Raw genomic sequence first — 112675 nt, 5'->3', positions numbered from 1 at the left:
TCGCCCGGGCGCTGCTGTCGTACACGGCGCACGGCGTGGTCGAGCTGCGCATCGACGACGACGTGGTCTCCGACGATCTCCTCGCGCCGGGGTGGACGGCGTACCGCGATCGCCTCCTCTTCTCCACCGCCGACGTCACGGACCGGCTCGGCGAGGGGACCCACGCCATCGGCGCGTGGGTCGCGCCGGGGTGGTACGGGGAGTACTTCGGGTTCGACGGCGACTTCCTCCGGACCTGGCACGGACCGCGCGCGCTCTCCGTGCAGCTCCGCATCGAGTACGCGGACGGGTCCGTGGAGACCCTCGTCACCGACGGGTCCTGGCAGGCGACCACGGCCGGCCCCGTCCGCTTCGCGAGCATCTACCAGGGGGAGCGGTACGACGCCCGCCTCGCCGACACGGGCCTCGCACCGGCCGCCGCGCTGCCGCATGCGGCCCCCGCGGTCGTCGTCGAGGCCGACCCCGCGCGGCTCCGGCCGGCGGCGCTCCCTCCCGTGCGCGTGACGGGGACCATCCCCGTCGCACAGGTCGTGCGCAGCGCCTCCGGGGAGGCCATCCTCGACTTCGGCCAGAACCTCGTCGGCCGTCTCCGCATCCGGATCAGGGGAGAGGAGGGCGCGGTGGTCGCGCTCCGTCACGCCGAGGTGCTCGAGCAGGACGAGCTCGGGGTCCGTCCGCTGCGGTTCGCGGACGCGGCGGACGAGTACGTCGTCGCGGGCGTCGGCGAGGAGGAGTGGGCGCCCCGCTTCACGTTCCACGGATTCCGGTACGCGCAGATCACGGGTGTCGCCGAGGGCGACGTCGAGGTCGTCGCCGAGGTCCTGCACACCGACCTCGTCCGGACCGGCTGGCTGTCGACCGACGTGCCCGACATCGACCGGCTGCACGAGAACGTCGTCTGGGGCACGCGCGGCAACGTCGTGTCGCTGCCCACCGACTGCCCGCAGCGCGACGAGCGGCTCGGCTGGACGGGCGACATCCAGGTGTTCGCTCCGACCGCCGGCTACCTCTTCGACACGCAGGCGTTCCTGTCGTCGTGGATGGAGGACGTCGCCGCCGACCAGGCGCGCATCGGCGGGATCGGCCCGCTGTACTCGCCGCTCATCGACCAGAACCTCTTCCCGCCGTCGCCCATGGCCGCGTGGAGCGATGTCACGACGGTGGTGCCGAGCGTGCTGCACCGGCAGTTCGCCGACCTCGCCGTGCTCGAGCGCCAGTACCCGAGCATGCGCGCGTGGGTCGACGTCGTGCGCGGCGAGTGCGTGGACGGGCTGTGGGAGAAGGGCATGCAGCTCGCCGACTGGCTCGACCCGACGGCTCCGCCGGACCGCCCCTTCGAGGCGAAGACCGACCCGTACCTCGTCGCGACCGCCTACGCCCACCTGTCGGCGCGCCTCGTCTCCGAGGCGGCCGCCCTCCTCGGCCGCGACGACGACGCCGCCGTGTACGGCGACTTCGCCGACGAGGTGCGCGCCGCCTTCCAGCGCGCGTACGTGACGCCCGCGGGCCGGATGATGTCGGACGCGCAGACGGCGTACGCCGTGGCGATCGTGTTCGGCCTCCTGCCCGAGGAGCTCGTTCCCGCGGCAGGCGACCGGCTGGCCTCGATCGTGGAGCGAGGCGGGCATCGCATCGGCACCGGCTTCGTCGGCACGCCGATCGTGAGCGACGCGCTCACGATCTCGGGTCACCGCGCCACGGCACAGCGCATGCTGCAGACGCGGGAGCTGCCGAGCTGGCTTTACCCCGTGTCGATGGGCGCCACGACCATCTGGGAGCGCTGGGACTCGATGCTTCCGGACGGCTCCATCAACCCCGGCGAGATGACGTCCTTCAACCACTACGCGCTCGGCGCCGTCGCCGACTGGCTGCACCGCGACGTCGGCGGCATCGCGCCGCTCGCGCCCGGATACCGCCGCGTGCTGGTCCGTCCGCGCGCGGGGCTCGTGTCGCGTGCGGACGCGCGCTTCGACTCGGTCTACGGCGAGATCCGCGTGTCCTGGCACGCCGCCGAGTCCGACCCGACGGAGGCCAGCCCGCTGGAGGCCGTCGTCGTCGTCCCGCCCAACGTCGTCGCCGTCGTCGACCTGCCGGGACGCGACCCGGTCGAGGTCGGCTCCGGCACCCACCGCTTCACCCGATAACCCGTTCGAAGGAGAACTCCCCGTGAGCTCACCCCGCTCCACCACCCGCCACGCCTGGTGGGTCGCCTTCCTCGCCGGCATGGTCTCGTACCTCGACGCCGGTGCCATCGTCTCGACCGGCACGGCCCTCGTGCTCTACGGCCAGGCGTTCGGCTTCGGCATCGAGACGATCGCCCCGCTCTCCTCGCTGCTGACCTTCTCGATCGCCGCGGGAGCCGTCGTCGGAGGTGTCGTCGGCGACCGCATCGGCCGCAAGCGCACCTTCCTCGCGACGCTGTCGCTGTTCGTCGTCGGCGCCGCGATCCTCGCCTTCTCGCCCGGCATCGCGTGGCTCTACCTGGGCATCGTGCTCCTCGGATTCGCCGCGGGCGCCGACCTCCCCGTCTCGCTCGCGATGGTCGCCGAGGCGGCGACGGACGATAACCGCGGCAAGCTGATCTCGTTTTCGCACTTCCTGTGGATGGCCGGCGTCATCGCCGTCTTCCTGCTCGGCACCGTCATCGGGGGACTCGGCGAGCTCGGCGCGCGCATCCTGTACGGGCACCTCGTCGTCGTCGGCCTCGTCGTCCTGGTGCTGCGCATGCGCCTGCCGGAGTCGCAGGCGTGGAAGACGACCACGACGCTCGTCGCCGTCGAGGGCGCTCCGCGCGCGCGGGAGCTCCTGAAGCCGCGCTACCTCGCGGCGCTCGTGGCGACGGCGCTGTTCTACTCGCTCGTCAACATCGCCGCGAACATCAACGGCCAGTTCGGCAGCTACCTCTACGTCGAGGTCGCGGGGGTCTCCGTCTCGACGTCGTCGGCCATCAGCCTCGGGATCGTGCTCGTGAGCATGGCGGCGGTGTTCTTCATGATGCGCGTCGTCGACGGCCCTCGGCGCATGGTCTGGTTCGCCGTCATGGCGGCCGTGAGCCTCGTGGCGTTCCTCCTCCCGGCCACCCTGGGCGTGACGGTCGTCACGCTCATGGTGTTCGGGGTGCTGTACTCGATCGCGGGCGCCGTCGCCGGCGAGCCCATGTACAAGGTGTGGTCGCAGGAGCTCTTCCCGACGTCGCACCGTGCGACCGCGCAGGGCATCACGATCGCGTTCACGCGGGTCGTGGCGGGCGTCGTGGGACTGTGGATCCCGTCGCTCATCGCCTTCGGCGCCTCGGCGATCTTCTTCCTCATGGCCGCGACGAGCCTCGTCGCCTTCCTCATCGGCATCCTCTGGATCGCCCGCATGCCGAAGGCGACGGACGACGACCCAGCGCTCCGGCCCGCCTACGACGGCTTCGATCCGTTCGTCGACACCGACACCGACGCCGCAGCCACGCAGCGCTGAGCGCCTGACACGGGACCCCCGGAGCGGATGCTCCGGGGGTCCCGTGCATGCGGCTCAGACCCAGCTCGCCATCCAGTTGTGGAGCTGCCACAGCGGATACGGCTCCATGATCCCGACCGCGAGCGGGAGGTAGAACGCCGCGCTCGCGAGCGCGACGGCGAGGAACACGGCGATCGCGATGCGCCAGGCGCGCTGCGCGCGGGCGGCGTGCCGCTCGGCGAAGGCGACCTCGACGGGGGTGGGATCGGCGAGGAGCTGCGGGTCGCGGGCACGGGCGAGATGCTGCAGGGCCATCGCGAGCGCGAGCACGACGAACGGCAGCATGACGACCGTGTAGAACTGGAACACCGTGCGCTCGGGGTACAGCAGCCAGGGCACGTACGTCACGGCGAGGCCGGCCAGCGGCAGGGCGTAGCGTGCGCGCCGCGTGCGGATGAGCAGCCAGACGAGGTACAGCGCTGCCGCGCAGCCCGCGTACCACACGACGGGGTTCGGGATGCTCGAGATGACGCCGATGCAGTCGTCGGACCATCCGCAGGTCGTCGTCCCGGCCTCGGGCCGCGAGAGCCACATGGCCGTCGGGCGCAGGAGGAGCGGCCACTGCCACGCGGGGCTGGCGTACGGATGGCCCGAGCTCAGGCCCACGTGGAAGCCGTAGACGGCCTGGTGGTACGTCCACAGCGCGACGAGCGGGCTCGGGTCGCTGGATCGGTCGTACCCGCCGGTCGTGAGGAGCCAGCCCGACCACGACAGCAGGTACACCACGAGCGCCACGGGCACGAGCAGGAGGAAGGTGGCGGGGCCCTGCCGTAGGATGGCCGAGAAGTACCACTCCCGCACTCCCGCCCGCCTCCGCCAGAGCGCGTCGACGACGACGAGCCCGACGCCCACTCCCGCGAGCACGTACAGTCCCGACCACTTCACCGCGCTCGCCGCGCCGAACGCGGCGCCCGCGGCGAGCAGCCACGGCCGCGTCCACACGACGGGCCCCCACACCGACGTCTGATCGCCCAGCACGCGGTCGCGCGTGTCGTGCCAGTCGAGGATGACGAACCAGAACCCCAGCAGCACGAAGAGCGCGAGGATCCCGTCCAGCAGCGCGACGCGCGACATCGAGATCGCGAGGGAGTCGACGGCGAGCAGCAGCCCGGCGATGCCGGCCGTCGCGATCGAGCCCGTGAGACGCCGCGCGACGGCGTACAGCAGCGGCACGAGCAGCGTTCCGACGACCGCCGTCCCGATCCGCCAGCCCCACCCGGAGTCGGCGCCGAAGAGCACCATCCCCAGCGCGATGATCCACTTGCCGAGCGGGGGGTGCACGACGAACGACGCCTCGGTCGTGTAGACGTCGGCGTCTCCCGCGACGAAGCTCGCGTTGGCGTCGTCCGGCCACTGCGACTCGTACCCCAGGTTCAGGAGCGTCCACGCGTCCTTGACGTAGTACGTCTCGTCGAAGACGAGCTCGTGCGGATGGCCCAGCCCGATGATGCGCAGGAGACCGGCGAGCACCGTGAGCGCGACGGGCACGAGCCAGGGGGACCGGCGCCGGATCGCCATGAGGAGCCTGTCTCGGGCCGGGAGCTCGGGCAGCGCGTGCGTCACATGCCCAGCGTAGTGCGCGCCGTGGCGCGCTCCCCGTGGCGCCTCGCGGCCGACTCCTCGCCCGCTGACACGCCTCGTCCAGCCCGATCTCCTACCGTGAGGGGATGGCCTATTCCGCGCATCGCCCTGGGCGCTTCGACTCGCAGGGGCGGATCATCCTCCGCGACGACGACCCCGAGGCGTCGGACGTCGGCGGAGACGAGCCCCGGTACCACGAGCGGCGCTACACGCCGGCGGGTGCGGAGGACGACACGGAGACCGCGCCGATCGAGGCGGAGCCCCTCGCGACCGAGCCGCTCGCGACGGAGCCCCTCGCGACCGAGCCCCTCGCGACGGAGCCGTTCGCGACGGAGCCGTTCGCGACGGAGCAGCCCCTCGCGACCGGGCGTCGCGCAAGCGAGCCGGACGACGCCGCATCGATCGCGCCGGAGGCGATCGGAGCCGGGACGTCCGTCGCGGAGCAGCCCGAGGCCGGACATGCTCGACCGGGGAGGGGGCGGCGCACGCGGCGCCAGGCCGGTGCGCAAGGTTCGCGCCTGCGGCGGCTCGCGATCCTCGGAGGGGCCGACGGGCACGTGCTCGACATCGTGCCGACCGAGACGCCGCGGTTCGTGCAGATGTTCTTCGTCCTGCTCGGCACGGCCCTCGTCTCGGCGCTCTCGATGCTCTTCGCCCTCACGACGGGCGTGCAGGTCGCCGTGTGGCTCGCCATCCCGCTCGCGATCGTGTGGGCCGGCATCATCTTCAACCTCGACCGGTTCCTCACCTCGACGATGTCGTCCACGCGCAGCGTCATCAAGCTCATCGGGCTGGCTGCGCCCCGCGTCGTGATGGCGCTCATCATCGGCGTCATCGTCGCGGAGCCGATCGTGCTCCAGGCCTTCCACAACGACATCGCGCAGGAGGTGGCCGCCACCAACATCGCCTCCGCGCAGGAGGACCAGGCGGCCCTCGACTCCGGCCCCGAGAAGCAGGCGCTCGACGAGGCCACCGCGAACCTCGCCGCATTGCAGAACCAGGCGGCCACCGGCATCGTCACGGGCACCGACTCGACGTCGGCCTCGGTCTCGGCCGCCCAGAGCACGGTCGACGCCCTCACCGAGAAGCTCGCCGCGCAGCAGACCGTGATCGACGAGGCGCGCGCCCTGTACCAGTGCGAGCTCGACGGCACGGGATCGGGCGAGGTCGCCGGCTGCACGGGCGTCACGGGTGAGGGCGCGAGCTCCGACGCCGCACAGGCGCAGCTCGCGGCCGCGCAGGCGACGTACGACGACCTCGCCGCGCAGCTGCGCGAGGCCAACGAGGCGCTCGCCGAGACAGAGTCAGCCGCCGCGACCCAGACCGCCACCTCCGAGTCGGCGAACCGCCAGTCCGCCGAGGACCAGCTCCCCGCCGCACAGGCCGCGTACGACACCGCGCTCGCGGCGTACAACGCCCGCGCCGCCTCGGTCGCCGAGACGAACGCGGGCGCCATCGGACTGCTGAGCCAGATCACGGGCCTGCAGGCGCTCGGCGAGCGCGAGCCGGCCATCCGCATCGCGCACCTGCTCATCGCGGCGCTCTTCCTCATGGTCGAGTTGCTCCCCGTCATCGTGAAGGTGCTCACGAGCTTCGGCGACCCCAGCCTCTACGAGAAGGCCGCGGCCATCCGGAAGCAGGTCGCCCTCGACCGCGTCAACTCCGACGGCTTCCGCGACCGCGCCGACATCCTCGCGGGCTCGCGCACCTAGGCTGTCGGGGTGATCATCCTCGCGGCGACCCCCATCGGCAACCTCGGCGACGCTTCCCGCCGGCTCGTCGAGCTGCTCGAGGGCGCGACGGTCGTCGCCGCGGAGGACACCCGCACGACCCAGCGCCTGCTGGCGGCGCTCGGCATCGCCAACCGGCCGCGGCTCATCGCACTGCACGACCACAACGAGCGGCAGAAGGCCGCCGAGCTCGTGGACCTCGCCAGGGACGCCGACCTCGTCGTCCTCACGGACGCCGGCATGCCGACCGTGAGCGACCCCGGCTACGGGCTCGTGCAGACGGCGGCGGCCGCGGGCGTCGACGTGACGGTCGTGCCAGGGCCGTCCGCAGTGCTCACGGCGCTCGCCGTCTCCGGTCTGCCGACCGACCGCTTCACCTTCGAGGGCTTCGTCGCGCGCAAGCCGGGGGAGCGTCGCCGCGCGCTCACAGCGCTCGCGGCCGAGCCGCGCACCATGGTGTTCTTCGAGGCGCCGACGCGCGTCGCGCAGACGCTCGCCGACATGGCGGACGCGTTCGGCGCCGACCGGCGAGCCGTCGTCGCCCGCGAGCTCACGAAGCTGCACGAGGAGGTCGCGCGCGGCACGCTCGCCGAGCTCGTCGGATGGGCCGACGCTGGCGTGCGCGGTGAGCTCGTCGTCGTCGTGGCGGGAGCCGATCGCCGCGAGGTGCCGCTGGAGGACGCCGTCCGGCAGGTGCTGTCGCTCGTCGCATCCGGCGGCCGCCTCAAGGAGGCGGCCGCCGAGGTGGCGACGGCGACCGGGCGCTCGTCGCGCGAGCTCTACCAGGCCGCGCTCGCCGCCCGCTGACCCGGGTCAGCCGACCTTCACGAGGCGCACCTCGTCGACCGTCCCCCAGGCTCCGGACGACAGGTCCCATTCGACCGACACCGTGACGGCCTGACCGCGCTTCACGCGCACGGCGTCGGTCGTCCGCGTCGCATAGGCGCGCCATCCGTCGAACGGGAGGGCCGTGGCCGCCGTGCGGGTCTGCGCCGCGACGGCGTTCGCCGACGCCTGCGGCGGAAGGTGCGCGGGCGATGCGGTCACCCGCAGCGTCGCGGAATCGCCCGCCTGCACGGCTCCGCCCTGCGAGGTCGCGACGGCGACGTACGAGCCGGGTGCGAGGCCCGTGACCGTCTGCGTCGCCGACCCCGCGAAGTCGCGGTCGAGCCAGACGTGCAGCGCGTCCGTCCCCGCGGAGGCGTCCGCCTGCCAGCCGATCGACCCGCCGTCGCCGACGAGCGTCCACAGAGCGGCGTCCGCGCCCTCGAACCCGCCTCCGGGCAGGTGCGAGCGGGGCCTCACCTCCACGGTCGCCGTCGTCGCGAGCCCCGCCGTCGTGGTGCCGGCCACGGTGTGCACGCCGACCGCCGTCAGGTCGGCGTCCTCCCACGCCACAGCCTGCCGCTCGACGGAGCCGTCGCTGTACCCGACCGCCACCGTCGCGGGGAGCGCGACGGCGTCGCCCTCGTCGGCGACGAGCGAGACCTGCTCCACCGTCGTGACGGTGCGCGGACCCTCTGCGCCCGTGCGCACGTACTCGAACACGCGCAGCGACGGCAACGGCGTGCCGTCGAACGCGAACAGCGCCTGATTGTCGACGGCCGATCCGCCGAACCACGCTCCCGCGTCGTGCGGGTCGTACTCCGCGGCGTAGCTCGACGCCCAGCCCGACCCGAACTCCTCCCACAGCAGCCGGTTGGCCGCGACCGCCTCAGCGGGACCCACGGGCAGCCACGCCGGCTCCCACGAGAAGACCCCGATGCCGGCGGCGCCGACGTCGCGGACGGCCTGCACCACATCGCGGAAGGCATCGGCCTGGCCCTGCGGGCTGACCGCGTACGCCGTCGCCTCCGAGGCGAGGTCGATCGTGTTGCCGTGGCCGTCGCCGTCCTCGAGCGTGCGGGCCCAGCTCGTCTCGGCGACGACGACCTGCTTGTCGTACGTCTGCGCCACCTGCGTCAGCGCCGCCGTGAGGTTCCCGATCGTGCCGTGCCAGTAGGGGTAGTACGACGACGCGAACACGTCGTAGTCCACTCCGCGAGCGTCGAGCGCCGCAGCGTACGAGGCGTACCTGCCCGCCGTCTCGGGGTTCGTGAAGTGCAGCGCGACGAGCGCATCCGGCAGCGTCTCGCGCACGGCGGCGGAACCTGCCCGGAACACCGCGGCCATCCCGTCCCAGCCCGAGACGCCTGCGACGCCGTTGTTCGTCTCGTTGCCCACCTGCACCATCCGCACGTCGACGCCCGCCGCCGCGAAGCGGGAGAGGGCGTCGGCCGTGAAGTCGTGCACGGCCTCGGCCGTCTCGGCGACCGTGAACCCCTCCCACGCCTTGGGCGCCTGCTGCTTGCCCGGGTCGGCCCAGAAGTCGGAGTAGTGGAAGTCGACGACGACGCCCATGCCGGCGGCGTCGGCGCGCTCGCCGATCTCGAGCGCCCGGTCCACGTCGACGTCGCCGCCGCCGTAGCCGTTCCCGGCCGCGTCGAAGGGATCGTTCCAGACGCGCACCCGCACATCGGTGACGCCGTGGTCGGCGAGCACCGCGAAGAGATCGGCCGGCTGCCCGGCGTCGTCGCGGAAGACGACGCCCGACTCCTCGAGCGACAGCACGGACGACACGTCGACGCCGAGCATGAAGTCGTCGCCGAGGCCCGCCACGGGGGCGACGGTGATGCCGGGCGTCTCGGCGGCGTGCGCCGGGGGTGCGACCGCGACGACGGCGGCGACGGCGGCGGCCGCGGCGATCAGTGGGCGGATGGACATGGGCACTCCTTCGTGCGGGGGGTCAGCCCTTCACCGAGCCGGCCGTGAGGCCGCCGACGATGTAGCGCTGCAGCGAGAGGAAGAGGACGAGCACGGGGATCGACGCGACGACGGAGCCGGCGGCGAAGATGCCCCAGCGCGAGGTCAGCTGGTTCGACACCCACTGGTACATGCCCACGGCGAGAGTCCAGTTCTCCTCGCTCGTCAGCACGATCTTCGCGAGGATGAAGTCGCCGAACGCCGAGATGAACGCGAGCAGCGCCACGACGGCGAGCACGGGCGTCACGAGCGGCATGATGATCCGCCAGAAGATCTGCGCGTGCGTCGCGCCGTCGATCTTCGCCGACTCGTCGAGCTCGGCGGGGATCGAGTTGAAGAAGCCGTACATGAGGAACGTGTTCGCGCCCAGCGCGCCGCCGAGGTACACGCAGATGAGGGCGAGGCGCGAGTTGATGCCGAGGGCGGGCACGACCTCGCCGAGAGCGAGCAGGAGGAGGAACACCGCGACGAACGCGACGGTCTGCGGGAACATCTGGATGATGAGCAGGCCCGTCAGGCTCGCGCGGCGCCCGGCGAACCGGAAGCGCGAGAACGCGTAGGCGGCCGCCGCGCCCATGAGCACGGCGCCGACGGCCGCGGCCCCGCCCACGTAGAGCGTGTTGAGCATCCACGACCAGAACCGCGTCTCGCCGAGGGCGGCGAAGTTGTCGACGCTCAGCGCGGAGAACAGGGCGCTCGACCCCGCGAGGCTGCCGCGCGGGTTGAGCGACGCCGACACGATGTAGAGCAGCGGGAACATCGCGTAGACGAGCACCACGACCGCGACGGGGTACTTCCATCCCACCTCGGCCCACCAGCGCGCGCGGCGTGCGGGGCGGCGTCCGGGGGAGGGCGACGTGATGCGTTCGGTGACGGTGCTCACTGGAACTCCTCGAGCTTGCGGGTCTGGCGGAAGGCCAGGGCCGAGATGACGCCGATGACGATGAAGACGACGATGGAGAGCGCGCTCGCGAGGCCGTAGTCTGCGCTGCCGCCCGAGACGCCCGAGATGCGGTAGATGGCGGAGATGAGGATGTCGGTCGCGCCGAGGCCGGAGTTGCCGAGGAACGCCGGACCGCCCTCCGTGAGCATGTAGATGATCGTGAAGTTGTTGAAGTTGAAGGCGAACGACGAGATGGCCAGGGGTGCCGTCGACACGAGGAGCTGCGGCAGGATGATCGAGCGGAACCGGCGCCAGCGCCCCGCCCCGTCGATCGTCGCCGCCTCGAGCGTGTCGGACGGCAGCGCCTGCAGCGCGCCCGTGCACACGAGGAACCAGTACGGGTAGCTGAGCCACAGATTCACCCAGAGCACGGCGGCCTTGGCGAGGACCGGGTCGCCGAGCCACGTGATGTCGGCTCCGAAGAAGAAGAGGTCGTTGACGACGCCGAACTCGGAGTTCAGCATGCCGCGCCACAGCAGCGCCGACATGAACGCCGGGAAGGCGTAGGGGAGGATCATGAGCGTGCGCAGCACCTTGCGCCCTCGCACCCGCTCGTCGTTGTAGATGATCGCGAACAGCAGGCCGAGGCCGAAGCTCGTGAGCACCGTGAGCACGGCGAACGCGAACGTCCACGCCGTCACCTGCAGGAGCGGTCCCGCGAGGTCGGCGTCGGTGACCGCGCGCACGAAGTTGTCGAAGCCCACGCCCACGTACCAGCCGGTCGCGAGGGCGGTGCCGTCCGCGGCCACGAAGCGGCCGTCCTCCGACGGCGCGTACACGACGCCCGTCTCGGAATCGGTGAAGGTCTCCTCCTCGGCATCCCATTCCAGCGTCGACGTGTAGACGGCGCCCGTCGCGCCCTCCCGCGTGCGGATCGATCCGTCCTCCGCGTCCTCCGACACGGGCACCCGGAGCGCGGACACGCGCTCCTGCAGGTCGGTGTCGGTGAGCACCTCGGCGCGCGGCACGACCTCCCACCCGGGGACGGACTCCGGTGCGCCCGACGATCCGAGCACGGCGCCTGGCGCGGTCTCGAGCGGCTGGTCGGCCGTCCCGACGCGGACGGCGCCGTCGTCGGCGATGGCGAAGCCGAGCGCGCCGTCCGACTCGACGATCGCGAGGGGGTACTCGGGAGACGCGGGGTCGCGCCGCTCGTCCTGGATGAGGGCGGCGTCGACCGCCTGCTGCATCGAGCCCGCGTGGCCCGTGCCGTAGTTCGTGAAGGCGACGTACGCCGTGTAGCCGAGGACGAAGATCTGGAAGACGGCGAGGAAGGCGAGGCCGGGGAACAGGTACTTGAGAGGCAGCGCGCGCCGCGTGAAGTAGATCCAGTCGGCCAGGACGAGGAGCACGACGGACGCGCCGAGCACGACCCACGACTCCGCCTGCCACGCGGCGAGGACGACGGCGACGCCGAGCGCGTTGACGACCGCCATGAGGAGCAGCTTCACGACGAAGCCCGCCCCGATCCCGCGCCATCCCCTGGCATGCGATTCGCCGCGTACGGCGATGTCCTGCTGTGTCATTCCTCTTCCTCCCGCCGTCGGAGTCCGGGGCGGGCGCCGCCCGCCCCGGACCGCCGGGTCAGCCCAGCTCGGCCTCGAGATCGGCGACCATCTGGTTCCACGTCCCCGCGGGGTCGGCGCCGCCCAGGATCTGCACCTCGGCCGCGTTCCACAGGTCCCACACCGACCCCATCTCGGGGATCGACGGCATCGGCACGCCGTTCTGCGACGAGGCGAGGAAGCCCGCGATGATCGGGTCGGACGCGACCTCCTCGGCGAGCTCCGTGAACGCGGGGATGCGCGGGTCGGCCTCGTAGAGGGCGCGCTGCGCGTCCTCCTGGGCGAGGTAGTTCACGAGGAACTCCTGCGCCAGGAGGGCGTTCTCGCTCTGCGCGCTGAGGTAGAAGCCCTGCACGCCGACGAACGGCGCGGCCGTCTCGCCTCCTGCCGAGGGGATGGGGTTCACGGCGATGTTCGGCACATCGGCGTACGAGCTGATCGCCCACGGTCCCTGGATCGTGAAGGGCGTCTGGCCGCTGTTGAACAGCTCGTTGTTGATGTCGTAGTCGACGGTCGTCGAGATGTAGCCCGTGCCGGCCGACCCGTTGTCGTGGAGCCACTGCGCGAACGCCGTCCCGGCGTCCCCGCCCATGCCGACCTCGCTCGTGTACGACCCCGTCTCGTCCTGCACGAAGACGGGGGCGCCGAACGATGTCTGTAGGCCGTACATCGTGTAGCCGTCGCCTGTCTCGCCGGCCGTGTTGATCGCGACGGGGCGCTCGGCGCCCGCAGCCTCGGCCATCGCGACGAGATCGTCCCATGTCGCGGGGGCGTCGGAGCCGACCATGTCGACGTTCTGCACGAGCGCGACCGTCTCGAGCGAGTACGGCAGCGCGTAGAGCTGCCCGTCGTAGGTCATGGCGTCGAGGGCGACCTGCTCGAAGGCGGACGCGGTCTCGCCGAGGTCGATCGTGTCGACGACGCCGGCCGTCACGAGCGCGCCCAGCCAGTCGTGCGCCCCGACCGTGATGTCGGGGCCCTCGCCCGTGGGCACCTGCGCGATGAAGTCGTTGCGCAGGTCCTCGAAGTTCTTCTGCACGAGCGTCACGGTCGCGCCGGTGTCGGCCTCGAACTGCTCGGCGGCGGCCGCGATCGCCCCCTCGCGCTCCTCGTCGGTCCACACGACGAGCTCGGCGCCCGAGCCCCCGTCGGCCGGCTGCTCGCTCGGCGCCGGGGCGTCGCCGCCCGAGCAGCCCGCGAGCAGCAGGACGGACGCGGCCGCGATGCCGGCGAATGCCATCTGCGTGCGCATGATGTCTCCTTCAGGATGGCCGTGCGCCGCGTCCGCCGAGGCGGCCGCTCCGTCACGACCTGGTGTGCTGTCAACCGGGCCGGTCGGCCCGGAGGGGTGCCCCGCAGGGCGGGTCAGTGCGCGCCCTCCCGGGCGAGCTCGATGACGGCGACGCCCCCGGCGGGGACGACGTGGGAGGCGGACGTCGCGGCGCCCGCGAGGAGCTCGCGCCCGACGACGTCGATCTCGACGTCGTCGTCGCGGTGGTTGACGGCGAACGCGAACACGCGGCCGTCGTCCGCCCGCCGGCGCACGACCTCGACGCCCTCGGGGATCCCCGCGGGGGCGATGCCGGCGTCCGCGTAGACGTCGGCCATGATGCGCCGGAGCCCCTCGGCGTCGGGCCGCGTCGAGACGTACCAGCCCGTGCCCGCGCCGTGACGGTGGCGCGTCACGGCCGGGCCGCCGGCCCCGGGCCCCTCGGCGTAGGCGCCGACGACCTCCGCGCCGTGCAGACGGATCGCCTCCTGCCAGTGGTCGACCGTGATCGTCTCCCCACCGGTCCACTCGACGAGCGCGGTCCGTCCGGCGCGCAACGGCAGGTGCTCCTCGACGTCGACGCCGAGCGCGTCGCGCAGCGGCGAGAGGAAGCCGCCGGCGTGGACGGCGTCGTTCTCGTCGACGACCGCCGAGAAGTACGACACGACGAGCGTGCCGCCGCTCTCGACGTAGCGGGCGAGGTTCGCCGCGTCGGCGGCGGTGAGGAGGTACTGCGCGGGGGCGACGACGAGCTTGTAGCGCGACAGGTCGTGGCCGGGGAGGGCGAAGTCGACCGTGATGCCGTCGCGCCACAGCGTCTCGTAGTAGGCGCGGACGCGCTCCTGGTGGGAGAGGTCGTCGGTGGGGCGCCACTCGAGGTCCTGCGCCCAGAACGACTCGAAGTCCCACAGCACGGCGACCTCGGCCTCCACGCGCGAGCCGGTCACGCCGTCGAGCCGGTCGAGGTCGGCGCCCAGGGCGACGACCTCGCGCCACACGCGCGAGTCGGTGCCGGCGTGGGGGAGCATCGCGGAGTGGAACTTCTCGGCGCCGGCGCGGCCGGCGCGCCACTGGAAGAAGAGCACGGCATCGGCGCCGCGGGCGACGTGCGCGAGCGAGTTGCGCGCCATCTCACCCGGCCGCTTGGCGATGTTCCGCGGCTGCCAGTTGACGGCCGACGTGGAGTGCTCCATGAGGATCCACGGCGCACCGCCGCCCACGGAGCGCGACAGGTCGGCGGCGATCGAGAGGCCGATGTGCGCCTCCTCGTCTGGGGCCCAGAGGTAGTGGTCGTCGGCCACGACGTCGACCTCGCGACCCCATGCCCACAGGTCGGTCGTCCAACTCTGGTTCGCCATGAAGTTCGTCGTGATGGGCTGCGCGGCGTGCGCGCGGATGGCGTCGCGCTCGGCGATGTAGCACTGCCGCAGCTGGTGGTCGGTGAACCGCAGGAAGTCGAGCCGCTGGGCGGGGTTCACGACCGACGGCGCGGCGGCCGGCGCGCCGATGTGCTCCCACTCCTCGTAGTGCTGGCCCCAGAACGCCGTGCCCCATGCCGCGTTGAGGGCGTCGAGCGAGCCGTAGCGCTCGGCGAGCCAGGCGCGGAACGCCGCGACCGACGCCGGCGAGTAGTCCTCCCCGACGGGGACGCCGTACTCGTTGTGCACGTGCCACAGCACGACGGCCGGATGGTCGCCGTAGCGCTCGGCGAGGGCGGTCGCGATGCGGACGATCGCGGCGCGGTACGCGGGGGAGGAGTGCGAGGCCATCCCGCGCGATCCGAATCCCATGACCGTGCCGTCCCTCGTGATCACGCGCGCCTCGGGGTGCGCCGCGAAGAACCACGCGGGCGGGGAGGCCGTCGGCGTGCCGAGGTCGACGCGGATGCCGTTCTCGTGCAGCAGGCCGATGACCTCGTCGAGCCACGAGAAGTCGAACTCGCCCTCGCGCCGCTCGATGAGCGCCCACGAGAAGATGCCCACGCTCACGAGGTCGACGCCCGCCTCGCGCATGAGGCGCACGTCCTCGCGCCACGTCTCGCGAGGCCACTGCTCGGGGTTGTAGTCGCCGCCGTAGGCGATCCCGGGGAGGGCGGACCAGATGGGCAGGTCGGGCATGACGCTCCATTGTGTCGAGGACGTGTGTGGGGGGACTGTGACCGGTCCCAGTCTGTGAGCGCGGCGTCCGCGGAGCAAGCTCGTGACCGTTCCGTTATCGAACTGTGACCGGTCCCAGCTCGGACGGCCTGACGCTAGAGTGTGTCCACATGGAGCAGTCCGGCGCGGCGCGCAAGCCCACCATCCGCGATGTCGCGGCGGCGGCGGGCGTCTCCCGCGGAACGGTGTCGCGCGTCATCAACGGGGGGCACTGGGTGTCGCCCGATGCGCGCGCCGCGGTCGAGGACGCCATCCGGCGCACGGGGTACACCGCCAACCACCATGCGCGCAGCCTCGCCACTGGCCGCTCGGGATCGCTCGCGTTCCTGCTCACGGAGGAGCACCATCTCCTCTTCGAGGACCCGACGTTCGGCCTCCTCCTGCGCGGAGCGGCCGAGGCGCTGTCGCAGCGCTCGATGACGCTCGTCCTGCTCGTCGCCGGCACGGAGGCCGAGAAGGAGAACGTGCTGGCTTACGTCCGCGCAGGGCATGTGGACGGCGTGCTGCTCATCTCGAGCCACGCCTCCGACCCGTTCCTCGGCCGCATGCACGAGGCGGGCATCCCGATCGTCGCGTCCGGGCTGCCCCTCGCCCTCGAAGGGCTTGTCCCCTCCGTCGCGATCGACGAGGCGGGCGCGGCGCGGACGATGACGCGGCACCTCCTGGACCGAGGTCATCGCCGCATCGCGCACATCGCGGGACCGGACGACACGCCGGGCGGCCGCTTCCGGCGCGAGGGCTTCCGCGCCGAGATGGGCGGACTCCTCGACGAGGCTCTCGTGGAGTCCGGCGACTACTCGCGCGAGTCGGGTGCCGCGGCGATGTCGCGGCTGCTGTCGCGCTCGCGCGACATCGACGCCGTGTTCGCCGCCTCCGACAGCATGGCGGCCGGAGCCGTCTCCGTCCTCCGCCGCGAGGGACTGCGCGTGCCGGACGACGTCGCGGTGGCGGGATTCGACGACTCCGGTCTCGCCGAGACGCACGACCCGCCGCTCACGACCATGCGCCAGCCGTGGGGGCGCATCAGCGAGGCCATGGTGGCGATGCTGCTCGACGTGGTGGGCGGCGGCAGCGGCCGCGAGCTCACGCTCGACGCCGAGCTGGTCGTCCGCGCGAGCGCGTAACGCGGGGGCGGCGCTCCCGCCATAGACTCTCCTGGTGACTTCCGGCCGCTCCTTCTACATCACCACGCCGATCTACTACCCGAGCGACGTCCCCCACATCGGGCACGGGTACACGACGGTGGCGGTCGACACGCTCGCGCGCTGGCACCGGCAGGCGGGCGACGACACCTGGATGCTGACGGGCACCGACGAGCACGGCCAGAAGATGATCCGCGCCGCGGCCGCCAACGGCGCGACGCCGCAGGAGTGGGTCGACAAGCTCGTCGCGGAGTCGTGGCAGCCGCTCCTGGAGACCCTCGACGTCGCGAACGACGACTTCATCCGTACGACGCAGGAGCGCCACGAGACGAGCGTGCAGCGCTTCCTCCAGGCGATCTACGACCGCGGGTACATCTACGCGGGGGAGTACGAGGCGCTCTACTGCGTCGGCTGCGAGGAGTTCAAGCCGGAGAGCGAGATCGTCGACGGCACGGGGCCGTTCGAGGGGCTCAAGGTGTGCGCCATCCACTCGAAGCCGCTCGAGCTGCTGCAGGAGAAGAACTACTTCTTCAAGCTCAGCGAGTTCCAGGACCGCCTTCTCGCGCTCTACCGCGACCGGCCCGACTTCGTGCAGCCCGAGTCCGCGCGCAACGAGGTCGTCGCGTTCGTGCAGCAGGGGCTCAAGGACCTCTCCATCTCGCGCTCGACGTTCGACTGGGGCATCAGCGTCCCGTGGGACGAGTCCCATGTCATCTACGTGTGGGTCGACGCGCTGCTCAACTACGCGACGGCGATCGGCTACGGCTCCGACGAGGGCACCTTCGCGCGGCGCTGGCCCGCCCACCACGTGGTCGGCAAGGACATCCTGCGCTTCCACGCCGTCATCTGGCCCGCCATGCTCATGGCGGCCGGCATCGACGTGCCGCACAACGTGTTCGCGCACGGCTGGCTGCTCGTCGGCGGCGAGAAGATGTCCAAGTCGAAGCTCACGGGCATCGCCCCGAACGCCATCACCGACGTCTTCGGCTCGGACGCCTACCGCTTCTACTTCCTGTCGGCCATCGCGTTCGGACAGGACGGCTCGTTCTCGTGGGAGGACCTGTCGGCCCGCTACCAGGCAGAGCTCGCGAACGGCTTCGGCAACCTCGCATCGCGCACGATCGCCATGATCGGGAAGTACTTCGACGGCGCCGTGCCCGCTCCTGCGGACTACACGGACGCCGATCTCGCTGTCCAGCGCGTCGTCGCCGATGCGGCCGCGGCCGCCGACGCGGCCATCGACCGCTTCCGCATCGACGAGGCCGTCCGCTCCATCTGGACGATCGTCGACGCCCTCAACGGCTACATCACGGAGAACGAGCCGTGGGCGCTCGCGAAGGACGCCGACCGCCGCGACCGCCTCGGCACCGTCCTCTACACGTGCGTCGAGGGACTGCGCGCCCTCGCCGTGCTGCTGAGCCCCGTCATGCCGCAGTCCACCGCGACCCTGTGGGACGCCCTCGGCCTCGAGGGCGCGCTCGGCGCGCTGACGGCGCAGCCGCTGCGCGAGGCGGGAGCCTGGGGGCTCACGCCGGCCGGCACGTCGACCCACGCACTCGCCCCGCTGTTCCCGCGGGTCGAGCAGCCGGAGTGACGGGCATGGCGGCCGGCGACCCGTCGACCTACGTCCGCGAGCGCAGCCGCGACGGGCGGAAGGACCTCCGCTACCCGGCGGCGCCCGAGCCTCTCGCGGTCGCCGTCTACGACAACCACTGCCACCTCGAGATCGAGGACGGCGACGAGCCGCTCGCCCTGAGCGAGCAGCTCGACCGCGCGGAGGCCGTCGGCATCGCAGGCGTCGTGCAGTCGTCGGGCGACATCGAGTCGTCGCGCTGGGCCGTGCAGGCGGCCGAGAGCGACGACCGCGTGCTCGCGGCCGTGGCCATCCACCCGAACGATGCGCCGGCATACGCCGCCCACGGGCGGCTCGACGAGGCGATCGCCGTCATCGACGAGCTGGCCGCGCACCCGCGCGTGCGCGCCGTGGGCGAGACGGGCCTCGACTACTTCCGCACCGGCGAGGACGGGCGCCCCGCGCAGCTCGCCTCGTTCGAGGCGCACATCGAGATCGCCAAGCGCCACGGGATCGCCCTGCAGATCCACGACCGCGACGCCCACCGCGCCGTGCTCGACACCCTCCGCCGCGTCGGCGCCCCGGATAAGACCGTGTTCCACTGCTTCTCCGGCGACGAGGACATGGCCCACGAGGCGGCCGACGCCGGCTACTGGCTGTCGTTCGCCGGCAACCTCACGTTCAAGAACGCGCAGAACCTGCGGGACGCGCTGCAGGTGACGCCGCGGGAGCGCATCCTCGTCGAGACCGACGCGCCGTTCCTCACGCCGGTACCGCACCGGGGCCGGCCCAACGCGCCGTACCTCGTGCCGGTCACGGTCCGCTTCATGGCGGACGTGCTCGGCGTCGAGGTCGACGCGCTGTGCGCGCAGCTCGCCGAGAACACCGCCGCCGTGTACGGGGCCTGGTCGTGACCGTCCGGCTGCTCGGTGCGGGCGACATCCGCGAGCTCGCGGCGGAGCTCGACGTCACGCCCACGAAGAAGCTGGGTCAGAACTTCGTGGTCGACGCCAACACGGTGCGCAAGATCGTGCACGCCGCCGAGGTCTCCGAGGGCGAGAGCGTCGTCGAGGTCGGTCCGGGTCTGGGGTCGCTGACGCTCGCCATCCTGGAGACGGGGGCGACGGTCACGGCCGTCGAGATCGACCATCGACTCGCCGAGCGGCTGCCGGCCACGGCGCGCGAGCGCGGCGTGCCGGCGGGCGCGCTCACGGTGGTCGATGCGGATGCGCTGCGCGTGACGGAGCTCCCCGGCGACCCCCGCGTGCTGGTCGCCAACCTCCCGTACAACGTCTCGGTGCCCGTGCTCCTGCACTTCCTCGAGACGTTCGCCGGCATCGACCGCGGCGTCGTCATGGTCCAGGCGGAGGTGGGGGAGCGGCTCGCGGCCGCTCCGGGCTCCAAGGTCTACGGCGCCCCGAGCGCGAAGGCGGCCTGGTACGGACCGTGGCGGCTGACGGGAACCGTGTCGCGCCAGGTGTTCTGGCCCGTCCCGAACGTCGACAGCGTGCTCGTGGGATTCCGGCGCGATGCCGAGCCGCGCGGGACGGAGGCGGAGCGCGTGCGCACCTTCCGCATCGTCGACGCCGCCTTCCAGCAGCGCCGCAAGATGCTGCGGCAGGCGCTGTCGACCGAGCTCGGCGGGTCTGCCGCCGCGAGCGCGCTCCTCGAGGACGCGGGCGTCGCCCCCACGGCGCGCGGCGAGGAGCTGTCGATCGACGACTTCCTCCGGATCGCGCGAGCGCTCCCCGCGTAGCCCGACGACACGGGTCGGCGACGGGTGTCGCCGGTGGGTAGCCTGGACGGGTGAGCATCGCGTCGACCTCGACCCCCGTGCGCGTGCGCGCCCCCGGAAAGATCAACGTGTTCCTCGAGGTCGGCTGCCGGGAGGACGACGGCTACCACCAGCTCGCCACGGCGTTCCAGGCCGTGTCGCTCTACGAGGACCTCACGGCCGAGCACGCCGTCGGCTTCACGATGGCGGTGTCGGGGTCGGTCGACGTGTCGGCGGTGCCTGTCGACGACAGGAACCTCGCGCTGCGCGCGGCCCGGCTGCTCGCGGCGGAGACGGGCTACCGCGGCGGCGTGCACCTCGAGGTCGTCAAGCAGGTGCCCGTGGCGGGCGGCATGGGCGGCGGGTCCGCGGACGCCGCCGCGGCGCTCGTGGCCTGCGATGCGCTGTGGGGCACCGACGTCGGCTCGCAGGAGCTGCACCGCCTCGCGGCGCGTCTCGGCGCCGACGTGCCGTTCGCGCTCAGGGGCGGCACCGCGATCGGGACCGGACGCGGCGACGAGCTGAGCGCGGCTCTCGCGCGCGGGCGCTTCGACTGGGTGCTCGTCGTGAACGAGGACGGCCTGTCGACGCCCGAGGTGTACGGCGCGCTCGACCGGCATCGCGAGCGGCACCACCTCGACATCGCGCCGGCGCGCAAGACCCCGGCCGTCGACGCGGCCGTGCTGCAGGCGCTCCGCGCAGGGGACGCCGCCATGCTCGCCGAGGTGCTCCGCAACGACCTGCAGGCGGCGGCGCTCAGCCTGCGACCCGACCTCGCGGCCACGCTCGAGCTCGGCGAGTCGTCGGGCGCGCTGGCGGGGATCGTGTCGGGCTCGGGCCCCACGGTCGCGTTCCTCGCGGAGTCGCCGGAGGCGGCGGCCGAGCTGCAGGCGGTGCTCGACGCCGCGGGCCTCGACGCGCTCCTCGCGCACGGGCCGGTGCCGGGCGCCCGCGTCATCGGCTGACGGCCGCCGCCCGCGATCACGGCGGACGCGCCGCTGTCAAGGGTCTCGCCGGATGACGGCGGGAGTGGCGCATGTCGGCGGCATGCACTTTGCTGGGGGCGTGGGCATCGAATTCCGGTCCGTGAGCAAGAGCTATCCGGGTGGCGCGACGGCGGTCGACGACTTCTCCCTCGTGCTGCCGTCGCGGACGACGACGGTGTTCGTCGGCTCGTCGGGATGCGGCAAGACGACCCTGCTGCGCATGGTGAACCGGATGGTCGAGCCCACGTCGGGCTCCGTCCTCATCGACGACGAGGACGTCACGGGCCGCCCGGCCGTCGCGCTGCGCCGCAGCATCGGCTACGTCATGCAGAACGCCGGCCTGCTGCCGCACGTGCGCGTCGTCGACAACATCGCGACGGTCCCTGTGCTGCAGGGCGTGCCGCGGCGCACCGCCCGCACACGTGCGCACGAGCTCATGGAGGTCGTCGGACTCGACGCGTCGCTCGCCGAGCGCTATCCCGCCCAGCTGTCGGGCGGCCAGCAGCAGCGCGTCGGCGTCGCCCGCGCGCTCGCGTCCGACCCCAACATCCTCCTCATGGACGAGCCGTTCGGCGCCGTGGACCCCATCGTCCGCGCCGAGCTGCAGCAGGAGCTCGTGCGCCTGCAGAGCGAGCTCGGCAAGACGATCGTCTTCGTCACGCACGACATCGACGAGGCGTTCCTCCTGGGCGACCGCGTCGTCATCCTCGACCACGGCGCCCGCATCGTGCAGCAGGGGCGCCCCGACGAGATCGTCGCGGCACCCGCCGAAGACTTCGTCCGCCGGTTCCTCGGCCTCTCGGCGGGGAGACGGCGGATGTCGCTGCGCGAGGAGTCCGGACGCACGGTGGTCGTCGACGAGACCGGCCGCGTGCAGGGAGTGCTGACGGAGCCCGCGGGATGAGCTGGGTCGCCGACAACCTCGGCCTCGTCCTGCAGCTCACGGGCGAGCATCTGCGCCAGAGCCTGCCGCCCATCCTGTGGGGCCTGCTGATCGCGCTCCCGCTCGGGTGGCTCGCGCACCGCAGCCGCGTGCTGCGCGGCCCGATCGTCGTGACGACGGGCCTGCTCTACACCCTCCCGTCGCTCGCGCTCCTCCCGATCCTCCCGGTCGTGTTCGGCTTCTCCGCGCTGAGCGAGATCAACCTCGTCGTCGCACTGACGATCTACGCCGTCGCGATCCTCGTGCGCTCGGTCGCCGACGGGCTCGACTCCGTCGACGGAGACACGCGCCGCGCCGCGGTCGCGCTCGGCTACGGGCCCGTCCGGCGCTTCGCCGCCGTGGAGCTGCCGCTCGCGGGGCCGGTCATCCTCGCCGGCCTCCGCGTCGCCGCCGTGAGCACGGTCTCGCTCGCGACGGTGGGCGTGCTCATCGGCGTCACGAACCTCGGCTACCTCTTCACGAATGGATTCCAGCGGCGCATCGTCGCGGAGATCCTGGCGGGCGTCGTCGCGGTGGCGCTCGTCGCGCTCCTCGTCGACCTGCTGCTGCAGCTCGCCGGCCGCCTGCTGCTGCCCTGGACGCGCGCCGCCGCTCCCGCCCGGCGTCGGAGGGCGGCCGCATGAACCTCCTCGCCGAGGCTCTCGCATGGCTGTCATCGCCCGACCGGCTGACGGGGTCGAACCCGCTGCCCGAGGCGCTCCTCGTGCACCTCGCGCTGACCTTCGGCTCGGTGGCGATTGCCGCCATCGTCGCCGTGCCCGCCGGATGGCTCATCGGGCACACGGGCAGGGGTCGCGGCATCGCCGTCGCCCTCGCGGGCGCGGCCAGGGCCATCCCGTCTTTCGGCCTCATCCTCCTGCTCGTGCTCATGCTCGGGGTGCTGCACAAGACGGAGGCGGCGATCATCGCCTTCGTGCTCCTCGCGATCCCGTCGATCCTCGCCGGCGCGTACTCGGGGCTCGACGCCGTCGACCGGCGGACGATCGACGCGGCGCGTGCGACGGGGATGAGCGAATGGCAGATCCTGTGGCGCGTCGAGGCCCCGCTCGGGCTGCCGCTGCTCGTCGGCGGCATCCGCGCCGCGGTGCTCCAGGTGGTCGCGACCGTCACTCTCGCGGCCTACGTCAACCTCGGCGGGCTCGGCTTCGACATCCTGCAGGGCATCCAGCTGCGCCGCTTCGACCAGGTGCTCGGCGGCGCGCTCGTCGTCGCGGCGCTCGCGCTCGTCCTCGACGCCGTCTTCGCCCTCCTGCAGAAGGCCGCCCAGCCTCCGGGCGCCACCCAGACCACCCCGCGAGGGGACACCCGTGCGGCCCGCCGCACTCGAGAGAAGGAAGCTCTCACATGACGCACCGCAGCAGAATCGTCCTCGTCGGCGCCCTCGCGTCGGCCGCCGCCCTCGCTCTCGCGGGGTGCGGGTCCTCCGATCCGCTCGCCGAGGAGACGTCGGGCACCGACGACACCGGGTCGTCGGGCGACGCCATCGTCGTCGGCTCGCAGGCGTACTACTCCAACGAGATCATCGCCGAGATCTACGCGCAGGCGCTCGAGGGCGCCGGGTTCGAGGTCGAGCGGCAGTTCAACATCGGCCAGCGCGACGCGTACCTGCCGTCGATCGAGAACGGCGAGATCGATCTCTTCCCGGAGTACAGCGGCAGCCTGCTGCAGCAGGTGTACGACCCCGAGACGACGGCGCGCACGCCGGACGACGTCTACGCCGCGCTCGTGGAGGCGCTGCCCGACAACCTGCGGGCGCTCGCGCAGTCGACGGCGTCCGATCAGGACTCGTACACCGTGACGGCCGACTTCGCCGAGGAGTACGACCTCGTCACGATCGCCGACCTCGCCGACGTCGACGTCCCGCTCGTGCTCGGCGGTCCCGCCGAGCTCGAGGAGCGCCCCTACGGTCCCGACGGCGCGGCGGAGGTGTACGGCCTCGACGTCGGCTTCTCGGCGACGGGCGACACGACGGTCGAGGAGCTGCTCGCGGGCACCATCAACATCGCGAACGTCTTCACGGCCGACCCCCGCATCGAGACGGACGGGCTCGTGCCCCTCGAGGACACAGAGGGACTGCTCCTCGCCTCGAACGTCGTGCCGATCGCCTCGGCCGACATCGCCGACGAGATCGCCGATGTCATCGACCCCGTGAGCGAGGCGCTCACACCCGAGGGTCTCGTCGCGCTCAACGTCCAGAGCACGGTCGACGAGGAGTCGTCGGCCGACATCGCGACCGCCTGGCTGGAGGAGAACGGCCTCTCCTGACGCCGAGCGGCCCCGACGACGCCCCGTCCGCGGACGGGGCGTCGTCGCGTCCGGATGGCCCCGCGGCCGCTCGTGCGTCATACTGTGGGAGGCGATGTGACCGTGCGCATCACCGCACCCGATGAAGGACGAACGACTGTGGCGAACGCGACGGAGCGGCCCAGGATGCCGAGCATCCGCGATGTGGCGCGCCTGGCGGGCGTCTCGCACCAGACGGTGTCGCGCGTGCTCAACGACCATCCGTCCATCCGCGAGGAGACGAAGCAGCGCGTCCTCGACGCCATCCGCCAGCTCGACTACCGGCCGAACCAGGCCGCCCGCGCGCTCGTCACGTCGAAGCTCCACCTCATCGGGATCCTGTCGGCGAGCGTGGGGGAGTTCGGGCCGACGGCCTCCATCGCCGCCATCGAGGAGGCGGCCCGCGTCGAGGGCTACTCGGTCACGAACCTCAACCTGCCCGACACCTCGCCCGAGGCGATCGGCGCCGCCGTGCGGCAGCTGCAGCGCGAGCAGGTCGACGGCATCGTCGTGCTCGCCCCGCAGGTCCGGGTGTTCCATGTCCTGCGGGGAATGGCCATCGGCATCCCCTTCGTGAGTCTGCAGACGGCATCGGGCGAGGCCGGCGAGAGCGTGGCGCCCGACCAGCTGGAGGGTGCGCGCCTCGCCACACGGCATCTCGTCGACCTCGGGCACGCGGACATCCTCCATCTCTCCGGCCCGCAGGACTGGATCGAGGCCGATTCCCGCATGCGGGGCTACCTGCAGGCGCTGCGCGAGGCCGACCTCCCGACGATCCCGCCCATCCGAGGCGACTGGACGGCCGACTTCGGCCACTACGCCGGTCGCGAGCTCGCCCGACGGCAGGACTTCACGGCCGTCTTCGCGGCCAACGACCTCATGGCGATCGGCCTCGTGCACGGGTTCCGCGACGCGGGGCTCGACGTGCCGCGCGACGTGAGCGTCGTCGGCTTCGACGACATTCCCGTCGCGGCACATGTATGGCCGCCGCTCACGACCGTGCACATCGACTTCGCCGACCTGGGGCGCCGCGCGATCGCGCGGCTGCTCTCGGCGCTGCGCGCCGAGGAGGCCGAGGCCCCGGCTGCGGCCGCCCCCGCCCTCGTCGTGCGGGACTCGGCCATCGCGCGTCGTTAGCGAGATGTGACAGAGCGTCGGCTTGACACGCGGGCCGAGCGGGTGCACGATGAGACGCGATGTGAACGGTCACACGGAGACGTGAGGCCCCGACGAAGAAGTCCCGACGTGCTCTGCGGTCCCGACTCCTCGGCGGCGCATCCCTCCCTCATGGGAAGGGAGGAACCCGAGTCCTGGATTCAGAGGAGAACACCCGTGAAGAAGCACCTTCTGCTCGTCGGCATCGTCGCCGTCGGCGGACTCGCGCTCGCCGGCTGCAGCGGCGACCGCACCGGAGGCGGCGCAGCGACGGAGGAGGGCGGCGAGGTCGACACGAGCTCGCTCACCATCGGCGTCGCGATGCCCACGCAGCAGTCCGAGCGCTGGATCGCGGACGGCGACAACGTCAAGGCGACGCTCGAGGACCTCGGCTACCAGGTCGACCTCCAGTACGCCAACGACGACATCCCCACGCAGGTCTCGCAGATCGAGAACATGATCTCGAGCGGCGCCGACGCCCTCATCATCGCGTCGATCGACGGCACGACCCTCACGGACGTGCTGCAGACCGCGGCCGACAGCGACATCCCCGTGATCGCCTACGACCGCCTCATCAACGGCACCGAGAACGTCGACTACTACACGACGTTCGACAACTACCAGGTCGGCGTCCAGCAGGCGACGAGCCTCCTGACCGGTCTCGGCGTGCTCGACGAGAACGGCGAGGAGACGGGCGTGGAGGGCCCGCTCAACGTCGAGCTCTTCGCGGGCAGCCCCGACGACAACAACGCGACCTTCTTCTGGGACGGCGCCATCGACACCCTCCAGCCCTACCTCGACTCGGGTGTGCTCGAGGTGCCGTCGGGGCAGACCGACTTCGACCAGGCGGCGATCCTCCGCTGGCTGCCGGAGACGGCGCAGGAGCGCATGGAGAACATCCTCACGATCGTCGGTGACACGAAGATCGACGGCGTGCTCTCGCCCTACGACGGCCTCTCGATCGGCATCATCTCGGCGCTGACCTCGGGCGGGTACTCGGCCGACGACCTCCCGGTCGTCACGGGTCAGGACGCCGAGGTCGGCTCGGTGAAGTCGATCCTCGCGGGTGAGCAGTACTCGACGATCTTCAAGGACACCCGTCTCCTCGGCGAGACGGCGGCTGACATGGTCGACGCCCTCATGCACGGCGAGGAGCCCGAGGTCAACGACACCGAGACGTACGACAACGGCGTCAAGGTCGTCCCGTCGTACCTCCACGAGTCGACGATCGTGACCGCTGACAACTACGAGGAGATCCTCGTCGACAGCGGCTACTACACGGCCGACGAGCTCCAGTAAGCCCCTCCGTTCCGGCCCGCCGCGCCGCTCCGGCGCGGCGGGCCGGACGGGTCCCACCCGCACAGCGAGAAAGCGAACGCGTGAACACCATCCTCGAGATGCGCGGCATCACCAAGGAGTTCCCGGGCGTCAAGGCACTGCAGGACGTCACGCTCGAGGTCGAGCGGGGCACCGTCCACGCCATCTGCGGCGAGAACGGCGCCGGCAAGTCGACGCTCATGAAGGTGCTCTCGGGCGTCTACCCGAACGGCACGTACGAGGGCGACATCGTCCTCGAGGGCGAGGTCGCCTCGTTCCGCGACATCCGCGACTCCGAGGAGTCGGGTGTCGTCATCATCCACCAGGAGCTGGCGCTGAGCCCCTACCTGTCCATCGCCGAGAACATCTTCCTCGGCAACGAGCGGCAGAAGAACGGGTTCATCGACTGGCACGAGACGAACGTCGAGGCCTCGAAGCTCCTCGCGCGCGTCGGGCTGGGCGACAACCCGGCGACGCCCGTGAACGAGATCGGCGTTGGCAAGCAGCAGCTCGTCGAGATCGCGAAGGCCCTCTCGAAGCGCGTCAAGCTGCTCATCCTCGACGAGCCGACCGCCGCGCTCAACGACGAGGACTCCGCCCACCTGCTCGACCTCATCCGCCACCTCAAGGGGCAGGGGATCACGTCGATCATCATCAGCCACAAGCTCAACGAGATCAAGGCGATCGCCGATCGCGTGACGATCATCCGCGACGGGCGCACGATCGAGACGCTCGAGCTCAAGGCCGACGACGTCTCAGAGGACCGCATCATCAAGGGGATGGTCGGCCGCGATCTCGCGCACCGCTACCCCGACCGCACGGTCGACATCGGCGAGGAGGTGTTCCGCGTCGAGGACTGGTGGGTGAGCCATCCCACGGAGCCCGGCCGCGTGATCATCCACGGCGCCAACCTCCACGCACGGGCGGGCGAGGTCGTCGGCATCGCCGGCCTCATGGGCGCCGGCCGCACCGAGCTCGCCATGAGCATCTTCGGCCGCTCGTACGGCGCGAACATCTCGGGCACCGTCTCCGTGCGCGGCACGGCCGTGAACACCCGCACCGTCGCCGACGCGATCGACGCGGGCATCGCGTACGCCACCGAGGATCGCAAGGTCTACGGCCTCAATCTCATCGACGACATCAAGCGGAACATCTCGCTCGCGTCGCTCGGCAAGCTCGCGCGTCGGGGATGGGTCGACGCGCAGGAGGAGTACGTCGTCGCCGACCGCTACCGCAAGAGCATGAACATCAAGGCGCCCACGGTGGCGTCCGTGGTCGGCAAGCTCTCGGGAGGCAACCAGCAGAAGGTCGTCCTCTCCAAGTGGCTGTTCTCCGATCCGGAGGTGCTCATCCTCGACGAGCCGACACGCGGCATCGACGTCGGCGCCAAGTACGAGATCTACACCCTCATCAACGAGCTCGCGGCACAGGGCAAGGCCGTCGTCGTCATCTCGTCCGAGCTGCCGGAGCTGCTCGGCATCTGCGACCGCATCTACGCGATCTCGGAGGGGCACATCACGGGCGAACTGCCCATCGCGCAGGCGACGCCCGAGTCGCTCATGCAGCTCATGACCAAGGAGAAGGAAGCCGACCATGTCCTCAGCTAGCGCCCCCGCGCCGTCGCCCGTGCGCGACGCGATCGCGTTCCTGACCTCGAGGCTCCGCCAGATCGGCATCTTCCTCGCGCTCATCGCGATCGTGCTGTTCTTCCAGATCGTCACGAGCGGCCGTCTCCTGACGGCCGGCAACGTGTCGAACATCATCGTCCAGAACAGCTACATCCTCATCCTCGCGATCGGCATGGTGATGATCATCATCGCCGGCCACATCGACCTGTCGGTGGGCTCGGTCGCCGCGTTCGTCGGCGCCGTGTCCGGCGTCATGATCGTGCACTGGGGATGGCCGTGGTGGGCGGGCATCATCGTCTCGCTGCTCATCGGCGCCGCCGTCGGAGCCTGGCAGGGGTTCTGGGTCGCCTACGTGGGCATCCCCGCGTTCATCGTGACGCTCGCGGGCATGCTCCTCTTCCGCGGCCTCACGCAGATCGTGCTCGGCAACACGCAGATCACGCCGTTCCCGACCGAGTACCGCCAGCTCGGCGGCGGCTACCTGTTCCCGCAGCTGTTCCCCGCGTCGAGCTCGCCCGCGGAGTGGATCACGGTGGGCCTCGGCATCCTCGCGCTGCTGCTCTACATCGGCAACTCGCTGCGCGAGCGCGGCAAGCGCGTGAAGCTCGGCCTCGAGAGCGAGCCCGCCTCGTGGTTCTACGTGAAGCTCGTCTTCATCTCGGCGCTCATCGCGTACCTCACGTACCTGCTCGGCATCGCCGACGGGTCGCGCGGAACCCCCATCGTGCTCATCGTGCTGGGCGTCCTCATCCTCGGGTACTCGCTCGTCATGAACCGCTCGGTGTTCGGGCGCCACATCTACGCGATCGGCGGCAACCGCCACGCGGCCGACCTGTCGGGCATCAAGTCGAAGAAGGTCGACTTCTACCTCTTCGTCAACATGGGCGTGCTCGCCGCGCTCGCGGGCCTCGTGTTCACGGGGCGCCTCAACTCGGCCGGCCCCGGCGCGGGCAACCTGTTCGAGCTCGACGCCATCGCGGCGGCGTTCATCGGCGGGGCTGCCGTCCAGGGCGGTGTCGGCACCGTCATCGGCGCCATCACGGGCGGTCTCATCATGGGCGTGCTCAACAACGGCATGTCGCTGCTCGGCATCGGCACCGACTACCAGCAGTTCATCAAGGGCCTCGTGCTGCTGCTGGCGGTGGCGTTCGACGTCTGGAACAAGCGCCGGTCGCGCGCCAGCTGATCGCGGGCATCCGAGAGGGCCGGGGAGTCGACGACTCCCCGGCCCTCCGTCGTCAGTGCGGAAGCCCGAGCGGCAGGATGTGCGGGGCGCCGCCGTCGGGATCCGCGACGAGCGCCGAGCGGATGCCGAACACCCGCTCGAGCACCTCGGGGGTGGCGACCTCGCGCGGTTCGCCGGCAGCGACGACGGCCCCCTCGCGCAGGGCCACGAGCCAGTCGGCGTAGCGCGCGGCCAGCGAGAGGTCGTGCAGCACCATGACGATCGTCCGGCCGGACTCCCGGTTGAGGGAGCGGACGAGGTCGAGCACCTCGAGCTGGTGCGCGACGTCGAGGTATGTCGTCGGCTCGTCGAGCAGGATGGTCTCGGTCTGCTGGGCGAGGGTCAGCGAGATCCACGCGCGCTGCCGCTGGCCGCCGGACAGCTCGTCGAGCGGCGCGTCGGCGAGGTCGGCGAGCCCCGTCGCCGCGAGCGCCTCGCGCACGATGCGCTCGTCGTCGCGCGAGAAGCGGTCGTACCAGCGCTGGTGCGGCGTGCGTCCGCGCGCCACGAGCTCGAGCACCGTCAGCCCCGCGGGGGCGGTCGGCGCCTGCGGCAGCAGGGCGACCCGGCGCGCGAGCTCGCGATGCGCCATCCGGTCGACGGGCGAGCCATCGAGCAGCACCTGCCCGGACGCGGGGGCGAGGAGCCGCCCGAAGCCGCGCAGCAGCGTCGACTTGCCGCAGCCGTTGGGTCCGATGATCGCCGTCACGCGCCCCGCGGGGACGGCCAGGTCGAGGCCGTCGATGATGGTGCGGCCGTCGTACGCGAGCGACAGCGAGACGGCTTCCAGGCGCGCGGGCGTCACGCGATCCTCCTTCGTCCTCGGATGATGAGCCACAGCAGGTAGGGCACGCCGACGAGAGCGGTGCCGACGCCCGCGGGCAGGGGCAGGGGGAACAGCCGGGAGGCGGCGAGATCCGCGGTCAGCAGCATCGTCGCGCCGACGAGGGCGCTCGCCCAGAGCGGGGGAGTCGGCGTGCGTGCCGCGAGGCGGGCGATCTGCGCAGCGGCGAGGGCAACGAAGGAGATCGGGCCGGCGACGAGCGCCGCGAACGAGGCGAGCAGGACGGCCGTCGCGAGCGCGGCGAGCCGGACCGGCCCGAGCCGCACGCCGATTCCGACGGCCGTCTGGTCGTCGAACGCCGTCAGCGCGAGGGCGTGCGCGAGGCCGGACGCGGCCACGAGCAGCAGGGCGATGGCGACGACGCTCGGGGCGATGGCGCTCCACTCGCGGCCGTTGAGCGATCCGCTCATCCACGTCAGCGCGATGGCCGCATTCGTCACGTCTCCGAGCGTGAGGAGCCAGGTCGTGAGGCTCGTCGCGAGCCACGAGACGCCGATCCCCGCCAGCACGGTGCGGTGGAGGTCGATGCCGCCGCGCCATCCGAGCGCCGCGGTGACGGCCCCGGCGGCGACGCCGCCCGCGAGCGCGGCGGCGGGCATGAGCACCGATGCCGCGACGCCGCTCGCTCCTCCGCTCGCGCCACCGGCGAGGACGAGGACGGCCACCGCGCCGAGCGCTGCCGTCGACGTGACGCCGAGGATGTCGGGGCTCGCGAGCGGATTCCGCGCGATCGTCTGCGTGAGGGCGCCCGCCATCCCGAGGGCGAGGCCCGCCGTGAGCGCCGCGGTCGCCCTCGGAAGGCGGAACCCCTGCACGATGAGCTCCGTGGCGTCGTCGGATGCCCGTCCGACGAGCGCGCGGAGGAGCTCGTCGACGGGGATGACCGTGGTGCCGACGGAGAGGTGGACGGCGAAGGCCGCGAGGGCGAGGAGCGCCAGCACGGCCGTCGTCGCGATCGCCCGGGGGCGCAGCAGGGTCGAGAACGGGCCGAGGCGCGCGGGGCGCACAGGCGGGCGCCGGCTCACCGGACGCCGGCTCACCGGACGCCGGCTCACAGGGCCACCGTCCGGCGGGAGCGGGCGATGGCGACGAAGAGCGGGGCGCCGACGACGGCGAGCACGACGGTGACGGAGATCTCCCCGGGGCGGGCGACGACGCGGCCGATCGTGTCGGCGACGAGCACGACGGCGGGGCCCAGCAGCGCGGCGGCGGGCAGCTGCCACCGGTAGTCGGGGCCGACGAGGCGGCGGGCGAGGTGCGGCACGATGAGGCCCGCGAACGCGATCGGGCCCGCGAGGGCGACCGCCGCGCCGCCCAGCAGCGCGATGGCCGCGATCCCGACCGTGCGGGCGCGCCACGGCGCCTGGCCGAGCGCGGAGGCGGCGTCGTCTCCGAGCGCGAGGGCGTTCAGCGCGCGGGTGTTGACGGCGGCGAGGATCATGCCCGCCGCGACGAGCGGCCACACCGAGGCGAGCGCTCCGCTGCGGGACGCGAGCGAGCCGACCTGCCAGAAGCGCAGCTGGTCGAGCGCCTGCAGGTCGAGAAGCGAGATCGCGGTGACGAGGGACGAGGCGAGCGCGGAGATCGCGACGCCTGCGAGCACAAAGGAGAGCGTGCCTTCGCGCCCCGGCGCCACGCGCGCGATTCCGAAGACGAGCAGCGCCACGACGAGCGCGCCGCCGAAGGCGCACAGCGCGAGGACGAAGGCGGGCGGGTTCGCGCCGGCCGCGGTCACGGCGACCACAGCGAGGGCGGCGCCCTGGTAGATGCCGAGCAGCCCGGGGTCGGCGACGGGGTTGCGCGTGTGCCCCTGTGCGAGCACGCCCGCCACCCCGAGGCACGCTCCGACCACGAGGCCGAGCACGGTGCGGGGGAGCCGGAGGCCGAGGATCGTCACGTCGGCGTCCGTGCCGGTCGGGGCGAACAGGGCTCCGACGACCTCGGCGGGCGACGTCGGGCGGCCGCCGACCGCGAGGCTCACGAGCAGCGCCGCCACGAGGGCGAGGGCGCAGAGGAGGACGGTGCGCGGTCGCGCGGCGGCAGGACGGGACATAGCTGGGTCTTAGGTTAGTCTCACCTTCGCAGGTTGCCGAATCCCGGTGACCGGCACCGTCCCACCACCCCCCCACAGAGGATCCGCATGACTCTCCTGCGCCCATCCGCCGCCCTCGGCCTGCTCGGCCTCACCGCCGGCCTGCTCGTCGCCTGTGCGCCCGCCGACGGGGCCGCGGCTCCCGCCGAGACGGCGGCGGCCGCCGACACGGCCGCCGCGTTCCCCGTCACGATCGAGCACGCCATGGGCGAGACGACCATCGACGAGCAGCCGCTGCGCGTCGTCGCACTCGACCCGAGCTACGTCGACGCCACCCTGCTGCTGGGTGCCGAGCTCGTCGGCTACGCCGACTACCGCCAGGACCCCGAGCAGCCGTTCGCCCCCTACCTCGGCGACGTGAGCGCGCTCGCTGGCGACGCCGTGAGCGTCGGCACGATCGCCGAGCCCGATCTCGAGGCGATCCTCGCGCTCGAGCCCGACCTCATCGTGTCGGCCAAGGTCCGTCAGGAGGCGCTGTACCCCCAGCTCTCCCAGATCGCGCCGACCGTCTTCTCGGAGAGCACGGGGCCGACGTGGCGCGAGAACGTCGTGCTCCTCGGCGAGGCGCTCGGCAAGGAGGAGCAGGCCGAGGAGGCCGTCGCCGCCTACGAGGAGCGCGCCGCCGCCGTCGGCGCTGAGATCCTCGAGGCGCAGCCCGACCTCACCGCGACCCTCGTCCGGTTCGCGGGCGAGGACACCGCCCGCCTGTACTCGAGCGACTCGTTCATCGGCGAGATCCTCGCGGACATGGGCATCCCGCGGCCCGAGAGCGCGCCCGACACGACCGAGTCGATCTTCGTGCCGATCTCGCAGGAGCAGATCCTCGACGTCGACGCGGGGCTCGTGCTCGTGAGCTCGTGGGAGCCCGAGGGGTCGGAGGGCGACGCCTCGCGAGCGCAGCGGGAGCAGTTCGAGTCGAACCCCCTGTGGGAGCGGCTGGAGGGCGAGCAGCTCGCGGTCGACGACGCGGTCTTCCTCGCCTCGGTGTCGATCCAGGGCGCGCACGAGGTGGTCTCCACCCTCGCCGAGCACTTCGGCGTCGACCCGCTCCTGGAGGGCTGAGGCGGGCAGGCGACGCGCGCCCGCGCGGGCGCGCGTCGCCTACCCTGGTAGGGACATGGCGCATCTTCTCGGGGCCGAGGCCCTGCATCTCGAGTTCCCCACCCGCATCGTCTTCGACTCCGTCACGCTCGGCGTGAACGAGGGCGACCGCATCGGCATCGTGGGCCGCAACGGCGACGGCAAGAGCTCGCTGCTGGCGATGCTCGCGGGTCGTCTCCAGCCGGACGGCGGGCGGGTCACGGTGCGCGGCGGCGTCACGATGGGCGTGCTCGACCAGCAGGATGTGCTCGCCGACGACGACACCGTCGGCCACGCGGTCGTGGGCGACGCACCCGAGCACGAGTGGGCGGGCGAGGCGCGCATCCGCGACGTCATCGCCGGCCTCCTCAGCGGCCTCGACTGGAACGCGCGGATCGGCTCGCTCTCGGGCGGCCAGCGCCGCCGTGTCGCTCTCGCCCGCCTGCTCGCGGGCGACTGGGATGTGCTCGCGCTCGACGAGCCCACCAACCACCTCGACGTCGAGTCGATCTCCTGGCTCGCGGCGCACCTGAAGAAGCGGTGGCCGGCGAACGCCGGGGGACTTCTCGTCGTCACGCACGACCGGTGGTTCCTCGACGAGGTCTGCACGGCCACGTGGGAGGTGCACGACCGCATCGTGGAGCCCTTCGAGGGCGGGTACGCGGCCTACATCCTGCAGCGCGTCGAGCGCGACCGGCAGGCGGCCGCCATCGAGCAGCGCCGTCAGAACCTCGCGCGCAAGGAGCTCGCCTGGCTGCGCCGCGGCGCACCGGCGCGCACCTCGAAGCCGAAGTTCCGCATCGACGCCGCGAACGAGCTCATCGCCGACGTGCCCGAGATCCGCAACCGCGTGGCGCTGCAGTCGCTCGCCGTCTCGCGGCTCGGCAAGGACGTCGTCGACCTGCTCGATGCGGGCGTCGCGTACGGCGACCGCGAGATCATCCGCGACGTGGAGTGGCGCATCGCGCCCGGCGAGCGCACGGGCATCCTCGGCGTCAACGGCGCCGGCAAGTCGACGCTGCTCGGGCTCGTCTCGGGCACGGTCGAGCCGACATCCGGGCGCGTCAAGCGCGGCACGACCGTCAAGGTCGCGACCCTCACGCAGCGGATGGACGAACTCGACCCCCACCTCGACGACCCCGTCCGCGTCGTCATCTCGGGTCTCCGCACGAGCTACACGTTCGGCGCGGGGTCGAAGGCGTCGGAGCTGACCCCCGGCCAGCTGCTCGAGCGGATGGGCTTCTCGTCGGCGCAGCTGTCGACGCCCGTGAAGGACCTCTCGGGCGGACAGAAGCGCCGTCTGCAGCTGCTTCTCGTGCTGCTCGACCAGCCGAACGTGCTGATCCTGGACGAGCCGACGAACGACCTCGACACCGACATGCTCGCGGCCATGGAGGACCTGCTCGACGAGTGGGCCGGCACGCTCCTCGTCGTGTCGCATGACCGATACTTCCTCGAGCGTGTGACCGACCAGCAGTACGCGATCCTCGACCGGCGCCTGCGGCACCTGCCGGGCGGGGTGGACGAGTACCTGCGCCTGCGGGCCGCGCAGGACGACGCGCCGTCGGCGCCCGCGCCATCCGCCCCCGCGGCGGCGGCGGGCCTGTCGGGCGCCGAGCTGCGTGCCGCGCAGAAGGAGCTCGCGGCCGCCGAGCGCAAGCTCGAGAAGCTCGCGGCTGACATCGCGACCGTGCACGATCGGATGGCCGCGCACGATCAGAGCGACTACGCGGGGCTCGGCGCGCTGACCGCGGAGATCCGTGCGCTCGAGGAGCAGACCGCCGCGCTCGAGGAGCGCTGGCTGGAGCTGTCCGAGCAGATCGGCTGAGACGTCACGCCGCAGCGGCGGCGGGCGTCCGGCGGGCCGCGATGACGGCGTCGAGGCTGAAGCGGCCGGCGCCGACGAGGGCGACCGCGAGCGCGGACGCTCCGAGCAGCGCCGTCAGCTCCCAGCCCCCGTCGGCCACGAAGACGCCGTAGGGCATATGCACGAGCGCCGTGGCGACGAGCATCTGCGCGGCGATGAGCCCGCCCGCGACGGGAGCGGCGGCTCCGAGCAGGATGGCGGCGCCGCCCAGGAGCTCGATGGCGATCGCGAGGGGCGCCGTGACGGAGGCGAGGGGCATCCCCATCGCCTCGAAGCTCTCGGTCGTGCCCGCGAGTGTGAACGCGAAGAGCTTCTGCGCGCCGTGGGCGATCATCACGACGCCGAGGGCGATGCGCAGCACGAGCAGTCCGAGGTCGCCGGCGAGGGGGAAGCGCTGGGTGAGCGGGGGCATGAGGTCTCCGTTCATCGGTCCGGTTCGGAGGGTCGACGCTAGGCACCCTCAGTGAACGGATCCTGGGAGCGGGGTCGTCGGAGGCGCGCGGCGTCGCGTCGGTACATCGCGGCGTGGGAGACGAAGTCCGCTCGCCCGGTCGACTCGGCGCGATCGTCGGTGAAGGCGGCGAGCGCGTCGAGCCGACAGGCGGCTTCGGCACGGATGTCGTCGTGCGCCCAGGACCCGCCGTACGCCGCGACGAGCGCGGCGACGCGCGCCTCGCGGGAGCCGTCCCTCGCGACGTCGTATCCGGGCGCGTCCTCGGCGAACGGGGCGAGGCGGTAGGCGAGGTACGCGACATCCCACACGCGAGAGCCAGGGGAGGCCATGTCGAAGTCGATCGCGCCGACGCTGCCGTCGTTCGACACGACGAGGTTGTACGGCGCGAAGTCGTTGTGGCAGATCACCTCGGCCGGCTCGCGCGCGGGCTGCCGCCAGGGCCGGCGCGACGCGACGAGCGGCATGCTGGCGTCATGGATCCGTCGGAGGAGGATCGCCGCGGACGTCAGGAGCTCCGGCCGCCACATCTCGCCCGGAGGCAGCCCGCTCATCATCCGCCCGTCGACGTACGAGAGGATCTCGCGACCCTGATCGTCTCTCCCGAGCGGGCGCGGCACGGAGGCGATCCCCGCCCGCGCGCACGCCACCAGGAGGTCGTGCACGGCGGGCGTCCACGGCCCGGCGACACGGCGCACGGTGTCGCCCAGGCGCACGACCGGCTCCATGTTGCCGCCGGAGAGGATCTCCTCGTCGCTCACGCCGGCTCGCCGACCAGGCTGTGCCGCGCCGCCTCGGCGCCGTCGATCCGCAGCGGCCAGGCGGGGCGCGCGAACTCCTCGGCCGCGAGCCGCAGGCCGATCATGTCGTCGACCTGCCCCGGTCGCGGGTGCACGCGCGTGACGCCGTTGTCGCGGTAGCCGAGCCGGCGCGAGACGCCGAGCGACGCCGCGTTCCAGCTCGCGGCGCCCGACACGGCCCACTCGGCCCCGAGCACGTCGAACGCGAACAGGAGCACCGCGGCACGCATCTCGGTGCCGATGCCCCGCCCCTGCGCCGACCGCGTGAGCCACGATCCCGTGTGGACGGTGCGAAGCGCGGCGAAGTCGTCGGCATCGAGGTCCTGGATGCCGACGGGCGCGCCATCCGCGTGGACGGCGAAGCTCAGGCCCCAGGAGCCGGGGGAGATCCGCGCGCGGCGACCCCAGTGGAAGCGCGCGAACTCGCGGCGCAGTGCGGCGGGCTCGGCGTCGGCCCACGGAGTCTGGAACGGCGTGCGGTCGCGGTCGTGGATGCCGGCGATGGCCGCATCGGCGAGCGGAGCGAGATCGTCGTCGCGCAGGACGCGCAGGCGCAGGCGCGGAGTCGCGAGTTCGAGGGCGAAGAGCGGCCAGAGGGTCTCGAGGCTCATCCGGTCAGGCTACGCCCGAAGGGGAGGCGCATCCGGTGCCCGGTCGCCCGCGGCGAGCTCGCGTCTCTGGTGGCTCGTCGTGAAGTGGCGCTCGACGAGCTGGAAGAAGAGGTACGAGACGCCGAGCGCGACCGGGAGAGCCCCCAACACCATGGTGAGCCAGTGCGCGGCGGTCGGGAGCGCGAGGGGCAGGAGGAGCAGGTTGGCGAGCCCGAGCAGAGGAGAGTGGATGAGGTAGATGCTGTACGACCACGTGCCCGTGGCGACGAGCGGGCGCCACTCGAAGACACGCCGCACCGCGGTCGTTTGCCCGTCGATCGACGAGCGTCCGAGCGCGACGAGACCCGCCGCGACCCCGGCGCCGACGAGCGTGTCGGCGGCGATGCGCGCGAGCAGGCTCGTGGGCGGGCCGGCGAGCATCCAGCAGGCCCCGGCGAGGATGCCCGTGAGCGCCGCCCATCCGAACCAGGCGGGCGCGACGCGCGTGCCGCGCACCGTCAGGAGGGCGGCGATCATCCCGAGCGCGAAGAGGCCGATGAACCAGAAGCTCGCCGATGCCGTGCGGGGCACGAGGAGGGTCAGGGCGGGGCCGAGTGCGAGCGCGATCGCGAGCATCCCCCACGGGGTGATCCAGCGGCACAGCGGCAGCAGCACGAGCGGCAGGAGGAAGTAGATCTGCCACTCGGTCGCGACCGACCATGCCGGCCCGTTGATCTGGTAGATCCACGCCGGGCTCACATTGTGCACGAGCAGCAGATGGGACACGACGCCTTCGACCGTGACCGGGATCTTGTTGTCCCATGCCGTGCCGGCGCGATTCTGGAGCAGCGGCACGAGCGCGATGAGGAGGAGGAAGAGAGCGAGCGACGCGTAGTAGGGCGGCAGGATGCGCCGCGCGCGCCGCCCGATGTAGCGGCGGAACCCTCCGCGCAGACGGTAGCCGTCGCTGCGCGCCGCCGGGATCATGAGCACGTACCCCGACAGCACGATGAAGACCGGGACGGCGTAGTGGCCGAGCTCGGCGACCCTCGCCACGACCGGGAGCGCCTCCTCGACGTCGCCGGAGCGACCGGTGAACGTCGTCGCGTGCAGGAGCGCGACGCACAGCGCCGCGACGGCGCGGATGCCGTCGGCGAACTCGAACGTCGGTCGCCTGGTCTCGGTCGCGTTCGTCTCGGTCTCGCTGGTCTCGTTCGCGTTGGTCTCGTTCGCGTTGGTCTCGGTCACGCGGGCATGCTGTCAGAGGCGTGTTACCGGCCGGCGACGCGTACGGGATGTCCCCGGGGACCGTCCCGGGGCACCGGCGTCCCGAGGCACGGGCTTCCGAAGCACGGCGATCCCGGGGAACCGGGCGCTACGGGTCGCAGGCGGGCGAGCCCGGCGCGGCGGCGAGGATCGCGAGGCGGTGGGCCGCGGTCTCGAGCAGCGGATGGTCGTCGTCGAGCCGGTCGACGAGCGCCGCCACCTCCTCGGGATCGTCGAGCGTGGCGCATCCGTCGGGCACGAGATCCGAGAGGGGCGTCGACAGCGGCCAGTCGACGAGCTCGTCGTCGTCGACGTCGACGAGGACCCGCACGTGCAGCCGCGTTATCGGGAGGACGTCGTCCAGCCGGGCTTCGCCCTCCACGAGGTCCCAGAGGTCCGCGAGATCCTGCCGTGCCCGCTGTGCTCCGGGGGCGAGTCCGTCCCACTGCGTCGGATCGGCGCGCGTGAACGCGTACACCGAGACCGCCTGGCCGCGGTAGGAGGCGTCGGTGCTGCCGCTGTCGGTGACCAGCGGCTCCCCGAAATCGACCGACGGCGCGAACAGGGCGTCCGCGCGCGAGGTGACCGCCGCGAGCTGGCATGCCGTGAGCGACCCGCCGACGAACCCGCCGGGTTGCGGCCCCGTGTAGCCGGGCGCCATGAGGGGACGGATGGCCGCGCCCGCGCCGTGCGCTCCGCGCGCGCCGTGCGTGTCCCGCGCGCCCGCGCCTGCGCTCGCGGCGGCGTCCGATTGGAGTGGCACGACGACGGCGCCGTCTTCGTACACGATCGTCGGGGCGAAGCCCATGTCGCCGAGGACGAGCAGCGGCGCGGCGTCGCCCGGGTCGCCCGCCGTGCGCACGTCGTCGTCGCATCCGCTGCGCGGACCCGGCGAGGGGCTGCAGGCGACGAGGGCGGCCGCGCACACGAGGACAACGGCCGCGGCGATCGGTCTGCGCATGGTCATCCCCCTCGCGGCCAGTATGGCGCGTGCCCGCGCCGCACGGGGTTGCTATCGTCGCGCCATGACGACCATCCGACGTCTCGGACCGCCGCGCGACGGCGCCCCCGTCGCCCTGGTTCTGCCGGGGGCAGGTTACACGGCTCAGGCGCCGCTGCTCTGGTGGTCGGCGGCTGCGCTCCGGGAATCGGGATACGAGCTGTGGGGTGTCGACTGGCATGACGACGCGGCCGCGGGCGTCGGTGATCCGCACGACTTCGTCGACGCTCACGTGGCGCGGGCACTCGAGGCACTCCCGGCGGAGCCGGTCGTCGTGCTCGCGAAGTCCCTCGGCACCTTCGCGTTGCCGCGATTCGCCCGCACCGGCGTGCGCGCGGCTTGGCTCACGCCCATCCTCACTGACGAGCGCGTGGCGACGGCTCTCCGCGGAGCATCGTCCGATCATCTGGCGGTCGGCGGAGGTGCCGATCCGAGCTGGGTGCCCTCGACCGTCGCAGGCACGCAGGCTTTGTCGATCGAGGTGCCGGGCGCCGATCACGGTCTCGAGGAGGGTGGATGGCGCGCTTCAGCTTTTTCGCAGGCGGGCGTCGTCGAGCGCGTCGTCGCGCACCTGCTCTCCGCGGGCTGATGGCCCGGCACCGGGCGAGCATGCGTGGGCGCGCGGTCGTCTTCTCGAAACGCCGCGAGCTTCCCCTCCCGCCCGCGCGCCTCTCTCGTTGCGCCTCCCGCCCAGCGGCCCCTCCCGGTCGTTGAGCGAGCGCCGTGACCCGATATGCCGTCACGTTCCCTCGCACCTGGCCGTCCCTGGTTGGTGAGCGCGCGGAGCGAGCCGAGACGCGGCGACCGTTCCCCTGCTGCCCGGTCCGTTTCGTGACCATCCTGTGACCTCCTTGGGGTCGGGATGGTCTCGTTCGTTCGTTCGAATGTCGGTGGTGCCTTGGATGATGGGTGTATGTCAGGGCGGAAGCCGAGGTTCGCAGCAGGGTCGTCGTGGGAGGCGACCCCTGCGGAGGTGCGCACGCTCGGGAACGTGCGCGACCTGATCCTGGAGGTGCGTGCGGATCGGGCGCGGCTCGATGGGCTGGAGGCGGGGGCGTTCGCCGCGGCCGCGCGGGTCGCGCAAGCGCAGACCGCCCGGTGCGAGGACGCGTCCGCATACGGGTTCCCGTGGCGGTCCATCGCCCTCGAACTCGCCACCGCGTTGCATCTGTCTCCGGGTGAGGTCGAAGCGAGGCTGCGGCAGGACCTCGCCCTGACCGACCGGTTCCCGATCGTGGCGGATGCGTTGTGTTGTCAGGTGATCACGCGTCGTCAGGCGGACATCATCCGCGAACACGGGGAACGGTTGCCGGCCGAGGTCGTGGAGGAGTACTCGCGGCGTGCGGTGACGTACGCGGAGGACGCGACACCGGGGCAGGTGCGGGTGTTCGCGAAGAGCCTCGCCGGGGTCCTCGACCCGGCACCCCTCCCCGAACGGCACCGGCGCGCCCTGGACCGGAGAGGAACCCGGGTGCGGACCCTCGACGACGGGCTGGCGGAGTTCATCCTCACCGATGAGGCCGCGAAGATCACCGCCATCCACGACCGCCTCACCACCATCGCGAAACCTATCGCCGCGGAAGAGAAGCGACTCGCGGCGGAGGAGAAGCGGCGGTCGGGTCAGGACGAGCAGTACCGTTCAGCGGCGGGCACGGCCGCGACCGCCGGCCCTGTCCGCCGGAACGCGTTCGGGATGCGGATCAACGGTGACGGTGTCGCGGTCGACGCGAACGGGGACGCCACCCACCCCGACAGCGCCCACATCCACGGCCCCGACACCCACGGCCCCGACACCTCCGACGTCCACGGCCCCGCGGGTGGCCCGCGCAACGGTGCCCGGCGGACCGTCCGGTCCACCCTCCCGGGGTGCTCGATGATGCGGGAGCACGTCGAGGTGTTCCACGACGGCACCTGGTACCCCCACGACCCCGCCCTCCCGTTGAGGCCTACGGAGGAGCAGGTCGCGGCGGCGGTGGAGCGGGTGTGGGATGCCCGCACGAGGGATCAGATCCGCGCGGACCTCGCCACCGACCTCCTCCTCACCGGCGCCCCCACGACCCACACGATCGACGGGTCGATCGAGAAGGTCGCCGCGATCCGCGGCACCGTGGCGGTCACGATCGCCGCGACCACCCTCGCAGGCCTCGACGACGACCCCGCCCTCCTCGCCGGATACGGACCCATCCCCCCAGATGTCGCCCGACGTTTCGCGCAGGACGCCCCCGGGTGGGAACGCCTCTTCCAGGACCCCGACACCGGTGCTCTCCACACGGTCGACCACTACACCCCGACCGCGGCGATCCGCCGGCTGATCGAGCTGCGCGACGGGACCTGCCGTGTCCCCGGCTGCCCGCAGCCTGCGTCACGGTGCGAGAAGGACCACACCCGGGAGTGGGAACGAGGCGGCCCCACCTGCGCCGGCAACCTCTCCGCCCTCTGCACGGCACACCACAAGCTCCGACACCACACCCCCTGGCAGATCCGACAACCCGAACCCGGCGTGATCGTCTGGACCAGCCCCCTCGGGTTTGAGTACACCACCGACCCACCCCCGCAGACCGCGCACACCGCCTCGCACGCCCCAGACCCACCTCACCCGTGCATACCGGATTGGGAATACGCGCCCGTCACCCAGGCCGACCTCGACGACCAGTGGCGACACGAATGGGAGAACGGCCTCACCGACCAGCCCCCACCCGGATGGCACCCCGACCCGGAGACGACCGACGAGCATCCGCTTGCGGGCGGTGCGGGACGCGGCGCCTGAGCATCGAACCGCCTCGCCGTCCGAGCAGCTGGCGTGCCACAGCGCCGGCGCGCGCCGCTCAGGCGACCGGTCGTGGCAACGCCCTCACCGCGGCGACCATCGCGAGAAGATCCCGCGAGCGCCGCGAGACCAGCGACATCGAGCGCGTCCTCCCGGTCGTAGACGCCGAGATCGACGTCCGAATCGGGGCGGTGAGTGCCCCGTGCCCGACTGCCGCCGAGCGAGACCGCCACCACCTCGGGCACGCCGGCGATCTCCTCGGCCATCGCCGTGAGACGCGCGTCGTCGAGCATGCCGACAGGCGATGCGCGCTAGGGTCCGCAGCATGCCGTCGCCGAACCCCGCCGAGCTCCATCCGCACGACCCCGCATGGCCGATCACCGCCGCCGGCGAGCTCGCGCGCATCTCGGCCGCGCTCGACGGACTCGGCCCCGCGGAGTTCGACCACATCGGCTCGACCTCCGTCCCCGGCCTCCGCGCCAAGCCGTTCATCGACCTCCAGGTTCGCATCGATCCGCTGCCCGACGAGGCCGCGCTCGCCGCCCGCCTCGAACCGCTCGGGTACCGGATGGCCCTCGGCTCCCGACCAGACTCGCCCGGCGTCACCCGCGACATCCCGCGCGGCGGCGAGCCCGTCGCGGACGAGGTCTGGCAGAAGCGGCTCCTCACGAGCGCCGACGTCCCGGCCATCCTTCACATCCGGCGGATGGACTCGCCGTGGGGCCGCTACACGGTGTGGTTCCGCGACTGGTTGCGCGCGAATCCGGAGGCCCGCGCCCGCTACGAGGCCGTCAAGCTGCAGCTCTCTGCGGAGAACGCCGGCAAGCCCGACTACGACGACTACACACGCGCGAAGAGCGCGTTCTTCGACGAGGTGCAGGGAGCCTTCACAGCGTGGGCGGCGCGCTGAGCTGCGCGTCGTACCAGGCGAGCTTCTCGGCAAGACAATCCGGTGCCGCGTCAGCAGCGTGATCTGCGGCGGAAGAACGTACTCACAGCCCGCCCTGCTCGCGGCAGCCGCGTGATCACCCGGCGCCGTCGAAGCTCAGGCTCAGGCGACGCAGCAGCGCCGCGAGCCGCGAGCGTTCCGACGCCGACAGTCGTCCGAGCAGCTCCGCCTCCGCATCCATCAGCCGGGTGATCGCGGCATCGACGCGCACGCGCCCGTCGTCCGTCAGCGTCACGAGCACGCTCCGGCCATCCGCCGGATCGGCCTCGCGCCGCACGAAGCCGCGCGTCACGAGCCGGTCGATGCGGTTCGTCATCGTGCCGCTCGACACGAGCGTCTGCAGCAGCAGCTGCTTCGGGCTGAGCTGGTAAGGCGCGCCCGCCCGTCGCAGGGCGGACAGCACGTCCCACTCCCACGGCTCGATGTCGGTGCGGCTGAACGCCTCCCGCCGAGCGCGATCGAGATGCCGAGACAGCCGGTCGACGCGCGAGAGCACCTCCATCGGCGAGAAGTCGAGATCGGGTCGCTGCGTCGCCCACGCGCCGACGATCCGGTCGACTTCGTCGGTGTCCGTGGCCATCCGACCAGTATCTCCTATGGGTCCCCGGCCCGAGCGGATGGTCATGGCAGACTTGACGGGCGGCCGACGGGCCGCGGTCCGCCATGGTGTAACGGCAGCACGACAGCCTTTGGAGCTGTGAGGACCAGGTTCGAATCCTGGTGGCGGAGCGTGACGGAGAACGACGTGACACAGACCGAGCTGGCGATCGTCATCCTGGCGGCAGGCCAGGGGACCCGGATGAAGTCGAAGCTGCCGAAGGTGCTGCACCGCATCGGAGGCCGGCCGCTCGTGGGGCACGTGCTCCACACGGCCCAGCAGCTCGACGCCGTCGTGACGCGCGTCGTCGTGCGCCACGAGCGCGACCGCGTCGTCGAGGCGATCGCCGACTTCCCGGGCGTCGAGCCCGTCGACCAGGACGACATCCCCGGCACGGGCCGCGCCGTGCAGATCGCCGTCGAAGCCCTGCCCACCGCGTTCGCAGGCGACGTCCTCGTGCTGAGCGGCGACGTCCCCCTCCTCGACGCCGACACCCTCGCCGCCCTCATCGACGCGCACCGGCGCACGGGAGCCGAGGCGACCATCCTCAGCGCGACGCTCGACGACCCCACCGGCTACGGACGCGTCATCCGCGACCCAGACGGCACCGTGGCGCGCATCGTCGAGCAGAAGGACGCCGACGAGGCGGAGGCCGCCGTCGCCGAGATCAACGCCGGCGTCTACGTCTTCCGCGCCCCGTCGCTGCGCGCCCAGCTCGCCCGGGTCGGAACCGACAACGCGCAGGGCGAGATGTACCTCACCGATGTCGTCCGCCTGCTCCGCGAGGCCGGCGCGGCGGTCGCCGCGACGACGGCCCCCGACGCGCGCATCGCCCTCGGGGTGAACGACCGCGTCCAGCTCGCGGAGGCCGCGGCCATCCTCAACGCCCGCGTCGTGCGCCGCTGGCAGCTCGAGGGCGCGACCATCCTCGACCCCGCGACGACCTGGATCGACGACACGGCATCGCTCGCCCCCGACGTCACGGTGCTGCCGAACACCTTCGTGCTCGGGGCCACGAGCGTCGGCGAGGGTGCCACGATCGGACCCGACACATCGCTCGTCGACTGCGAGGTGGGGGAGGAGGCCGTCGTGCGCCGCACCGACGCCACCCTCGCCGTCATCGGACCGCGCGCCACGGTGGGCCCGTTCGCGTTCCTCCGCCCTGGCGCCGAGCTCGCAGAGGGCGCCAAGGTCGGCACATTCGTCGAGGTGAAGAACTCCACGGTCGGCGAGGGGTCCAAGGTCCCGCACCTGTCGTACGTCGGCGACACGACGATCGGCCGCGGGGTGAACCTGGGAGCAGGCGCCATCACGGCGAACTACGACGACGTCGCCAAGCACCGCACCGTCATCGGCGACCAGGTGCACACCGGCTCGCACAACGTCTTCGTCGCCCCGGTTAGACTGGGCGACGGCGCGAAGACGGGAGCGGGCGCGGTCATCCGCAAGGATGTGCCGGCAGGCGCCCTCGCTCTGAGCGTGGCACCTCAGCGGAACATCGCGGGGTGGGTCGAGACCAACAGGGCGGGCTCAGCGGCGGCGGAAGCCGCGGCGAAGGCCGGAGCGGTGGAGAAAGCAGCCGATGGCGCGCACGAAGAAGACCATTGACCTCGACCTCGCGAAGGGCATCGCCCCCGGCGTCATCGCGAAGACGAAGAAGCGCCTCGTGGTGGTGGCCGGACGCTCCCACCCCGAGCTCGCGCAGGCGGTAGGCGAGCACCTCGGCATCGAGATCGCCCCGACCGAGCACCGCACCTTCGCCTCGGGCGAGATCTACACGCGCTTCGAGGTCTCGATGCGCGGCACCGACGTGTTCCTCATCCAGTCGTTCGACCAGAACGTCAACGAGGAGCTCATGGAGATGCTCATCATGCTCGACGCGCTCAAGCGCGCGTCGGCCAAGCGCGTCACCGTCGTCGTGCCGTACTACCCCTACTCGCGTCAGGACAAGAAGGGCCGCGGCCGCGAGCCGATCTCGGCGCGCCTCGTCACCGACCTCATCGCGACGGCCGGCGCCGACCGCATCATGAGCGTCGACCTGCACGCCTCGCAGATCCAGGGCTTCTTCGACGGCCCCGTCGACCACCTGTTCGCCAAGCCGGTCCTGCTCGGGCACTTCCGGGAGACGCTCACGCCCGAGGAGCGCGCGACCCTCACGGTCGTCTCGCCCGACATGGGCCGCGTCCGGGTGGCCGACACCTGGTCGGACAGCCTCGACGCGCCGCTCGCGATCATCCACAAGCGGCGCGACCCGAAGGTCGCCAACCAGGTGTCCGTGCACGAGATCGTCGGCGAGGTCGCGGGCCGGACGTGCCTGCTCGTCGACGACATGATCGACACGGCGGGCACGATCGTGAAGGCCGCGCAGGCCCTCAAGGCGAACGGCGCGAAGAAGGTCATCGTGGGCGCGACGCACGCGATCTTCAGCGACCCCGCGACCGAGCGCCTGCAGGACGACGCCATCGACCGCGTCGTCGTGACCGACACCGTGCCGATCCCCGAGGAGCGCCGCTTCGAGAAGCTCACGGTCCTGTCGGCCGCCCCGCTCCTCGCTCGCGCCATCCGTGAGGTGTTCGACGACGGATCCGTCACGAGCATGTTCGACGGCGCCGCCTGATCACAGCGGACTCATAGGCTGGCCACCGCCGGTCCGCATGGATCGATGGTGAGGTTGCCTCATGGCCGCGGAGTGCGGCACCGATGAGAGGACCGACATGATCCGATCCGCACGCACCGGCGCCGCCCTCGCGGGAGTCGCCGGGATGATCGCCCTCGCCGGCTGCGGCGCCGTGACGGTGGGAGCGTCGACCGACGACACCGCGACATCCGACACGACCGACACGTCGACGACGGAGTCCGCCGAGAGCACCGAGACGTCCGGCACGGACTCGTCTTACGTCGACGGCACCTACACGGCCGAGGGCTCGTACCAGACGCCCGAGTCCGTCGAGACGGTGACCGTCACCGTGACGCTCGAGGACGACATCGTCACGTCCGTGGAGGTGACGGGCGACCCGCAGGCCGCCGAGAGCCAGCGGTACCAGTCGCAGTTCATCGACGGGATCGCCGACGAGGTCGTGGGGATCGACATCGACGAGCTGTCGGTGAGCCGCGTCGCGGGATCCTCCCTCACAAGCGGCGGCTTCAACGCCGCGATCGAGCAGATCATGCAGGACGCGGCGGCCTGACGTGACGGCCGCATGGCGCTTCGACGCCATCGGCACGTCGTGGGAGATCGAGACGCCCCGGCCCCTCGGCGACGGCGCGCGCGAGCGGATCGCCCGCGCCGTCGCCGCGTTCGACGCGGACTGGTCGCGGTTCCGCGCCGACTCGGTCGTGTCCCGTCTCGGCGAGGCGGGAGGGGAGACCGCAGCCCCCGCCGACGCCGCCGACATGCTCGCGCTCTACGCGGAGCTGTCGGACGCCACGGACGGCGCCGTGAACCCCCTCGTGGGCGGCTCGCTCGAGCGCCTCGGCTACGACCGCGCCTACTCGCTCCGCGCAGGCGACGCGGAGCCGGCGCCCGCCGACTGGCGCGAACGGCTCGCGTGGGATGGCGGGCGGCTGCGCCTGCGCGGACCCGCCGTCGTCGACGTGGGCGCCGTAGGCAAGGGCCGCCTCGTCGACATCGTGGCCGGGATGATCGAGGGCGACGTGGTCGTCGACGCGAGCGGCGACATCCGCGCACGGGGACCGCGGCAGCGCATCGCGCTCGAGCACCCCTACGACGCACGACGCGCGATCGGCGTCGTGACGATCGCCGACGAGGCGCTGTGCGCGTCGGCGGCCAACCGCCGCGCATGGGGCGACGGGCTGCATCATGTGCTGGACGCGCGCACGGGCCTCCCCGTGCGCACCGTCGTCGCGACGTGGGCGATCGCGCCGACGGCCATGACGGCGGATGCCGCGGCGACGGCCCTGTTCTTCGACGGCGGCCCCGCGTTCGCCCATGCCCACGACGTCGAGTGGGTGCGCGTGCTGTCGGACGGACGCGCAGAATGGTCACTCGGAGCCCGCATGACGCGGGGAGGAGCGGAGATCTTCACATGATCGGATCACTCACGGCGGCGTACCAGCGCGGCATGCGCGTCCTCGGGCGCCTCTCGATGTACCGGCTCGTGCTGTTCGCGCTCGCCGTGCTCGCCGTCATCGCATTCGCCCTGTCGTTCGCCGGGCTCGTGCTGCCCACCCCGGGCGCGCTCGTCGCGACCGCCGCCGTGCTCGTCGTCGTCGGCTCAGCGGTCGACGCGATCGCGCATCACGTGATCGGCACGCCGTGGCGCGTCGAGTCGACGCTCATCACCTCGGGCATCCTGCTCTTCGTCGTGCGGCCGGGCCTCGACGTGCCGACCCTCGCCGGCGCCGCGATCGCCGCGGCGGCCGCGGCGCTGTCGAAGTACCTCATCGTGTGGCGCGGGAGGCACATCCTGAACCCGGCCGCGGTCGGCGCCGCCGTCGCGACGCTGTCGACGCTCGGCGGCTCGGCGTGGTGGGTGGGGACACCCGCTCTCTTCGCCCCGCTGGCGCTTCTCGCGCTGCTCGTGCTCTGGCGCACCGAGAAGCTCCGGGTCGTGGCGCTGTTCCTCGCGGTGGCCGTCGTCTTCGGCACGACGAGGGCGATCGTGCAGCTCTTCGCCGCGGGCGCCTCCACGCCGCTCGAGACCCTCCTCCAGGGCGTCATCGTGCAGTCGCCGTACCTCTTCCTCGGCGCCTTCATGCTCTCCGAGCCGCTCACCCTGCCACCGCGCCGTCGCCAGCAGTACCTCGTCGCCGTCGTCGTCGGCCTGCTCGCGGGATGGCCCATCCCGCTCGGGATCGTCACGCTCGGCCAGGAGCGCGCCCTGCTCATCGGCAACCTCGTGGCGTTCGCCTTCGCCGCGCGGGGCGCCGTGCGTCTCACCCTCGCCCGACGCCGTGCGCTGACGCCGACCGTGCAGGAGCTCTCGTTCACCGCGATGCGCCCTGTCGCGTTCGAGCCCGGTCAGTATCTCGAGCTCGACGTGCCGCATCGCCGGCCCGACGCGCGCGGCACACGGCGCGAGTTCTCGGTCTCGTCGGCGCCGGAGGAGCTGCCGACGATCCGCATCGCGTTCCGCGAGGGGCGAGCGGAGACCCTGTCGAGCTACAAGCGCGCGCTCGCGGAGGCCGCGGAGGGCGACGTGCTCGCGGTGACGGGCGTCTGGGGAGATTTCGTGCTGCCGCGTTCAACCGACGCACCCGTGCTCATGGTCGCGGCGGGCATCGGCGTGACGCCGTTCGTCTCGCAGCTGCGCCACCTGCAGCTCGCCGGAGAGCGGCGCGACATCGTGCTCGTGCTCGTGGCGTCGAGCGCGGCGGAGCTCCCGTACCGCGCCGAGCTCGAGGACACCGGGGTGCGCACGGTCGTGTGCACGCCGGACGAACCCGCCGCGCTGCCCGCGCACTGGTCGTGGTGGGGCGGCGGCCGGCTCACGGCTGACGGCCTGGGGGAGGCCGTGCCCGACCTCGCGACGCGGCGCGCCTACGTCTCGGGCCCGCCCGCGCTCATCGCGGATCTCGCGCCCGCGCTCGCGCGCGCCCGCTCGCTCACGACCGACGCCTTCGCCGGGTACTGAGGTCCCGCTTGCGCGGTGCGGTGATCCGCGTGGCACTGCACTCGCCGCACGACGATGCGTGCCGCACACGCACCGCACGGCGCCAGCCGGACCCGTGTGCGCATCCGGCACCGAAACGCGCGGGGAGACCCGCTGCACTGGACAGCCGAACCGTCCGTGCGCCCGTGAACCGCATGGACGCCGCCGACGAGCCTGGGCAGCAACACTAGGCCACACGAGAAGCCCGGCGGCGCATCCCCCGAGAGGAGATGCGCCGCCGGGCGGCGGAGCGGGGGCGGTCAGCGCCGGGTGATGTCGGTCACCGTGCCGTGGTCGAGCCGCAGACGGCGACGCGCACGGCGCGCGACGGCCGAGTCGTGCGTCACGAGGATGAGCGTGAGCCCCTCCGCGTTGAGCCGCTCGAGCAGATCCATGATCTCGTCGCGCGTGTGCTCGTCGAGGTTGCCCGTCGGCTCGTCGGCGAGCAGCACCTTCGGCTGCTTCGCGATCGCCCGCGCGATGGCGACGCGCTGCTGCTGGCCGCCCGACAGCTCGGTCGGCAGGTGGTCGGCGCGCTCGGAGAGCCCGACGTGCGCGAGCGCCTCGGCGACCCGGGCGTCGCGCTCGTCCTTCGCGAGCCCGAGCGGCTCGAGCCCCATCGCGACGTTCTCCTTGGCGGTGAGCGTCGGGATCAGGTTGAAGCCCTGGAACACGAAGCCGATCTCGCCGGCGCGCAGCCTTCCGAGATCCTTCGCCGAGGCCGCCCCGAGCGAGGCGCCCGCGATCGAGATCGCGCCCTTGGTCGGCGTGTCGAGGGCGCCCAGGAGCTGCAGGAGCGTCGACTTGCCGCCGCCCGTCGGGCCCTGGATGGTGACGAAGTCGCCCTGCTCGATCTCGAGGTCGACGTTCTTGAGCGCACGGACCTCCCGGCCCTTCGCGGTGTAGGTCTTCTGGACGCCCTCGAGCGCATACAGCGTGGTCATGATGTTCTCCTTGTCCTGTCCGCGCTCAGCCGACCGAGCGCAGCGCCTCGGCGGGGCTCAGCCGAGCGGCCCGCCATCCGCCGATCGCGCCGGCCACGAGTCCGCCCGCGACGGCGAGCGCCACCGCGATGATGATGATGGTCGCGTCGAGCGGTGCCGAGAGCGTGATGTCGCTCGCCGTCTCGGCCATGGCGCCGAAGCCGCCGCCCATGCCGCCCATGCCGCCCATGCCGCCCTCGCCGCCAGGCCCTGCGGCCGTCGCGGTGGATGCCGTCGAGATGGTCGGCTGCACGACGTTGATGATGACGGCGCCGACGACGCCGAGTGCGACGCCCACGGCCCCGCCGATGAGCCCCTGCACGACCGACTCCCCGGCGACCTGGCGGACGACCCGGCCGTTCGTCCAGCCGATGGCCTTGAGCGTTCCGAACTCCCGTGTACGGCGCGAGACGCCCGAGATCGTGAACAGCACGGCGAGCAGAACGGCGACGGCGAGCACGATGACCGACAGCCACGTGCCGAGGCTCGTGATGAGGCTCGACGCGCTCGACAGCGAACCGGACACGGTCGAGGCGAGGTCGGACTGCGAGCTCACGGTCGCGTCGGGCAGCTCGTCCTCGAGGGTGGTCTGCACGGTCGCGATGTCGCCGGCCGACGCGGCCTGCACGTACACGGTCGAGACGACGTCGCCCGCACCGGAGAGGTCCTGCGCGACGTCGAGGGGGATGAAGACGTCGGCGGCGGTGTCGGCGGAGTCCGACGTGGAGGCCGCGACGCCGACGATCTCGAACTCCTCGCCGCCGAGCTCGACGGTGTCGCCCACGGCGAGCTCGTTGGTGGACGCGTACGTCGCGTCGACGACGGCGACGTACGACCCCGCGTCGTCCGACGCGAGCGCCCGGCCGTCGGAGACCTCGACCGAGGAGAGCGGGCCGACCGTCGATGCGGCGTCGTCGACGCCCAGCACGCTGATCGAGTTCAGGTCGAACGAGCCGCCGCCGAAGCCGCCCCCGCCGCCCTGCGGCATCTCGCCCTCCGACGGCGCCGTCTGCGTCGCGTCTCCCGTGTCGGTCGAGTCGGTCGGCGCGCTCGGGAGCTCGCCGTCGAACGTGACGTTCGTGAGGGCGAGCGCGCCGGAGACGGCGGACACGCCGTCGGTCCCGGCCGCGGTGTCGACGACGGACGACTCCAGCGTGGAGCGCCCCATCTCGGTCGTGAGGCGCGACTGGCTGACCTCGGTCGTGCCGTCGTCGGCTGTGGCTCCGTCGTCCTCGCCGAACTCGAAGCGCTGGCCGCCGCCCTCTCCGGGCTCGGCGGCCGCACCGGTCACGGTGAGGTCGGTGCCGACACCGTAGACGGACTCGAGCGCCTGGTTCTGCGCGTCGCGCACGCCCGCCGACAGCGCGTTGACGATGATGACGAGCGCGATGGCGATCGCGAGTCCTGCCGCGACGATGATCGTCTGCTTCTTGCGGCCCGCGAGTTCTCGTCGCAGGTAGGTTCCGAACATGGGGTCTCCCTTTTCGCCGCTCCCGGCGAGCGGCCGAGGTCGACCGTAGGGACGCCGCTCATGGCGCGCATGTGCGGAGGTTATGAGCGGCTTATGAACGGGTCCGAGGACTCACAGCGCGCACATAGCCCGCGCCATAGCAAGCGCATAGGAACGGGCGCACAATGAGAGCCATGACAACGACCGCCCGCACCCCTTCGCCCGCCCTGACACGTCCCGACGGCTCGCCCGTGCGCGTGCTCGTCGTCGACGACGAGCAGATGCTCACCGACCTGCTCTCCATGGCGCTCCGCATGGAGGGCTGGGAGGTCCGCTCGGCGGGCAGCGGCTTCGAAGCGCTGCAGGCCGTGCGCGACTTCGATCCGGACGCCCTCGTGCTCGACGTCATGATGCCCGACCTCGACGGGATGGGCGTGCTCCAGCGCCTGCGCCAGAACGAGAACGACGTGCCCGTGCTCTTCCTGACGGCCAAGGACTCCGTCACCGACCGCGTCGCCGGCCTCACGGCGGGCGGCGACGACTACGTCACCAAGCCGTTCAGCCTCGAAGAGGTCGTCGCCCGCCTGCGCGCGCTCATGCGCCGCGCCGGCACCGCCCTCGCCGCCGACGAGGAGCCGATCCTGCGCGTCGCCGACCTGACGCTCAACGAGGACAGCCACGAGGTGGAGCGCGCAGGCCAGTCCATCGAGCTCACGGCGACCGAGTTCGAGCTGCTGCGCTACCTCATGCGCAATCAGCGCCGCGTGCTGTCGAAGGCGCAGATCCTCGACCGCGTCTGGCACTACGACTTCGGCGGCAAGTCGAGCGTCGTGGAGCTCTACATCTCCTACCTCCGGAAGAAGATCGACGCGGGCCGCGACGCGCTCATCCACACCGTGCGGGGCGCGGGGTACATGATCAAGGCGCCTCAGTGAGCGCGGCCGCGGCCGCGGAGGCCGCGCCGGCTCCGCTCCGGGGGCTGCGGAAGCTGAGCTTCGAGGCGCGGCTCATGATCACGGTCGTGGGCATCGTGTCGGTCATCCTCGCGATCATCACGACGCTCACGAGCGTGATCCTGAGCAGCGTCCTCGACAGCCAGCTGACCGACGAGGTGCAGTCCTCGTCGCAGGCGGTGGAGCAGTCGCTCCTCGCAGCCATCCAGAACGGCGAGTCGGCGTCGTCGGCGCTGCGCGACCGCCCCGTGGCACCGGGGTTCCTCTTCATCTACGAGACGAGCGTGAGCGGGGCGTCCGGCGCCTACATGGGCGACGACCGCCAGCCCGTCGCCCTCACGGACGCGCAGGTCGACGCCGTCATCGACCTCGTCGACCGTCGGACATCGGGCACGGTCGTGATCGACGGCGTCGGGACCTACCGCATCCTCGCGAACGACCCCTCGTCTCCCGTCACGGTCATCGCCGGACTGCCCACCGCGGAGGTGCAGGGCACGATCGGCCGGCTGTGGACGACCGTCCTGTTCGCGACGATCGGCGGGATGATCCTGCTCGGCATCGCGACGATGCTCGTCATCCGCACGGGGCTGCGGCCGCTGCGCGCCGTCGCGGAGACCGCCCGCCGGGTCGCCGAGCAGCCCCTCGACCAGGGCGCCGTCTCGATCGACGAGCGCGTGCCGCACGAGCAGGCCGATCCGCGCACCGAGATCGGGCAGGTGGGCGCGTCGCTCAACACGCTGCTCGATCACGTCGAGACGTCGCTGCACGCGCGGCAGCGCAACGAAGAGCTCATGCGGCGCTTCGTCGCGGACGCGAGCCACGAACTGCGCACGCCTCTCGCCTCCATCCGCGGCTACTCCGAGCTGTCGCTGCGGGACCCCGAGCTGACCGACAACACCGAGCAGGCGCTCGAGCGCATCCAGGCCCAGTCGATCCGCATGACATCGCTCGTGGAGGACCTGCTGCTGCTGGCCAGGCTCGACGAGGGCCAGGAGATCGTGCTGGGAGCGGTCGACCTCACGCAGCTCGCGGTCGAGGCGATCGCGGACCAGCAGGCCGCGGGTCCGGGACACGACTGGGCGGTCGACGTCCCGGAGGAGCCGGTCATCATCGCCGGCGACCGCGGACGCCTCACCCAGGTCGTCGTCAACCTGCTCGCCAACGCGCGAACGCACACGCCGGACGGCACGCACGTGACCCTCGGCCTGCGGATCGAGGGAGAGGGCGGCGCGACGCGCGCCGTGCTGACCGTGCACGACGACGGCCCCGGCATCGACGAGGAGCTGCAGCGCGAGCTCTTCACCCGCTTCGCACGCGGCGACAGGTCGCGTGCCCGGAAGACCGGCGGCACGGGCCTCGGCCTCTCGATCGCGAAGGCGATCGTCGACGCCCACCACGGTGCCATCTCGGTGCGCAGCGCCCCCGGCGACACGACGTTCGAGGTGCGCCTGCCCGCCCGTCCGGTCGGGCACTCCGCGCTCTGACCCGCTGGGGCTCCGGCTGCGTGGTCGTCGAGCGGGGGAGCGCAGCGACGGAGCCGAAACGGGGCGAGCCGCCCTCGGGAACGGATCCCGGGGCGGCTCGTTCGCGCGGGACCGTCAGTGCGTGTCCTCGGCCTCGATCTCGGTGCGGTCGCCGGACCACTGCGTGTGGAACGTGCCCTCCTTGTCGATGCGCTTGTAGGTGTGCGCGCCGAAGAAGTCGCGCTGGCCCTGCACGAGGGCGGCGGGCAGGCGCTCGGCTCGGATGCCGTCGTAGTACGCGAGCGACGACGAGAACGCCGGCGAGGGGATGCCCGCCTGCGTCGCGGCGATCACGACGCGGCGCCATGCCGCCTGTCCGCGCGTGAGCGCGTCGGCGAAGTACGGCGCGGTCGCGAGCACGGGCAGGTCGGTCTGGGCGGCGTAGGCGTCGGCGATGCGGTTGAGGAACTGGGCGCGGATGATGCAGCCCGCGCGCCAGATCTTCGACACGGCGCCGAGGTCGATCGTCCAGCCGTACTCGGCGGCGCCGGCGCGGATCTCGTCGAAGCCCTGCGAGTAGGCGATGATCTTCGACGCGAACAGGGCCTGGCGCACGTCCTCGATGAACGCGTCGGCGTCGGCCACCTGGAACTCCTCGTCGGGTCCGGGCAGCGCCGCGGCGACCGCGCGCTGCTCGGGGTGCGACGACAGCGAGCGCGCGAAGGTGGCCTCGGCGATGCCCGAGACGGGCACACCCAGCGACAGGGCCGTCTGCACGGTCCAGGCGCCCGTGCCCTTGGCGCCGGCCTGGTCGAGGATGACGTCGACGAGCGGCTTGCCCGTCTCGGCGTCGATCTGGCGCAGCACCTCGGCGGTGATCTCGATGAGGTACGACTCCAGCTCGCCCGTGTTCCATTCGGCGAACACGTCGGCGATCTCGGCGGGGGTCTTGCCCGTGCCGCGGCGGATGAGGTCGTACGCCTCGGCGATGAGCTGCATGTCGGCGTACTCGATGCCGTTGTGCACCATCTTCACGAAGTGGCCGGCGCCGTCGTGGCCGACGTGCGTGACGCACGGCTCGCCCTCGGCGACGGCGGCGATCGACTTCAGGATGGGGCCGAGGGTGATCCACGACTCGTCGGAGCCGCCGGGCATGATCGAGGGCCCCGTGAGCGCACCCTCCTCGCCGCCCGAGATGCCGGCGCCGACGAAGTTGATGCCGGTCTCGCGGACGGCCTTCTCACGGCGGATGGTGTCGGGGAAGTAGGCGTTGCCGCCGTCCACGATGATGTCGCCCGGCTCGAAGACCTCGACGAGCGAGTCGATGACGGCGTCGGTGGGGCGGCCCGCCTTGACCATGATGATCGCCGTTCGCGGCTTCGAGAGCGATGCCGCGAACTCCTCGTACGAGAAGGCGGGGATGAAGCCGGCCTCGGGGTGGGCCGCGATCAGCTCGTCGGTCTTCGAGCGGCTGCGGTTGAACACGGCCACCGTGTTTCCCTCGCGGCTGGCGAGGTTGCGGGCGAGGTTGGAACCCATCACGGCGAGGCCAACGACCCCGATGTTCGCACTGGCGGGGGTCGATGAAGCGTCGGTCACGCGCTACTCCTTGAACACGAGAAAAGTCGGACGTGCCCCAGGCTAGTCGCCTCGCGGCTCACGTGCGTCGCCGTGACGGTGTGAGCCGGCCGTCAGGCGTCCGTCACTTGTCGTAGGAGTTCTGGCGTCCGAGGGTGAAGAAGGCGCCCGTGATCAGGACCGCCGCGACGATCGACACCCCTCCGATGACCCAGGCGAGGATGTGCGAGGCGAGTGCGCCGTCGATCATGGCGGATGCTCCTTCGTGTGCGGTGTCGGATGGCCGTAGGGCCCCGTCCATCGTAAGCGGCGACGGGTTAGCCTCGGTCCATGTCCCGCGACGGATGGCGGCCCGATGTGCTCGGCGGAGGATTCGCCCAGCGCACGCTGCCGCTGGGCGAGGACGGGGAGGGCCCCGTCGTCGCGACCCTCGTCCGCCTGCTTCCCGAGCGCCGGCTGCTCGTGCGCCGGCCGCTCGACGACGTCGATGTGCTGTACGTCCACGGATGGTCCGACTACTTCTTCCAGACCCGGCTCGCGCGGTTCTGGACGGAGCGCGGCGCGCGGTTCTTCGCCCTCGACCTCCGCAAGTACGGGCGCAGCCTCCGTGACGGCCAGACGCCCGGCTACGTCTCCGACCTCGCCGTGTACGACGCCGACATCGCGGCAGCGCTCGAGGCGATGGCCGACAGGCCGGCCGACCAGCCGGGTCGTCGCCTCGTCCTCGTCGGGCATTCCACAGGCGGCTTGACCCTCAGCCTGTGGGCCGCGCGCCACCCCGGCGTCGCGACCGCCCTCGTGCTCAACAGCCCGTGGCTCGAGTTCCAGCTGAGCGGCGTGCGCCCCGCGATCGCGCCCGTCGTGCAGATGCAGGCGCGCTGGCGCCCCATGGACGCGGCGCCGCAGATCGACCTCGGCTTCTACGCCCGCGCGCAGCAGGAGGCCGCCGACCCCGACGATCCGGTCGTCGTGGACCCGCGGTGGAGGCCCGAGGTGAGCATGACGGTCCACGCCGGATGGCTGCACGCCGTTCTCGAAGGGCACGCGCAGGTCGCGCGCGGCCTCGCCATCGAGGCGCCGGTGTGCGTGCTCCTGTCGGCGCGCAGTGCGACGCCGACACGATGGTCGGACGACCTCACGCGCGCCGACTCCGTCCTCGTCGTCGACGACATCGCGCGCGCGGCGCTGCGTCTCGGGCCGAGCGTGACGATCGAGCGCATCGACGGCGCCCTCCACGACGTCTTCCTGTCGCGCCCGGACGCGCGGCGGCTGGCCTATGCGCGCCTGGGCCGCTGGACGACGGGCTTCGTGGAGCGCTGACGCGCGCCGTCATCTGGGAGCGGGCCGGTTCTCCCCCGGGGGGCGCGTCGGGTAGCATGGACGACGACCTCGGCGAGGGAGAACGCGGCGCGAGCGCTGCGACATCCGTGATCGACGCGGTGAAGCGGGCTCCATGCTCTCCTCACGCGCTGCGTTCGAGTCGAGAAAGACACCAGACCTCCATGCGGTCCGCTCGGCCGCGTGACCTCATCAGGGAGCACACTCATGGCTGATCAGAACAAGCTCGCGGCCGACGTCCGCACCGAGTTCGGCAAGGGCTTCGCGCGCCGCCTGCGCGCCGCCGGCAAGATCCCCGCCGTCCTCTACGGGCACGGCACCGAGCCCGTCCACCTCGCCCTCCCGGGCCACGAGACGGCGCTCATCGTCCGCCAGGCGAACGCGCTCCTCGAGCTCGACATCGAGGGCAAGGGCGCGCTCGCGCTCGTCAAGGACGTCCAGAAGGACCCGGTGCGCCAGATCATCGAGCACATCGACCTCCTCGTCGTGAAGAAGGGCGAGAAGATCACGGTCGACGTCCCCGTTACGGTCGTGGGCGAGTCGTTCTCGGGCACGATCGTCAACCTCGAGGCGGCGACGCTGTCGCTCGAGGTCGAGGCGACGCACATCCCCGAGCACGTCGAGGTCTCGGTCGAGGGTCTCGAGGACGGCGTGTCCATCCACGCCGGCGCCGTCGAGCTCCCGAAGGGCGCGACGCTCGCGGCCGACGCCGAGACGCTCGTCCTCACGATCCTCACGCCGCGCGGCGAGGCCGCCGACGAGGAGACCGAGGCCGCAGAGGGCGACGCGCCCGCAGCAGAGTAATCGGATCTCTCCACGCGAGGGGGTGCGACCTGGTCGCACCCCCTCGCGTCGTCTCGAGGAGGACGGAACATGGCGGACACCTGGCTCGTGGTCGGGCTCGGCAACCCCGGACCGCGGTACGAGCGGACCCGGCACAACATCGGGCAGATGGTGGTCGACGAGCTCGCGTCGCGGCGCTCGGCGGCGTTCCGCCCGCACAAGGCGAACGCGCGCGTCGCCGAGGGATGGCTGAGCCCCGGCGGCGCCAAGCTCGTCCTCGCCAAGCTCAACAGCTACATGAACGTGTCGGGCGGGCCGACGGTCAACCTCGCGAAGTTCTACGGCCTGGGCGCGGATCGCGTCATCGTCGTGCACGACGAGCTCGACATCCCCTTCGACACCATCAAGCTCAAGTCGGGCGGGGGGCACGGCGGACACAACGGAGTGCGCGACATCGCCAAGGCGCTCGCCACGCCCGACTTCGTGCGCGTCCGGGTCGGGATCGGCCGGCCGCCCGGCCGCCAGGACCCCGCCGACTGGGTGCTCGACGCGTTCGGCGCCGCGGAGCGCGCGACGCTGCCGATCCTCGTGTCGGACGCCGCCGACGCGGTCGAGCGGGTCGTCGAGGACGGCCTCGTGTCGGCGCAGCAGCGCTTCCACGCACCGCGCTGACCCGCGCACGGCGTCAGGCGACGGCGGCGTCCACGGCGTCGGGCGCGAGCGACCCGAGTCCGGCGGTCATCCCGATCGCGAAGAACGCCATCACGACGAAGAAGCCGAGCACGGCGACGACGAGCGCCGCGATGCCGGCGCCGCGCCCGCGGTGGAGGACGATGGCGACGATGCCCTGCACGAGTCCCCACGTCGCGAGCAGACCCCACAGCGCGAATCCGGCGCCGAGCCATCCGAAGGCCCGCAGGAAGACGGACAGGAACGCGCCGACCGATTCGTCGGGGATGTCGCCCGCCTCGTCGACGAGGCCGCCGATGTCCGCGAAGCCCTGCGCGCCGGCGTAGACGGCGACGGAGCCGATCACGACGCCCGCGACGGCGGCCGCGAGGGCGACGACGCCGAGGCCCGAGGGGCCGGGCGGCCGGGGAACGCGGACGGGATACGCGGGAGGCGGCGACGCGTACGACACGGTCAGACGCCCGTGCCGCCCGCGAGCCCGGCCGCGAAGCCGATGAAGGCGATCGTGCCGACGACGATCGGCGCGAGCACGGCGATGACGACGGCGGCGATCCCGGCGCCGCGTCCGCGCCGCCGGGCGATCGCGACGATGCCCTGCACGAGCGCCCAGATGCCGAGCGCCGTCGCCACCCACCACGTGATCTCGGCGGTCATCACGGCGTCGCGCACGGGCGCGAGGAGCGTCCAGTCGGGATCCTCGGCGGCGACCGTCTCGAGGAACCCGCTGCGCTCGGACTGCACGCCCACGAGGAACAGGCACACGGCGAGGACCACCGCTGCGCCGATGAGCGAGAGGAGGGAGAGCAGCAGCGCGACGCGTCCGGCCGCCTTCGAAGCGGGTGCCGCCTGCGGTGCCCCCAGCATCGTGCCGTAGCGCGCGTCGACCTGAGGCGCGTACGGCGCGGTCGGGGGATAGACGTAGGCGCCGGACTGCTGCACTCCCGGGACGACGCCCTCAGGAGACGACGGAGGGGTCGAGTACGGGGCCTGCTCGCCGTACGCGGGCTGCTCGCCGTACGCGGGCTGCTGGCCGTACGGCGGCTGAGCGGCGTACGGGGCGTCTCCCGGCGGCGTGTACGGGGGGAGCGGCGGGCGCGGCGGGTACCCGCCGGCATCGGGGGACGGCGAGGACTGGTCGGCGCTCATGCTCCCATCCTAGGAAGCGGCGGCCCCGTGTCCTACAGCCCGCATAGACTTCTCCGGTGACTGTGCAGGGGATCGTGAGTGCTCTGGAACAGGACGAGTCGTTCGGCGACGCGCTCGCGAGCGCGGCCGTCGACGCCGATCTCTCGCTCGTCGACGGGCTCGACGCGCCGCTGCTCGCGGCGCTCCTGCGGCGACGGCGCGCGGCAGGCCATCCGCCCGTCCTGCTCGCCGTCGCGCCCACGGGGCGCAGGGCGGAGAGCCTCGCCGCGGCGCTCGCCTGCGTGCTCCCCGAGGCGGAGGTGCGCGACTTCCCGGCGTGGGAGACGCTGCCGCACGAGCGGCTCAGCCCGAGCGCCGAGACGGTCGGGCGGCGGCTCGCGACGCTGCGGCGGATCGCGGAAGGCGGGGACCGGCCGCTCGTCGTGACGGCGTCCATCCGCGCGGCCATCCAGCCGCTCGCGCGCGGACTCGGCGACGTCGCGCCTGTGGAGCTGCGCGCGGGCGCCCGCGGGCACGACCTCGACGGCATCGTCGAGCGGCTCGTCGAGCTCGCCTACCACCGCGTCGACATGGTCTCGCGCCGCGGCGAGTTCGCCGTGCGCGGCGGCATCCTCGACGTCTTCCCGCCCGTCGCCGACCACCCGTACCGCATCGAGCTGTTCGGCGACGAGGTCGACCAGATCCGCGCGTTCTCGGTCGCCGACCAGCGCTCGCTGCCCGGCGACGTGCCGGAGGTCGAGCTTGTGCCGAGCCGCGAGCTGCTGCTCACGCCGGGCGTGCGCCAGCGCGCGCGGGAGCTGCAGCACGAGCACCCGGGGATCGGACAGATGCTCGAGCGGATGGCCGAGGGCATCCCCGTGGAGGGCATGGAGTCGCTCATCCCCGTGCTGTCGGGGCCGCTGGAGTCGCTTGTGGCCTACCTCCCTCGCGGGGCGGCTGTCGCGCTCGTCGATCCGGAGCGGGCGGTCTCGCGCGCGCTGACGCTGGGGGAGACGAACCGGGAGTTCCTGGAGGCCGCCTGGAGCGCCGCGACGAGCGGGGGCGCGGCGCCCATCAACCTGGAGGCCGGCGACTTCCTGTCGATCTCGGTGCTGCGCGACGACGTGCGGGCCGCCGGCGGCGTGTGGTGGTCGCTCAGCCCGTTCGACTCCGGCGCCGCGGAGATCGCCGCCGAGCTCGCGGCGCTCGACGACGACGACACCGTGATCGTGCCCGATCCGGGCGGGGCCGTCCGCGTGCGCGCCTCGGCCGCACCCGCCTTCCAGGGGAACGTCGACGGAGCGACGGCGCACATCGCCGACCTCGTGAGGGACGGATGGCGCGTCGTCGTCGCCGCGTCGGGAACAGGACTCGTCGAGCGCGCCCGCGACGTGCTGTCGGAGCGCGGGGTCGCCGCACGTGTCGTCGACGCGATCGACGCCCCGCCCGAGGCCGGCGTCGCGACGCTCGTGCGCGCCGACGTGGAGCGAGGCTTCGAGGTGGAGGGCGCCCGCCTCGCGGTCTTCACGGAGAGCGAGTTCTACGGACGGTCGATCGGCGGCGAGTCGCGCGGCGTGAAGAAGCTCGCCTCGCGGCGCCGCAACGTGGTCGACCCGCTGCAGCTGAAGCCGGGAGAGGTCGTCGTCCATGCCACGCACGGGATCGGCCGCTTCGTCGAGATGGCGCAGCGCGAGGTGTCCAGCGGCGGCCGCAACGCCGTCAAGACGACGCGCGACTACCTCGTCCTGGAGTACGCGCCCTCGAAGCGCGGGCGCCCCGGCGACAAGCTGTACGTGCCCACCGACCAGCTCGACCTGCTCTCGAAGTACGTCGGCGGCGAGGCGCCCGTGCTGTCGAAGATGGGCGGCAGCGACTGGGCGGCCGCGAAGAGCAAGGCGCGCAAGGCCGTCCGCGACATCGCCGTCGAGCTCGTGAAGCTCTACTCCGCGCGGATGGCCGCGAAGGGGCACGCCTTCGGTCCCGACACCCCGTGGCAGCGCGAGCTCGAGGAGGCGTTCCCGTTCGCGGAGACGCCCGACCAGCTGCAGACGATCGACGAGGTCAAGCGCGACATGGAGCGGCCCATCCCCATGGACCGCCTGCTGTCGGGCGACGTGGGCTTCGGCAAGACCGAGGTGGCCGTGAGGGCGGCGTTCAAGGCCATCCAGGACGGCAAGCAGGTGGCCATGCTCGTCCCGACCACCCTCCTCGTGAAGCAGCACATCGAGACGTTCCAGGACCGCTTCGCCGGCTTCCCCGTCAAGGTGCGCGCGCTGTCGCGCTTCCAGACCGACAAGGAGGCGCGCGAGACCATCCAGGGGCTGCAGGACGGCACGGTCGACATGGTCATCGGGACCCACCGCATCCTCACCGAGGCGGTGAGGTTCAAGGACCTCGGCCTCATGATCGTCGACGAGGAGCAGCGCTTCGGCGTCGAGCACAAGGACGCGCTCAAGAAGCTCAAGACCAACGTCGACATCCTCGCGATGAGCGCGACGCCCATCCCGCGCACGCTCGAGATGGCGGTGACGGGCATCCGCGAGATGTCGACCCTCGCGACGCCGCCCGAGGACCGCCATCCGATCCTGTCGTACGTCGGACCGAACAACGACAAGCAGATCGCGGCGGCCATCCGGCGCGAGATGCTGCGCGAGGGCCAGATCTTCTTCGTGCACAACCGCGTCCAGTCCATCCAGCGCGTCGCTGCGCACCTCGCAGAGCTCGTGCCCGACGCGCGCATCGCCGTCGCGCACGGCAAGATGAGCGAGAACCAGCTCGAGCAGGTCGTCGACGACTTCTGGGAGCGGAAGTTCGACGTGCTCGTCTGCACGACGATCATCGAGACCGGCATCGACATCGCCAACGCGAACACGATCATCATCGACCGCGCCGACAAGTACGGGCTCGCGCAGCTGCACCAGCTGCGCGGACGCGTGGGCCGCGGGCGCGAGCGCGCCTACGCGTACTTCGTGTACGACGAGGGCAAGCCGCTGTCGGAGACGGCGGCCGACCGCCTCGAGACGATCGCCGTGCACAACGACCTCGGCAGCGGCATCCAGGTCGCCATGAAGGACCTCGAGCTGCGCGGAGCCGGCAATCTGCTGGGCGCCGAGCAGGCGGGGCACATCGCGGGCGTCGGGTTCGACCTCTACCTGCGCATGATCGGCGAGGCGGTGGCGACCTTCCGCGGCGAGGAGGCCGACGGCCCCACCGAGCTGCGGCTCGAGCTGCCCGTCGAGGCGCGGCTCCCCGAGACGTACATCGACAGCGAGCGGCTGCGGCTCGAGGCCTACCAGAAGCTCTCCGCCGCGGCCACCGCGACGGCGAGGGACGACGCGATCGACCTCGTCGTCGAGGAGCTCGTCGACCGCTACGGCCCGACGCCGCCCGAGGTCGACGGTCTCGTCGCGGTCGCCCGGCTCCGCCGGCGCGCGGCGCAGGCGGGGCTCGCCGACGTCGTCGCGATGGGGCGGAACCTCCGCGTCGCGCCCGCGCACGTGCCCGACTCGATCAAGGTCCGCCTGCAGCGGCTCCATCCGGGAGCCAAGATCCTCAGCGGCGGCGAGGCCATGGTCGTCCCGCTCCCCGTCGTCGACGGGGAGCCGCTGGGCGACGCGGGGCTGCTCGCCTGGGTCGCGCAGCTGCTCGACGCGATCTTCCCGCTGCCGCCGAAGGAGGCGCCCGCCGCCGGGTAGGGTGGACGACGGTGTGCCGGGAAGTCTGGTCGGCGGCGGGCGCGAGACGCGCCCCGTCACGCGAACCCGAGAGGTCCCCATGATCGGTCTCCTGCGCTCCGAGCGCTTCCCCGCCTTCCTCCTGCTGGGCGCCGCCGCGCTCGGCCTCGTCGCGGCGAACAGCCCCGTGGCCGATGCCGTGATCTCGTTCAGCCACGCGCACCTCGCCGTGCCAGGCACGGCCCTCGACCTGTCGATCGCGCACTGGGGCGCCGACTTCCTGCTCGCGATCTTCTTCTTCGGGGTCGCCGTCGAGCTGCAGTACGAGCTCACGCGCGGCCAGCTGAACAGCGTCGCGCGCGCGGTGAAGCCGGCGATCGCGGCCGCCGGCGGCGTGATCATGCCGATCGCGATCTACCTGCTCGTCGCGGGCGGTCCCGAGACGCGCGACGGGTGGCCCATCCCCACGGCGACCGACATCGCGTTCGCGCTCGGCGTGCTCGCCGTGTTCGGGAAGGGGCTGCCGTCGACCGTGCGCGTCTTCCTCCTCGCGCTCGCGATCATCGACGACATCGTCGGCATCGTGTTCATCGCTGTGCTGTTCGCGACCGACGTCGACCTCGGCAGCCTCGCCATCGGCGTCGTGCTCGTCGTGGTGTTCGCCGTGCTGAGCCGCTTCGTCGGCGACCGCTCGAAGGTCGTGCTCGTGCCGCTCATGATCGTCGTCGCGCTCGCCGCATGGGTCCTCGTCTACCAGTCGGGCGTGCACGCGACGATCGCGGGCGTGCTGCTCGGCCTCGCCGTCCGGCAGGGCGAGGGCATGCGCGCGCGGCACGTCCTGGAGCCGTGGATCAACGGGCTCGTCCTTCCCGTCTTCGCGTTCTTCTCGGCGCTCGTGGTCATCCCGCAGGTGTCGCCCGACGAGCTGTCGCCGGCACTGTGGGGCATCCTCATCGGGCTGCCGGCCGGCAAGATCATCGGCATCGTGCTCTTCGGCTGGCTCGCCATGCTCATCCGCCCGCGCGGCACCGCGCCCGAGATCCGGGTGCCCGACCTCGTCGCGGCCGGAGCGCTCGGCGGCATCGGGTTCACGGTCTCGCTGCTGCTCGCGGGCCTCGCCTTCGCCGACGATGCGCTGCTGCGCGACGAGGCGGTGCTGGGCGTGCTCGGCGGCTCGGCGATCGCGCTCGTGCTCTCGGGCGTGCTCGTCTCGTGGCGCGCCCGCCACCACCGGCGGCTCGCGCAGATCTCGTGACGGGAGAGGATGGACGCGTGAGCGAAGCAGGCGATGAGCTGAAGAAGGCGGCGGACGTGATGCGGCAGGTGCACGAGCGGTGCGTGTGGTCGCAGACCATGACGCACGAGCGGCTCGTGCCCTACCTCGTCGAGGAGTCGGCCGAGCTCGTCGACGCCGTCGAGCGCGGCGACCGGGCCGAGCTGCGAGAGGAGCTCGGCGACCTCCTCTGGCAGGTGCTCTTCCACGCCGAGGTCGCCTCGCACGGCGACGTCGACCCGTTCGGCATCGACGACGTCGCGCGGGGCCTGTCCGAGAAGATGATCCGCCGCCATCCGCACGTCTTCGGAGACGAGACCGCAGAGACCCCCGAGCGCGTGCTCGAGCTGTGGAACGCCGCGAAGGCGCAGGAGAAGAGCGCGCGATCGTCGGTGCTCGACGGCGTCCCGCATGCGATGCCCGCGCTCGCCCTCGCCCAGAAGGTGCTCGGCAAGGGCGAGCAGGTGGGTGTGGGGCTCGAGCTCGCGGAGTCGGTCGCCGCGGCCGAGGCGATCGCCGCGGACGAGCCCGGCGTGCTCCCGGAGTCGGAGGAGGAGCTCGGCGACACGCTGCTCGGCCTCGTCGCGGTCGCGAGGGCCCGGGGGTGGGACGCGGAGCGCGCCCTCCGCACGGCCGTCCGCGACGTCGAGGACGCCATCCGGGAGGCCGAGGCGCCCTGACGCGTCATGGGAGAATGGGGGCGCTATGGCTTCCGTGAACCCGCCGCGCGGCATGCGCGACTTCCTCCCCGCTGACAAGGCCCGTCGCGAGCGCGTGCTCGCCGTCATCCGCGAGCGCTACCGCGCGCACGGGTTCGACGAGATCGAGACGCCCGTCATGGAGGAGTACGACCGGCTGCACGCGGGCGTCGGCGGCGACAACGAGAAGCTCGCCTTCAACGTGCTCAAGCGCGGTCTCGACGCCGATGCCGTGCGTGCAGCGGCGGACGACACCGCGCAGCTGAGCGACCTCGGGCTGCGGTACGACCTCACGGTGCCGCTGGCGCGCTTCTACGCGAGCCACCGCGCCGAGCTCCCGACCGTGTTCCGCTCCGTGCAGATCGCGCCGGTGTGGCGCGCCGAGCGCCCGCAGAAGGGACGCTACCGGCAGTTCGTGCAGTGCGACATCGACATCATGGGCGACGCGTCGGCGCGCGCCGAGGCCGAGCTCATCGCCGCGACGCTCGACGCGCTCGACGCGCTGGGCCTCGAGGGCGCGACCGTCCGCATCAACGACCGCCGCGCGCTCGACGCCATGCTCGACGTCTTCGGCTTCCCGGCGGACGAGCGCCCCGGCGTGCTCATCACGATCGACAAGCTCGACAAGATCGGCGCGTCGGGCGTCGTCGCCGAGCTGCGCGAGCGCGGGGCGTCGGATGCCGCCGCCTCCGCCTTCGAGGCGTTCCTCACGCGCCCGCAGACGCGCGAGCACCTGCCGTTCGGGGAGGCGCAGATCCGGCGGGCGCTGCCGGAGGGCGTGGACGACGAGATCGTCGCGCACCTCGTCGCCATCGGCGAGGCGGTCGGGGCGGCGCGCGGCGCGGACGCGGCGGGAGCGGAGCTCCCGCTCGCCTTCGATCCCTTCCTCGTGCGCGGCATGGGCTACTACACGGGCACCATCTACGAGATCGCGCACCCTTCGGCGCCCTACTCGCTGGGCGGCGGAGGCCGCTACGACGGCATGATCGGACGCTTCCTCGGACAGGACGTGCCGGCGGTCGGCTTCTCGATCGGCTTCGAGCGCATCGTAGACCTCGTGTCGCTCGCGGACGCCGAGGCGGCGGCCGCGGTCGTCCTCGTGCACGATCGCGATGCGCCCGTCGCGGAGCTCCTCGCGCTGAAGGCGCAGCTCGTCGCCGAGGGGTCGCGCGTGCGGCTCGAGCAGCGGACGAAGAACCTCAAGGCGCTTCTGGAGCGGGCGGCCGCCGACGGCTACACGGCGTTCGCGACGGTGTCGGCCGGCGCCTCCCGCGACGACCTCGCGCTCAAGCCCCTCGGCTGACCCCGGCATCCATCGCCTCTTCTCGTCCAACGGATATCCGTTGGACGAGAGCACACCCGGTTACGGCGAATCCGGTGTCCTCTCGGCACCCGGATGGGCTCTCGGCGGGGGAGAAGAGGGGGCGCAGGAGCGGGTCACTCCTCCTCGACCGCGGCACGGCGCTCGAGGAGGAGGCGGATGCCGCGGAAGGCGACGCCGATGATGACGACGGCGACGCCCGCGACGACGCTCTGCCAGGGCAGGGTCGCGGCGAGCACGACGCAGCCGGCGGCGCCGACCGCCTGCATCGCGCGCGGATAGCGGCGCACCGATGGGCGCTGCCGCCAGGCGGCGAGGTTGGCGACGAGATAGTAGAGCAGCACGCCGAACGACGAGAAGCCGATGACGCCGCGCAGGTCGGCGAACGCGACGATGCCGATGACGACGAGCGCGACCGCGATCTCGGCGCGGTGGGGCACGCGCGTGCGGGGGTGCACCGCAGACAGGAACGGCGGAAGGTCGGCCTCGCGCGCCATCGCGAGCGTCGTACGGCCGATTCCCGCGATGAGCGCGAGCAGCGCCCCGAGCGCCGCGGCCGCCGCGCCGACGCGGATGACGGGCTGCGCCCACGCCCATCCGGCCGCGTCGACCGCGTCGGCAAGGGGAGCCGACGATGCGGCGAGGCCGTCGGGCCCGAGCGCGTGCAGCAGCGACGTGCCGACGAGGGCGTACACGGCGACGGCGAGCGCGAAGGCGAGCAGGATGGCCCGCGGGATGGTGCGGGCGGGGTCGCGCACCTCCTCGCCCATGGTCGCGATGCGCGCGTAGCCGGCGAACGCGAAGAACAGCAGACCGGCGGCCTGCAGCACGCCGTAAGGGCCGGCGCCCGTCGCGTCGGCCGCTGCGGGGGAGGCGGGGCCCGCGAACCCGGCGGTCACGGCGACCGCGAGGCAGGCGAGCACGACCGCGACGATGATCTTCGTCGCGAGCGCCGTGCGCGTCACGCCGAGCAGGTTGACCCCGGCGAGCAGCACGACGACGGCGATCGCGACGGGGCGCTCCCAGCCGGCGGGGGCGGCGTACGCGGCGAAGACGAGTGCCATCGCGGCGCAGCTGGCGATCTTGCCGATGACGAAGCTCCATCCGGCGAGGTACCCCCACCACGCCCCGAGCTCGGCGCGGCCGTACGCGTACGCGCCGCCCGCGACGGGATGGACGGCCGCGAGCTGGGCCGACGACGTCGCATTGCACAGCGCGACGATGGCGGCGATCACGAGCCCCATGAGCAGCCACGGCCCGGACGCCGCCGCGGCGGGCGCGAACGCCGAGAAGACGCCCGCCCCGATCATCGATCCGAGTCCGATCGCGGCGGCGTCGCCGAGGCCAAGTCTGCGCGCGAGCGCGGGCTGGGTCGTCATGCGGGAAGTGTACGAGCCGCGGGTGTCCGGGAGATGGCCGACGCGCGACGAGGATATTGTTCTAGTTGCGCTAGAATAACTACATGCTCATCCGCATCGACCCCCTGCGCGAGGAACCCGTCTTCGCGCAGCTGGCGGCGTCCATCCGCGCGGATGTCGTCGCGGGTCGCACCCGCCAGGGCGACCGGCTGCCCGCCGCCAAGCAGGTGGCGTCGGCGCTGGGGGTGAACCTGCACACCGTGCTGCACGCCTACCAGCAGCTGCGTGACGAGGGTCTCGTCGACATGCGCCCCGGACGCGGCGCCGTCATCACCGACGCCGCCGAGCGCATGTCGGAGCTGCACGACGACATCCGCGCTCTCGCGGCGCGGGCCGAGACCCTCGGCGTCCCGCGGGATGTCCTCGCGGGGCTCGTGAGGGACGCGCGGACCTGACCCGCGCACGATACGAGGAGGAACGATGACGACCGACCGCTCACCCGCGAGGGCCCGCGCCATCCGCCGATTCCGGTGGATCGGGCTCCTCGTCCCGCTCGGCGTGTTCGTCGTGCTGGCGGGAGCGCAGGCGGCGCTCCTGCCGCTGCTGCCCGATCCGCTCGCGACGCACTGGGGGCTCGCCGGGGGACCCGACGGCTTCCTGCCCGCCGCCGTCGTGCCCGTCCTGACCCTCGCGGTGGGCGGCGGGGTGACCGCCCTGCTCGGCGGTATCGGCCTCGCGCAGATGCGCTCGGCCCGCGGGCGCACCCATCGGCTGCTCGCCGCTGTCGCATGGTTCGAGACGGCGGTGCTCTCCGCCGTGCTCTTCGGCAGCACCCTGCTGCAGGTGGGCCTCGACGACGCGCGCGACGCGGGCTCGGTGACGTGGCTCGTCGTCGGCGGCTTCGCGGCCGGCATCGTGCTCGGCGCGGCGGCCTGGGCGCTCGTCCCCGACCTTCCCGACGAGGGCCCCGACGCCGAGACCCCCGCGCCGCTGCACCTGGCTCCGGGCGAGCGGGCGGTGTGGATGCAGACCGTGACGATGGCACGCACGGGGCTCATCGCCCTCGTCGGCGCGCTCGTGCTCCTCGTCGCGGTCTCGGCGGGCACGGCCATCGCCGACGTCGCGACCGCGGGCGCGCCGTCGACGGTCACGTGGATCACGATCGGCTGCGCCGTGCTCGTCGCAGCGCTCGTCGCGACGACGGTGGTCTACCGGGTCCGCGTCGATGACGCAGGGCTCACCGTGCGCGCGCCGATCGGATGGCCGCGCGTCCGCATCCCGCGCGCCGAGATCGCGTCGGCGGAGGTCGCGTACGTCGACCCGATGGGGGAGTACGGCGGATGGGGATGGCGGTACGGGATGTCCTCGGGCTGGGGCGTCGTGATGCGCGCCGGGGAGGCGCTGCGCGTGACGCGGACGAACGGCAGGGTCTTCACCGTGACGATCGACGACGCCGCGACGGCCGCCGCGCTGCTGGCCGGGCTCGGCGAGCGGACGGACCGCGCATGAGCGCCGCCGCGCGGGTGCCATGGCCCGCTGTGGCCGTGTTCGCCGTCGTCTCGGCCGGGCTCGCCTGGATCGTCGCCCTGCCTCTCTGGCTCGGCGACGGCATCGCGTCGCCCGTCTTCGGCCTGGTGGCTCCGGCCATGATGTACACACCGCTCGTCGCGACGCTCGTCGTGGTGCTCGCGCTGCGCTCGCCCGCCGTCGGCCGGCTGCGCGCGCTCGGCGTCTGGCCGCTCCGGCCCGTGGGCAGGACGATCGGATTCGCCGTCGCCGCCGTGCTCATCCCTCCGCTCATCGTCGTCGGAGCCGCGCTCCTGGCGGGCGCACTGGGCCTCGTGGAACTGGACCTCGTCGGGTTCTCGGGATACGCGCAGACGCTCGCGGCGAGCGGCGTCGACGTCGCCGACCTCCCCGTCCCGGTGTCCGTGCTCGTCGTGAGCCAGCTCGCGGCCGTGCCGCTCGGCGCCGTCGTCAACGTCGTGTTTGCCTTCGGCGAGGAGATCGGATGGCGCGGCTGGCTGCTGCCGGCGCTCCGCCCGCTCGGCGTGTGGCCCGCCCTGCTGCTCTCCGGCGCGTTCTGGGGGCTGTGGCACGCGCCGCTCATCCTGCTCGGGTACAACTTCGGCCGTCCCGACCTCGCCGGGGTCCTCCTCATGACGGGGGCCTGCGTCGCGTGGGGCGTGCTGCTGGGCTGGACGCGTCTGCGAACCGGATCGGTGTGGCCCGCGGTGTTCGCGCACGGCGCGCTCAACGCCGCTGGCGCATCGGTGCTGATGCTCGCGGCGGCGGGCGCCGACATCGACCTGGCGCTCGCCGGCCCGCTCGGCATCACGGCGTGGGCCCTCATCGCCCTGGTCGTGCTCGTGCTCGCAGCCGCAGGCCAGTTCCGGGGGCGGGCCATCGCGCAGGGGGATGGCGCGGTGCAGGCCGGATAGGACAGGCTGGGGGCATGCCGGAGCCGACTCCCGAGAACTGGGCCGCCGTGGACCGCTATCTCGCCGACACGCTCGTGGGCCACGACGCCGCGCTCGACGCGGCGCTGGCCTCGCAGCAGGCGGCGCATCTCGCCCCCATCGAGGTCGCGCCGGTCGCGGGGAAGCTCCTCCACCTGCTCGTGCGGATCTCGCGTGCGCGCCGCGTGCTCGAGATCGGCACGCTCGCCGGGTACTCCGCGATCTGGATGGCCAGGGCGCTGCCCGACGGCGGCTCGGTGGTCTCGATCGAGGCGGAGCCTCGCAACGCCGCGCTCGCCCGTTCCAACGCGGCGGCGGCCGGTGTCGCCGATCGCGTCGAGATCCTGGTCGGACGCGGAGCGGACGTCCTGCCCTCCCTCGACGGCAGGGAGCCGTTCGACCTCGTCTTCATCGACGCCGACAAGGAGTCGAACACGATCTACCTCGACTGGGCGGCGCGGCTCGGACGGCCGGGCGCCGTCGTCGTCGTCGACAACGTCGGCCGCTCGGGTCGCGTCGTCGACGACACGACCGACGACCCGCAGGTCCAGGGCGTCCGCGCAGGTCTCGCGATGCTGGGCGACGATCCCCGGTTCGATGCGACGGCCATCCAGACCGTGGGCGTCAAGGGGTGGGACGGCCTCGCCATCGCCGTCCTCGTCTGAGGGCGCGCTGCGACGGCAATAGACTGGCGCTCGGACCGACGTCGCTCCCCGCATCACCCACCGACAAGGAGTACTTCCGTGGCACTGATCGAAGCAGTAGGCGCTCGCGAGATTCTCGACTCGCGAGGCAACCCGACCGTCGAGGTGGAGGTGCTCCTCGACGACGGCATCGTGCAGCGCGCGGCCGTCCCCTCCGGCGCATCGACGGGCGCCTTCGAGGCGTACGAGCTCCGTGACGGAGACAAGGGCCGCTACGCCGGCAAGGGCGTGCAGAAGGCCGTCGACGCCGTCATCGACGAGCTCGGCCCGGCCATCGAGGGGCTCGACGCGAGCGAGCAGCGCGTCATCGACCAGGCGCTCATCGAGGTCGACGGCACCGACAACAAGAAGCGCGTGGGCGCCAACGCCATCCTCGGCGTCAGCCTCGCGGTCGCGAAGGCCGCCGCCGACAGCGCCGACCTGCCGCTGTTCCGCTACGTCGGCGGACCCAACGCGCACGTCCTCCCCGTCCCCGCCCTCAACGTCATCAACGGCGGCGCCCACGCCGACACGGGCGTCGACATGCAGGAGTTCTTCCTCGTGCCGCTCGGCGCCGAGTCGTTCGCGGAGTCGCTCCGCTGGGGCACCGAGACGTACCACGTGCTGAAGAGCGAGCTGAAGGCCGGCGGCTACGCCACGGGCCTCGGCGACGAGGGCGGCTTCGCCCCCGACCTCCCCTCCAACCGCGGTGCGCTCGACTTCCTCATGGCCGCGATCGAGAAGGCCGGCTTCACCCCCGGGACCGACATCGCCGTGGGCCTCGACGTCGCCTCGACGGAGTTCTTCGCGGACGGCCGCTACCACTTCGAGGGCAAGCAGCTCACGGCCGAGGAGCTCACCTCGTACTACGAGGACCTGCTCGCGAACTTCCCGCTCGTCACGATCGAGGATGCTCTCGCGGAGGACGACTGGGAGGGCTGGAAGGCCCTCACCGACCGCATCGGCGGCAAGGTGCAGCTCGTCGGCGACGACCTGTTCGTCACCAACCCGCAGCGTCTCGCCGACGGCATCGCGAAGGGCGTGGCGAACTCGCTGCTCGTCAAGGTGAACCAGATCGGCACCCTGACCGAGACGCTCGACGCGGTCGCGCTCGCGCAGAGCAACGGCTACACCGCGATGATGTCGCACCGCTCGGGCGAGACCGAGGACACGACGATCGCCGACCTCGCCGTCGCCGTCAACTGCGGTCAGATCAAGTCCGGCGCGCCCGCTCGCAGCGACCGGGTCGCGAAGTACAATCAGCTTCTGCGCATCGAGGAGGAGCTGGGTGCCGGCGCGACGTTCGCCGGCCGCGGCGCCTTCCCGCGCTTCACGGCGTAAGCGGGTCACCGACCCCGTGTGACGGAAGGGGGAGCCATGGCGAAGAGACCATCGGCTCCCCCTTCCGCCGTCTCCGGGAAGGGGACGCGCCGCGTCGACGTGCGCGGATGGCTCGGCGGCATCCGCGTGTCGGGATTCGCCGTCGTCATGCTCGGTCTCGTGGTCCTCGGCGCCTTCGTGCTCGTGCCGACCGCGGGCACCTACCTCGCCCAGCAGCAGCGGATCGCCTTCCTCCGCGAGGCCGTGCAGGTGAGCGCCGACGAGGTTGCCGAGCTGGAGCGCGAACGCGAGCGCTGGAACGACGACGCCTATGTCGCCGCGCAGGCGCGCGAGCGCCTCTACTACACGTATCCGGGCGAGGTGAACTACCTCGTCGTCGACGATCTCGACGACAGCGAGCTCCCGCGCGAGCCCGACCCCGTCAGCCCCGAGGTCGAGGAGACGGAGGGCGACTGGATGGGCCAGCTGCTGCGATCGGTCGTCGCGAGCGGGCTCGCGGAGTCGGCCGTGTCCGAGGACGAGACGGTCGACGGCGGCGGCGTCTTCCAGCCGGACGACAGCACCGGCGGGTAGCCTGGCGAGGTGACGACACCTCCCTTCGAGCCCGTGCGACCCGTCGACCTGGAGGTCGTCGAGACGCAGCTGCAGCGGCCATCGCGTGGCGTCGTCGGCGTCGCCGCGCGGTGCGTGTGCGGCAACCCGACGGTCGTCGCGACGTCGCCCCGGCTTCCAGACGGCTCGCCGTTCCCCACGTTCTACTACCTGACGCACCCCGCCGCCACGGCGGAGATGTCGCGGCTCGAGGCGGGCCAGGTCATGCCGGAGCTCACGGCGCTCCTCGAGGAGGACGACGAGGTGCGCGCGGGGTATCACCGCGCGCACGCCGCCTACCTCGCGGACCGCGCGCAGTTCGGGGAGGTCGACGAGATCGCCGGCATCTCGGCGGGCGGCATGCCGACCCGCGTGAAGTGCCTGCACGCCCTGGCCGGCCACGCGCTCGCAGCGGGCCCCGGCGTCAACCCGCTCGGCGACCTCGCGCTCGCGCGATCGGCGTGGTCGCCCGAGCGCTGCGAATGCGAGAACCCCGGCGCCGCTGCATGAGGCGCCCCGTCACCGCGTTCCTCGTGGCGCTCCTCGGTGCCGCGGTCCCGGTGGCGCCCGCGGCGGCCGTCTCGCCGGCACCCGCCGCCGTCGAGGCGACACCCACGCCGACCCCGACGGCGACGCCCACGGCGACACCCGAGCCCGAGGACCCCGTGCGGGCGGCGGAGTACTGGCTCGAGGAGTACGGCGTCGAGGAGGCGTGGGAGACGACCCGCGGCGACGGCGTCACGATCGCGGTCATCGACACCGGGATCGCGAAGGGCCCGCAGGAGTTCGAGGGGGCCGTCGTGGACGGCACCGATGTCTCCGGCGTCGGCGCGGCCGACGGCCGCACGCCCGTCGGCGCGACCGACCAGAACCACGGGTCGTACGTCGCCTCGCTCGCCGCGGGCCGCGGCACGGGCGAGGACGAGGGGATGATCGGCGTCGCGCCGGAGGCCGATCTGCTGTCCGTCTCGCTCGGCTTCGGCGCATCCGCCGCCGTGCCGTTCGACGAGCAGGTCGCCGAGGCCATGATCTGGGCGGTCGACAACGGCGCCGACGTCGTGAACCTGTCGTTCACGACGAACACGCTCGACTGGGACGAGAGCTGGGACGAGGCGTTCCTCTACGCCTTCGAGCACGACGTCGTCGTCGTTGTCGCGGCAGGCAACCGCGCGAGCGGCACGACGGTCGTCGGAGCGCCCGCGACCATCCCCGGCGTGCTCGCCGTCGCTGGCGTCGACACGGCGGGAGTCGCGAGCGTGGGCGCCTCGACGCAGGGCATCACGATCGGCGTCGCCGCCCCCAGCGAGCAGCTCCTGGGCGTCTCGGCGACGGGCGAGGTCGTCGAGTGGAGCGGCACGAGCGGCGCCGCCCCCATCGTCGCCGGCGTCGCGGCGCTCGTGCGCGCCGCGCATCCCGAGCTCGACGCCGCCAACGTCGTCAACCGCATCATCCGCACGGCGGAGCGTCCAGACGGCGTGCAGTCGGTCCCCGATCCGCAGTACGGGTACGGCCTCGTCGACGCCGCGGCGGCGGTCGACGGCACCGTGGCGACCGTCGCGCAGAATCCCCTCGGGAGCCTCGAGGAATGGATCGCCCTCCACCGTCGTGCGCAGGCCGGCCCCGAGCCCGTGCCGACTGCGGAAGCCGTGGAGATCCCCGCCATCCCGCCCGCCGACGCCCCCGGCGAGGCGAGCTCGCCCCTCCTGCCGTCGGCCGACAGCATGCGCGAGGTGACCCTGCCGCTCTTCGCGCTGAGCGCCGCTGGTATCCTTGTCGTGCTCGGCGTCGTGTCTGCGGTCAGGCGCGTTCGTTCGACGCGCGCGCAGCGGTAGCCAGCAGCACACAACTCAAGGAGTAAGTTTCACGTGCCCAAGATTCTCATCGTCGGTGGTGGATACGCGGGGTTTTACACCGCGTGGAAGCTCGAGAAGCACCTTCGTCAAGGTGAGGCCGAGGTCGTCATGGTCGACCCGCTTCCCTACATGACGTACCTCCCCTTCCTCCCCGAGGTCGCCGCCGGCTCGATCGAGCCGCGTCACGCGGTCGTCTCGCACCGTCGTCACCTCACGCGCACGAAGCTCATCACCGCCAAGGTGACCGGCATCGACCACGCCAACAAGACGGCGACGATCACGCCGGAAGGCGCGGAGCCCTGGGAGCTGCAGTACGACCACATCGTCGTGACCGCCGGCTCGGTGTCGCGCACGTTCCCGATCCCCGGGATCGCGGACAACGCGATCGGCATGAAGTCGATCGAGGAGGCCGTCGCGGTGCGCGACACCCTCATCGGCAACTTCGAGAAGGCCTCGGCCCTGCCCAAGGGGAGCGAGCTGCGTGCCCGGCTCCTCACGACGGTCGTCGTCGGCGGCGGGTTCGCGGGCATCGAGACGTTCGCCGAGCTGCGCTCGCTCGCCAACTCCCTCCTGGAGAAGTTCCCGGAGATCTCGTTCGACGAGACGCAGTTCCACCTCATCGAGGCCATGGGGCGCATCATGCCCGAGGTCTCGCTCGAGACGAGCGAGTGGGTCCTCAAGGACCTCGCCAAGCGCGGCGCCTACGTCCACCTCGACACGCAGGTGACGTCGGCCGTCGACGGCGTCGTCGAGGTCTCGACGGGGGAGAAGTACCCCAGCGACCTCATCATCTGGACCGCGGGCGTCATGGCGAACCCCGTCGTCGTCAACGCGGGCGACCTGCCCAAGGAGGCGCGCGGCCGCATCAGCGCGCAGGCCGACCTGCGCGTCGTCGACGCCGACGGCAACGTCGTCGAGGGCGCCTGGACGGCGGGCGACGTCTCGGCCGTCCCCGATCTCACGGGCGGCGGCGTGGGCGGCATGTGCGTGCCGAACGCCCAGCACGCCGTGCGCCAGGCGAAGCGCCTCGCGAAGAACCTCGTCGCGGTGCTCCGCGGCGAGCAGCCGGTGGACTACGTCCACAAGAACCTCGGAGCCGTCGCGGGTCTCGGGCTCTACAACGGCGCCTTCCAGTCCGGCAGCATCGCCCTCAAGGGCTTCGTCGCCTGGGTCGCCCACCGCGGCTACCACGGGCTCGCGATGCCGTCGTGGGAGCGCAAGTGGCGCGTCATCTGGGGCTGGGTGCACAACTTCTTCCTCGGCCGCGACACCGTGCAGCTCGGCACCACTCAGACCCCCCGCGTCTTCTTCGAGACGTACGCGTCGCGTCCTAAGCCCAAGGTCGAGGAGCCCGCTCCCACCCCCGTGGCCGCGCCCGCGGAGGCGGCTGCGCCCGTCGAGGCGCCCGCCGCGAAGTAGTCCCGTGCGCCGAAGGCCGTCACCGCTCGTCGGTGGCGGCCTTCGCCATGCCGTAGCGTCAGACCACCCCCCCCGTAGCCCAACGGCAGAGGCAGGCGACTTAAACTCGCTCCAGTCTGGGTTCGAATCCCAGCGGGGGGACCACTCGCGGCGTAGCCTCCCGTCATGGGACGCGGCGGGCGTCCGCGCGCAGCCTACGATGACGACCATGCCGACGCCGCATCCTCTCGCCGCCCCCGCCGTCCACGGCCTCGAGCGCGAGTGGGCGCGCCGCTTCCCCGAGCTGTCGCGTCCGGCGGCACCCGCGCGGACGCCCGCGCCCCGGGTGCTCGCCCTCGATGCGGACCTCGCCGCCGATCTCGGCCTCGACCCCGCCTCGCTGCGGGCGGAGGAGGGCGTGCGATTCCTCACGGGCGAATCGGCACCCGCCGACGCGCCGCCCGTCGCGCAGGTGTACGCCGGCCACCAGTGGGGGGTGTTCCGTCCGCTGCTGGGGGACGGCCGTGCCGCGCTGCTGGGGGAGCGGCGCGCCGCGGGCGATGGCCGCCTGCGCGAGATCCATCTGAAGGGGATCGGCCCCACGTCGATGTCTCGTGTGGACGGCTACGCCACGGTCGGCCCGATGCTGCGCGAGTTCGCCCTGTCCGCGTCGATGCACGCTCTCGGCGTCCCCACGACGCGCGCGCTCGCGGTCGTCGCGACCGGCGCGCCCCGACGTCTGGACGGCGTCGAGCTGCCGGGCGCCGTGCTCGCGCGCACGGCCTCGAGCCATGTGCGCTTCGGGTCGTTCGAGTACGTGCGCGCTCAGGGCGACCGCGCCCTCCTCGCCCGGCTGGCGGATCACGTCATCGAGCGGAGCCATCCGTCCGCCGCGGATGCGCGCCATCCGCACCGTGCTCTGCTGGCGGCCGTGGTCGACTCGACGGCCGCCCTGACGGCCGCGTGGATGAGCCTCGGGTTCGTGCACGGCGTGCTGAGCACCGACAACGTGCTCGTCTCCGCGGAGACGATCGACTACGGCCCGTGCGCGTTCCTCGACGCGTACGAGCCCGGTGCGTGGTTCAGCTCGATCGACCGCGACGGCCGTTACGCCTACGAGCGGCAGCCGTCGATCATGCGCTGGAACCTCGAGCGCCTCGGCGTCGCGATCGCGCCGCTGCTCGCGGCGGGGGAGGACGAGGGAGAGGGCGCGGCCGCCGAGATCGTCGCGGGCTTCGACGCGCGCTACCGGTCCCATCGCGATGCCGCGTTCCGGGCGAAGCTCGGGCTCGACGACCGGACAGACGGGGCGGTCGCGCGCGCCCTCGCCGACGCGGCGCTCGCGCTGCTCGACGAGCACGGTGTGGACTTCACCGGCTTCTGGCGCGATCTCGCGGCGGCGGCGGATGGCGATGAGCGGGCGGTGCGGGCCCGCTTCCTCGGGCCCGTGCCCGCTCTCGATGCGTGGTTCGCGGCGTGGCGCGCGCAGGTCCCCCGTGCGGACCGCATCCGAGGGGCGAACCCCGTGCACATCCCGCGGAACCATCTCGTGGAGGAGGCGCTCGATGCCGCGGTCGACGGCGATCTCGGGCCGTTCGACGCGCTGCTCGAGGTGCTGCGCCATCCCTTCGACGAGCGCGGCGCAGACAGGAGGTACGCCCTCCCCGCGCCCGCCGGCTCGCCGAGGCACCGCACGTTCTGCGGCACCTGACGCGGCGGGAGCCTCAGCCCTCCGCGCGGCGCACCATCTCCGCGATCCAGGCGGGGGCGTACGGAGACGTGCAGTTCGGCGGCGTGGGATAGTCCTTCAGCACCTCGAGGCGCTCCCCGATCGCGATCGCGCGCGCCCGCAGCCCGGGGATGCGGATGCCGATCTCGGCGAGAGTCTGGTTCATGGCCCATTGCAGGCGCTCGGGGGCGTCCTTCATGTCCGCTTCCACGAGGTCCAGCAGACGCGCGGGGTCCAGGCCGTCCGGCCGCTTCCGCACCCGCTCGGTCGTGAGGTCCCATCCGGCCGCGGCCACGACGGGATCGGCGTCGTCGAACCAGGAGCGGCGCAGGTCCTCCGCGTGCGGGCTCTTCTTCACGACATAGGCGACGAGCCAGTCCTGCACCTTGCGCGCCCGTGATGCGCGGAGCATCCCGTCGAGCTGGTCGGCGGAGAACAGCCGGGGGCGCGCGATGAGGAGCGCGACGAGCCGCGCCGGCGTCTCGCCGGTGGACCACAGCGCGAGGGCGAGCTCGTGATCGGCTCCGACGCGCTTGGCGACCGCGCGGAGCTTCGTGAGGTTGACGCCGTGGTCGTCGCCGTGCCGTTCGTTGACGGCGCGCATGCGCGGGTCCTCGAGGGCGGCGAGCTCGTCGCGGATGGCCTCGACGGCCGTCCCGACGCTGGAGGGGTCGCTCATGGCACCAGCGTACGCAGACGCGCGAGCCCCTCGCGGAGGTCGTCGCGGGAGGCGGTGTACGACAGGCGCACGTGCGAGCGGGCGGTCGCAGGGCCGAAGTCGAGACCGGGCGTGAGCGACACGTGCGCCTCCTCGAGGGCTCGCCGGCAGAACTCGTCCGCGTCCATCCCCGTCGAGGTGACGTCTGCGTAGACGTAGAACGCGCCGTCGGGCTCGACCGGGACCGCGAGCCCCAGCTCGGCGAGCCCGGCGAGCGCGATGCCCCGGCGGGCCCGCAGCTCGAGCCTCCGCTCCTCGCACTCCGCGAGCGTGGCGGGGGAGAAGCACGCCCGTGCGGCGATCTGCGCCGGCGTCGACGCGCACAGGAAGTAGTTCATCGCGAGCCGCTCGACGGGCGCGACGAGCGCGGGCGGCAGCACGGCCCAGCCGAGCCGCCACCCGGTCATCCCGAAGTACTTCGAGAAGCTCGACACGACGATGGCGTCGGGGTCGCGTGCGAGCACGGTCGCGGGACGCCGGCCGTCGGCCCCTTCGTCGGCCAGGTCGAGGTAGATCTCGTCGACGAGACGCCAGGCGCCGCGGTCGCGGGCGAGGCGGCAGATCGCGTCGAGCTCGGCCGGACGGATGGTCGTGCCGGTGGGGTTGGCGGGCGTCGCGATCATGACGGCGCGCGTGCGGGGGGTCCAGGCCGCAGCGAGCGAGGCCGCGTCGGGCTGCCAGCGGTGCGCAGCGTCGGCGGGAACCGTCACGGCGCGTGCGCCGAATGTCTCGATCAGCTGCCGATTGCACGGGTAGGAGGGGTCGGCGAGCAGGACGTCGTCGCCCTCGTCGGCGATCGCGGCGAGCACGACGAGGAGGGCGGCGGAGGCGCCCGAGGTGACGGCGATGCGCGCGGGGTCGACGTCGACCCCGTGCCGGTCGCGGTAGAACCGCGCGATGTCGGCGCGGAGGGAGGGGAGCCCGAGGGCGGGGGTGTAGGGGAGCGGGCGGCCGTCCATGGCATCGCGCAGGGCAGCGCGGACCGCCTCCGGTGCGCCGAAGTCCGGCTCGCCGAGCCCGAGGCGGATGACACGGCTGCCATCCGCCTCGAGCTCTGCCGCGCGCGCGCCGAACGCCATCGCGTGGAACGGCTCCACGCGCTCGGCGCGTCGCGACAGCCTCATGCGCTCAGTTGAGGGCCGGCGTGTCCTGCGGGATCACGCCGGTGCCGTACAGGTCGGTGGCGAGGTCGCGGAGGGCCCGCAGCGCGACCCGCTGCGTGAGCGGTCCGTAGGAGATGCGGGCGACGCCCAGCTCCTGGTACTCGGCGGCGGTGAGGGCGCCGGGCAGGCCGATGATGCTCACCTTGCGCTCGCCGATCCCCTCCACGAGCCGTGAGACGGTGTCGCGGTCGAGAGCGCCCGGCACGAACACGAGGCTCGCGCCGGCGTCGAGGAAGGCGCGTCCGCGATCGATCGCATCGTCGACGCTCGCGGAGAGCGGGCGGTCGCCGCCGCGCACGATGGCGTCGGTGCGGGCGTTGAGCTGGAAGGCGACGCCCTCTGCCTCGGCGGCGCGCACGATGGCGGCGACCTTCGCCACCGACTCGTCGAACGGCGCGAGCCGGTCCTCGACGTTGGCTCCCACGGCGCCCGCGCCGATTGCCCGGCGCACCGCGTCAGCCGCGTCGTCGTAGCCCGCATCGAGGTCGGCGGACACCGGCAGGTCGACGGCCTCGACGATGCGCGCGATGGCGGCGATGTTCACCTCGAGCGGCATGGCGCCGTCGGCGTACCCGTGGGAGGCCGCGATCGAGTGCCCGGCGGTCGCGATCGCGCGCGTGCCGGGGAGATCGCCCACGGTGCGGGCGCTGACGGCGTCCCACACGTTCACGACGCGGAGGATCTCGGGTGCTTCGTGCAGCGACTGGAGGGCGAGGGCCCTGTCCTGGATGGTCATGCCTCGACGGTACCGAGATTCGGCAGGCACAGGGCGCATCGTCTGCGGATGCGCAGGCGGCGCACGGCGAGGGCGTCTCGACGATGTCTAGGATGGACGCAGAAATCCAAGGGGGGTTCCGTCGTGGAATGGTTGATTCCCGTCCTCGTCGTCGTGGCGATCGTCGTCATCGCGGCCATCTACCTGTGGGCGACGTACAACTCGCTCGTGCAGCTCAACGTGCGCGTCGACGAGGCCTGGAGCGGCATCACGGTGCAGCTCAAGCGCCGCGCCGATCTCATCCCGAACCTCATCGAGGCCGTCAAGGGATACGCCGCGCATGAGAAGGCGGTGTTCGAGAACGTCACGCGGGCGCGGGCCGAGACGCTGAGCGCCGCCGGTCCCGCCGACGCCGGCATCGCCGAGAACCACATCCAGCAGGCGCTCAAGAGCCTCTTCGCGGTCGCGGAGTCGTACCCGCAGCTGCAGGCGAGCCAGAACTTCCTGCAGCTGCAGCACAGCATCGTCGACACCGAGGACAAGATCCAGGCGTCCCGGCGCTTCTACAACGGCGGCGTGCGCGAGCTCAACACGAAGATCGCGGTCTTCCCGAACAACCTGTTCGCCTCGAGCCTCGGGTTCGCGCAACGCGAGTTCTTCGAGGTCGACGGCGGTGCCGCCATCGCGGAGCCGCCGCGCGTGCAGTTCTGAACCGCCGGCCGAGCCGCCGCGACGACGAGGGCCTCCCGCTCAGAAGACGCTGAGCAGGAGGCCCTCGTCGTCCACCGAGACCGTGCCGCGCAGGCTCCACGTGTCCGAGCGGTAGGAGAATTCGGCCTCCGAGCCGTCGGCGCGCAGGCCCGTCGCGGTCACCACGACGCTGCCGCCTTCCGCCGCGAAGGTCCCGGCCTCGAGATCGACCACGGGCGACGGCAGCGTCTCGGCCCGGAAGGAGATCTCGTCGAGCTCCGCGAGATCTGCGGGCCAGGGCACGACCATCCCGCAGCCGGCCGGAACCTCGGCGGCGGTCGCGAGGCAGCCGTCGATGTACGCCGCGAGCTGCTCCTCGGCCTGCGTGCGCGCCTCCTCCGTGAACGCCGGGTCGAGCGCCGCGTCCGCCTCGCCAGCGGGGGCGACGGCGACGTCGGCTCCGCCGTCGAGATAGGCGGCGGGCCAGGCCGAGACGGGGTACACGCCCGGCAGGAGGTCGACCCGCGCGGCGCCGCCTTCGAGGGCGATCGGCTGATCGGCGACCTCGACGAGCTCCCCGCGCGACGACGTCACCGACAGAGTGCCGAGCGGCGCCTCCGCGACGCGCCAGCCGTCGTCGGTCCTGACGAGCGGGAACGACAGCTCGATCGGCTCGTCGCCGAGGCTCGCGGGGACCTCCGCGCGCGCCGTGTCGTCGTCCTCCGTCACGACGGCCTCGTCGACGAGCGTCAGGTGCTCGGCGCCGGAGAACGCGGTCCACGCCTCCTCCGTGACGGCCGTCGGGTCCTGCAGGAGTGCGCGGGCGGCGTCCGCGTCGCCTGTCGCGAGGGCATCGGCGAACCGCGCCGCGACGTCCTGCGCACCGGCCGGCCGGCTCGCGGTCCAGAATCCGACGACGATCATGCCGATCACGACGGCGGCGATGAGCGCGAGCACGGGGATCAGGGGACGTTTCATGCGGGCCTCCTCCCGACACCCTAGTCAGCGTCCGCAGGGAGAACCCGGGGATGGTCGTGACGCGGCGCGTCGAGCGCGGCGGCGAGGTCGTCGGCCGCGTCGCCCCACCGCGAGACCGTCGTCGACTCGAGTCCCTGCCAGCGCGCGGCGTCGCGCAGGGCCGCTGCCGCCCTCTCGGCGTCCGCTCCTCCGCCCGCACCCGCCTCCCACCAGGCCGACTGCACGCGCAGGGTCGACGCGGCACGGTCGGCCTTGAGGTCGATGCGCCCGGCGATGCGGTCGTCCACGAGCAGAGGGAGCGAGTAGTAGCCGAAGCGCCGCTTGTCGGCCGGGGTGTAGATCTCGATGCGGTAGTCGAAGCCGAACAGACGCTCCGCACGCTCGCGGAACCAGACCACGGGATCGAACGGCGTCAGCACGGTCGCCCTGTCGATGCGGCGGGGGAGCGCCGCGTCGCGATGCCGCCATGCGGCGAGGGGGCGTCCGCCGCGCTCCCAACCCGCGACGCGCACGGGGACGAGCTCGCCGCCGTCGACGAGGTCGTCGACGGCGGCCAGCACGGCGCGGCGGTCGCGGATGCGGTGGTAGTCGGCGAGATCGGAGGCCGTGGCGACTCCGCTCGCGCGCGCTGCGCGTCGCACGAGCTCGCGGATGGCGTCGGGACGCGCGACGGCGCGGTCGAGCACGGCGGGCGGGAGCACGTGCGCCGCGAGCGCGTACCGCCGCTCGAAGCCGGCTCTCCCCGCGATGGCGACCTCGCCGAAGCGCCACATCATCTCGAGCGCCCGCTTGACGTCGTCCCATCCCCACCACGGCCCGCGGGCCGCCTGCACGTCGCGCTCGATCTCCGCGGGGCGGAGCGGACCGCGGTGGGCGAGCTCGGCGCGCACCCAGTCGAGCGTCGCGCCGTTCTCCGCGTACCAGCTCCCTGGAGCACTGTAGCGGTCGCGCATGTCGCCCATGCGGAACCGCCACAGCGCCCAGTCGTCGCGCGGCACGAAGGTCGCCTCGTGCGCGAGGTACTCCACGTACTCGGGAGTCGAGCTGCGCGTGCGCGGGCGCAGCACGAGCCCGTCGAGGACGGCAGGGTCGTACGGCCCCAGCCGCGAGAGGAGCGGCATGTAGTGGCTGCGCGCGAACACGTTCACGGAGTCGATCTGGAGCACGGCCATCCGCGCGAGCTCGGCGCGCACGCGGCGCGCGGTCGCCGCCTCGGGGCGGGGGCGACCGAACCCCTGCGCGGCGAGGGCGATGCGCCGCGCCTCGGCGGCGGAGAGGGAATCCTTCACGCCGCCACGCTACCGACGGCCACCGACACGCTTCACGCCCGGAGCGGAATACGCCGGGGATTAGGATGACGAGGATGAGCGACGCCACGTCCCGACACGGTCGCAAGGGCCTCCTCCGCCGTGCGCGCTCCGCCGCGCAGCCGGAGCCCGCGCCTCGTCCGTCTCCGTCCCCCGACGAGGTCCCGCCCGGCCTGCGCGTCGCGACGGCCTACGGATGGCGGTTCCTCGTCCTCGCGGGCGTCGTCGCCGTGATCGTCTGGCTCGTCATCGAGTTCAAGCTGCTCGTCATCCCGATCTTCGTCGCCACCCTCCTCACGGCGCTCGTCTACCCCGGCTTCTCCTGGATGCTCCGGCACCGAGTGCCGCGGGTCGTCGCCGTCATCGTGAGCGTGCTGGGGACGATCGCCGTCGTCGCCGGACTCATCTGGCTCGTCGTGTGGCAGATCTCGCAGCAGGCGGACGAGGTGCGCGACCGCATGGCGGGCTCCGCCACCCAGGTGCGCGCGTTCCTCCTCGACTCGGGCGTCGTCACGGCGCAGCAGATCGACGAGTTCTTCGCGGGATCGTTCTCGCTGGTGCAGGAGCAGGCCGACCTCCTCCTCAACGGCGCGCTCGCCGTCGGCACGACAGTGGGGCACTTCGCGACCGGCCTGCTGCTGTCGCTCTTCGTCCTCCTGTGCTTCCTCTTCGACGGCGCCGGCATCTGGCGCTGGACCGTCCGGCTGTTCCCGCGCGCCGCGCGCCCCGCCGCCGACGCCGCGGCGCGCAACGGCTGGACGACCCTCATCAACTACGCGCGCACGCAGATCATCGTCGCCACCATCGACGCCGTCGGCATCGGCCTAGGGGCGTTCCTGCTCGGCGTGCCGCTCGCCATCCCCATCGCCGTCATGGTGTTCCTGGGGGCGTTCGTGCCGTTCGTGGGCGCCATCGTCACGGGCGCGCTCGCCGTGGTCATCGCCCTCGCGTACAACGGCCTCTGGATCGGCGTCGCCATGCTGGCCGTCGTGCTGCTCGTGCAGCAGATCGAGAGCCACATCCTGCAGCCGCTCCTCATGGGGTCGGCGGTGAAGGTGCACCCCCTCGCGGTGGTGCTCGTCGTCGCGGGCGGATCGATGGTGGGCGGCATCGCGGGCGCCCTCTTCGCGGTCCCTGTGGCGGCGTTCGTCAACGTCGTCGCCGTCACCCTGAGCAGCGGCTCGTGGCGCACGGGGTCGGCGGTCCACGGCGACCTCATCTGGAGCACGGTCCCCAAGACCCTCGGACGCGCCGAGGACGACGAGGACGGGAAGGCACGATCATGACCCTGTCGGATGCGCACCCGCGCGGCACCGCACCTGCGCTGGAGGAGTTCGAGGAGGCCGCGCGGGGGCTCGCGGGAGTCGTCGAGCACACCCCCACCGAGTACTCGCAGCACCTCAGCGACCTCCTGGGCGTCCCCGTCCACCTCAAGCTCGAGAACCTGCAGCGCACGGGCTCGTTCAAGGTGCGCGGCGCGACCCACCGCCTGTCGCGGCTGAGCGCCGAGGAGCGGGCTCGCGGCGTCGTCGCGGCCTCGGCGGGCAACCACGCCCAGGGGGTCGCGCTCGCCGCGCAGCAGCTCGGCATCCCGGCCACCATCTACATGCCCCTCGGCGTCCCCGTGCCGAAGCTCCTCGCGACGAAGGGCTACGGCGCCGAGGTCGTCCTCGAGGGCGCGACGGTCGACGTCGGCCTGCGGCGCGCGGCCGAGCACGCCGAGCGCACGGGCGCCGTGCTCATCCACCCCTTCGACCACCGTGACATCATCGTGGGGCAGGGCACCCTGGGCCTCGAGATCCTCGACGACATCGAGGGCGTCGAGACGATCCTCCTCGGCATCGGCGGCGGCGGCCTCATCGCCGGCGTCGCCGCCGCCGCGAAGGCGAAGGCGGCGGCCGAGGGACGGCGGATCCGCGTCATCGGCGTCCAGTCGGAGAACGCAGCGCCCTTCCCCGTCTCGCTCGCCGCCGGCGAGCCCGTGACGATCGAGACGAAGCCGACGATCGCCGACGGCATCCTCGTGTCCCGACCGGGTGACGAGACGTTCGCGCTCATCCGCGACCTCGTCGACGAGGTCGTGACGGTCACGGACGACGACATCGCTCGCGCGCTGCTCGTGCTGCTCGAACGCGCCAAGGTCGTCGTGGAGCCGGCGGGAGCCGTCGGCGTGGCGGCCATCCTCGCCGGCAAGGTGAGGGCGGCCGGGCCCACCGTCGCCGTGCTCTCGGGCGGCAACATCGACCCGCTCCTGCTCCAGCGCGTCGTCGCGCACGGTCTCGCGGCATCCGGACGCTACATGACGATCCGCGTCCCGCTGCCGGATCGCCCCGGCCAGCTCGCGCGGGTGTCGGAGCTGCTCGCGGAGGCGGGGGCGAACGTGATCGAGGTGCTCCACACCCGGCACGGCCAGGGTCTGCAGATCAGCGAGGTGATCCTGCAGATCTCCGTCGAGACCCGCGGGGAGGAGCACAAGCGCCTCACCCTGCAGATCCTCCGCGACGCCGGCTTCCGCCCCGAGATCCTCCCGGAGTGAGCGCACACGACGACGGCCGCCCCGCCTTCACAGGCTGATCGGGGCGGCCGTCGTCGTGTGCGTCGGGCGTCAGCCCGTGAAGGTCTCCACCTTCACGATCTCGACCGGCACCGACTTGCCGTTGGGCGCTTGGTACGACGTCTTGTCGCCTTCGGCGAGCCCGATGATCGCGGCGCCGAGCGGGCTCCGCTCGCTGTACACGTCGAGGTCGGTGCCGCCGGCGATCTCGCGGCTGCCGAGGAGGAAGCGCTCCTCGTCGCCGAAGACGATCGCCGTGACGACGGTTCCCGGCTCCACGACGCCGTTCGACTCGGGCGCCACGCCCACCTTGGCGTCCTTGAGGAGCGCCTGCAGCTGCCGGATGCGCGCCTCCTGCTTGCCCTGCTCGTCCTTGGCCGCGTGGTAGCCGCCGTTCTCGCGGAGATCGCCCTCCTCGCGGGCGGCCTCGATGCGCTTCGCGATCTCCTCGCGGCCCGTCGTCGAGAGGTGCTCGAGCTCGGCGGCCAGGCGGTCGTACGCCTCCTGGGTCAGGAACGGGACCTGGGTGTCATCGGACACGGTCTGTCTCCTTCGTGCATGCGCGGCGCGGACGGCCGGCATATGTGACGACGCCCCGGCGAGCCGCCGGGGCGTCGAATGGACTTGAGGGTCGATCCTACGGAATCCAGCAGGACTTGACAATTCCGGTGGTCGCCTCCGCGACCGTCGGGACGGTCTCCGTGTACGACGCCGAGACGGCCTGCGCCGGTGGCAGCTCGACGATCCGCCATCCCACCACCCCGAACTCCTCGTCGAGCGCCTCGAGCGCGCACACGACGGGCGCGTCCGATGCCGACGTCACCTGGAACGTCACCTCGACCTCATGGTCGCCGTGCACCGCGAAGCCCGTGTCGTCGTAGTCGACGGACCCCGCGGCCTCGGCCATCGTGGACCACGCGAACCACGCCAGGACGGCGGCCGCGATGACGCCGCCGACGATCCACGCGACGCGGGTCGATCCGCGCCGGGTGCGCCCGTACCGGTCGTCGAGACGCTGCTGGATCGTCACGTCGTCGTCCTCTCAGGCGTCCGAACTAGGCTGATGACTCCAGGCTAGCCGCCTTTCCCGACGCTCTCGTCCGAGAGCCGCGCCCCTCCGAGGAGTCTTCGATGCCCGCTCTCGCCGTGCTCGCCGCCGCCACCCCGAGCCCGGTCCCGACCGTCGACCCCGACCTCGTCACGCCGGGCCCGCTCGGCTTCCTCACCATCGCGCTGCTCGTCGTCGTCGTCTTCCTGCTCGTGGCAGACATGCTCCGGCGGGTGCGTCGCGCGAAGTACCGCGAGGAGGCGAACGCCGTCCTCGATGCGGAGGAGGCGGCCGCGGCGGACGCCCGCGCCGACTCCCCGGACGGCGAACGCCCGGACGACGCGGACGACGGTGACGGCGCGGCTACGCCGGGCCGTTGAACGCGGGCTGGAGCGCGATGAGGAGCGCTCCCGTCCAGTGGCACAGGAACGCCAGCACGGTGCACACGTGGAAGATCTCGTGGAAGCCGAAGTGGCCGGGCCACGGGTTCGGGCGCTTCAGGGCGTACACGACGGCGCCGCCCGTGTACAGCAGACCGCCGACGATGACGAGCACCATCATGGCGGCGCTCGCCTGGAACAGGTCGCCGAGGTACATCACGGCCGCCCATCCGAGGACGAGGTAGAGCGCGACGTACAGCCACCGCGGCGCCCCGATCCAGAACACGCGGAAGAGGATGCCCAGCACGGCGCCGCTCCAGACCAGGACGAGCAGGAGCGTGCCCTTCTCCGGCGGGAGCGCCAGCACCCCGATGGGCGTGTAGGTGCCCGCGATCAGAAGCAGGATGTTGGCGTGGTCGATGCGCTTGAGGAGGAGCTTGGTCCGAGGCTTCCAGTCGAAGCGGTGGTAGACGGCCGAGTTGCCGAACAGCAGCAGCGACGACGCCATGAACACGGCGGACGCCCATTTGGCGGGCGACCCCTGCGCGAGGCAGATGAGCACGACGCCCGCCGCGACGGCGACGGGGAAGGTGCCGGCATGGATCCATCCCCGCCAGGTCGGTCGGATCTCGACGTGAGCGTCGTGCTGCGCGGCGTCCATGAGCGGCAGCTGGGGCACTCCGTCGGGCGTCTGGGCGGGAGCGTCCTCGGGGGAGGTCATCCTCCGACAGTACGCGCCCGTGCATGCCGTCAACGGCACGCGGCGGCTCGGAGTACGCTCTGAGGGTGATCAGCGAGAGGTCTGCGGCGGGGAGAGGACCCCTCTACCGGCTCTACATCTCTCGCCTTCGGCGGCAGATCGACGCCGAGAAGGTGCCGCACCACGTCGCCATGATGATCGACGGCAACCGCCGCTGGGCGCGGCAGCTCGGCTTCGAGACGCCCGCGCACGGCCACCGCGCCGGCGCCGCCAAGATGCGCGAGTTCCTGGAATGGTGCGACGAGATCGGCGTGGAGGTGGCCTCCCTCTACCTGCTCTCGCACGACAACCTCCGCAAGCGGGACAGCCGCGAGCTGCAGGACCTCATCGAGATCATCGCCGGTCTCGCCGGCCAGCTCTCGCGGCGCCGCGACTGGCGGGTGAAGCACGTGGGCCGTCTCGACGGGCTCCCCGACTTCCTCGTGGCCGCCATCCGCGACGCCGAGGAGCGCACGGCGGGGAACACGGGCCTCCATGTCAACCTCGCGATCGGCTACGGCGGGCGCCACGAGATCGTGGACGCCGTGCGCAGCATCATCCGCGTGCACGGGGCGGAGGGCGGGACTCTCGAGGATCTCGCCGCGCGGCTCACGCCGGAGGAGATCGCCGAGCACCTGTACACGGGCGGGCAGAAGGATCCCGACCTCGTCATCCGCACGAGCGGGGAGCAGCGGCTCAGCGACTTCCTGCTGTGGCAGAGCGCGCACAGCGAGTTCTACTTCCTCGAGGCGCTCGGCCCGGACCTGCGCGAGGTCGACTTCCTCCGCGCGATCCGGGACTTCGGGTCGCGCGACCGGCGATTCGGCCGCTGACCGGCGCGGCCCGGCCGGAGCCCGCCTCTGCGACAATGGATCGGTGAGCCCGATCGAAGACTTCTCCGCCACGTTCGCCGTCGAACCGGGGTATCTCGACTGGGCGGCGTTCGGACCGCTGGCCCCGAGCGTGCGCGAGGAGGCCGTCGCCGATCTCGAGCTGCTCGGCGCGGGCCGCGAGCGCGGCATCGGCCTCGTCGCCGGACGCGTCGGAGAGGCGCGCGAGCTCGTCGCCTCGCTGCTCGGGCTCGACCTCGCCGGCGTCGCCCTGCAGCCGTCGACGACGCACGGCATCGCGCAGGCCGTGTACGGCGTGTCGGGCGGGATCGTCGCCTCGCCGCGCGAGTTCCCCACCATCCCCGTGACGATCGTGCGCGCGGCGTCGGCGCGCGGCAGGGTCGTCCCGCAGTGGATCGACCCGGCCGAGCCGTTCGCCACGCCGCAGGCGATCGCCGCGGCTCTCGACGAGACGACGAGCGCCGTCGCCGTCAGCCTCGTCGACTTCCGCACGGGGTACCGCGCCGATCTCGCGGCGATCCGCGAGGTGATCGGCGAGGACCGCCTCCTCATCGTCGACGCGACGCAGGCGTTCGGCGTGGTCGACGTCGACTGGACGCCAGCCGACGTCGTCGCGGGCCACGGGTACAAGTGGCTGCGCGCGGGGCGCGGCACGGGCTTCGCCTGGTACGGGCACCGCGCCAGGGTCGCGCTCGACCCCGTGCTCTCCGGCACGACGGGAACCGACCTCGACGACCTCCCGTTCGACCTCGTGCCCGCGCCGGCCCCGGCTCCCGACGGACGGGCGTTCACGGTGTCGCGGCCCGACCCGCTCGCCGCCGCTCGCCTCGCCTCCGCCCTCGGCGAGGTCGCGCGCACGGGCGTCGACGTCATCGAGGCGGCGATCGCGGAGCGCGCGGAGCGCGTGATCGGGATCGCCGACGCGCACGGCATCGACGTCGTCACGCCGCGCGACCCGGCGCGCCGTGCCGGCATCGTCTCGCTCGACCCCGGCCAGCGCCACGTCGCGGCGCTCGGAGCGGCCCTCGCGAACGCGGGCGTCACCGTGACGGCGCGCACGGGGCTCGTGCGCGTGTCGGTGCATGCGGGGACGGACGACGAGTCGCTGCGAATGCTCGACGACGCCTGCGCCACGTTCGTGCAGACGCGGGTCGGCTGACGCCGCGGTTGTTCACGCGTTCGTCACATTCCACCCGCGTGTCGGGATGGCGCGATCGGGACATGCGGCCTTAGCTTCGGATCACCGGGCAAGGCGCCCGGTCGGGTCGGCCGTCAGGACCACGACTCGTGACCCAGGTCGACTCGAAGGAGCCGGGCGGACGCCCGGGGTCGGGAGTGCGACATGGCCGGCACGACAGACGCGAGCACGGGCACCGTCAGGAGCACGTCGAGGCGATCGGCGGCACGGAAGGCGCAGGACCTGCGCACCTACGTGCTCGACACCTCGGTCCTCCTGAGCGATCCGCGAGCCTTCTTCCGCTTCGCCGAGCACAGCGTGGTCATCCCCGTGGCGGTGATCACGGAGCTCGAGGGCAAGCGCCACGACCCCGAGCTCGGCTACTTCGCCCGTGCGGCTCTGCGGCACCTCGACGAGCTGCGCGTCGAGCACGGCCGGCTCGACTTCCCGGTCCCCGTGGGGGATGGCGGCACCCTGCGCGTCGAGCTCAACAACACCGATCCGACGGTGCTGCCGAGCGGCATGCGCCTGGCCGACAACGACAGCCGCATCCTCGCGGTGGCCGCCCATCTCGCGCAGGACGGCCAGAGCGTCACGATCATCTCCAAGGACCTGCCCATGCGCGTCAAGGCGGCGTCGCTGGGTCTCACAGCCGAGGAGTACCTCGCCGAGCAGGCGGTCGACTCCGGCTGGACGGGGATCTCGACGCTGCAGCTGTCGGGCGACGACATGGCCGACCTGTACGAGACGGAGGTCGCCGTCCACGCCGACGCCGTCGGCCTCCCCGTCAACACGGGTCTCGTCATCCAGTCGGAGCGCGGGTCGGCGCTCGGGCGCGTGACGGGCGAGGGCGAGCTGCGGCTCGTCCGCGGCGACCGCGACGTGTTCGGCCTGCACGGGCGCTCCGCCGAGCAGCGCATCGCGATCGACCTTCTGCTCGATCCCTCGGTGGGCATCGTGTCGCTGGGCGGGCGCGCGGGGACGGGCAAGTCGGCGCTCGCGCTCTGCGCCGGGCTGGAGTCGGTCCTCGAACGCCAGCACCAGAAGAAGGTGATCGTCTTCCGGCCGCTCTTCGCGGTGGGCGGGCAGGAGCTCGGCTACCTGCCCGGAGACCAGGCGGAGAAGATGAACCCGTGGGGTCAGGCCGTCTTCGACACGCTCGGATCGGTGGTGTCGCAGAACGTCCTGGACGAGGTCGTCGAGCGGGGGCTGCTCGAGGTGATGCCGCTCACGCACATCCGGGGACGGTCGCTGCACGACGCGTTCGTGATCGTCGACGAGGCCCAGTCGCTCGAGCGCAACGTGCTGCTCACCGTGCTGAGCCGGATGGGCCAGAACTCCCGCGTCGTCCTCACGCACGACGTGGGGCAGCGCGACAACCTCCGCGTCGGCCGCCACGACGGCATCGCGAGCGTGATCGAGACGCTCAAGGGGCACGACCTCTTCGGCCACGTGACCCTGACCCGCAGCGAGCGCTCCGCCATCGCGGCGCTCGTGACCGACCTGCTGGAGGTCGGGGAGCTGTCCTGACGGGACGACGAACCGCTCGGCGGCGGCGGGGCCATCCGGCCCCGCCGCCGCCGTCTGCGTATCGTCGGAGGGGACCGGCGCGAGAGGGGCCGGCCAGGAGACGAAGGAGTCGACATGGCACAGGACAGCACACGGCGCACGGCGGAGCTCCCGCCCGTCGCCGTCGACGAGCGACCGCGGTGGACGCCGCTGCGGATCGCCGTCTGGGCGGCGATCGCCCTCCTCGGCGGCGTCGCGTGGACGATGCTCGCGATCGTGCGCGGCGAGACGGTGAACGCCATCTGGTTCGTGTTCGCCGCGGTGTGCACCTACCTCGTGTTCTACCGGTTCTACGCGCGGTACATCGAGCGCCGGATCGTGCGACCCGACGACCGCCGCGCCACGCCCGCCGAGTACCGCGCCGACGGAAGGGACTACGTCGCCACGGACAGGGTCGTGCTCTTCGGGCACCACTTCGCGGCGATCGCCGGTGCCGGGCCGCTCGTGGGACCCGTCCTCGCGGCGCAGATGGGGTACCTGCCCGGCACGATCTGGATCATCGCCGGCGTCGTGCTCGCGGGCGCCGTCCAGGACTACCTCGTGATGTTCTTCTCGATGCGCCGGGGCGGCCGCTCGCTCGGCCAGATGGCGAAGGACGAGCTCGGCCGCTTCGGCGGAGCCGCGGCCATCCTCGCGACCCTGCTCATCATGATCATCATCACCGCCATCCTCGCCCTCATCGTCGTGAACGCGCTCGGCGAGAGCCCCTGGGGCGTGTTCTCGGTGGCCATGACCATCCCGATCGCGCTCTTCATGGGCGCGTACCTCCGCTGGATCCGCCCCGGGCGAATCCTCGAGGTCTCGCTCATCGGCTTCGTGCTCCTGCTCGCCGCCATCGTGGGCGGCGGGATGGTCGCGGGCACCGAATGGGGTCAGGCGGTCTTCCACCTCGACCGCGTCACGGTCGCCGTCGCCATCATCGTGTACGGGTTCGTCGCGGCGGTGCTGCCGGTCTGGCTGCTGCTCGCGCCGCGCGACTACCTGTCGACCTTCATGAAGGTCGGGGTGATCGTCGCCCTCGCCGTCGCGATCGTCTTCGTGCGCCCCGAGATCGAGGTGCCCGCGTTCAGCGAGTTCGCCGGCGGCGAGACGGGGCCGGTGTGGAGCGGCCCGCTCTTCCCCTTCCTCTTCGTCACGATCGCGTGCGGGGCGCTGTCGGGATTCCACGCGCTCATCGCCTCGGGCACGACGCCGAAGATGGTGGAGAAGGAGAAGCAGACGCGCTTCATCGGCTACGGCGGCATGCTCATGGAGTCGTTCGTGGCCGTCATGGCGCTCGTCGCGGCCGTGTCGATCGACCGCGGCATCTACTTCGCCATGAACTCGTCGGCCGCCGCGACGCTCGGCACCGTCGAGGGAGCGGTCGCCTGGGTGAACGGGCTCGGGCTCGCGGGCGTCTCGCTCACCCCCGACGCGCTCACGACGATGGCGCAGCTCGTCGGCGAGGAGTCGATCGTCTCGCGCACCGGCGGCGCACCGACGCTCGCCGTCGGCCTCGCCCTCATCATGGGGCAGTGGATCGGCGGCACCGCCATGATGTCGTTCTGGTACCACTTCGCGATCATGTTCGAGGCGCTCTTCATCCTCACCGCCGTCGATGCCGGCACGCGGGTGGCCCGCTTCATGCTGCAGGACTCGATCGGGAACATCGTCCCCCGGTTCCGCGACACCTCGTGGCGCCCGGGCGTGTGGATCTGCACCGCCGTCATGGTCGCGGGATGGGGTGCCGTGCTGCTCATGGGCGTCACCGATCCGCTGGGCGGCATCAACACCCTGTTCCCGCTGTTCGGCATCGCCAACCAGCTGCTCGCGGCGATCGCGCTCGCGGTCGTGCTGACGATCGTCGCGCGGCGGCGCACGTTCGGATCGCTCTGGATCGTGGCGCTCCCGCTCGCCTTCGTCACGGTGGTGACGACGACGGCGTCGCTGCACAAGATCCTCTCCGGCGTGCCCGCGGTCGGCTACTGGGCACAGCACGCGGCGTTCCGCGACGCGCTCGCGGCGGGGGAGACCTCGTTCGGCACGGCGACGTCGGTGGCGGCCATGGAAGCCGTGGTGCGCAACACCGCGGTGCAGGGCACGCTGTCGATCGTGTTCCTCGTGCTCACGCTCGTCGTGCTCGTCACGGCCGTCGTGCGCGTCGTGCAGGCGTTCCGCTCCGTCGAGCCGATCGACCATGAGGATGCGCCGGTGCCGTCGCGGCGGTTCGCACCGGCCGGGCTGCTCCCGACACGGGAGGAGCGGGCGCTGCAGCGGGAGTGGGACGCGCTCCCCGAAGACCGCAAGCCCGTCAGGGGGCACTGATGCGCACGCTCTGGAGCGTCGCCGTGCGGTTCCTGTCGGGCATGACGGGGCAGGGGCGGTACCCGGCCTATCTCGCGCACGAGCGGGCGCACCACCCCGACAGGGAGCCCCTCGACGAGCGCGCGTTCTGGCGGCTCGTGCACCGCGAGCAGGGCGCCGCGCCCGACGGGCGCTGCTGCTGAGAGACAGGAGGGGCACGGCCGGTCGACCGGCCGTGCCCCTCCTGCTGTCCGTTCGCGGATCAGGCCTCGGGCGTCGCCGCCTCGTCGGCGTCGCCCGAGCGCGAGCGGCGGGCGAGGAACGCGGTGCCGGCCGCCGCCAGGGCCCCTGCGCCGGCGAGGAGCGCGCCGACGACGCCGCCGCCCGTCGGGGCGAGGGGCGCCGACGGGTCGGCCGGCGTCGCGGAGGGAGACGGCGACGAGGGGATCACGGGAGCGGCCGTGGGCGTCGGCGTGGCGCTCGCCGAGGGGGAGGGCGTGGGCGTGGCGCTCGCCGTCGGCGTCGGCGTGGGGGTCTCGGACGGCGTGGGGGTCGGCGCGGGCGCCGCCACGGGCAGCACCTGCACGACGGTCGGGCGCGGGATGCCCGTGTAGCCGCCGCCGACGCCGGCGAGCGGCGCCGCCTTCCACGCGTCGGGGAACACCGAGGTGGGCGCCTCGAAGGTGCCGTCCTCGCCCGGGTGCTGCACCGAGACGAACACGTGCCACTCGTCGTCGTGCACGACCGGTCCGCACGTCTCGGCTTCTGCGGGGACGGAGAGGAACTGCTCGACGCGCCCGCGCTCGGGGCCCTCGAGGGTCACGCGGAACAGCCCGTCGTTGTAGCCGATGCTCGACGGCGCGCCGTCTGTGGAGATCCAGAGGTTGCCCGCCGTGTCGAAGGCGAGGTTGTCGGGGCAGGAGATGGGCGACACCTGGTCGACGGGGAACCCGGAGAAGTACGCCGTCGTGTTCTGCGCGGGGTCGCCCGCGACGAGGAGGAGCGTCCACGTGAACGTCGTCGAGGTCTGGTCGCCGGCGTCCTCCGTGATCTCGACGATGTGGCCGTCGCGGTTCTCCGTGCGCGGGTTGGTCTCGTCGGCGACGTCCTTGCCCTCCGTCCCGCGGTCGCTGTTGTTCGTGCACGCGACGTAGACCTTGCCGGTGAGGAGGTTGGGCTGCACGTCCTCCGGCCGGTCCATCTTCGTCGCGCCGACGGCGTCGGCTGCGAGGCGCGTGTAGACGAGCACCTCCTCGACGCTCATGCTGTCCACGGCGGAGGCGCCGCCGACGACGAGCGGGAGCCACTCGCCCGTGCCGCCGAAGCCGCCGTCGGAGGGGAGCGCCCCGGAGCCGTCGATCTCGGCCGCGGGGGAGTCGCCCGTGAAGCGGGCGACGTAGAGGTCGCCGTTCTCGAGCAGCGTCATGTTGTGCGCGCGGTCGCCCTCGACGAACGCGTCGCGCGAGACGAACTTGTACAGGTAGTCGAATCGCTCGTCGTCTCCCGTGTAGGCGACGACCTTGCCGTTCGCCGCGACGATGACGTTCGCGCCCTCGTGCTTGAGACGGCCGAGCGACGTGTGCTTGCGCGGCGTCGACGCGGGGTCGGTGGGGTCGATCTCGACGATCCAGCCGAAGCGGTTGACCTCGTTCTCGTAGCCGGGCGTGCGGGCGTCGAAGCGGGGGTCGACGTTCTCCCAGCCGCGCGCGGTCTCGGCGTCTCCGAGGCCGTAGCGCTGGTCGGTCTCGGAGACGCCGGCCGAACGGAAGTACCCGTTGAAGTTCTCCTCGCCCGAGAGGATCGTGCCCCACGGCGTGGTGCCGCCCGAGCAGTTGCCGAAGGTGCCGCGCGGGGAGGTTCCCGCCGCGTCGTCGACGGTGCGCAGCAGCGGGCTGCCGGCCGCGGGCCCGGTGAACGCGTAGACCGTGTCGTCGAGGAACCGGCGGTTGAGGGGCGCTCCGACGACGGGGGTCCACGGCGCCGTCTCGCTCGCGCGCTCCAGCTCGACGACGCTCAGCCCGTGGGCCTTCATGCCGACGCGGCGCACGCGGTCGAGGTCGCCCTCGAGCTGCGCGGCGGGCACCATGATGTTCTCGTTCGTGTACTCGTGGTTCACGAACAGGATGGCCGTCGTCGCCGACGTGCGGATGATGTCGGTGTAGTCGACGTTGTACCCGAACTGGCGGGCCTGGGCCTCGGGGGTCTGGTTCTGCACGTCGAACGCGGGGCTGTCGCCGAAGAGGGGGTCGCCCCAGCGGATGATCGGCGTCCAGTCGAAGCCCTCGGGGACGACGAAGCTGTCGACCGTGTAGGGCACGGGGTCGATCGACGTGAAGCCGAACGCGCCCGTCTCTCCGACGGCGGTGCCGGCGATCCCGGTGGCGGCGTCGGCGCGGCCGGCGAGCGCGGGTGCGAGGACGAGGGCGGCGGCGCCCGCCGTCCCGAAGCCCAGAAGCGCCCGGCGCGACATCTGCGCGCTGACGATGTCGCGGAAGTAGCTGTTGGAGGACGTGTTGCACACGCCCTGGGTGCAGGCGTTCGCGCACTTCAGATGGCACGTCACGGCGCTGCGCTTGCCCTTGACGTGCTGCGCCATGGGGAGGGTCGTGAGACCGAGGTTGATGACCATTGGGGGCTCCAGGAGAGGGGACGTGCCTCATCGGCCGGGCTCGGATCGCCCGCCCTGTCAGCCCAGCGACACGAGGTGTCCGGAAGGTGACATCCGCCGGAACGGCGCATGACGACCCGGGCAGTCCCGGAGCGAAGAAGGGCCAGGAGCACGGAAGGGCCCGGAGCACGCGCCGTGCTCCGGGCCCATCCGATGCGGCGTCAGCCCGCGTGCGTCATCGAGAGCAGGTCGAGCTTCTCGTCGAGCTGCTCCTCCGTGATCTCGCCGCGCTCGACGTATCCGAGGTCGATGACCGCCTCGCGCACGGTGACGCCCTTCGCGACGGCGTGCTTGGCGATCTTCGCCGCGGCCTCGTAGCCGATGACCTTGTTGAGGGGCGTCACGATCGACGGCGACATGCCGGCGAAGGCCGCCGCGCGCTCGACGTTCGCCTCGAGGCCCGAGACGGTCTTGTCGGCGAGCACGCGCGAGGCGTTCGCGAGCAGGCGGATCGACTCCAGCAGGGCCGTCCCCATCACGGGGATGGCGACGTTGAGCTCGAAGGCGCCCGACGCGCCCGCCCACGCGATGGTCGCGTCGTTGCCGATGACGCGCGCGCTGACCATCAGCACGGCCTCGGGCACGACGGGGTTGACCTTGCCCGGCATGATCGACGATCCCGGCTGCAGGTCGGGGATGTGCAGCTCGCCGAGGCCGGTGTTGGGGCCGGAGCCCATCCAGCGCAGGTCGTTGTTGATCTTCGTGAGCGACACCGCGATCGTGCGCAATGCGCCGGAGGCCTCGACGAGGCCGTCGCGGTTCGCCTGCGCCTCGAAGTGATCCAGCGCCTCGGTGATGGGCAGGCCCGTCTCCTCGGCGAGCAGGGCGATGACCTTCTGCGGGAACCCGAGCGGCGTGTTGATGCCCGTGCCGACGGCGGTGCCGCCGAGGGGCACCTCGGCGACGCGCGGCAGGGACGCCTGGACGCGCTCGATGCCGAGGCGGATCTGGCGCGCGTAGCCGCCGAACTCCTGGCCGAGCGTCACCGGGGTCGCGTCCATCAGGTGGGTGCGCCCCGACTTCACGACGCTCTTCCAGGCCTCTGCCTTGTCCTCGAACGCCGTCGCGAGGTGGTCGAGCGCGGGAACGAGGTCGGCGATGAGCGCCTCGGTGACCGCGACGTGCACGGAGGTGGGGAAGACGTCGTTGGACGACTGCGACGCGTTGACGTGGTCGTTCGGGTGCACCGGCGCGCCGAGCTTCTCGGTCGCGAGCGTCGAGAGCACCTCGTTCATGTTCATGTTCGACGACGTGCCTGACCCGGTCTGGTACGTGTCGACGGGGAACTGGTCGTCGTGCGCGCCTGTGACGACGTCGTCCGCTGCGGCGGCGATGGCGTCGGCGATGGCGGCATCGAGCGTGCCGAGCTCCTTGTTCGCCAGGGCGGCGGCCTTCTTGATCCGCGCGAGCGCGGCGATCTGACGCGACTCCAGGCCCTTCCCGGAGATCGGGAAGTTCTCCACGGCGCGCTGGGTCTGCGCGCGGTAGAGCGCGTTCACGGGAACGCGCACCTCGCCCATGGTGTCGTGCTCGATGCGGTACTCGACTTCGGTCACTGACCTCTCCCTCCGGTTCAGGCGGCCGCGTCCGTCGCGGTGCCCAGGACGACGTCGGGCACGGCCGTGCCCTCCGCGAGACGGTAGTTCGCGCCCACGATCCCGAGACGGCCCTCGGCGACGGCCGTCGAGATGAGCTCGGACGACTGCAGGATGGCCGTGATCGTCTCGCGCAGGTGGAGACGGCCGACGAGATCGGCGTCGACCGACTCCGGCGTCGCACCCGGGGTCTCCCGGAACGCCGCGTGGACGGCGGGGACGATGGGCGAGATCTGCCGCCAGATGTGGGGCGGCAGGGCGGGGGCGTCCAGGCGCGTGCTGTCGATCGCGGCGCGCACGGCGCCGCACGCGTCATGTCCGAGGACGACGAGCAGGGGGACCTTCAGCACCTCGACGGCGTATTCGAGCGAGCCGATGATCGACTCGCCGGGCACCTGGCCGGCGTTGCGGACGGCGAACAGGTCGCCGAGCCCGAGGTCGAAGATGATCTCGGCCGACAGGCGGGAGTCCGAGCATCCGAACAGCGCCGCGATGGGGGTCTGCCCGCTCGCGAGGTCGGCGCGCCGCTGGACGTCCTGGTGGGGGTGGGCGGGGGTGCCCGCCACGAAGCGCTCGTTGCCCGCGCGCATCTGCTCCCATGCCTGGGCGGGGGTGATCTGCTCCGTCATTCCGTGGTCCCTTCGTCCGTTCCGGTCGTCTCGGCGAGCTGGCCGCTCAGCGAGGCCGCCAGCTCCGCCGTCTTCTCCGCGGACGACGAGCCGTACAGCAGCACGTGATCCGCGCCCGCCTGCAGGCCGAGCGCATAGGAGATGTTGGCGTGGTCGGCCGCGTTCGAGATCTCGTAGACGTCCCAGGTGATGCCGTCGACGTCGACGCTGCCTGTGGGAGCCGCGCCGTCGAGCCGCTGGGCGGCCCACGTCGCGTCGGCGCCGAACGCCTGCGTGAAGCGGAGGAAGTCGGGGCCCGTCGTGCCGTACGTCACGTTCCACGTGTCGACGGCGCCGCTCTCGAACCGCGCGAGGTTGACGGTCCATCCCTCGGGCGTCTCAGGGACGACGACGGGTCCGGTCACGGTCGAGGCGACGGAGGCGGCCACCTCGGCGACGTCGATCTCGGCGCGCTCCGGTGCGGATCCGCGCGGGACGCCCCATACGATGACGACGACGATCGCGAGGGACACGAGGAGGGCGACGATGAGGTTGCGGAAGGTCTGGCTGCCGCGGTAGTTGCGCGACGACTCCGCCTTGCGGGCCGCGGTCTCCTCTGGCGTCTCGGGGCGGCCGAGGTGCGCGACGACGCGCGGCTCGCCGGCCATCAGACGCCGCCCTCGGAGGCGTGATCGCGTGCGGCGTCGAGACGGCGCTTGGCTCCCGCCAGCCAGTCCTCGCAGCGGCGTGCGAGGGCCTCTCCGCGCTCCCAGAGGGCGAGCGAGTGCTCGAGCGTGGGCGCGCCCTGCTCGAGCTCGGCGACGACGCGGACGAGCTCGTCTCTGGCCTGCTCGAAGGAGAGGGAGTCGACGTCGGCGGGCGGTGCCTGTTCGGTCATAGCGCTTCCATCCTACGAGGACGCCGGGCGCGCGCCCGCCGCGCCCTCGGACACGGCCGCGACGGCCCCCCTCTCCAGGGCGATCCGCAGGCGGCTGCCGGCCGGGGCGTCGGCGGCATCGCGCAGCACGGAGCCGTCGGCGTCCTGCACGATCGCGTATCCGCGGGCGAGTGTGGCCTGCGGCGACAGAGCGCGCAGGGACGCGCGCAGCTCCGCCGTCCGGCGGCCCGCGTCCTCCAGTCCTCGGGAGGCGATGTCGCGTCCTCGCGCCGCGAGCAGGAGGACCTCCTGCTCGCGCTGCTCGACGGACCGCTCGGGGGAGCGCAGCACGGGCCGGGAGCGCAGGTGCTCGAGCTGGGAGATGTCGTGCTGGACCCTCTGCTGCAGCCGCCCCGTCAGCCGCGCGCGCAGCTGCAGCACGAGGGCGCGCTGCTCGCCCACGTCGGGGACGATGCGCTTGGCGGCGTCGGTCGGAGTCGATGCGCGCAGGTCGGCGACGTCGTCGAGCAGGGGGCGGTCGTTCTCGTGTCCGATGGCGCTCACGACCGGCGTGCGCGCGGCCGCCACGGCGCGCAGGAGGCGCTCGTCGCTGAAGCCGAGGAGCGTCTGCGGATCGCCGCCGCCGCGGGCGATGACGATGACGTCGATCTCGGGGTCGGCGTCGAGCTGCGCGAGCGCGGCGAGGATCTCGGGGACGCTCCGCTCGCCCTGCACGGCGGCGTACGCCGTGCGGATGCGCACGCGCGGCCACCGCAGCTCGGCGTTGCGCAGCACGTCCTTCTCCGCGTCCGAGCGCTCGCCCGTGATGAGGCCGATCCCGTGGGGGAGGAAGGGGAGCGGCTTCTTCCGCTGCGGGTCGAAGAGCCCCTCCGCGCGGAGCTGCGCGCGGAGCCGCTCGAGCCGCTCGAGCTGCTCTCCGAGGCCGACGTGGCGCATGGCGGAGACCTGGAACGACATGTCGCCGCCGCGGGGGTAGTAGTCGGCCTTGACGCACGCGACGACGTGGTCGCCCGTCTTGAGGTCGCCGGGCACACGGGCGCGCACGCTCGACCACAGCCGCACGGAGATCTGCGCGTCGGAGCGGAGGTCCTTGATGCGGCCGAAGACGGCGCCGCCGCGCACGTTCCACGCCGTGATCTCGCCTTCCACCCACACCGAGCCCCATCGCTCGATGAAGCCCTTGATCGTCTGGTTGAGACGGGCCACCGACGTCGGCGCCTGCGACGTCGAGTCGCGGGGCGCGACGGAGTCGGCGGGAGGGGGCTCGCCCTCGGCGGTCTCCGGCTGGAACGTCGTCATGTCTCCTCGGGGGGTCGGGGCCGCCACCCGGCCCCCGCCCAGCGGGCGCACGTAGGATCGACCTATGAGCTCGACCGCCATCTCCCTGCCCGTGCCGCGTGTGCCGGGGCGGACCGTGCGCCTTCAGGATAACCCGGTGCCCGGACGCAAGCGCGTGCTGCTCGCGGCCCCGCGGGGGTACTGCGCGGGCGTCGACAGGGCCGTGATCACGGTGGAGAAGGCGCTCGACCGGTACGGGGCGCCCGTGTACGTCCGCAAGCAGATCGTGCACAACATCCACGTCGTGCGCGAGCTCGAGGCGAAGGGCGCGGTGTTCGTCGAGGAGGTCGACGAGGTGCCGGAGGGCGCGCACGTCGTCTTCAGCGCGCACGGCGTCTCCCCGGCCGTCGTGGACGCCGCGGCCGACCGCGGGCTGCAGGCGATCGACGCGACGTGCCCGCTCGTGACGAAGGTGCACCGCGAGGCCGTCCGCTTCGCGCGCGACGACTTCCACATCCTGCTCGTCGGGCACGAGGGCCACGAGGAGGTCGAGGGGACGGCGGGCGAGGCGCCCGACAACGTCACGATCGTCAACTCCCCCGAGGAGGCGGACACCATCGAGGTCGACGACCCCTCGCGTCTCGTGTGGCTGTCGCAGACGACGCTCTCGGTCGACGAGACCATGGAGACGGTCGAGCGCCTGCGCGCGCGCTTCCCCGAGCTCCACAACCCGCCGTCCGACGACATCTGCTACGCCACGCAGAACCGGCAGGTCGCGATCAAGAAGGTCGCGAGGGATGCCGACCTCGTGATCGTCGTAGGCTCCGCCAACTCGTCCAACAGCGTGCGCCTCGTGGAGGTCGCCCTCCAGTACGGGGCGAAGGCGGCATACCGCGTGGACTACGCGCACGAGGTGCGCCAGGAGTGGCTCGACGGCGTCGCATCCGTCGGCGTCACGAGCGGCGCCTCGGTGCCGGAGGTGCTCGTCCAGGAGGTGCTCGACGCGCTCGCCGGCGCGGGCTACCGCGACGTCGAGGAGGTGCGGACGGCGGAGGAGGACCTCATGTTCTCGCTCCCGAAGGAGCTGCGCCAGGACCCCTCCGGTCGGAAGGACGCCCGCGCCGTCGGCGGGCGATCGCGCGCGTGAGCGACGACCCGCGACCCGCCCCGCAGTTCGGGCAGTACGCCTCGCCGGAGGAGCAGAGGGCGCGGATGGGGATGCCTCCCGATGCGCCGCTTTCGTCGGCTCCCGTGCCGCCCGCCGCGGCACCTCCGCAGCCCGAGCCCGCGAAGCCGGGCACCGGGCGGCTCGTCGACCGGGCGGCGACGGTCGCCATGCTCGTCTACGGGATCTTCTCCATCGTGCAGTCGATCCCTCTCATGCTCGACGCGACCGATCTGCTCGCCGCCATGGGCCTCGACGTCGAGCTGAGCGATCCTGGCGCGCTGCGCGGCTGGGGCGTGGCGGCCGTCGTCGCGCTCGCCGCGGGATGGATCGCGACGGCCGCGCTGTCATGGCGCATGATCCGTCGCGGGCGGCTGTCGTTCTGGGTCCCGATCGCGGGCGCCGTCGTCTTCAACCTGCTCGCGAGCCTGCTCGTCGTGCTCCCGCTGGTCGGCGACCCCGCCGTGGTCGATGCGCTCCTGCGCATGCAGGACCAGCTCGGCTGAGATCGTCGCGAATGCGAACGCCCCCGGTCATCGACCGGGGGCGTTCGCATTCGCGTTCGCGTCAGCTCTGCGACTTGCCGAACGAGCCGAGCTGCTTCGTCGACTCCAGCACGCGGGCGGCCATGGCCGACTCCGCGACCTTGCCCCATGCGCGCGGGTCGTACTGCTTCTTGTTGCCGACCTCGCCGTCGACCTTCAGGACGCCCTCGTAGTTCGAGAGCATGTAGCCCGCGACGGAGCGCGTGAAGGCGTACTGCGTGTCGGTGTCGATGTTCATCTTCACGACGCCGTTCGCCACGGCCAGGGCGATCTCGTCATCCGACGAGCCGCTGCCGCCGTGGAAGACGAGGTCGAGCGGCTTCTCGCCCGTGCCGAAGCGCGCCGCGATGCCCTCCTGGATCTCGCCGAGCAGCTCGGGGCGGAGCTTGACGCCGCCCGGCTTGTAGACCCCGTGCACGTTGCCGAAGGTGAGTGCCGCGATGTAGCGGCCCTGCTCGCCGAGGCCGAGGGCCTCGACGGCCTTCGTGACGTCGGCCACGGTCGTGTAGAGCGCATCGTTCGATCCCTCGTGCGCGACGCCGTCCTCCTCGCCGCCCACGACGCCGACCTCGATCTCGAGGATGGCGTTGATGTTCTTGATGCGGGGGAGGAGCTCGGCGGCGATCTGGATGTTCTCGTCGAGCGGCACCGCGGAGCCGTCCCACATGTGCGAGTTGAAGAGCGGCTCGCCGCCCGCCTTCACGCGCTCCTCCGACACCTCGAGCAGGGGGAGGACGAAGCCGGGGAGGGCGTCCTTGGGGCAGTGGTCGGTGTGCACGCCCACCGTGATGGGGTAGTTCTTGGCGACCTCGCGCACGTACTGGGCCATGGCGATGGCGCCCGTGGCGCGTCCCTTCACGGTGTGGCCGGCGAAGTAGTCGGCGCCGCCCGTGGTGACCTGCAGGATGCCGTCGGAGCCGGCCTCCGTGAGTCCCTGGAGCACGGCGTTGATCGTCTGCGAGCTCGACACGTTGAAGGCGGGGTAGGCGAAGCCGCCTGCCTTCGCGCGGTCGAACATCTCTGCATACTGATCCGGAGTGGCGACGGGCATTGCGATGCTCCTTCGTGGGGGTGGTGGGTGCAGTCTCAGCCTAGCGAAGAGGGCTTCTCCCTCGAGTGCATCGAGAATGCCGGGGGTTTCTGCGCAGGCGGAAAGAATCCTGAATCCTTCGATCTCCGGGTCGGCAAGAAACCCGATCCGCACGAGAGGCTCGGTCTACGCTCGGGGTCATGACTGCCGACTCGCACGAGATCACCAGCGCTGAGGACCTCATCCCGCTGCACCCCGACCGCAACATCGCGCTCGAGCTCGTGCGCGCGACCGAGGCGGCGGCCATCCGCTCGGCGCCCTTCATCGGACGCGGGGCGAAGGAGTCGGCCGACGGGGCGGCGGTCGACGCCATGCGCGCGTTCCTGTCGACGGTCGACTTCGACGGCGTCATCGTCATCGGCGAGGGCGAGAAGGACAACGCGCCCATGCTCTTCAACGGCGAGCACGTCGGAACGGGCCGGGGCCGCTCCTATGACATCGCCGTGGACCCGATCGACGGCACGACCCTCACGGCGGAGGGTCGCAACAACGCCCTCTCGGTCATCGCGCTCTCCGACCGCGGCACGATGCTCGACGCGTCGAGCGTCTTCTACATGGACAAGCTCGTCACGGGTCCCGCCGGCGTCGGCGTCGTCGACATCCGCCTCCCCATCGCGGAGAACATCCAGCGCCTCGCCAAGGCGCTCGGCAAGCCCGTCGAGGAGATGGTGGTGTCGGTGCTGAACCGTCCGCGCCATCAGCAGCTCATCGCCGAGATCCGGGCGACCGGCGCCGGAACGCGCCTCATGAGCGACGGCGACGTCGCCGGCGGCATCAACGCGGCGCGCCACGACGCGCGCACCGACATGTGCGTCGGCATCGGCGGCAGCCCCGAGGGGATCGTCACGGCGTGCGCCATCAAGGCGCTCGGGGGGCACATCCAGGGTCGGCTGTGGCCGCGCGACGACGACGAGGCGCAGAAGGGCCGCGACGCCGGCCTCGAGATCGGGCGCGTGTACGAGGCCGACGACCTCGTGGCGGGCAGCAACACGATCTTCGTCGCGACGGGCGTCACCGACGGCGCCCTCGTCGAGGGCGTGCGACGCAAGGACGGCTACGTCTACACCGAGAGCGTCGTCCTGCGCGGTCACTCCGGGACGCTCCGCCGCATCTCCTCGGACCACCTCGAATCGAAGTGGTTCTGACGCCGTCGACCCGTGTCCACAGCGTTTCGTGACGCGTCCGTGACCGCGCCCTCGTCCATCCGGCCCCGCGCATCGGGGAGAATGGACGAGGCGCGGCGCGTTCGAGCACGCGCCGGGGGAGGCGATCTCGGATCATGGCAGTGCAGGACACCGCGCAGCAGGATGCCGTCGGCGCTCAGGCCGTCGTCGCGGCCGCGAAGGACCCCGCCCGGCGCCCCGATGTGCTCTTCCGCGTGCGTCGTGCGCCCGATCACGAGCCGAGCCCGTGGTGGCACATCGGCGCCTTCGTCGTCACGTCGGCCGCCGTCGTGGCCCTGCTGAGCTTCATCCCGGGCTGAGCTTCATCCCGGGCTGAGCGTCACGCCCTGCTCAGCACCGCCCCGGCGTGGGCCGCGTCACGCGGCGGACGAGACCGCTGTCAGGATGCCGAGCGGCACTCCGGCCGCGGCGGCGAGCGAGGCGACGTCTTCCGCCCCGAAGCGCCGTGCCGCGTCGATCACGATGTGAGCGCACGCGAGGGCGTCCGCCTCCGCGTCGTGGTGCGAGAACCCCGTGAAGCCGGCGGCCTCGGCCGACCTCGGCAGGCGGTACGACGGCAGCGCGTAGGTCTTGCGCGCCACCTGCAGGCTGCAGATGTACCGGCGAGACGGGAGCTCGGCCCCCGTCGCGGCGGAGGTGCGGCGCAGCACGCCCATGTCGAACTCGGCGCTGTGCGCGGCGAGCGGGTCGTCGCCCGCGAAGTCGAGGAGGGCGCCGAGCTGGTCGGCCCAGCCGGGCGCGTCGACGACGTGGTCGGCGAGGATGCCGTGGATCGTCGAGTTGAACGGCGCGAAGTCGTCGAAGCCCGAAGGAGGACGGATGAGCCAGGAGGCGGTCGCGACGACGGCCCCGCCGCGCACGCGTGCCATCCCCACCTGGCAGGCCGACTCGGGTCGCGAGTTCGCCGTCTCGAAGTCGATCGCGGTGAAGTCGAGGGGCACCGGGACAGTCTTCCGCATGCTCGCTGTGAGCTCGCCGCAATAACTTGCACACCGGTGTGCATGTTATTACCCTGGGGGACATGACAGAGACTCCTCCTCGCAACCGCCGTCGCGACGCGCAGCAGAACCGCGAGGCGATCCTCGAGGCAGCCGCCCGCGTCCTCCGCGGCGACCCGGAGGCGTCGATCGACGCCATCGCGTCCGCGGCGGGTCTCAGCCGGCGCGCCCTCTACGGTCACTTCCCCTCGCGGGAGGCGATCCTCGCCGAACTGGTCGCTCGAGGCACCGCCCGCATCGCGGCAGCGCTCTCGGATGTGCACGACGACGATCCCGCCCGCCACGTCGCCCTCATCGGGACGGCGCTGTGGGGCGAGATCGCCCACGTCCGCCTCGTCGCGCAGATGATCGTCCGCGGCCCGCTCGAGGGCGCGGTCGCGGCAGGGCTGGAGCCTATCCGCGCGGCCCTGCGCGACGCCGTCACCCGCGGAGGGGCGACGGGGGTCTTCCGCTCCGACGTGGAGCCGCGCATCGTCGTGCGGCTCGTCGAGGAGACGGCGATCGCCGTGCTCGACGAGGCCGTCGCCGAGGGGCTGGACGACGCGTCGGCGCGCCGTCTCGTCGTCGTCGCCGCGCTGGGGGTGGCCGGGCTGAGCTGGCGGGACGCCGACGAGGTGGCCGAGGCGGTCGACGGGGACGCGCGATGAGGATCGCGGCGGAGAGGGTCTCGAAGGGCGGTGCGCTCCCCGAGACCACCGTCCACGCCGAGTCGGGCTCGGTGACGGTCGTGGCCGTGGAGGGGGCGCAGCGCCCGACCGTGCTCGCGCTCATCCTCGGAGGGCGCATGCATCCCGACACGGGGGAGACGACGCTCGACGGCCGCGCCGACGCGAGGGGCCTGCGGCGCGCCGTCGCCCTCGTCGACGCACCAGACGTCAGCGCCCCGGCCGACGACCTCCCGCTCGCGGTCGTGCTGCACGAGGAGCTCGCCTTCGCGGGCGTGCGCGGCGCGCGGCGCGCGACGCGCCGCATGCTCGCCGACCTCGACCTCGTCGCGCACCGCGCGACGCCGATGGGGGAGCTGCCTGCCGACATCCGCGTGCGCGCGCTCGCGGAGACGGCGGCGCAGGGGCGGGGAGTGGAGGCCCTCGTGCTCGTCTCGCCGGATCGCCACGGCGGCGACCCCGGCGGATGGCACGACATCGCCGTGCGCTGGGCCGATCGCGGCTTCGCGGTCGTGGTGCTCGCGGGCGCCGCGGCGGCCGCCGCCGTCGTCGCGCCCGATCGTGTCGCCGAGGCCGACGGACAGGTGCACGAGGATGTGCGCCCTGCGTCGGACGACGCGCCCACGCTCGCGCTCCCGATCGCCGCGCCCGTCCACGTCTCGCGCGTCGGCGAGCAGGCGCCCGCGCCGGACCGCGCCCGAGAGCAGAGCGGAGAGCAGCACGCAGAGCAGCACGCAGAGCTGCCCGCAGATCGCCAGGAAGACCCCGCCGAGGCGGAGACGCCCGAGGAGACAGAACGATGACCATCCCCGTGCTCGTCCGCACCGAGCTCAAGCGCCTCACGGCGACGCCCATGGCGGCGCTCGCCCTCGCGGCGCTCATGCTCGTGCCCGTGCTCTACGCGGGCCTCTACCTGTGGGGCAACGACGATCCGTACGGCAACCTCGACCAGGTGCCCGTCGCGCTCGTCGTCGAGGACGAGGGGGCGACGCAGAACGGCGAGGACGTCAACTACGGCGAGCAGGTGCGCGACCAGCTCGTCGAGGACGCGTCGATGGACTGGCACGTCACGACGGCGGACGAGGCGGCCGACGGCATCCGATCGGGCGAGTACGACTTCGTCGTCACCCTGGGCGCCGACTTCTCGCAGGCGCTCACCTCGGTGGCCGGCGACGATCCCGAGCGGGCCGTGGTGGAGCTCACGACCAACGACTCGAACAGCTACCTCGCCGGGACGATCGGCGACCAGGTCGCCGAGACCGTACGTGACAGCCTCACGCAGGAGGTCGGGGAGGAGGCGGCCCGCACGCTCCTCGACGGGCTCGCCACCGTGCGCTCGGGTCTCGTGGACGCCGCGGACGGAGCGACCCGGCTGGCCGAGGGCACGGCATCGGCGAAGAGCGGCGCCGACACCCTCGCGGATGGCGCGGCGACGGCCGCGGACGGTGCGGCGAGCCTCGCGAGCGGGCTCGCGACGATCGACGACGGCACGGCCGCGCTGCCCGGCCAGACGGCGCAGCTGAACGACGGGGCCCAGCAGGTCGCCGCCGGCAACGCGCAGCTCTCGAGCACCGTGCAGCCGATCGCGCAGCGCATCTCGGAGGCGGTCGCTGCCCTGCCGACCGAGGAGGCCATCCGCGACGACCTCACGCAGCTCGGGCTCGACGAGACGCAGATCCAGGCCGTGCTCGGCATCGTCACGCCCGTCCGCGGCGACCTCGAGACGGCGAACGCCGACGTGCAGCAGGCCGCGGGCGACATCCAGGCGCTCGCCGACGGCAGCGCTCAGGTCGCAGCGGGTACGCAGGCGCTCGCCGACGCGACGCCCGCGCTCGCGGAGGGGGTCGCGAGCGCGCACTCCGGCGCGGCGGAGCTCTCCGACGGGGTCGCGCAGCTGGCGGACGGCAGCGCCGAGCTCGCCGATGGGCTCGGCGAGCTCGATTCGGGTGCCGGCGAGCTGCGCGACGGGCTCGTCGACGCGGTCGGACAGATCCCCGATCAGTCGGAGGACGAGCGCGCGACGGCGGCGGCGATGATCTCCGACCCCGTGCAGGTCTCGTCCGATGCCGTCACGGAGGCGTCGTCGTACGGAGCGGGCATGGCGCCCTTCTTCATCAGCCTCGCGGCATGGATCGGCATCTACGCGCTCTTCCTCATCGTCAAGCCGTACTCGAAGCGCGCCGTCACGGCGCTGCGGAAGCCGCTCCCGATCACGCTCGCGGCATGGGCGACGCCCGCCGCCCTCGGCATCCTGCAGATGGCGGTGGTGTTCTGCGTCGTCGCCTTCGCTCTCGGGTACTCCGTCGCGCAGCCGTGGCCCATGCTCGGCTTCATGGCGCTCACGTCGGCGACGTTCGCCGCGATCATCCTCACGCTGAACGTGCTGCTCGGGAGCGTGGGGCAGTTCCTGGGGCTCGTGCTCATGGTGCTGCAGCTCGTCACAGCGGGCGGGACGTTCCCGTACCAGACCCTCCCGACCCCGCTGCGGACACTGCACGAGGCGCTGCCGATGAGCCATGCCGTCGACGGCATCCGCCAGCTCATGTACGGCGGCGACCTGGCCCGCGCCTGGGCCGACGCGGGATTCCTCGGGCTGTGGCTGCTCGGAGCACTCGCCGTCGCGCTGCTCGTGACGACCAGGATGACCCGGAACCGCACCCTGCGCGACCTGCGGCCGTCGCTCATCGGCTGAGCGTCAGACGAACGGACGCGACGCCTCCACGATGCGCTGGAGGCAGAAGAGGGCGGCGCCCGCGCGGCCTCCGTCCGCCGTGGGGAGCAGCCGCGCACGGCACCGCTCGATGGCGGCGTCGGCGTCGCGGAGGGCCGCCGGCGCCGAATCGTCGCCGATCGGCAGCCGCACGAGCGCGGCGCACGCGCGGACGGCGTCGGCGACCTCCGTGCGGTGCTCGGGCGCGATCGACGACCTCTCATCGGCGTCGAAGAGCGCGTCGGCGAGATCGCGGATCGAGAAGACGGTGCGCTCCAGGGCGCGGCGGCGGCGCGCCGTCGTGCGGCGCTGCTCGCGATGGCGCAGCGCCCGCGGGTTGGCGCGTGCGCTGTCCTCGGCGTCCTGGGCGTCGGCGATGGCGGCGGACGCGGTCGCGTCGAGTGCGCGCATGAGCCCTTCCACGCCATCCCCATCGCCCTGCTCCACGGCGGCGGCGATGTCGTCCAGGCGCTCGGACGCCGTGTCGCGCAGGTCGCCCAGGCGGCGGCCGCCGCGAGCCAGGTGCAGCGGCGGGATGAGCAGGAGGTTCACGACGATGCCGACGACCGCGCCGAACGCGAGCGTCACGAGGTACGACACGGAGAAGTCCTGCGCATCGCGGCCGCCCAGGAGCAGGGTGAACAGCCCTGCCATCGACACCCATTCGCCGCCCGCGCCGAACGGCCGCGCCGCGCCGACGAGCACGCCGGTTCCGACGACGACCCCGAGTGCCACGATGCCCGGTCCGCCGACGGCCATGATCCCGAGGGCCGCGAGGCCGAGGCCGATGCCTGCGGCGACGCCGACGAGGGTCTGCACGGCTGTGCGCAGGGAGTGCACGAGGGTGGCGTGCATCGTCACGAGTGCGCCGAGCGGGGCGTAGTAGGAGTACTGGTCCTCGGCGAACGGCACCCACGGGGCGAGGTACCACGCGAGCACGCAGGCGAGGGCGGTCTTCGCCGCGAGCAGCAGCCGCCCCGGACCGGTGTCGCGGAGCGCCGCGGCCGCGGCCGATGCACGGGCGCGGAGGGTCGTCATGGGCTGCGACGCTACCGATGCGGACGTCGCGGCTGCGAGGCGGTGGACATCCGCTCGGCCGTCGGATAGGGCGCACGGGAGCGGCGACGTAGGATGGATGCCCGTGGCTCTCACTATCGGCATCGTCGGCCTGCCCAACGTCGGCAAGTCCACCCTCTTCAACGCCCTGACCAAGAACACGGTGCTCGCCGCGAACTACCCGTTCGCGACGATCGAGCCCAACGTCGGCGTCGTCGAGCTGCCTGATCGCCGTCTCGACCGTCTCGCCGAGATCTTCGGATCGCAGCGCATCCTGCCGGCGCCGGTGTCGTTCGTCGACATCGCGGGCATCGTGCGCGGCGCGAGCGAGGGCGAGGGACTCGGCAACCAGTTCCTCGCGAACATCCGCGAAGCCGACGCGATCGCTCAGGTCGTGCGCGGCTTCGCCGACGCCGACGTCGTGCACGTCGACGGCAAGGTCGACCCCGCGAGCGACATGGAGACGATCAACACCGAGTTGATCCTCGCCGACCTGCAGACCCTCGAGAAGGCCGTCCCGCGCCTCGAGAAGGAGGTCAAGGGCAAGAAGGCCGACCCGGCGGTGCTCGCCGCAGCGCAGGACGCGAAGGCCGTGCTCGACACCGGGAAGACCCTCTTCCAGGCGGCGTTCGACGTCACGCCGATCAAGGAGCTCGGCCTGCTGACGGCGAAGCCGACCCTGTTCGTCTTCAACGTCGACGAGGGCGTGCTCACCGACCCCGAGCGGATGGCCGAGCTGGCGGCGCTCGTCGCGCCTGCGAAGGCCGTCTTCCTCGACGCCAAGGTCGAGTCGGAGCTCATCGACCTCGACGCCGAGGAGGCGCTCGAGCTGCTGCAGTCGCTCGGACAGGAGGAGTCGGGGCTCGATCAGCTCGCCCGCGTCGGCTTCGAGACCCTGGGCCTCCAGACCTACCTCACCGCGGGCCCCAAGGAGGCGCGCGCGTGGACCATCCGGAAGGGATGGACGGCACCGCAGGCGGCTGGAGTCATCCACTCCGACTTCGAGCGCGGCTTCATCAAGGCCGAGATCGTCTCGTTCGCCGACCTCGACGAGGCGGGCTCCATGAACGACGCGAAGTCGAAGGGCCGCGTGCGCATCGAGGGCAAGGAGTACGTCATGCAGGACGGCGACGTCGTGGAGTTCCGCTTCAACGTGTAGTCGCGTTCTGACCCGGCGAGGGCGCCCTGCGCAGCCCGCGTGGTCGTCCGAGATGCGCGTCGGCCAGCTTCAGCTGGTCGACGATGAGCGTGCGGACCAAGCTGCGCAGGCAAGATCTGCTGCCGCGCCTGTGCTCGAGTCAGTAGCGGTAGCGCGCCTGCAGGATCGTGATGTGGGTGTCGCTCGCAACGTAGACGAGGCGGTTCGCTTCATCGATGCGGCGTGACCAGGCGCCCGCGAGGGCGTGCCTGAGAGCTTCGGGTTTGCCGATTCCCTCGAACGGGTCGTCGCGGAGCATGTCGGCGATCAGCTGGTTGATGCGGCGCAGAGTCCTGCGGTCTTGCGTCTGCCAGGAGAGGTAGTCATCCCACCCCTCGGCTGTCCAGGCGAGCTTGCGGTCGCTCACGGCTCGAGGAAGTCGTGTTCTTCGATCTCGCCGTCGCGAGCGCTGGCCAGGGCACTCAGGAGACGACGGGCGTTCTCGGGGGAGCGGAGCAGATAGCTCGTCTCGACGAGCGAGTCGTACTCGTCCTTCGACATCAGAACGGCAGAGCCGCGCTTCGAGGTGATCTCGACCTCCGTGTGGTCGAGGTTGACGCGCTCAGGATCAACGACCAGTGGCGGATCTGCTTCGTGTGGGCCGACGCCGG

104 protein-coding genes, 2 tRNA genes and 1 pseudogene (2 of these 107 cut by a window edge) are annotated in these 112675 nt (G+C 72.3%); 65 read left to right on the top strand and 42 right to left on the bottom strand.

Going from position 1 to position 112675, the window contains the following annotated elements:
* Both ABD998_RS05040 and ABD998_RS05035 read left to right on the top strand, forming a co-directional pair.
* Window positions 1-2144, top strand: partial view of a family 78 glycoside hydrolase catalytic domain gene (locus tag ABD998_RS05040; protein WP_345436552.1) — the 3' portion only. It extends 508 nt beyond the left edge of the window; 2144 of the gene's 2652 nt are visible here — the last part of the coding sequence; its start codon lies off the left edge, out of view; the stop codon is at window positions 2142-2144.
* Window positions 2145-2166: 22 nt separating this feature from the next.
* Window positions 2167-3465, top strand: a complete 1299-nt coding sequence (locus tag ABD998_RS05035; RefSeq protein WP_345436550.1) for an MFS transporter — start codon at window positions 2167-2169, stop codon at window positions 3463-3465.
* Window positions 3466-3519: 54 nt separating this feature from the next.
* On the opposite strand, the gene ABD998_RS05030 is transcribed toward ABD998_RS05035, so the two are convergent.
* Complete coding sequence (locus tag ABD998_RS05030; RefSeq protein WP_345436548.1) at window positions 3520-5067, bottom strand: dolichyl-phosphate-mannose--protein mannosyltransferase; 1548 nt, start codon at window positions 5065-5067, stop codon at window positions 3520-3522.
* Window positions 5068-5171: 104 nt separating this feature from the next.
* On the opposite strand from ABD998_RS05030, the gene ABD998_RS05025 reads away from it, so the two are divergent.
* The gene (locus tag ABD998_RS05025) at window positions 5172-6797 is read left to right on the top strand and encodes a DUF4407 domain-containing protein (RefSeq protein WP_345436546.1); all 1626 of its coding nucleotides are present in this window, start codon (window positions 5172-5174) and stop codon (window positions 6795-6797) included.
* A 9-nt stretch (window positions 6798-6806) separates the two neighbouring features.
* Window positions 6807-7622, top strand: coding sequence for a 16S rRNA (cytidine(1402)-2'-O)-methyltransferase (gene rsmI / locus ABD998_RS05020; protein WP_345436544.1), 816 nt, complete (start codon window positions 6807-6809; stop codon window positions 7620-7622).
* A 6-nt stretch (window positions 7623-7628) separates the two neighbouring features.
* Here rsmI and ABD998_RS05015 read toward each other — a convergent pair whose 3' ends face one another.
* From ABD998_RS05015 to ABD998_RS04995, 5 genes are all read right to left on the bottom strand, one after another.
* Window positions 7629-9578: a glycosyl hydrolase 53 family protein gene (locus ABD998_RS05015; protein WP_345436542.1), complete on the bottom strand. Its 1950-nt coding sequence runs from the start codon at window positions 9576-9578 to the stop codon at window positions 7629-7631.
* 22 nt (window positions 9579-9600) lie between these two features.
* Window positions 9601-10500 carry a sugar ABC transporter permease gene (locus ABD998_RS05010; RefSeq protein WP_345436540.1) on the bottom strand — a complete coding sequence of 300 codons (900 nt, stop codon included), beginning with the start codon at window positions 10498-10500 and terminating at the stop codon, window positions 9601-9603.
* Window positions 10497-12086 (bottom strand): ABC transporter permease subunit, encoded by a 1590-nt coding sequence (locus tag ABD998_RS05005; RefSeq protein WP_345436538.1) that lies wholly within the window; start codon window positions 12084-12086, stop codon window positions 10497-10499. Before ABD998_RS05005 ends, ABD998_RS05010 begins: the two co-directional genes overlap by 4 nt.
* 58 nt (window positions 12087-12144) lie before the next feature.
* Window positions 12145-13377 (bottom strand): sugar ABC transporter substrate-binding protein, encoded by a 1233-nt coding sequence (locus tag ABD998_RS05000; protein WP_345436536.1) that lies wholly within the window; start codon window positions 13375-13377, stop codon window positions 12145-12147.
* 113 nt (window positions 13378-13490) lie between these two features.
* Entirely contained in the window at window positions 13491-15512 is a 2022-nt protein-coding gene (locus ABD998_RS04995; RefSeq protein ID WP_345436534.1) for a beta-galactosidase, read from the bottom strand.
* A 149-nt stretch (window positions 15513-15661) separates the two neighbouring features.
* On the opposite strand from ABD998_RS04995, the gene ABD998_RS04990 reads away from it, so the two are divergent.
* The 13 genes from ABD998_RS04990 (at window position 15662) to mmsB (ending at window position 29538) form a co-directional block, all read left to right on the top strand.
* Entirely contained in the window at window positions 15662-16675 is a 1014-nt protein-coding gene (locus ABD998_RS04990; RefSeq protein ID WP_345436532.1) for a LacI family DNA-binding transcriptional regulator, read from the top strand.
* Window positions 16676-16709: 34 nt separating this feature from the next.
* Window positions 16710-18287 (top strand): methionine--tRNA ligase, encoded by a 1578-nt coding sequence (gene metG / locus ABD998_RS04985; protein WP_345436530.1) that lies wholly within the window; start codon window positions 16710-16712, stop codon window positions 18285-18287.
* 5 nt (window positions 18288-18292) lie between these two features.
* The gene (locus ABD998_RS04980) at window positions 18293-19180 is read left to right on the top strand and encodes a TatD family hydrolase (protein WP_345436934.1); all 888 of its coding nucleotides are present in this window, start codon (window positions 18293-18295) and stop codon (window positions 19178-19180) included.
* The gene (gene rsmA / locus ABD998_RS04975; protein WP_345436528.1) at window positions 19177-20022 is read left to right on the top strand and encodes a 16S rRNA (adenine(1518)-N(6)/adenine(1519)-N(6))-dimethyltransferase RsmA; all 846 of its coding nucleotides are present in this window, start codon (window positions 19177-19179) and stop codon (window positions 20020-20022) included. Before ABD998_RS04980 ends, rsmA begins: the two co-directional genes overlap by 4 nt.
* A 50-nt stretch (window positions 20023-20072) precedes the next feature.
* Window positions 20073-21005 (top strand): 4-(cytidine 5'-diphospho)-2-C-methyl-D-erythritol kinase, encoded by a 933-nt coding sequence (locus ABD998_RS04970; protein ID WP_345436526.1) that lies wholly within the window; start codon window positions 20073-20075, stop codon window positions 21003-21005.
* Between the two features lie 100 nt (window positions 21006-21105).
* On the top strand, window positions 21106-21930 hold the full coding sequence (locus tag ABD998_RS04965) for an ABC transporter ATP-binding protein (RefSeq protein WP_345436524.1): 825 nt from the start codon (window positions 21106-21108) through the stop codon (window positions 21928-21930).
* Window positions 21927-22592, top strand: coding sequence for an ABC transporter permease (locus tag ABD998_RS04960; protein WP_345436522.1), 666 nt, complete (start codon window positions 21927-21929; stop codon window positions 22590-22592). Before ABD998_RS04965 ends, ABD998_RS04960 begins: the two co-directional genes overlap by 4 nt.
* Window positions 22589-23317, top strand: coding sequence for an ABC transporter permease (locus ABD998_RS04955; protein ID WP_345436520.1), 729 nt, complete (start codon window positions 22589-22591; stop codon window positions 23315-23317). Before ABD998_RS04960 ends, ABD998_RS04955 begins: the two co-directional genes overlap by 4 nt.
* Window positions 23314-24234, top strand: coding sequence for an ABC transporter substrate-binding protein (locus tag ABD998_RS04950; RefSeq protein WP_345436518.1), 921 nt, complete (start codon window positions 23314-23316; stop codon window positions 24232-24234). The genes ABD998_RS04955 and ABD998_RS04950 overlap by 4 nt, the downstream gene beginning before the upstream one ends.
* 165 nt (window positions 24235-24399) lie before the next feature.
* A complete protein-coding gene (locus ABD998_RS04945) occupies window positions 24400-25389 on the top strand; it encodes a LacI family DNA-binding transcriptional regulator (RefSeq protein WP_345436516.1) in 990 nt (329 codons plus the stop codon).
* A gap of 195 nt (window positions 25390-25584) precedes the next feature.
* The gene (chvE, locus tag ABD998_RS04940; RefSeq protein WP_345436514.1) at window positions 25585-26706 is read left to right on the top strand and encodes a multiple monosaccharide ABC transporter substrate-binding protein; all 1122 of its coding nucleotides are present in this window, start codon (window positions 25585-25587) and stop codon (window positions 26704-26706) included.
* A gap of 98 nt (window positions 26707-26804) precedes the next feature.
* Window positions 26805-28331 carry a multiple monosaccharide ABC transporter ATP-binding protein gene (gene mmsA, locus ABD998_RS04935; protein WP_345436932.1) on the top strand — a complete coding sequence of 509 codons (1527 nt, stop codon included), beginning with the start codon at window positions 26805-26807 and terminating at the stop codon, window positions 28329-28331.
* Window positions 28318-29538 carry a multiple monosaccharide ABC transporter permease gene (gene mmsB, locus ABD998_RS04930; protein ID WP_345436512.1) on the top strand — a complete coding sequence of 407 codons (1221 nt, stop codon included), beginning with the start codon at window positions 28318-28320 and terminating at the stop codon, window positions 29536-29538. Before mmsA ends, mmsB begins: the two co-directional genes overlap by 14 nt.
* Window positions 29539-29590: 52 nt before the next feature.
* Here mmsB and ABD998_RS04925 read toward each other — a convergent pair whose 3' ends face one another.
* The 3 genes from ABD998_RS04925 to ABD998_RS04915 are packed head-to-tail and all read right to left on the bottom strand — an operon-like array spanning window position 29591 to window position 32474.
* Window positions 29591-30382 carry an ABC transporter ATP-binding protein gene (locus tag ABD998_RS04925; protein ID WP_345436510.1) on the bottom strand — a complete coding sequence of 264 codons (792 nt, stop codon included), beginning with the start codon at window positions 30380-30382 and terminating at the stop codon, window positions 29591-29593.
* Window positions 30379-31446 carry a FecCD family ABC transporter permease gene (locus ABD998_RS04920; RefSeq protein WP_345436508.1) on the bottom strand — a complete coding sequence of 356 codons (1068 nt, stop codon included), beginning with the start codon at window positions 31444-31446 and terminating at the stop codon, window positions 30379-30381. Before ABD998_RS04920 ends, ABD998_RS04925 begins: the two co-directional genes overlap by 4 nt.
* A 26-nt stretch (window positions 31447-31472) precedes the next feature.
* Entirely contained in the window at window positions 31473-32474 is a 1002-nt protein-coding gene (locus tag ABD998_RS04915) for a FecCD family ABC transporter permease (protein ID WP_345436506.1), read from the bottom strand.
* Between the two features lie 87 nt (window positions 32475-32561).
* Between ABD998_RS04915 and ABD998_RS04910 the strand changes: the two genes are divergently transcribed.
* A complete protein-coding gene (locus tag ABD998_RS04910; protein WP_345436504.1) occupies window positions 32562-33575 on the top strand; it encodes an iron-siderophore ABC transporter substrate-binding protein in 1014 nt (337 codons plus the stop codon).
* A 55-nt stretch (window positions 33576-33630) separates the two neighbouring features.
* Window positions 33631-35421, top strand: a complete 1791-nt coding sequence (locus ABD998_RS04905; RefSeq protein WP_345436502.1) for an ABC-F family ATP-binding cassette domain-containing protein — start codon at window positions 33631-33633, stop codon at window positions 35419-35421.
* A 4-nt stretch (window positions 35422-35425) separates the two neighbouring features.
* On the opposite strand, the gene ABD998_RS04900 is transcribed toward ABD998_RS04905, so the two are convergent.
* From ABD998_RS04900 to ABD998_RS04880, 5 genes are all read right to left on the bottom strand, one after another.
* The gene (locus ABD998_RS04900) at window positions 35426-35872 is read right to left on the bottom strand and encodes a DoxX family protein (RefSeq protein ID WP_345436500.1); all 447 of its coding nucleotides are present in this window, start codon (window positions 35870-35872) and stop codon (window positions 35426-35428) included.
* A gap of 38 nt (window positions 35873-35910) precedes the next feature.
* The gene (locus tag ABD998_RS04895) at window positions 35911-36672 is read right to left on the bottom strand and encodes a phosphotransferase (RefSeq protein WP_345436498.1); all 762 of its coding nucleotides are present in this window, start codon (window positions 36670-36672) and stop codon (window positions 35911-35913) included.
* Window positions 36669-37322 (bottom strand): GNAT family N-acetyltransferase, encoded by a 654-nt coding sequence (locus tag ABD998_RS04890; protein WP_345436496.1) that lies wholly within the window; start codon window positions 37320-37322, stop codon window positions 36669-36671. The genes ABD998_RS04895 and ABD998_RS04890 overlap by 4 nt, the downstream gene beginning before the upstream one ends.
* A gap of 9 nt (window positions 37323-37331) precedes the next feature.
* Window positions 37332-38549 (bottom strand): acyltransferase family protein, encoded by a 1218-nt coding sequence (locus tag ABD998_RS04885; protein WP_345436494.1) that lies wholly within the window; start codon window positions 38547-38549, stop codon window positions 37332-37334.
* 127 nt (window positions 38550-38676) lie between these two features.
* Window positions 38677-39528: a hypothetical protein gene (locus ABD998_RS04880; RefSeq protein ID WP_345436492.1), complete on the bottom strand. Its 852-nt coding sequence runs from the start codon at window positions 39526-39528 to the stop codon at window positions 38677-38679.
* Between the two features lie 64 nt (window positions 39529-39592).
* On the opposite strand from ABD998_RS04880, the gene ABD998_RS04875 reads away from it, so the two are divergent.
* Window positions 39593-40156: an alpha/beta fold hydrolase gene (locus ABD998_RS04875; RefSeq protein WP_345436490.1), complete on the top strand. Its 564-nt coding sequence runs from the start codon at window positions 39593-39595 to the stop codon at window positions 40154-40156.
* A gap of 324 nt (window positions 40157-40480) precedes the next feature.
* Window positions 40481-42334, top strand: coding sequence for an HNH endonuclease signature motif containing protein (locus ABD998_RS04870; RefSeq protein ID WP_345436488.1), 1854 nt, complete (start codon window positions 40481-40483; stop codon window positions 42332-42334).
* Between the two features lie 158 nt (window positions 42335-42492).
* Here ABD998_RS04870 and ABD998_RS17785 read toward each other — a convergent pair.
* Window positions 42493-42600 (bottom strand): annotated as a pseudogene (locus ABD998_RS17785) (nucleotidyltransferase domain-containing protein); the annotation flags it as partial.
* A gap of 59 nt (window positions 42601-42659) precedes the next feature.
* Here ABD998_RS17785 and ABD998_RS04865 point away from each other — a divergent pair.
* Complete coding sequence (locus tag ABD998_RS04865; RefSeq protein WP_345436486.1) at window positions 42660-43244, top strand: GrpB family protein; 585 nt, start codon at window positions 42660-42662, stop codon at window positions 43242-43244.
* 115 nt (window positions 43245-43359) lie between these two features.
* On the opposite strand, the gene ABD998_RS04860 is transcribed toward ABD998_RS04865, so the two are convergent.
* Window positions 43360-43863: a MarR family winged helix-turn-helix transcriptional regulator gene (locus ABD998_RS04860; protein WP_345436484.1), complete on the bottom strand. Its 504-nt coding sequence runs from the start codon at window positions 43861-43863 to the stop codon at window positions 43360-43362.
* 77 nt (window positions 43864-43940) lie between these two features.
* On the opposite strand from ABD998_RS04860, the gene ABD998_RS04855 reads away from it, so the two are divergent.
* The 6 genes from ABD998_RS04855 to ABD998_RS04830 all read left to right on the top strand — a co-directional run bounded on the left by ABD998_RS04855 (window position 43941) and on the right by ABD998_RS04830 (window position 49475).
* Window positions 43941-44012 (top strand) — tRNA-Gln (locus tag ABD998_RS04855).
* A 16-nt stretch (window positions 44013-44028) separates the two neighbouring features.
* Window positions 44029-45489 carry a bifunctional UDP-N-acetylglucosamine diphosphorylase/glucosamine-1-phosphate N-acetyltransferase GlmU gene (glmU, locus tag ABD998_RS04850; RefSeq protein WP_345436482.1) on the top strand — a complete coding sequence of 487 codons (1461 nt, stop codon included), beginning with the start codon at window positions 44029-44031 and terminating at the stop codon, window positions 45487-45489.
* The gene (locus ABD998_RS04845) at window positions 45464-46498 is read left to right on the top strand and encodes a ribose-phosphate diphosphokinase (RefSeq protein WP_345436480.1); all 1035 of its coding nucleotides are present in this window, start codon (window positions 45464-45466) and stop codon (window positions 46496-46498) included. Before glmU ends, ABD998_RS04845 begins: the two co-directional genes overlap by 26 nt.
* 97 nt (window positions 46499-46595) lie before the next feature.
* Window positions 46596-47069, top strand: coding sequence for a hypothetical protein (locus tag ABD998_RS04840; protein ID WP_345436478.1), 474 nt, complete (start codon window positions 46596-46598; stop codon window positions 47067-47069).
* Between the two features lies 1 nt (window position 47070).
* Window positions 47071-47931, top strand: a complete 861-nt coding sequence (locus ABD998_RS04835) for an FAD:protein FMN transferase (RefSeq protein WP_345436476.1) — start codon at window positions 47071-47073, stop codon at window positions 47929-47931.
* Window positions 47928-49475 carry an FAD-dependent oxidoreductase gene (locus tag ABD998_RS04830; protein WP_345436474.1) on the top strand — a complete coding sequence of 516 codons (1548 nt, stop codon included), beginning with the start codon at window positions 47928-47930 and terminating at the stop codon, window positions 49473-49475. Before ABD998_RS04835 ends, ABD998_RS04830 begins: the two co-directional genes overlap by 4 nt.
* A gap of 278 nt (window positions 49476-49753) precedes the next feature.
* On the opposite strand, the gene ABD998_RS04825 is transcribed toward ABD998_RS04830, so the two are convergent.
* Window positions 49754-50437, bottom strand: a complete 684-nt coding sequence (locus ABD998_RS04825; RefSeq protein WP_345436472.1) for an ABC transporter ATP-binding protein — start codon at window positions 50435-50437, stop codon at window positions 49754-49756.
* A 25-nt stretch (window positions 50438-50462) separates the two neighbouring features.
* Window positions 50463-51947, bottom strand: a complete 1485-nt coding sequence (locus ABD998_RS04820) for an ABC transporter permease (RefSeq protein WP_345436470.1) — start codon at window positions 51945-51947, stop codon at window positions 50463-50465.
* A gap of 164 nt (window positions 51948-52111) precedes the next feature.
* Between ABD998_RS04820 and ABD998_RS04815 the strand changes: the two genes are divergently transcribed.
* Both ABD998_RS04815 and ABD998_RS04810 read left to right on the top strand, forming a co-directional pair.
* Window positions 52112-52861, top strand: a complete 750-nt coding sequence (locus ABD998_RS04815) for a response regulator transcription factor (RefSeq protein WP_425562938.1) — start codon at window positions 52112-52114, stop codon at window positions 52859-52861.
* Window positions 52858-54363, top strand: coding sequence for a sensor histidine kinase (locus ABD998_RS04810; RefSeq protein WP_345436466.1), 1506 nt, complete (start codon window positions 52858-52860; stop codon window positions 54361-54363). Before ABD998_RS04815 ends, ABD998_RS04810 begins: the two co-directional genes overlap by 4 nt.
* A 114-nt stretch (window positions 54364-54477) precedes the next feature.
* On the opposite strand, the gene gndA is transcribed toward ABD998_RS04810, so the two are convergent.
* Window positions 54478-55941, bottom strand: coding sequence for an NADP-dependent phosphogluconate dehydrogenase (gene gndA / locus ABD998_RS04805; RefSeq protein WP_345436464.1), 1464 nt, complete (start codon window positions 55939-55941; stop codon window positions 54478-54480).
* A gap of 103 nt (window positions 55942-56044) precedes the next feature.
* Window positions 56045-56170, bottom strand: coding sequence for a hypothetical protein (locus ABD998_RS04800; protein WP_345436462.1), 126 nt, complete (start codon window positions 56168-56170; stop codon window positions 56045-56047).
* 80 nt (window positions 56171-56250) lie between these two features.
* On the opposite strand from ABD998_RS04800, the gene ABD998_RS04795 reads away from it, so the two are divergent.
* The 3 genes from ABD998_RS04795 to pth all read left to right on the top strand — a co-directional run bounded on the left by ABD998_RS04795 (window position 56251) and on the right by pth (window position 58713).
* A complete protein-coding gene (locus ABD998_RS04795) occupies window positions 56251-57240 on the top strand; it encodes an alpha/beta hydrolase (RefSeq protein ID WP_345436460.1) in 990 nt (329 codons plus the stop codon).
* Between the two features lie 225 nt (window positions 57241-57465).
* Window positions 57466-58062, top strand: a complete 597-nt coding sequence (locus ABD998_RS04790) for a 50S ribosomal protein L25/general stress protein Ctc (protein WP_345436458.1) — start codon at window positions 57466-57468, stop codon at window positions 58060-58062.
* A 69-nt stretch (window positions 58063-58131) separates the two neighbouring features.
* Window positions 58132-58713 (top strand): aminoacyl-tRNA hydrolase, encoded by a 582-nt coding sequence (pth, locus tag ABD998_RS04785; protein ID WP_345436455.1) that lies wholly within the window; start codon window positions 58132-58134, stop codon window positions 58711-58713.
* A gap of 13 nt (window positions 58714-58726) precedes the next feature.
* Here pth and ABD998_RS04780 read toward each other — a convergent pair whose 3' ends face one another.
* Window positions 58727-59182, bottom strand: a complete 456-nt coding sequence (locus tag ABD998_RS04780; RefSeq protein WP_345436453.1) for a hypothetical protein — start codon at window positions 59180-59182, stop codon at window positions 58727-58729.
* Window positions 59183-59184: 2 nt separating this feature from the next.
* A complete protein-coding gene (locus tag ABD998_RS04775) occupies window positions 59185-59877 on the bottom strand; it encodes a hypothetical protein (RefSeq protein ID WP_345436451.1) in 693 nt (230 codons plus the stop codon).
* A 56-nt stretch (window positions 59878-59933) separates the two neighbouring features.
* Between ABD998_RS04775 and mfd the strand changes: the two genes are divergently transcribed.
* From mfd to hisS, 4 genes are all read left to right on the top strand, one after another.
* Window positions 59934-63551 (top strand): transcription-repair coupling factor, encoded by a 3618-nt coding sequence (gene mfd, locus ABD998_RS04770; protein WP_345436449.1) that lies wholly within the window; start codon window positions 59934-59936, stop codon window positions 63549-63551.
* 79 nt (window positions 63552-63630) lie between these two features.
* Complete coding sequence (locus ABD998_RS04765) at window positions 63631-64785, top strand: Na+/H+ antiporter NhaA (protein ID WP_345436446.1); 1155 nt, start codon at window positions 63631-63633, stop codon at window positions 64783-64785.
* A 59-nt stretch (window positions 64786-64844) separates the two neighbouring features.
* On the top strand, window positions 64845-65483 hold the full coding sequence (locus ABD998_RS04760) for a nucleoside triphosphate pyrophosphohydrolase (protein WP_345436930.1): 639 nt from the start codon (window positions 64845-64847) through the stop codon (window positions 65481-65483).
* 25 nt (window positions 65484-65508) lie between these two features.
* Complete coding sequence (gene hisS / locus ABD998_RS04755; protein WP_345436444.1) at window positions 65509-66804, top strand: histidine--tRNA ligase; 1296 nt, start codon at window positions 65509-65511, stop codon at window positions 66802-66804.
* Window positions 66805-66938: 134 nt separating this feature from the next.
* Here hisS and ABD998_RS04750 read toward each other — a convergent pair whose 3' ends face one another.
* Entirely contained in the window at window positions 66939-68201 is a 1263-nt protein-coding gene (locus ABD998_RS04750; RefSeq protein WP_345436442.1) for an APC family permease, read from the bottom strand.
* Window positions 68202-68284: 83 nt separating this feature from the next.
* Here ABD998_RS04750 and ABD998_RS04745 point away from each other — a divergent pair, with 83 nt between their 5' ends.
* The 11 genes from ABD998_RS04745 (at window position 68285) to ABD998_RS04695 (ending at window position 78216) form a co-directional block, all read left to right on the top strand.
* Window positions 68285-68635, top strand: coding sequence for a GntR family transcriptional regulator (locus tag ABD998_RS04745; protein WP_345436440.1), 351 nt, complete (start codon window positions 68285-68287; stop codon window positions 68633-68635).
* A gap of 25 nt (window positions 68636-68660) precedes the next feature.
* Window positions 68661-69689: a DUF1648 domain-containing protein gene (locus ABD998_RS04740; RefSeq protein WP_345436438.1), complete on the top strand. Its 1029-nt coding sequence runs from the start codon at window positions 68661-68663 to the stop codon at window positions 69687-69689.
* Window positions 69686-70621: a CPBP family intramembrane glutamic endopeptidase gene (locus tag ABD998_RS04735; protein ID WP_345436436.1), complete on the top strand. Its 936-nt coding sequence runs from the start codon at window positions 69686-69688 to the stop codon at window positions 70619-70621. The genes ABD998_RS04740 and ABD998_RS04735 overlap by 4 nt, the downstream gene beginning before the upstream one ends.
* 14 nt (window positions 70622-70635) lie before the next feature.
* Window positions 70636-71304: an O-methyltransferase gene (locus ABD998_RS04730; protein WP_345436434.1), complete on the top strand. Its 669-nt coding sequence runs from the start codon at window positions 70636-70638 to the stop codon at window positions 71302-71304.
* 78 nt (window positions 71305-71382) lie between these two features.
* The gene (gene eno, locus ABD998_RS04725) at window positions 71383-72663 is read left to right on the top strand and encodes a phosphopyruvate hydratase (RefSeq protein ID WP_345436432.1); all 1281 of its coding nucleotides are present in this window, start codon (window positions 71383-71385) and stop codon (window positions 72661-72663) included.
* 36 nt (window positions 72664-72699) lie between these two features.
* Entirely contained in the window at window positions 72700-73236 is a 537-nt protein-coding gene (locus ABD998_RS04720) for an FtsB family cell division protein (RefSeq protein ID WP_345436430.1), read from the top strand.
* Between the two features lie 9 nt (window positions 73237-73245).
* On the top strand, window positions 73246-73764 hold the full coding sequence (locus ABD998_RS04715; protein WP_345436428.1) for a DUF501 domain-containing protein: 519 nt from the start codon (window positions 73246-73248) through the stop codon (window positions 73762-73764).
* Window positions 73761-75086, top strand: a complete 1326-nt coding sequence (locus ABD998_RS04710) for a S8 family serine peptidase (protein ID WP_345436426.1) — start codon at window positions 73761-73763, stop codon at window positions 75084-75086. The genes ABD998_RS04715 and ABD998_RS04710 overlap by 4 nt, the downstream gene beginning before the upstream one ends.
* Window positions 75087-75119: 33 nt before the next feature.
* Window positions 75120-76526: an NAD(P)/FAD-dependent oxidoreductase gene (locus tag ABD998_RS04705; RefSeq protein WP_345436424.1), complete on the top strand. Its 1407-nt coding sequence runs from the start codon at window positions 75120-75122 to the stop codon at window positions 76524-76526.
* A 68-nt stretch (window positions 76527-76594) separates the two neighbouring features.
* A tRNA-Leu gene (locus ABD998_RS04700) sits at window positions 76595-76670 on the top strand.
* A 64-nt stretch (window positions 76671-76734) separates the two neighbouring features.
* Window positions 76735-78216, top strand: a complete 1482-nt coding sequence (locus ABD998_RS04695) for a protein adenylyltransferase SelO family protein (protein ID WP_345436422.1) — start codon at window positions 76735-76737, stop codon at window positions 78214-78216.
* Between the two features lie 13 nt (window positions 78217-78229).
* On the opposite strand, the gene ABD998_RS04690 is transcribed toward ABD998_RS04695, so the two are convergent.
* The 3 genes from ABD998_RS04690 to ABD998_RS04680 are packed head-to-tail and all read right to left on the bottom strand — an operon-like array spanning window position 78230 to window position 80851.
* Window positions 78230-78913, bottom strand: coding sequence for a DNA alkylation repair protein (locus ABD998_RS04690; protein WP_345436420.1), 684 nt, complete (start codon window positions 78911-78913; stop codon window positions 78230-78232).
* The gene (locus tag ABD998_RS04685) at window positions 78910-80076 is read right to left on the bottom strand and encodes an aminotransferase class I/II-fold pyridoxal phosphate-dependent enzyme (protein WP_345436418.1); all 1167 of its coding nucleotides are present in this window, start codon (window positions 80074-80076) and stop codon (window positions 78910-78912) included. The genes ABD998_RS04690 and ABD998_RS04685 overlap by 4 nt, the downstream gene beginning before the upstream one ends.
* Before the next feature lie 4 nt (window positions 80077-80080).
* Window positions 80081-80851 (bottom strand): isocitrate lyase/PEP mutase family protein, encoded by a 771-nt coding sequence (locus tag ABD998_RS04680; RefSeq protein WP_345436416.1) that lies wholly within the window; start codon window positions 80849-80851, stop codon window positions 80081-80083.
* Window positions 80852-80974: 123 nt separating this feature from the next.
* Here ABD998_RS04680 and ABD998_RS04675 point away from each other — a divergent pair, with 123 nt between their 5' ends.
* On the top strand, window positions 80975-81541 hold the full coding sequence (locus ABD998_RS04675; protein WP_345436414.1) for a LemA family protein: 567 nt from the start codon (window positions 80975-80977) through the stop codon (window positions 81539-81541).
* A 39-nt stretch (window positions 81542-81580) separates the two neighbouring features.
* Here ABD998_RS04675 and ABD998_RS04670 read toward each other — a convergent pair whose 3' ends face one another.
* Window positions 81581-82498: a hypothetical protein gene (locus tag ABD998_RS04670; RefSeq protein ID WP_345436412.1), complete on the bottom strand. Its 918-nt coding sequence runs from the start codon at window positions 82496-82498 to the stop codon at window positions 81581-81583.
* Window positions 82499-82518: 20 nt separating this feature from the next.
* On the bottom strand, window positions 82519-83787 hold the full coding sequence (locus tag ABD998_RS04665; protein ID WP_345436410.1) for a winged helix-turn-helix domain-containing protein: 1269 nt from the start codon (window positions 83785-83787) through the stop codon (window positions 82519-82521).
* A 74-nt stretch (window positions 83788-83861) separates the two neighbouring features.
* Here ABD998_RS04665 and ABD998_RS04660 point away from each other — a divergent pair, with 74 nt between their 5' ends.
* Both ABD998_RS04660 and ilvA read left to right on the top strand, forming a co-directional pair.
* Window positions 83862-85091, top strand: coding sequence for an AI-2E family transporter (locus ABD998_RS04660; RefSeq protein WP_345436408.1), 1230 nt, complete (start codon window positions 83862-83864; stop codon window positions 85089-85091).
* On the top strand, window positions 85088-86341 hold the full coding sequence (gene ilvA / locus ABD998_RS04655) for a threonine ammonia-lyase (RefSeq protein WP_345436406.1): 1254 nt from the start codon (window positions 85088-85090) through the stop codon (window positions 86339-86341). The genes ABD998_RS04660 and ilvA overlap by 4 nt, the downstream gene beginning before the upstream one ends.
* A 69-nt stretch (window positions 86342-86410) precedes the next feature.
* Here ilvA and greA read toward each other — a convergent pair whose 3' ends face one another.
* On the bottom strand, window positions 86411-86899 hold the full coding sequence (gene greA / locus ABD998_RS04650) for a transcription elongation factor GreA (protein WP_345436404.1): 489 nt from the start codon (window positions 86897-86899) through the stop codon (window positions 86411-86413).
* A gap of 97 nt (window positions 86900-86996) precedes the next feature.
* Complete coding sequence (locus ABD998_RS04645) at window positions 86997-87389, bottom strand: DUF4307 domain-containing protein (RefSeq protein WP_345436402.1); 393 nt, start codon at window positions 87387-87389, stop codon at window positions 86997-86999.
* Between the two features lie 101 nt (window positions 87390-87490).
* Between ABD998_RS04645 and ABD998_RS04640 the strand changes: the two genes are divergently transcribed.
* Window positions 87491-87787, top strand: a complete 297-nt coding sequence (locus tag ABD998_RS04640; RefSeq protein WP_345436400.1) for a hypothetical protein — start codon at window positions 87491-87493, stop codon at window positions 87785-87787.
* Here ABD998_RS04640 and trhA read toward each other — a convergent pair.
* Window positions 87771-88508, bottom strand: coding sequence for a PAQR family membrane homeostasis protein TrhA (gene trhA / locus ABD998_RS04635; RefSeq protein WP_345436398.1), 738 nt, complete (start codon window positions 88506-88508; stop codon window positions 87771-87773). The two genes, ABD998_RS04640 and trhA, sit on opposite strands and share 17 nt — an antisense overlap.
* Before the next feature lie 23 nt (window positions 88509-88531).
* Between trhA and ABD998_RS04630 the strand changes: the two genes are divergently transcribed.
* From ABD998_RS04630 to ABD998_RS04610, 5 genes are all read left to right on the top strand, one after another.
* Window positions 88532-89359, top strand: coding sequence for an isoprenyl transferase (locus tag ABD998_RS04630; protein ID WP_425562937.1), 828 nt, complete (start codon window positions 88532-88534; stop codon window positions 89357-89359).
* A 43-nt stretch (window positions 89360-89402) separates the two neighbouring features.
* Window positions 89403-90536, top strand: a complete 1134-nt coding sequence (locus ABD998_RS04625) for an aminotransferase class V-fold PLP-dependent enzyme (protein WP_345436394.1) — start codon at window positions 89403-89405, stop codon at window positions 90534-90536.
* A gap of 183 nt (window positions 90537-90719) precedes the next feature.
* A complete protein-coding gene (locus ABD998_RS04620; protein ID WP_345436392.1) occupies window positions 90720-92084 on the top strand; it encodes a PhoH family protein in 1365 nt (454 codons plus the stop codon).
* A gap of 114 nt (window positions 92085-92198) precedes the next feature.
* Window positions 92199-94427, top strand: a complete 2229-nt coding sequence (locus ABD998_RS04615; protein ID WP_345436390.1) for a carbon starvation CstA family protein — start codon at window positions 92199-92201, stop codon at window positions 94425-94427.
* Window positions 94427-94609: a YbdD/YjiX family protein gene (locus ABD998_RS04610; RefSeq protein WP_345436387.1), complete on the top strand. Its 183-nt coding sequence runs from the start codon at window positions 94427-94429 to the stop codon at window positions 94607-94609. Before ABD998_RS04615 ends, ABD998_RS04610 begins: the two co-directional genes overlap by 1 nt.
* A gap of 59 nt (window positions 94610-94668) precedes the next feature.
* Here ABD998_RS04610 and ABD998_RS04605 read toward each other — a convergent pair whose 3' ends face one another.
* The 6 genes from ABD998_RS04605 to xseA all read right to left on the bottom strand — a co-directional run bounded on the left by ABD998_RS04605 (window position 94669) and on the right by xseA (window position 101474).
* A complete protein-coding gene (locus tag ABD998_RS04605) occupies window positions 94669-97035 on the bottom strand; it encodes a PhoX family protein (RefSeq protein ID WP_345436385.1) in 2367 nt (788 codons plus the stop codon).
* 200 nt (window positions 97036-97235) lie between these two features.
* Window positions 97236-98630: a class II fumarate hydratase gene (locus ABD998_RS04600; protein WP_345436383.1), complete on the bottom strand. Its 1395-nt coding sequence runs from the start codon at window positions 98628-98630 to the stop codon at window positions 97236-97238.
* Between the two features lie 17 nt (window positions 98631-98647).
* On the bottom strand, window positions 98648-99298 hold the full coding sequence (locus tag ABD998_RS04595; RefSeq protein WP_345436381.1) for a carbonic anhydrase: 651 nt from the start codon (window positions 99296-99298) through the stop codon (window positions 98648-98650).
* Complete coding sequence (locus ABD998_RS04590; protein WP_345436379.1) at window positions 99295-99945, bottom strand: DUF4245 domain-containing protein; 651 nt, start codon at window positions 99943-99945, stop codon at window positions 99295-99297. The genes ABD998_RS04595 and ABD998_RS04590 overlap by 4 nt, the downstream gene beginning before the upstream one ends.
* Window positions 99945-100175, bottom strand: coding sequence for an exodeoxyribonuclease VII small subunit (locus tag ABD998_RS04585; protein WP_345436377.1), 231 nt, complete (start codon window positions 100173-100175; stop codon window positions 99945-99947). Before ABD998_RS04585 ends, ABD998_RS04590 begins: the two co-directional genes overlap by 1 nt.
* Before the next feature lie 12 nt (window positions 100176-100187).
* Window positions 100188-101474 (bottom strand): exodeoxyribonuclease VII large subunit, encoded by a 1287-nt coding sequence (gene xseA / locus ABD998_RS04580; protein WP_345436375.1) that lies wholly within the window; start codon window positions 101472-101474, stop codon window positions 100188-100190.
* Window positions 101475-101538: 64 nt separating this feature from the next.
* On the opposite strand from xseA, the gene ABD998_RS04575 reads away from it, so the two are divergent.
* Window positions 101539-102600, top strand: coding sequence for a 4-hydroxy-3-methylbut-2-enyl diphosphate reductase (locus tag ABD998_RS04575; RefSeq protein WP_345436373.1), 1062 nt, complete (start codon window positions 101539-101541; stop codon window positions 102598-102600).
* The gene (locus tag ABD998_RS04570) at window positions 102597-103124 is read left to right on the top strand and encodes a DUF6264 family protein (RefSeq protein WP_345436371.1); all 528 of its coding nucleotides are present in this window, start codon (window positions 102597-102599) and stop codon (window positions 103122-103124) included. The genes ABD998_RS04575 and ABD998_RS04570 overlap by 4 nt, the downstream gene beginning before the upstream one ends.
* A gap of 61 nt (window positions 103125-103185) precedes the next feature.
* On the opposite strand, the gene fbaA is transcribed toward ABD998_RS04570, so the two are convergent.
* Window positions 103186-104214: a class II fructose-bisphosphate aldolase gene (fbaA, locus tag ABD998_RS04565; RefSeq protein WP_345436369.1), complete on the bottom strand. Its 1029-nt coding sequence runs from the start codon at window positions 104212-104214 to the stop codon at window positions 103186-103188.
* Between the two features lie 179 nt (window positions 104215-104393).
* On the opposite strand from fbaA, the gene glpX reads away from it, so the two are divergent.
* Both glpX and ABD998_RS04555 read left to right on the top strand, forming a co-directional pair.
* Window positions 104394-105398 carry a class II fructose-bisphosphatase gene (gene glpX / locus ABD998_RS04560; protein ID WP_345436367.1) on the top strand — a complete coding sequence of 335 codons (1005 nt, stop codon included), beginning with the start codon at window positions 104394-104396 and terminating at the stop codon, window positions 105396-105398.
* Between the two features lie 134 nt (window positions 105399-105532).
* A complete protein-coding gene (locus ABD998_RS04555) occupies window positions 105533-105736 on the top strand; it encodes a UDP-N-acetylmuramyl pentapeptide phosphotransferase (protein WP_345436365.1) in 204 nt (67 codons plus the stop codon).
* A 57-nt stretch (window positions 105737-105793) separates the two neighbouring features.
* Here ABD998_RS04555 and ABD998_RS04550 read toward each other — a convergent pair whose 3' ends face one another.
* Entirely contained in the window at window positions 105794-106378 is a 585-nt protein-coding gene (locus tag ABD998_RS04550; protein ID WP_345436363.1) for a 3'-5' exonuclease, read from the bottom strand.
* An 80-nt stretch (window positions 106379-106458) separates the two neighbouring features.
* On the opposite strand from ABD998_RS04550, the gene ABD998_RS04545 reads away from it, so the two are divergent.
* From ABD998_RS04545 to ABD998_RS04535, 3 genes are read left to right on the top strand one after another with little or no spacing between them, the layout of a single operon-like run.
* Window positions 106459-107082, top strand: a complete 624-nt coding sequence (locus ABD998_RS04545; RefSeq protein ID WP_345436361.1) for a TetR/AcrR family transcriptional regulator — start codon at window positions 106459-106461, stop codon at window positions 107080-107082.
* Complete coding sequence (locus tag ABD998_RS04540) at window positions 107079-107903, top strand: hypothetical protein (protein ID WP_345436359.1); 825 nt, start codon at window positions 107079-107081, stop codon at window positions 107901-107903. The genes ABD998_RS04545 and ABD998_RS04540 overlap by 4 nt, the downstream gene beginning before the upstream one ends.
* Window positions 107900-109792, top strand: coding sequence for a YhgE/Pip domain-containing protein (locus ABD998_RS04535; protein WP_345436357.1), 1893 nt, complete (start codon window positions 107900-107902; stop codon window positions 109790-109792). Before ABD998_RS04540 ends, ABD998_RS04535 begins: the two co-directional genes overlap by 4 nt.
* 3 nt (window positions 109793-109795) lie before the next feature.
* Here the strand turns inward: ABD998_RS04535 and ABD998_RS04530 are convergent, their stop codons facing one another.
* Window positions 109796-110848 carry an FUSC family protein gene (locus ABD998_RS04530; protein WP_345436355.1) on the bottom strand — a complete coding sequence of 351 codons (1053 nt, stop codon included), beginning with the start codon at window positions 110846-110848 and terminating at the stop codon, window positions 109796-109798.
* Window positions 110849-110951: 103 nt separating this feature from the next.
* Between ABD998_RS04530 and ychF the strand changes: the two genes are divergently transcribed.
* Window positions 110952-112025 (top strand): redox-regulated ATPase YchF, encoded by a 1074-nt coding sequence (gene ychF, locus ABD998_RS04525; protein ID WP_345436352.1) that lies wholly within the window; start codon window positions 110952-110954, stop codon window positions 112023-112025.
* Between the two features lie 139 nt (window positions 112026-112164).
* Here the strand turns inward: ychF and ABD998_RS04520 are convergent, their stop codons facing one another.
* Complete coding sequence (locus ABD998_RS04520; protein WP_345436350.1) at window positions 112165-112431, bottom strand: Txe/YoeB family addiction module toxin; 267 nt, start codon at window positions 112429-112431, stop codon at window positions 112165-112167.
* A protein-coding gene (locus ABD998_RS04515; protein ID WP_345436348.1) for a type II toxin-antitoxin system Phd/YefM family antitoxin crosses the window boundary here: on the bottom strand, window positions 112428-112675 show its 3' portion. The gene runs 31 nt beyond the window's last position; the window shows 248 of its 279 coding nt (coding positions 32-279); the start codon falls outside the window, past its right edge — the gene reads right to left on this strand; the stop codon is at window positions 112428-112430. The genes ABD998_RS04520 and ABD998_RS04515 overlap by 4 nt, the downstream gene beginning before the upstream one ends.

Origin of the sequence: Microbacterium gilvum (genome assembly GCF_039543865.1) — a bacterium.
In the GTDB taxonomy this organism is placed as follows: Bacteria; Actinomycetota; Actinomycetes; order Actinomycetales; family Microbacteriaceae; genus Microbacterium; species Microbacterium gilvum.
Note: the sequence above shows the minus strand (reverse complement) of the source record. Positions and strands in the feature narration are given on the sequence as shown.

Excerpts from the sequence above, each read along its gene's own strand:
- ABD998_RS04845 (WP_345436480.1), top strand. The coding sequence starts at position 45,464 with ATGGCGCGCACGAAGAAGACCATTGACCTCGACCTCGCGAAGGGCATC.
- mmsA (WP_345436932.1), top strand. The coding sequence starts at position 26,805 with ATGCGCGGCATCACCAAGGAGTTCCCGGGCGTCAAGGCACTGCAGGAC.
- ABD998_RS04610 (WP_345436387.1), top strand. The coding sequence starts at position 94,427 with ATGCGCACGCTCTGGAGCGTCGCCGTGCGGTTCCTGTCGGGCATGACG.
- hisS (WP_345436444.1), top strand. The coding sequence starts at position 65,509 with ATGGCTTCCGTGAACCCGCCGCGCGGCATGCGCGACTTCCTCCCCGCT.
- ABD998_RS04760 (WP_345436930.1), top strand. The coding sequence starts at position 64,845 with ATGCGGCAGGTGCACGAGCGGTGCGTGTGGTCGCAGACCATGACGCAC.
- ABD998_RS04605 (WP_345436385.1), bottom strand. The coding sequence starts at position 97,035 with ATGGTCATCAACCTCGGTCTCACGACCCTCCCCATGGCGCAGCACGTC.
- ABD998_RS04595 (WP_345436381.1), bottom strand. The coding sequence starts at position 99,298 with ATGACGGAGCAGATCACCCCCGCCCAGGCATGGGAGCAGATGCGCGCG.
- ABD998_RS04530 (WP_345436355.1), bottom strand. The coding sequence starts at position 110,848 with ATGACGACCCTCCGCGCCCGTGCATCGGCCGCGGCCGCGGCGCTCCGC.
- ABD998_RS04680 (WP_345436416.1), bottom strand. The coding sequence starts at position 80,851 with ATGACCATCCAGGACAGGGCCCTCGCCCTCCAGTCGCTGCACGAAGCA.
- ABD998_RS04825 (WP_345436472.1), bottom strand. The coding sequence starts at position 50,437 with ATGACCACGCTGTATGCGCTCGAGGGCGTCCAGAAGACCTACACCGCG.
- ABD998_RS04905 (WP_345436502.1), top strand. The coding sequence starts at position 33,631 with ATGGCGCATCTTCTCGGGGCCGAGGCCCTGCATCTCGAGTTCCCCACC.
- ABD998_RS05000 (WP_345436536.1), bottom strand. The coding sequence starts at position 13,377 with ATGCGCACGCAGATGGCATTCGCCGGCATCGCGGCCGCGTCCGTCCTG.
- ABD998_RS05005 (WP_345436538.1), bottom strand. The coding sequence starts at position 12,086 with ATGACACAGCAGGACATCGCCGTACGCGGCGAATCGCATGCCAGGGGA.
- ABD998_RS04915 (WP_345436506.1), bottom strand. The coding sequence starts at position 32,474 with ATGTCCCGTCCTGCCGCCGCGCGACCGCGCACCGTCCTCCTCTGCGCC.
- ABD998_RS04575 (WP_345436373.1), top strand. The coding sequence starts at position 101,539 with ATGAGCTCGACCGCCATCTCCCTGCCCGTGCCGCGTGTGCCGGGGCGG.
- ABD998_RS04740 (WP_345436438.1), top strand. The coding sequence starts at position 68,661 with ATGACGACCGACCGCTCACCCGCGAGGGCCCGCGCCATCCGCCGATTC.
- ABD998_RS04775 (WP_345436451.1), bottom strand. The coding sequence starts at position 59,877 with ATGAGCGCCGACCAGTCCTCGCCGTCCCCCGATGCCGGCGGGTACCCG.
- ABD998_RS04790 (WP_345436458.1), top strand. The coding sequence starts at position 57,466 with ATGGCTGATCAGAACAAGCTCGCGGCCGACGTCCGCACCGAGTTCGGC.
- fbaA (WP_345436369.1), bottom strand. The coding sequence starts at position 104,214 with ATGCCCGTCGCCACTCCGGATCAGTATGCAGAGATGTTCGACCGCGCG.
- ABD998_RS04660 (WP_345436408.1), top strand. The coding sequence starts at position 83,862 with ATGAGCGACGCCACGTCCCGACACGGTCGCAAGGGCCTCCTCCGCCGT.
- ABD998_RS04830 (WP_345436474.1), top strand. The coding sequence starts at position 47,928 with ATGATCGGATCACTCACGGCGGCGTACCAGCGCGGCATGCGCGTCCTC.
- ABD998_RS04535 (WP_345436357.1), top strand. The coding sequence starts at position 107,900 with ATGACCATCCCCGTGCTCGTCCGCACCGAGCTCAAGCGCCTCACGGCG.
- ABD998_RS04670 (WP_345436412.1), bottom strand. The coding sequence starts at position 82,498 with ATGAAACGTCCCCTGATCCCCGTGCTCGCGCTCATCGCCGCCGTCGTG.
- ABD998_RS04710 (WP_345436426.1), top strand. The coding sequence starts at position 73,761 with ATGAGGCGCCCCGTCACCGCGTTCCTCGTGGCGCTCCTCGGTGCCGCG.
- mmsB (WP_345436512.1), top strand. The coding sequence starts at position 28,318 with ATGTCCTCAGCTAGCGCCCCCGCGCCGTCGCCCGTGCGCGACGCGATC.
- ABD998_RS04555 (WP_345436365.1), top strand. The coding sequence starts at position 105,533 with ATGGCAGTGCAGGACACCGCGCAGCAGGATGCCGTCGGCGCTCAGGCC.
- ABD998_RS04950 (WP_345436518.1), top strand. The coding sequence starts at position 23,314 with ATGACGCACCGCAGCAGAATCGTCCTCGTCGGCGCCCTCGCGTCGGCC.
- ABD998_RS04840 (WP_345436478.1), top strand. The coding sequence starts at position 46,596 with ATGATCCGATCCGCACGCACCGGCGCCGCCCTCGCGGGAGTCGCCGGG.
- ABD998_RS04590 (WP_345436379.1), bottom strand. The coding sequence starts at position 99,945 with ATGGCCGGCGAGCCGCGCGTCGTCGCGCACCTCGGCCGCCCCGAGACG.
- ABD998_RS04750 (WP_345436442.1), bottom strand. The coding sequence starts at position 68,201 with ATGACGACCCAGCCCGCGCTCGCGCGCAGACTTGGCCTCGGCGACGCC.
- ABD998_RS04690 (WP_345436420.1), bottom strand. The coding sequence starts at position 78,913 with ATGAGCGACCCCTCCAGCGTCGGGACGGCCGTCGAGGCCATCCGCGAC.
- ABD998_RS04815 (WP_425562938.1), top strand. The coding sequence starts at position 52,112 with ATGAGAGCCATGACAACGACCGCCCGCACCCCTTCGCCCGCCCTGACA.
- ABD998_RS04585 (WP_345436377.1), bottom strand. The coding sequence starts at position 100,175 with ATGACCGAACAGGCACCGCCCGCCGACGTCGACTCCCTCTCCTTCGAG.
- ABD998_RS04955 (WP_345436520.1), top strand. The coding sequence starts at position 22,589 with ATGAACCTCCTCGCCGAGGCTCTCGCATGGCTGTCATCGCCCGACCGG.
- ABD998_RS04540 (WP_345436359.1), top strand. The coding sequence starts at position 107,079 with ATGAGGATCGCGGCGGAGAGGGTCTCGAAGGGCGGTGCGCTCCCCGAG.
- glpX (WP_345436367.1), top strand. The coding sequence starts at position 104,394 with ATGACTGCCGACTCGCACGAGATCACCAGCGCTGAGGACCTCATCCCG.
- ABD998_RS04880 (WP_345436492.1), bottom strand. The coding sequence starts at position 39,528 with ATGCGCAGACCGATCGCCGCGGCCGTTGTCCTCGTGTGCGCGGCCGCC.
- ABD998_RS04795 (WP_345436460.1), top strand. The coding sequence starts at position 56,251 with ATGTCCCGCGACGGATGGCGGCCCGATGTGCTCGGCGGAGGATTCGCC.
- ABD998_RS04860 (WP_345436484.1), bottom strand. The coding sequence starts at position 43,863 with ATGGCCACGGACACCGACGAAGTCGACCGGATCGTCGGCGCGTGGGCG.
- ABD998_RS04630 (WP_425562937.1), top strand. The coding sequence starts at position 88,532 with ATGCCGTCAACGGCACGCGGCGGCTCGGAGTACGCTCTGAGGGTGATC.
- ABD998_RS04745 (WP_345436440.1), top strand. The coding sequence starts at position 68,285 with ATGCTCATCCGCATCGACCCCCTGCGCGAGGAACCCGTCTTCGCGCAG.
- ABD998_RS04960 (WP_345436522.1), top strand. The coding sequence starts at position 21,927 with ATGAGCTGGGTCGCCGACAACCTCGGCCTCGTCCTGCAGCTCACGGGC.
- ABD998_RS04720 (WP_345436430.1), top strand. The coding sequence starts at position 72,700 with ATGGCGAAGAGACCATCGGCTCCCCCTTCCGCCGTCTCCGGGAAGGGG.
- ABD998_RS04980 (WP_345436934.1), top strand. The coding sequence starts at position 18,293 with ATGGCGGCCGGCGACCCGTCGACCTACGTCCGCGAGCGCAGCCGCGAC.
- ABD998_RS04685 (WP_345436418.1), bottom strand. The coding sequence starts at position 80,076 with ATGAGGCTGTCGCGACGCGCCGAGCGCGTGGAGCCGTTCCACGCGATG.
- ABD998_RS04640 (WP_345436400.1), top strand. The coding sequence starts at position 87,491 with ATGCCCGCTCTCGCCGTGCTCGCCGCCGCCACCCCGAGCCCGGTCCCG.
- ABD998_RS04870 (WP_345436488.1), top strand. The coding sequence starts at position 40,481 with ATGTCAGGGCGGAAGCCGAGGTTCGCAGCAGGGTCGTCGTGGGAGGCG.
- ABD998_RS04615 (WP_345436390.1), top strand. The coding sequence starts at position 92,199 with ATGGCACAGGACAGCACACGGCGCACGGCGGAGCTCCCGCCCGTCGCC.
- ABD998_RS04865 (WP_345436486.1), top strand. The coding sequence starts at position 42,660 with ATGCCGTCGCCGAACCCCGCCGAGCTCCATCCGCACGACCCCGCATGG.
- ABD998_RS04735 (WP_345436436.1), top strand. The coding sequence starts at position 69,686 with ATGAGCGCCGCCGCGCGGGTGCCATGGCCCGCTGTGGCCGTGTTCGCC.
- ABD998_RS04820 (WP_345436470.1), bottom strand. The coding sequence starts at position 51,947 with ATGTTCGGAACCTACCTGCGACGAGAACTCGCGGGCCGCAAGAAGCAG.
- ABD998_RS04875 (WP_345436490.1), top strand. The coding sequence starts at position 39,593 with ATGACGACCATCCGACGTCTCGGACCGCCGCGCGACGGCGCCCCCGTC.
- trhA (WP_345436398.1), bottom strand. The coding sequence starts at position 88,508 with ATGACCTCCCCCGAGGACGCTCCCGCCCAGACGCCCGACGGAGTGCCC.
- ABD998_RS04900 (WP_345436500.1), bottom strand. The coding sequence starts at position 35,872 with ATGCCCCCGCTCACCCAGCGCTTCCCCCTCGCCGGCGACCTCGGACTG.
- ABD998_RS04765 (WP_345436446.1), top strand. The coding sequence starts at position 63,631 with ATGATCGGTCTCCTGCGCTCCGAGCGCTTCCCCGCCTTCCTCCTGCTG.
- ABD998_RS05015 (WP_345436542.1), bottom strand. The coding sequence starts at position 9,578 with ATGTCCATCCGCCCACTGATCGCCGCGGCCGCCGCCGTCGCCGCCGTC.
- xseA (WP_345436375.1), bottom strand. The coding sequence starts at position 101,474 with ATGACGACGTTCCAGCCGGAGACCGCCGAGGGCGAGCCCCCTCCCGCC.
- ABD998_RS04890 (WP_345436496.1), bottom strand. The coding sequence starts at position 37,322 with ATGAGCCTCGAGACCCTCTGGCCGCTCTTCGCCCTCGAACTCGCGACT.
- ABD998_RS04945 (WP_345436516.1), top strand. The coding sequence starts at position 24,400 with ATGCCGAGCATCCGCGATGTGGCGCGCCTGGCGGGCGTCTCGCACCAG.
- ABD998_RS04695 (WP_345436422.1), top strand. The coding sequence starts at position 76,735 with ATGCCGACGCCGCATCCTCTCGCCGCCCCCGCCGTCCACGGCCTCGAG.
- ABD998_RS04990 (WP_345436532.1), top strand. The coding sequence starts at position 15,662 with ATGGAGCAGTCCGGCGCGGCGCGCAAGCCCACCATCCGCGATGTCGCG.
- ilvA (WP_345436406.1), top strand. The coding sequence starts at position 85,088 with ATGACCCTGTCGGATGCGCACCCGCGCGGCACCGCACCTGCGCTGGAG.
- ABD998_RS04730 (WP_345436434.1), top strand. The coding sequence starts at position 70,636 with ATGCCGGAGCCGACTCCCGAGAACTGGGCCGCCGTGGACCGCTATCTC.
- ABD998_RS04620 (WP_345436392.1), top strand. The coding sequence starts at position 90,720 with ATGGCCGGCACGACAGACGCGAGCACGGGCACCGTCAGGAGCACGTCG.
- ABD998_RS04995 (WP_345436534.1), bottom strand. The coding sequence starts at position 15,512 with ATGCCCGACCTGCCCATCTGGTCCGCCCTCCCCGGGATCGCCTACGGC.
- ABD998_RS05025 (WP_345436546.1), top strand. The coding sequence starts at position 5,172 with ATGGCCTATTCCGCGCATCGCCCTGGGCGCTTCGACTCGCAGGGGCGG.
- ABD998_RS04910 (WP_345436504.1), top strand. The coding sequence starts at position 32,562 with ATGACTCTCCTGCGCCCATCCGCCGCCCTCGGCCTGCTCGGCCTCACC.
- ABD998_RS04545 (WP_345436361.1), top strand. The coding sequence starts at position 106,459 with ATGACAGAGACTCCTCCTCGCAACCGCCGTCGCGACGCGCAGCAGAAC.
- pth (WP_345436455.1), top strand. The coding sequence starts at position 58,132 with ATGGCGGACACCTGGCTCGTGGTCGGGCTCGGCAACCCCGGACCGCGG.
- ABD998_RS04800 (WP_345436462.1), bottom strand. The coding sequence starts at position 56,170 with ATGATCGACGGCGCACTCGCCTCGCACATCCTCGCCTGGGTCATCGGA.